Origin of the sequence: Kocuria sabuli, from assembly GCF_040981185.1 — a bacterium.
Classification (GTDB): domain Bacteria; phylum Actinomycetota; class Actinomycetes; order Actinomycetales; family Micrococcaceae; genus Kocuria; species Kocuria sabuli.
Genome location: NZ_JAVHZE010000002.1, coordinates 226,993 through 342,335 on the forward strand (window position 1 = coordinate 226,993; position 115,343 = coordinate 342,335).

At 69.0% G+C, this 115,343-nt stretch carries 88 protein-coding genes and 1 tRNA gene (2 of these 89 only partly in view); 27 read left to right on the forward strand and 62 right to left on the reverse strand.

Annotated features, from left to right (window positions below; genetic code table 11):
- On the forward strand, positions 1-409 hold the 3' portion of the coding sequence (locus RE027_RS03235) for an ArnT family glycosyltransferase (protein ID WP_368806797.1). The gene continues 1,178 nt to the left of window position 1, outside the view; 409 of the gene's 1,587 nt are visible here — the last part of the coding sequence; the start codon falls outside the window, past its left edge; it ends in the stop codon at positions 407-409.
- Positions 410-598: 189 nt separating this feature from the next.
- Here RE027_RS03235 and RE027_RS03240 read toward each other — a convergent pair whose 3' ends face one another.
- The 6 genes from RE027_RS03240 to RE027_RS03265 form a co-directional block, all read right to left on the reverse strand.
- On the reverse strand, positions 599-2,518 hold the full coding sequence (locus tag RE027_RS03240; protein WP_368806798.1) for an S-layer homology domain-containing protein: 1,920 nt from the start codon (positions 2,516-2,518) through the stop codon (positions 599-601).
- 402 nt (positions 2,519-2,920) lie between these two features.
- On the reverse strand, positions 2,921-3,709 hold the full coding sequence (locus tag RE027_RS03245; protein WP_368806799.1) for a hypothetical protein: 789 nt from the start codon (positions 3,707-3,709) through the stop codon (positions 2,921-2,923).
- Complete coding sequence (locus RE027_RS03250) at positions 3,706-6,372, reverse strand: galactose oxidase-like domain-containing protein (RefSeq protein WP_368806800.1); 2,667 nt, start codon at positions 6,370-6,372, stop codon at positions 3,706-3,708. Before RE027_RS03250 ends, RE027_RS03245 begins: the two co-directional genes overlap by 4 nt.
- A gap of 209 nt (positions 6,373-6,581) precedes the next feature.
- Positions 6,582-7,289, reverse strand: a complete 708-nt coding sequence (locus tag RE027_RS03255) for a DUF8692 domain-containing protein (protein ID WP_368806801.1) — start codon at positions 7,287-7,289, stop codon at positions 6,582-6,584.
- Positions 7,286-7,864, reverse strand: coding sequence for an aminoacyl-tRNA hydrolase (gene pth, locus RE027_RS03260; protein ID WP_368806802.1), 579 nt, complete (start codon positions 7,862-7,864; stop codon positions 7,286-7,288). Before pth ends, RE027_RS03255 begins: the two co-directional genes overlap by 4 nt.
- Before the next feature lie 114 nt (positions 7,865-7,978).
- On the reverse strand, positions 7,979-8,614 hold the full coding sequence (locus tag RE027_RS03265; protein ID WP_368806803.1) for a 50S ribosomal protein L25/general stress protein Ctc: 636 nt from the start codon (positions 8,612-8,614) through the stop codon (positions 7,979-7,981).
- Positions 8,615-9,128: 514 nt separating this feature from the next.
- On the opposite strand from RE027_RS03265, the gene RE027_RS03270 reads away from it, so the two are divergent.
- Positions 9,129-10,589 carry a sugar transferase gene (locus RE027_RS03270; RefSeq protein WP_368806804.1) on the forward strand — a complete coding sequence of 487 codons (1,461 nt, stop codon included), beginning with the start codon at positions 9,129-9,131 and terminating at the stop codon, positions 10,587-10,589.
- Positions 10,590-10,616: 27 nt separating this feature from the next.
- Here RE027_RS03270 and RE027_RS03275 read toward each other — a convergent pair whose 3' ends face one another.
- The gene (locus tag RE027_RS03275; protein ID WP_368806805.1) at positions 10,617-11,975 is read right to left on the reverse strand and encodes a hypothetical protein; all 1,359 of its coding nucleotides are present in this window, start codon (positions 11,973-11,975) and stop codon (positions 10,617-10,619) included.
- A 307-nt stretch (positions 11,976-12,282) separates the two neighbouring features.
- Here RE027_RS03275 and RE027_RS03280 point away from each other — a divergent pair, with 307 nt between their 5' ends.
- The 5 genes from RE027_RS03280 to RE027_RS03300 all read left to right on the forward strand — a co-directional run bounded on the left by RE027_RS03280 (position 12,283) and on the right by RE027_RS03300 (position 18,907).
- Entirely contained in the window at positions 12,283-13,224 is a 942-nt protein-coding gene (locus RE027_RS03280; protein ID WP_368806806.1) for a hypothetical protein, read from the forward strand.
- A gap of 129 nt (positions 13,225-13,353) precedes the next feature.
- Positions 13,354-16,266 (forward strand): hypothetical protein, encoded by a 2,913-nt coding sequence (locus tag RE027_RS03285; protein WP_368806807.1) that lies wholly within the window; start codon positions 13,354-13,356, stop codon positions 16,264-16,266.
- Positions 16,259-17,368: a hypothetical protein gene (locus RE027_RS03290; protein WP_368806808.1), complete on the forward strand. Its 1,110-nt coding sequence runs from the start codon at positions 16,259-16,261 to the stop codon at positions 17,366-17,368. The genes RE027_RS03285 and RE027_RS03290 overlap by 8 nt, the downstream gene beginning before the upstream one ends.
- Positions 17,346-18,305 carry a hypothetical protein gene (locus RE027_RS03295; RefSeq protein ID WP_368806809.1) on the forward strand — a complete coding sequence of 320 codons (960 nt, stop codon included), beginning with the start codon at positions 17,346-17,348 and terminating at the stop codon, positions 18,303-18,305. Before RE027_RS03290 ends, RE027_RS03295 begins: the two co-directional genes overlap by 23 nt.
- A complete protein-coding gene (locus tag RE027_RS03300; RefSeq protein ID WP_368806810.1) occupies positions 18,305-18,907 on the forward strand; it encodes a hypothetical protein in 603 nt (200 codons plus the stop codon). The genes RE027_RS03295 and RE027_RS03300 overlap by 1 nt, the downstream gene beginning before the upstream one ends.
- Before the next feature lie 54 nt (positions 18,908-18,961).
- Here RE027_RS03300 and RE027_RS03305 read toward each other — a convergent pair whose 3' ends face one another.
- Positions 18,962-19,522, reverse strand: a complete 561-nt coding sequence (locus RE027_RS03305; RefSeq protein WP_368806811.1) for a hypothetical protein — start codon at positions 19,520-19,522, stop codon at positions 18,962-18,964.
- Between the two features lie 208 nt (positions 19,523-19,730).
- On the opposite strand from RE027_RS03305, the gene RE027_RS03310 reads away from it, so the two are divergent.
- From RE027_RS03310 to RE027_RS03325, 4 genes are all read left to right on the forward strand, one after another.
- Positions 19,731-22,160 carry a hypothetical protein gene (locus RE027_RS03310; RefSeq protein WP_368806812.1) on the forward strand — a complete coding sequence of 810 codons (2,430 nt, stop codon included), beginning with the start codon at positions 19,731-19,733 and terminating at the stop codon, positions 22,158-22,160.
- 1,391 nt (positions 22,161-23,551) lie between these two features.
- Complete coding sequence (locus tag RE027_RS03315) at positions 23,552-24,124, forward strand: hypothetical protein (protein ID WP_368806813.1); 573 nt, start codon at positions 23,552-23,554, stop codon at positions 24,122-24,124.
- A gap of 45 nt (positions 24,125-24,169) precedes the next feature.
- A complete protein-coding gene (locus RE027_RS03320; protein ID WP_368806814.1) occupies positions 24,170-25,045 on the forward strand; it encodes a hypothetical protein in 876 nt (291 codons plus the stop codon).
- Between the two features lie 1,070 nt (positions 25,046-26,115).
- Positions 26,116-27,765, forward strand: a complete 1,650-nt coding sequence (locus RE027_RS03325) for a M48 family metalloprotease (protein WP_368806815.1) — start codon at positions 26,116-26,118, stop codon at positions 27,763-27,765.
- A 235-nt stretch (positions 27,766-28,000) separates the two neighbouring features.
- Here the strand turns inward: RE027_RS03325 and RE027_RS03330 are convergent, their stop codons facing one another.
- Positions 28,001-29,722, reverse strand: coding sequence for a sensor histidine kinase (locus RE027_RS03330; protein WP_368806816.1), 1,722 nt, complete (start codon positions 29,720-29,722; stop codon positions 28,001-28,003).
- Positions 29,723-29,864: 142 nt separating this feature from the next.
- Positions 29,865-31,463 (reverse strand): Mur ligase family protein, encoded by a 1,599-nt coding sequence (locus RE027_RS03335; protein ID WP_368806817.1) that lies wholly within the window; start codon positions 31,461-31,463, stop codon positions 29,865-29,867.
- A gap of 258 nt (positions 31,464-31,721) precedes the next feature.
- Here RE027_RS03335 and RE027_RS03340 point away from each other — a divergent pair, with 258 nt between their 5' ends.
- The 3 genes from RE027_RS03340 (at position 31,722) to RE027_RS03350 (ending at position 35,751) form a co-directional block, all read left to right on the forward strand.
- Positions 31,722-32,180, forward strand: a complete 459-nt coding sequence (locus RE027_RS03340) for a hypothetical protein (RefSeq protein ID WP_368806818.1) — start codon at positions 31,722-31,724, stop codon at positions 32,178-32,180.
- Positions 32,181-32,685: 505 nt separating this feature from the next.
- The gene (locus RE027_RS03345) at positions 32,686-33,723 is read left to right on the forward strand and encodes a hypothetical protein (protein ID WP_368806819.1); all 1,038 of its coding nucleotides are present in this window, start codon (positions 32,686-32,688) and stop codon (positions 33,721-33,723) included.
- 480 nt (positions 33,724-34,203) lie between these two features.
- Positions 34,204-35,751 (forward strand): sugar transferase, encoded by a 1,548-nt coding sequence (locus RE027_RS03350; protein ID WP_368806820.1) that lies wholly within the window; start codon positions 34,204-34,206, stop codon positions 35,749-35,751.
- Positions 35,752-36,500: 749 nt separating this feature from the next.
- Here the strand turns inward: RE027_RS03350 and RE027_RS03355 are convergent.
- The 7 genes from RE027_RS03355 to RE027_RS03385 form a co-directional block, all read right to left on the reverse strand.
- The gene (locus RE027_RS03355; RefSeq protein WP_368806821.1) at positions 36,501-37,943 is read right to left on the reverse strand and encodes a hypothetical protein; all 1,443 of its coding nucleotides are present in this window, start codon (positions 37,941-37,943) and stop codon (positions 36,501-36,503) included.
- A gap of 479 nt (positions 37,944-38,422) precedes the next feature.
- On the reverse strand, positions 38,423-39,823 hold the full coding sequence (locus RE027_RS03360; RefSeq protein ID WP_368806822.1) for a Coenzyme F420 hydrogenase/dehydrogenase, beta subunit C-terminal domain: 1,401 nt from the start codon (positions 39,821-39,823) through the stop codon (positions 38,423-38,425).
- A gap of 28 nt (positions 39,824-39,851) precedes the next feature.
- Positions 39,852-40,997, reverse strand: coding sequence for a lipopolysaccharide biosynthesis protein (locus RE027_RS03365; RefSeq protein WP_368806823.1), 1,146 nt, complete (start codon positions 40,995-40,997; stop codon positions 39,852-39,854).
- 43 nt (positions 40,998-41,040) lie between these two features.
- Entirely contained in the window at positions 41,041-42,153 is a 1,113-nt protein-coding gene (locus RE027_RS03370) for a hypothetical protein (protein WP_368806824.1), read from the reverse strand.
- A 1-nt stretch (position 42,154) separates the two neighbouring features.
- Positions 42,155-43,162 carry a glycosyltransferase family 2 protein gene (locus RE027_RS03375; protein ID WP_368806825.1) on the reverse strand — a complete coding sequence of 336 codons (1,008 nt, stop codon included), beginning with the start codon at positions 43,160-43,162 and terminating at the stop codon, positions 42,155-42,157.
- Positions 43,159-44,331 (reverse strand): glycosyltransferase, encoded by a 1,173-nt coding sequence (locus RE027_RS03380; RefSeq protein ID WP_368806826.1) that lies wholly within the window; start codon positions 44,329-44,331, stop codon positions 43,159-43,161. Before RE027_RS03380 ends, RE027_RS03375 begins: the two co-directional genes overlap by 4 nt.
- Positions 44,328-44,936, reverse strand: coding sequence for an LbetaH domain-containing protein (locus RE027_RS03385; RefSeq protein WP_368806827.1), 609 nt, complete (start codon positions 44,934-44,936; stop codon positions 44,328-44,330). Before RE027_RS03385 ends, RE027_RS03380 begins: the two co-directional genes overlap by 4 nt.
- Before the next feature lie 186 nt (positions 44,937-45,122).
- On the opposite strand from RE027_RS03385, the gene RE027_RS03390 reads away from it, so the two are divergent.
- The 4 genes from RE027_RS03390 to RE027_RS03405 all read left to right on the forward strand — a co-directional run bounded on the left by RE027_RS03390 (position 45,123) and on the right by RE027_RS03405 (position 50,212).
- Positions 45,123-46,346: a glycosyltransferase gene (locus RE027_RS03390; RefSeq protein ID WP_368806828.1), complete on the forward strand. Its 1,224-nt coding sequence runs from the start codon at positions 45,123-45,125 to the stop codon at positions 46,344-46,346.
- 79 nt (positions 46,347-46,425) lie between these two features.
- Positions 46,426-47,460: a GDP-mannose 4,6-dehydratase gene (gene gmd / locus RE027_RS03395; RefSeq protein WP_368806829.1), complete on the forward strand. Its 1,035-nt coding sequence runs from the start codon at positions 46,426-46,428 to the stop codon at positions 47,458-47,460.
- A gap of 14 nt (positions 47,461-47,474) precedes the next feature.
- Positions 47,475-48,476, forward strand: coding sequence for a GDP-L-fucose synthase family protein (locus RE027_RS03400; protein WP_368806830.1), 1,002 nt, complete (start codon positions 47,475-47,477; stop codon positions 48,474-48,476).
- A gap of 44 nt (positions 48,477-48,520) precedes the next feature.
- Positions 48,521-50,212, forward strand: coding sequence for a tyrosine-protein kinase domain-containing protein (locus RE027_RS03405; protein WP_368806831.1), 1,692 nt, complete (start codon positions 48,521-48,523; stop codon positions 50,210-50,212).
- 83 nt (positions 50,213-50,295) lie between these two features.
- Here the strand turns inward: RE027_RS03405 and RE027_RS03410 are convergent, their stop codons facing one another.
- The 10 genes from RE027_RS03410 to RE027_RS03455 form a co-directional block, all read right to left on the reverse strand.
- Positions 50,296-51,348, reverse strand: coding sequence for a zinc metalloprotease (locus tag RE027_RS03410; RefSeq protein ID WP_368806832.1), 1,053 nt, complete (start codon positions 51,346-51,348; stop codon positions 50,296-50,298).
- Complete coding sequence (locus tag RE027_RS03415; protein ID WP_368806833.1) at positions 51,288-52,109, reverse strand: zinc metalloprotease; 822 nt, start codon at positions 52,107-52,109, stop codon at positions 51,288-51,290. Before RE027_RS03415 ends, RE027_RS03410 begins: the two co-directional genes overlap by 61 nt.
- On the reverse strand, positions 52,096-52,425 hold the full coding sequence (locus RE027_RS03420; protein ID WP_368806834.1) for a type III secretion system chaperone family protein: 330 nt from the start codon (positions 52,423-52,425) through the stop codon (positions 52,096-52,098). The genes RE027_RS03415 and RE027_RS03420 overlap by 14 nt, the downstream gene beginning before the upstream one ends.
- Positions 52,426-52,961: 536 nt before the next feature.
- Entirely contained in the window at positions 52,962-54,842 is a 1,881-nt protein-coding gene (locus tag RE027_RS03425; RefSeq protein ID WP_368806835.1) for a hypothetical protein, read from the reverse strand.
- 143 nt (positions 54,843-54,985) lie between these two features.
- Entirely contained in the window at positions 54,986-55,636 is a 651-nt protein-coding gene (locus tag RE027_RS03430) for a hypothetical protein (RefSeq protein WP_368806836.1), read from the reverse strand.
- A gap of 182 nt (positions 55,637-55,818) precedes the next feature.
- The gene (locus RE027_RS03435; protein ID WP_368806837.1) at positions 55,819-57,570 is read right to left on the reverse strand and encodes a M4 family metallopeptidase; all 1,752 of its coding nucleotides are present in this window, start codon (positions 57,568-57,570) and stop codon (positions 55,819-55,821) included.
- A 47-nt stretch (positions 57,571-57,617) separates the two neighbouring features.
- Entirely contained in the window at positions 57,618-59,504 is a 1,887-nt protein-coding gene (locus RE027_RS03440; protein WP_368806838.1) for a M20/M25/M40 family metallo-hydrolase, read from the reverse strand.
- A gap of 527 nt (positions 59,505-60,031) precedes the next feature.
- A complete protein-coding gene (locus RE027_RS03445; RefSeq protein ID WP_368806839.1) occupies positions 60,032-60,898 on the reverse strand; it encodes a pentapeptide repeat-containing protein in 867 nt (288 codons plus the stop codon).
- An 85-nt stretch (positions 60,899-60,983) separates the two neighbouring features.
- Entirely contained in the window at positions 60,984-61,289 is a 306-nt protein-coding gene (locus tag RE027_RS03450) for a hypothetical protein (RefSeq protein ID WP_368806840.1), read from the reverse strand.
- 108 nt (positions 61,290-61,397) lie between these two features.
- Positions 61,398-62,834, reverse strand: coding sequence for a M6 family metalloprotease domain-containing protein (locus RE027_RS03455; RefSeq protein WP_368806841.1), 1,437 nt, complete (start codon positions 62,832-62,834; stop codon positions 61,398-61,400).
- A 414-nt stretch (positions 62,835-63,248) separates the two neighbouring features.
- Between RE027_RS03455 and RE027_RS03460 the strand changes: the two genes are divergently transcribed.
- The gene (locus RE027_RS03460) at positions 63,249-64,391 is read left to right on the forward strand and encodes a YybH family protein (RefSeq protein ID WP_368806842.1); all 1,143 of its coding nucleotides are present in this window, start codon (positions 63,249-63,251) and stop codon (positions 64,389-64,391) included.
- Positions 64,392-64,478: 87 nt separating this feature from the next.
- Positions 64,479-64,667: a hypothetical protein gene (locus RE027_RS03465; RefSeq protein WP_368806843.1), complete on the forward strand. Its 189-nt coding sequence runs from the start codon at positions 64,479-64,481 to the stop codon at positions 64,665-64,667.
- Here the strand turns inward: RE027_RS03465 and RE027_RS03470 are convergent.
- From RE027_RS03470 to RE027_RS03575, 22 genes are all read right to left on the reverse strand, one after another.
- Positions 64,664-65,005 (reverse strand): hypothetical protein, encoded by a 342-nt coding sequence (locus RE027_RS03470; RefSeq protein ID WP_368806844.1) that lies wholly within the window; start codon positions 65,003-65,005, stop codon positions 64,664-64,666. The genes RE027_RS03465 and RE027_RS03470 overlap by 4 nt on opposite strands.
- On the reverse strand, positions 65,002-65,670 hold the full coding sequence (locus RE027_RS03475; protein WP_368806845.1) for a hypothetical protein: 669 nt from the start codon (positions 65,668-65,670) through the stop codon (positions 65,002-65,004). Before RE027_RS03475 ends, RE027_RS03470 begins: the two co-directional genes overlap by 4 nt.
- Positions 65,667-70,559, reverse strand: coding sequence for a hypothetical protein (locus RE027_RS03480; protein ID WP_368806846.1), 4,893 nt, complete (start codon positions 70,557-70,559; stop codon positions 65,667-65,669). Before RE027_RS03480 ends, RE027_RS03475 begins: the two co-directional genes overlap by 4 nt.
- Before the next feature lie 215 nt (positions 70,560-70,774).
- Complete coding sequence (locus tag RE027_RS03485) at positions 70,775-72,109, reverse strand: ATP-binding protein (RefSeq protein WP_368806847.1); 1,335 nt, start codon at positions 72,107-72,109, stop codon at positions 70,775-70,777.
- The gene (locus tag RE027_RS03490) at positions 72,106-73,281 is read right to left on the reverse strand and encodes a contractile injection system tape measure protein (protein ID WP_368806848.1); all 1,176 of its coding nucleotides are present in this window, start codon (positions 73,279-73,281) and stop codon (positions 72,106-72,108) included. Before RE027_RS03490 ends, RE027_RS03485 begins: the two co-directional genes overlap by 4 nt.
- Positions 73,282-73,340: 59 nt before the next feature.
- The gene (locus RE027_RS03495) at positions 73,341-75,437 is read right to left on the reverse strand and encodes a hypothetical protein (protein WP_368806849.1); all 2,097 of its coding nucleotides are present in this window, start codon (positions 75,435-75,437) and stop codon (positions 73,341-73,343) included.
- A gap of 18 nt (positions 75,438-75,455) precedes the next feature.
- A complete protein-coding gene (locus tag RE027_RS03500; protein WP_368806850.1) occupies positions 75,456-76,307 on the reverse strand; it encodes a hypothetical protein in 852 nt (283 codons plus the stop codon).
- Positions 76,300-77,925, reverse strand: a complete 1,626-nt coding sequence (locus RE027_RS03505; RefSeq protein ID WP_368806851.1) for a hypothetical protein — start codon at positions 77,923-77,925, stop codon at positions 76,300-76,302. The genes RE027_RS03500 and RE027_RS03505 overlap by 8 nt, the downstream gene beginning before the upstream one ends.
- A complete protein-coding gene (locus tag RE027_RS03510; RefSeq protein ID WP_368806852.1) occupies positions 77,922-80,627 on the reverse strand; it encodes a baseplate J/gp47 family protein in 2,706 nt (901 codons plus the stop codon). Before RE027_RS03510 ends, RE027_RS03505 begins: the two co-directional genes overlap by 4 nt.
- Complete coding sequence (locus tag RE027_RS03515; protein WP_368806853.1) at positions 80,624-81,049, reverse strand: GPW/gp25 family protein; 426 nt, start codon at positions 81,047-81,049, stop codon at positions 80,624-80,626. Before RE027_RS03515 ends, RE027_RS03510 begins: the two co-directional genes overlap by 4 nt.
- Positions 81,046-81,324, reverse strand: coding sequence for a PAAR domain-containing protein (locus tag RE027_RS03520; RefSeq protein WP_368806854.1), 279 nt, complete (start codon positions 81,322-81,324; stop codon positions 81,046-81,048). The genes RE027_RS03515 and RE027_RS03520 overlap by 4 nt, the downstream gene beginning before the upstream one ends.
- 50 nt (positions 81,325-81,374) lie before the next feature.
- Positions 81,375-83,102 carry a phage baseplate assembly protein V gene (locus tag RE027_RS03525; RefSeq protein ID WP_368806855.1) on the reverse strand — a complete coding sequence of 576 codons (1,728 nt, stop codon included), beginning with the start codon at positions 83,100-83,102 and terminating at the stop codon, positions 81,375-81,377.
- A complete protein-coding gene (locus RE027_RS03530; protein ID WP_368806856.1) occupies positions 83,099-83,773 on the reverse strand; it encodes a CIS tube protein in 675 nt (224 codons plus the stop codon). The genes RE027_RS03525 and RE027_RS03530 overlap by 4 nt, the downstream gene beginning before the upstream one ends.
- The gene (locus tag RE027_RS03535; protein ID WP_368806857.1) at positions 83,770-83,937 is read right to left on the reverse strand and encodes a hypothetical protein; all 168 of its coding nucleotides are present in this window, start codon (positions 83,935-83,937) and stop codon (positions 83,770-83,772) included. Before RE027_RS03535 ends, RE027_RS03530 begins: the two co-directional genes overlap by 4 nt.
- A gap of 1 nt (position 83,938) precedes the next feature.
- The gene (locus RE027_RS03540) at positions 83,939-84,400 is read right to left on the reverse strand and encodes a phage tail protein (protein ID WP_368806858.1); all 462 of its coding nucleotides are present in this window, start codon (positions 84,398-84,400) and stop codon (positions 83,939-83,941) included.
- Between the two features lie 4 nt (positions 84,401-84,404).
- Positions 84,405-84,845, reverse strand: coding sequence for a phage tail protein (locus tag RE027_RS03545; protein ID WP_368806859.1), 441 nt, complete (start codon positions 84,843-84,845; stop codon positions 84,405-84,407).
- 51 nt (positions 84,846-84,896) lie between these two features.
- Positions 84,897-87,524, reverse strand: coding sequence for a phage tail sheath family protein (locus RE027_RS03550; RefSeq protein WP_368806860.1), 2,628 nt, complete (start codon positions 87,522-87,524; stop codon positions 84,897-84,899).
- A 22-nt stretch (positions 87,525-87,546) separates the two neighbouring features.
- Complete coding sequence (locus RE027_RS03555) at positions 87,547-88,137, reverse strand: hypothetical protein (protein WP_368806861.1); 591 nt, start codon at positions 88,135-88,137, stop codon at positions 87,547-87,549.
- Positions 88,134-88,676 (reverse strand): Pvc16 family protein, encoded by a 543-nt coding sequence (locus RE027_RS03560; protein ID WP_368806862.1) that lies wholly within the window; start codon positions 88,674-88,676, stop codon positions 88,134-88,136. The genes RE027_RS03555 and RE027_RS03560 overlap by 4 nt, the downstream gene beginning before the upstream one ends.
- Positions 88,673-88,879, reverse strand: a complete 207-nt coding sequence (locus RE027_RS03565; RefSeq protein ID WP_368806863.1) for a hypothetical protein — start codon at positions 88,877-88,879, stop codon at positions 88,673-88,675. Before RE027_RS03565 ends, RE027_RS03560 begins: the two co-directional genes overlap by 4 nt.
- 123 nt (positions 88,880-89,002) lie before the next feature.
- The gene (locus RE027_RS03570) at positions 89,003-89,737 is read right to left on the reverse strand and encodes an AfsR/SARP family transcriptional regulator (protein ID WP_368806864.1); all 735 of its coding nucleotides are present in this window, start codon (positions 89,735-89,737) and stop codon (positions 89,003-89,005) included.
- 396 nt (positions 89,738-90,133) lie between these two features.
- The gene (locus tag RE027_RS03575) at positions 90,134-90,469 is read right to left on the reverse strand and encodes a hypothetical protein (protein ID WP_368806865.1); all 336 of its coding nucleotides are present in this window, start codon (positions 90,467-90,469) and stop codon (positions 90,134-90,136) included.
- A gap of 357 nt (positions 90,470-90,826) precedes the next feature.
- Here RE027_RS03575 and RE027_RS03580 point away from each other — a divergent pair, with 357 nt between their 5' ends.
- Complete coding sequence (locus tag RE027_RS03580) at positions 90,827-92,977, forward strand: DNA/RNA non-specific endonuclease (RefSeq protein ID WP_368806866.1); 2,151 nt, start codon at positions 90,827-90,829, stop codon at positions 92,975-92,977.
- 307 nt (positions 92,978-93,284) lie between these two features.
- Here RE027_RS03580 and RE027_RS03585 read toward each other — a convergent pair whose 3' ends face one another.
- The 6 genes from RE027_RS03585 to RE027_RS03610 form a co-directional block, all read right to left on the reverse strand.
- On the reverse strand, positions 93,285-93,767 hold the full coding sequence (locus RE027_RS03585; protein WP_368806867.1) for a LysM peptidoglycan-binding domain-containing protein: 483 nt from the start codon (positions 93,765-93,767) through the stop codon (positions 93,285-93,287).
- Entirely contained in the window at positions 93,764-94,876 is a 1,113-nt protein-coding gene (locus RE027_RS03590) for a M14 family metallopeptidase (RefSeq protein WP_368806868.1), read from the reverse strand. The genes RE027_RS03585 and RE027_RS03590 overlap by 4 nt, the downstream gene beginning before the upstream one ends.
- A gap of 5 nt (positions 94,877-94,881) precedes the next feature.
- Positions 94,882-95,241 carry a hypothetical protein gene (locus RE027_RS03595; protein ID WP_368806869.1) on the reverse strand — a complete coding sequence of 120 codons (360 nt, stop codon included), beginning with the start codon at positions 95,239-95,241 and terminating at the stop codon, positions 94,882-94,884.
- Positions 95,238-96,806: a S8 family peptidase gene (locus RE027_RS03600; protein ID WP_368806870.1), complete on the reverse strand. Its 1,569-nt coding sequence runs from the start codon at positions 96,804-96,806 to the stop codon at positions 95,238-95,240. Before RE027_RS03600 ends, RE027_RS03595 begins: the two co-directional genes overlap by 4 nt.
- A 194-nt stretch (positions 96,807-97,000) precedes the next feature.
- Positions 97,001-97,411, reverse strand: coding sequence for a VOC family protein (locus RE027_RS03605; RefSeq protein WP_368806871.1), 411 nt, complete (start codon positions 97,409-97,411; stop codon positions 97,001-97,003).
- Complete coding sequence (locus RE027_RS03610; RefSeq protein WP_368806872.1) at positions 97,408-97,701, reverse strand: ArsR/SmtB family transcription factor; 294 nt, start codon at positions 97,699-97,701, stop codon at positions 97,408-97,410. The genes RE027_RS03605 and RE027_RS03610 overlap by 4 nt, the downstream gene beginning before the upstream one ends.
- A 240-nt stretch (positions 97,702-97,941) precedes the next feature.
- Here RE027_RS03610 and RE027_RS03615 point away from each other — a divergent pair, with 240 nt between their 5' ends.
- The gene (locus RE027_RS03615; RefSeq protein WP_368806873.1) at positions 97,942-98,820 is read left to right on the forward strand and encodes a phosphotransferase family protein; all 879 of its coding nucleotides are present in this window, start codon (positions 97,942-97,944) and stop codon (positions 98,818-98,820) included.
- A gap of 105 nt (positions 98,821-98,925) precedes the next feature.
- Here the strand turns inward: RE027_RS03615 and RE027_RS03620 are convergent, their stop codons facing one another.
- Positions 98,926-101,139 (reverse strand): coiled-coil domain-containing protein, encoded by a 2,214-nt coding sequence (locus RE027_RS03620; RefSeq protein WP_368806874.1) that lies wholly within the window; start codon positions 101,137-101,139, stop codon positions 98,926-98,928.
- Between the two features lie 211 nt (positions 101,140-101,350).
- Positions 101,351-101,983, reverse strand: a complete 633-nt coding sequence (locus RE027_RS03625) for an arsenate reductase/protein-tyrosine-phosphatase family protein (RefSeq protein WP_368806875.1) — start codon at positions 101,981-101,983, stop codon at positions 101,351-101,353.
- Positions 101,984-102,264: 281 nt separating this feature from the next.
- Between RE027_RS03625 and RE027_RS03630 the strand changes: the two genes are divergently transcribed.
- The 4 genes from RE027_RS03630 to RE027_RS03645 all read left to right on the forward strand — a co-directional run bounded on the left by RE027_RS03630 (position 102,265) and on the right by RE027_RS03645 (position 109,448).
- On the forward strand, positions 102,265-104,073 hold the full coding sequence (locus RE027_RS03630; RefSeq protein WP_368806876.1) for a GH25 family lysozyme: 1,809 nt from the start codon (positions 102,265-102,267) through the stop codon (positions 104,071-104,073).
- Positions 104,070-105,293 (forward strand): CAP domain-containing protein, encoded by a 1,224-nt coding sequence (locus RE027_RS03635; protein WP_368806877.1) that lies wholly within the window; start codon positions 104,070-104,072, stop codon positions 105,291-105,293. Before RE027_RS03630 ends, RE027_RS03635 begins: the two co-directional genes overlap by 4 nt.
- A gap of 581 nt (positions 105,294-105,874) precedes the next feature.
- Positions 105,875-108,253, forward strand: coding sequence for a bifunctional polysaccharide deacetylase/glycosyltransferase family 2 protein (locus RE027_RS03640; RefSeq protein WP_368806878.1), 2,379 nt, complete (start codon positions 105,875-105,877; stop codon positions 108,251-108,253).
- Positions 108,240-109,448: an acyltransferase family protein gene (locus RE027_RS03645; RefSeq protein ID WP_368806879.1), complete on the forward strand. Its 1,209-nt coding sequence runs from the start codon at positions 108,240-108,242 to the stop codon at positions 109,446-109,448. The genes RE027_RS03640 and RE027_RS03645 overlap by 14 nt, the downstream gene beginning before the upstream one ends.
- On the opposite strand, the gene RE027_RS03650 is transcribed toward RE027_RS03645, so the two are convergent.
- From RE027_RS03650 to RE027_RS03670, 5 genes are all read right to left on the reverse strand, one after another.
- Entirely contained in the window at positions 109,414-110,454 is a 1,041-nt protein-coding gene (locus tag RE027_RS03650; protein ID WP_368806880.1) for a chitinase, read from the reverse strand. The genes RE027_RS03645 and RE027_RS03650 overlap by 35 nt on opposite strands.
- A 106-nt stretch (positions 110,455-110,560) precedes the next feature.
- Entirely contained in the window at positions 110,561-111,544 is a 984-nt protein-coding gene (locus RE027_RS03655; protein ID WP_368806881.1) for a ribose-phosphate diphosphokinase, read from the reverse strand.
- The gene (gene glmU, locus RE027_RS03660) at positions 111,541-113,034 is read right to left on the reverse strand and encodes a bifunctional UDP-N-acetylglucosamine diphosphorylase/glucosamine-1-phosphate N-acetyltransferase GlmU (RefSeq protein WP_438612412.1); all 1,494 of its coding nucleotides are present in this window, start codon (positions 113,032-113,034) and stop codon (positions 111,541-111,543) included. Before glmU ends, RE027_RS03655 begins: the two co-directional genes overlap by 4 nt.
- A 206-nt stretch (positions 113,035-113,240) precedes the next feature.
- Positions 113,241-113,313: transfer RNA gene (locus RE027_RS03665), tRNA-Gln, on the reverse strand.
- Positions 113,314-113,375: 62 nt separating this feature from the next.
- Positions 113,376-114,143: a hypothetical protein gene (locus RE027_RS03670; RefSeq protein ID WP_368806883.1), complete on the reverse strand. Its 768-nt coding sequence runs from the start codon at positions 114,141-114,143 to the stop codon at positions 113,376-113,378.
- Between the two features lie 266 nt (positions 114,144-114,409).
- Here RE027_RS03670 and RE027_RS03675 point away from each other — a divergent pair, with 266 nt between their 5' ends.
- On the forward strand, positions 114,410-115,343 hold the 5' portion of the coding sequence (locus tag RE027_RS03675; protein WP_368806884.1) for an ABC-F family ATP-binding cassette domain-containing protein. The gene runs 914 nt beyond the window's last position; 934 of the gene's 1,848 nt are visible here — the first part of the coding sequence; it begins with the start codon at positions 114,410-114,412; its stop codon lies off the right edge, out of view.

Genomic DNA, 115,343 nt, shown 5'->3' on the forward strand with positions numbered 1-115,343 from the left:
GGCGCTCGTGGGGACCGTGGGGCTGGTCCTCGCACCGCACTGGATCGCGCAGGACCGCGACCTGCTCACCCAGGAGGCGAACACCGACTGGTCCTCGACCCTCGCCTGGGTGCAGGAGAACGTCCCGGCCGAGGACACCGCCCTGGTCCCCTACGCGCTGTGGCAGGACCTGAACGCCGGCGACCACGAGGACCCGTGGAGGACGGTGGCGATCGAGAAGGCCGACCTCGACCCGCAGTTCCGCGTGGAGCACCCGGACGGGTGGAAGGACGTCGAGTGGGTCGTCCTCGGCCCCGCGACGGAGCGCACCGTCCAGGACCTCGGCCTCGACACCGCACGGCGGGCGCTGGACAACGCCGTGCCGGTGCAGAGCTTCGGCGACTGGACCGTGCACCGCGTCCAGGGCTGACGCCCGGGTGCACGGCACCGTGCCGCGCTGCGCAGCACCGCACGACCCAGCAGGAAGCCCCGCGAACCGTTCCGGTTCGCGGGGCTTCCTCGTGCTGCGGAGCGGTCGGTCCCTCGCCTCGACGACGGGAGCCGCCCTCCCGGTCGCCAGGGCCGACGGGCCTGCCGGACGACTGTGACCGGTGGTGGGTCAGCCGTTGAGCCGGCTCACCCGGACCGGCACGGAGGAGTCCGTCCGGGTGCCGTTGCCGAGTTGACCGTAGTGGTTGCCGCCCCAGGCCCAGAGGGTGCCGTCGGCGGTGAGCGCATACGCGGAGCCGTAGTGGTGGACCTCAACGCTCTGGACCTCGGACAGCCCGGCCACCTGGACGGGCAGAGAAGAGTTGGCCGTGGTGCCGTTGCCCAGTTCACCGCTGACGTTGTGGCCCCACGCCCGAAGGGTGCCGTCGGCCGTGATCGCGTAGGCGGAAAAACCGTTCGTCTCGATGCTCCGGACTGCGGAGAGACCGCTGACCTGCACCGGAACCGAGGAGAGCGGTGCCGTGGTGCCGCTGCCCAGTTGGCCGTAGGCGTTCGATCCCCAGGCCCAGACCCTGCCGTCCGTGGTGAGCGCGTACGCGGAGGTGTGCTCCGTTTCCAGGCTCTCGACGTCGGACAGCCCGGTGACCTGGACGGGCACGGAGGAGTCGGCCCTGGCGCCGTTGCCCAGCTGCCCGGCGTAGTTGCCACCCCAGGCCCAGACCGTGCCGTCGGTCGTGAGTGCGTAGGCGGAGTCCCGTGCCGGGCGGAGGTCCTCGACGTCGGACAGTCCGTCCACCTGGACCGGTACGGAGGAGTTGGTCGTGGTGCCGTTTCCGAGCTGACCGAAGTTGTTCCGGCCCCAGGCCCAGACCGTGCCGTCCGCCCGCAGCGCGTACGCGGTGAAGTGGTCTGCCGCGATGCTCCGGACGTCGGACAGCCCGGTGACCTGGACGGGTGCGGAGGACTCCGTCGTGGTGCCGTCGCCGAGTTGACCGAAGCTGTTGGCGCCCCAGGCCCAGACCGTGCCGTCGGCTCGCAAGGCGTACGCAGTGGAGGTGTTCGTCGCGAGGCTCCGGATTCCGGACAGTCCGGCCATCTGGACCGGCACGGAGGAGTCCGTCATGACGCCGCCCCAGACCCAGACCGTGCCGTCCGTCCGCAGCGCGTACGTGGCGGAGATGTTCGTCTCGAGGTTCTCGACGTCGGAGAGCCCCGCCACCTGGACGGGCACGGAGGAGTCCGTCGTGGCGCCGTTGCCCAGCTGCCCGAAATCGTTCCTGCCCCAGGCCCAGACCGTGCCGTCGGCCCGGATCGCGTAGGCCGAATCACCGCTGTTGACGATCTCAGTGGTCGGGGCGTCGCGGCCCGGCAGAAGCGGGTCGATCCGGTAGAGGAAGGCCGCCATCTGATCGCGCAGCACCGGCCGATAGGGGCCGAACAGCCTGGTGCGCTCGGGCCCGGACCACCCGGTGGACACCCCGGTGGCGGCCAGCCAGGAGATCTCCTCGTAGAAGCCGTGGCTGGTGGGTATGTCGGCGAACGGTGAGATCGCCGGCGCCTCGAAGGCCGGGGACCCGGCCATCCGGTACAGGAAGGCCGCCATCTGATCGCGCAGCACCGGCTGATAGGGGCGGAACATCTTGGTGCCGTCAGATCGGGTCCACCCGTTGGAGATGCCGGCCTGGGCCAGCCAGGAGATCTCCTCGTAGAAGCCGTGGCTGATGGGCACGTCGGCGAACGGCGAGGTCGCCGGGGCCTCGAAGGCCGGGGAACCGGCCATCCGGTACAGGAAGGCCGCCATTTGATCGCGCAGCACCGGCTGATAGGGCCGGAACAGCCTCGTGTTCTCGGGTCCGGACCACCCGGTGGAGACCCCGGTCTGGGCCAGCCAGGAGATCTCCTCGTAGAAGTCGTGGCTGGTGGGCACGTCGGCGAACGGCGAGGTCACCGACGCGGCTCCGGACGGTGCCTGCTCGCGCACCGGTGCCGCCGTGCCCGGGGCGAGACCGACGGTGCCGAGCAGCATCAAGGCCACCAGCATTCCGACGACCGAGCGAATGAGGATCAGGGGCGATCGAGAACGACGCATGGCCACGACTCCTTGCCGGCAAGGGCGCCGACCGCAGAAGAGGCAGGAGGGCCGGCGAGTGCTTTCACAAACGCTACCGGTGGGTACCTGCCGATACCCGCGTATGACGACCACCACTTCTGTGTGACGGGAACCCGAGCGCCTTTCACGGCGACCGCTGGACCAGCGCCGGCTCCCGACGCCGGCCCGTGGAAACCGCGCCTGTGCACACGCCCGTCACCACGCCGACGCAGGAGGAGCCCCCATGCCCAGCGGAGCATGGCGAGGCAGCCGCCGACAGCGGTGACCGCGTCGTCGCCCCCTCGTCCGGCTGCCCGGCGGGACGCCTCCGGCAGCACGGCCGCCCAGCAGGAAGCCCCGCGAACCCTTCGGTTCGCGGGGCTTCCTCACCGTGCGGAGCGGTCAGTCGCCCGCGCCGCAGGCAGTGCCGTCCTCGTCGGTGTCCAGGCCCTGCGGGTCCACCCCGGCCTGCCGGACCGCGATGCCCTCCGGGAAGAAGGTGCGCACCTCGGCGCAGTCCCAGTGGTGCGGCATGGAGCTCACGTCCTGGCCCGCCTGCTCCATGTCCCGGACGTGCTTGGCGAGGCTGGGCGGGACCGTGGGCAGGCACTGCCCCGCCTCGCCGTACTCCGCGAGGCAGCCGCCCGGGGCGGTGTCCGCGTCGTGCACCTGGTCGGGTGCCACGTCGGCGCGCCGGGTCAGGCCCTTCGTCCGGTCCAGCGCTTCGCCCGACCTGCCCCGCGCCCCCTCGCCGTTCTCCGGCTCCTGTCCCGCGGCTCGTTCCAGGCCGTGGGCCTGCGCCTCCTTCGCCCGCGGCGCCGACGACGGCTCCCGCGCCGCCGCCTCCGCCAGGCTCCCGCTCGGCTCCCGGGCCGCACCCGGTTCCGGGGACGTCCCCGGCCTCCGGTCACCGGCAGGGGCGTCGGCACGGGCATCACCCTTCGGGGCCGCCTTTTCGTCCGCCGCCCCCGCGGCCGGGCCCGCGCCCTGACCTGCGCCCCGGCCCGGAGCGTCGGCAGGGCCTGCTCCCGGCGCCGGGCTCGGACTGCGGTCCGCGGCCACGGTCGGCGGCAGGCCACCCCACCTCTCCGGTTCCGCGGCGACCACCGTGGCGCCGACCGCCAAGGGCACCACCAGGGCCGCTCCGGTCAGCAGTGCCAGCCGGCCGCCTCTGCGCTTCTGTGCACTCATGAGATCCACACCCACTTCGCTTCGCTGGGAACGCCCTTCGCGTCGAGCACCGTCAGCATGTAGGGACCGGGGGGCAGCAGGTTGGGGTTGTCCGGCACCTGCACCGTCCTGGTGCTCCCTTCCCCTGCCAGGGGCAGGTCGACGAGCCGGGCATTGGTGTCGGTCTGGTGCGTGGCGGACATCGGCGCCATCAGGGACGCGGAGACCACCTCGCCCCCCACGCCGAGCTCGAGGACGTCCCCGTGTCCGGCGGACTCCGGGGTCTGCAGGATCTGCGGCCTGTCGCCCTGGAACAGGTACGGCGGGCTGTAGACGGAGATCCGGAAGTCGAAGGAGTTGTCAGCGGGGTTCGAGCCGAACACCGCCACGCGGCCGTCGGGCAGCAGGATGGAGGACGAGTGGTAGTTGCGTCCCACGGGGTCCGGGTCGATCGACGTCCAGCTGTTGGCCTCCGGGTCGTACAGAGCGGCGGTGAGCACGTCACCGCTGCGGTTGTACTGGGCGCCGTTGGCCGCCAGGACCGTCCGGTCGGGCAGGTTCACCAGGTTGACGTAGGCCTTGCCGGGACCGGGCAGGTCGGGCCCCGGTTCGTACGCCGGGGACTCCTGGTTGAGGTCGATGATGTCGACGAGGTTCGTGGCGGGCAGATTGGTGTCCGTGTTGCCGCCGCCGACGATCATCACCCGCTGGTCCTGGGCCGGTCCGATGAACACGGATCCCGCCTGGTCCCGCAGGTCCTTCTCCCGGAGCCCGGGGACGTCCCAGATCGCCGCCTTCTGCCAGTCGTAGAGGGAGGCGCCCGTGCCCGGCAGACCGTTGCCGAAGGTGTGGCCGCCGCTGTAGAACATCTTCCCGTCGTCCAGCAGGTACATGTGCGGGTAGGTCCCCCAGTAGCTCCAGGTCTGGGGAACGCTGTTCTGCGGCAGCCAGCTCATCGAGGAGGAGTCGAACATCTCGGTGAGCACGGTGCCCTCGGCCTTCTCGTCGAGGCCACCGGCGGCCCAGATGTCCCCGTTCCCGAGCTTGGTCAGCGACGGGTACCAGTGCGCACCGGCCATGTCGCTGATCTTGTGGAACGTGTTGTCCGCGGGGTCGAAGTAGTAGCTCTGCTTGGACCCCTTGAACGTGTTGGGGCCCGCGTCCTCCTCCGGGAAGGCCATCGTTCCACCCGCGAGCAGCACCTTGCCGTCCGGGAGCGTGACGTGACCGGCGCAGAACATGTCGTACGGCACCGGGATCTCGGTGAACTCGTTCGTGTCCGGGTCCCAGACCACCGCGCGGAAGGTGCCGGCGGCGAACTGGTTGCCGTCGTTGCCGGACCCGGCGATGAGCAGCAGCCGTCCGTCGTGCAGCAGGGTGGTGTGGATGGCCCGGATGGGCAGCTCGGTCTCGAGGACGTCCCACTGACCGGCCAGCTCGGGCGACTGCGGTAGAGGCGCCGGCTCGGTCTCCACCGGCTGCAGGGAGTAGTTCGTGGTCTTCAGCTCGCCGTCGCCGGACAGGGAGATCCCGAAGGACACCCGGTCCACGCCCGCGGGCAGATTCTCGATCCGGGCCTGGGCGGTGGTCCACTCCGCGCTGGGCGGGAGCATCTTCAGGTCCGTGTGGTACTTCCATCCCTCGGCCGTGTGCACGAACACGGTCACCGAGTTGCGGTCGCTGGTCGACTTGTAGTCCACCGACAGGTCGTAGCTCTGCCCCGCGGCCACGGTGGGCGCGCAGCCCTCCGTCTCCGCCTGCAGCAGCTTGGCGTCGCCGGAGGCGTAGCCGCTGACCTGCAGCGAGTAGGAGCGGGCACCCGTGGGCGACCCCGCCGGCACGTCGGTGTCGAGCTCCTGCTGGAGCGTCCTGTCCCCCCAGCCGGCCGGCAGGAAGCAGGTCGGGACCCCGTCGCCCGTGGCCAGGGCCCCGTTGACGACCAGCTCGCCGTCGCCCGGGCTCGGCGGCGGCGTCTCCGCCTGCACCGGCTGCAGGGAGTAGTTCGTGGTCTTCAGCTCGCCGTCGCCGGACAGGGAGATCCCGAAGGACACCCGGTCCACGCCCGCGGGCAGGTTCTCGATCCGGGCCTGGGCGGTGGTCCACTCCGCACTGGCCGGAAGCATCTTCAGGTCCGTGTGGTAGCGCCAGCCCTCGGCCGTGTGCACGAACACGGTCACGGAGTTGCGGTCGCTGGTGGACTTGTAGTCCACCGACAGGTCGTAGCTCTGCCCCGCGGCCACGGTGGGCGCGCACCCGGCCGCCTCGGCCTGCAGCAGCTTGGCGTCGCCGGAGGCGTAGCCGCTGACTTTCAGGGAGTAGGACCGGGCACCTGCGGCGGAACCCGCCGGCACGTCGGTGGACAGCCCCTCCTGCACCGTCCGCTCGCCCCAGCCGGCCGAGAAGAAGCAGCGGGGAGCACCCTCCCCCTCCGCCAGGGAGCCGTTGACCACCAGTTCCTCGGCCTGCGCCGCGGTGGTCTCGGCTGCCGGCACGACGGGCGGCATGAAGGCCAGGGCCCCGGAGACCCCCGTCGACGTCAGCGCGACGGCGGAGCCGGAGATCACCGAGGCGGCGAGCCACACGGACCGGGAGGCCCCGGCGTTCCTCCGGTACGGGCCCCGCAGGCCCGGGTTCTGAGCGCGTCCGCCGTGCGGCGCGGGGACCGGTTCCCCTCCGCGTCCCACAGGCGGACGTGCGAATATTCGATGCATCCGGAATCCCCCGATTCCCTTGACGACAGGTCCCGGGCGTCCACAGGATGCCCCCGCGCCCAGGATCATGAAACGGCCACCATGGCCTGTGCGAATGCTACTTCACTTCTGGGAACGCGAGCCAGCGCGGTCCGTCATGCGTCGTCGTCGCAGGAGAAGATGTCCGGCACGGCACGGCCGGGTCACGGGCGGGAGGCGGTGAGGCGCAGGGCCTGGACGAGCAGCAGCGTCGTGGTCAGCAGCTTCACCGTGATCCGCACCAGCGCCACCGCCTCGCCCTCGGGGCCGTCGAGCAGTCCGGGCCGGGCGAGACCCAGCAGCACGTAGCCCACGGCGACGAGCACGAACGGCACCACGGTGGTCAGCAGCGTCCAGGACGCGGCGCGTGCGGCCGGCGCGCTCCGGCGGTGCAGGCGGACCAGCCCGCCGACCAGGAGGAGCCCGGACACGGCCCAGAAGAGCAGGCCGCCGAGCTCCTGGGCCGTGGTCGCGCCCAGCGAGGGCACCAGCCGGTCCAGGGCGAGGCGGGCGCCCACGCGCTCGTGGATCCGGAACAGGTCGTCGGCGAGCAGGAGCAGGAGGATCCCGCCCCACGCGGCGAGCACGCGGCGCGCCGGGCCGCGCAGACCGTCCCCCAGGAGCAGGACGGCCGCGGCGCCGAGCTGCAGAAGGCCGAACAGTTCGACGAGGGAGCCGTCCAGGCCGCCGTTCCACAGCGCGGGACGGCGGAACGGGAAGAACGAGCTGCCGTCCGGGTCCAGCACGGAGGCGCTGCGGTGCAGGACGTGGGTGATCAGGAGCAGGGCGTCGAGCAGCATGGCCACGGCCGCGACGCGCACGGGCCACAGCTCAGCAGGTTCCCGCGTCCACGGCCCGCGGGCGGGAGTCACCGGGCGTGGAACTTCTGCTGCGCCTCGAGCAGCCCGTTCTCGACGAGGTGCTCGACCGCGTCGGCGGCGTCGTCGAGCAGGAACGGGAGCTCCTTGGCCTCGACGGTGGAGAACGGCTTGAGCACGAAGGACGCGGCGTCCATCCGCCCGGGCGGGCGGCCCACACCGACGCGCACCCGGTGGTAGTCCTTGGTGCTCAGCGCCTTGGACATGTCCCGCAGGCCGTTGTGCCCGCCCTCTCCCCCGCCGATCTTGAGCTTGAGCGCGGCGAAGGGGATGTCGATCTCGTCGTGCACGGCGACGATCCGCTCGGGGGCGATGTCGTAGAACTTCGCCAGCCCGGCCACGGGCCCGCCGGAGGTGTTCATGTAGGTCATCGGCTTGGCCAGGACCAGCCGCGGCCCGCCCGGGCGCAGCCGCGCCTCGAGGACCTGGGCGCGGGCCTTGTGCGTCCTGAAGCCGCCGCCGAGCCGGGAGGCCAGCTCGTCGAGGACCATCTGTCCCACGTTGTGCCGGGTGCGGGCGTACTCGGGTCCGGGGTTGCCCAGTCCCACCACCAGCCATGCGTCGGACATCGGTGCCTCCAGAGAAGTCGGGGTCGGGGGATCGGAGCGGTCATGCGAAGTGCGGGGCGGCCGGCGGGCCGCCCCGCACTTCGGGGATCACGAGGATCGGTCGAGCAGGAAGGCTCAGGCCTCGTTCTCGGGGACGACGTCGCCCTCGGGGCCCTCGGCGGCCTCGTCGGCGGCCTCGGCGCCCTCGGCCGGGGACTCACCGAGGTCCTCGACCTGCGGGGCGGCGACGTTGACCACGAGCAGCTCGGGGTCGGAGACCATGGTGACGCCCTCGGGCAGGCGGACGTCGGCGGCGTAGACGTGGTCGCCCACGTTGTGGCCGTCGAGGTTGATGGTCACGTGCTCGGGCGTGTTCAGGGCGTCGGCCTCGACGGTGAGGGTGTTCTCCTCGACGTTGTGCACGGCGCCGACCTCGACCTCGCCGATCACGTGCACGGGGATCTCGACCTCGACCTTCTCGCCGCGGCGCACGGCGAGCAGGTCGATGTGCAGGATCTCCGGGCGGGTGGCGTGACGCTGGACGTCCTTGACCATCACGAGCTCGGTGCCGCCGTCGAGCTGGAGCTCGAGCACGGCGTTGCGGTTGCGCACGGCCAGCATGGTCTCGTGGCCGGGGATGATCACGTGCTTGGGCTCGGCGCCGTGGCCGTAGACGACCGCGGGGATCTGGTTCTGGGCGCGGATGCGGCGGGCGTAGCCCTTGCCGAAGTCGCTGCGGCTCTGGGCGGGGATGCGGATGGTGTCGGCCATGGGAACTCCTCGGAATCGGGTCTGTGGTCATTTCGGCCAGGCGATACCGGCCGCAGACCCTCCCCCGGCGTCTCGGACGCCGTGCGACACGTCCGTCAGGACGTCACCGCACAAGTGGGGACGGGAACGTTCAACCAGCCGTCGTCGATCACGGGACCCGGAGGGGTCCCCTCGCCTTGGCAACCGCACCAGGGTAGCACGGTGGCCGGAAGACCCCGGCCGGTCCCGGATACCGCCTGGCAGGGAGCGGATGGGCCCGCCCCGGGCGACGCCGCCGCCGCCCGCCTCGCACGTCGGAGAGGACCGGCAGCACCCTCGGCCCTTGTCCCCCAGCCGGCGGGCACCGGCCCGCCGGGGCGCCCCGGGCGGCCCGTCACGCAGTGTTCATCCCGTGTTCTCATCGATGTGCACTTGTAAAGTCATCGACAGGGGGCCGGAACCACGCCGGGGGGCGTAGGGGAGCGTTCCGGCCCCCACACACTCGGGGGGAGTAAGACACGTGCTCAAGAGGAACATGACCGTACGACCCGCCGCCTGGCGGGACACCCACATCAGGAGCCTGCGCCGCGTGGACGCGGCCGCACTGGCCGCCACGCTCGCGCTCACGCAGCTGGTGCGCTTCGGCCTCGAGCCGGAGGTGCTCCAGTTCGGCGGGCTCACCGTGCCCTACTGGCTGGTGGGCGCGCTGCTCGGCCTCGCCTGGTGGGGCTGGCTGGACCTGCGGGGCGCCCGCGACGTCCGGCTGATCGGCTACTCGGTGGAGGAGAACCGGCAGGTGGTCTCCGCCACGCTGGTGTTCTTCGGCGCCCTGGCGATCCTGTCCTACGTGCTCGGCGTCCCGATGGCCCGCAGCTACGTGGTGCTCGCCCTGCCGCTGGGCGTCGTGCTCCTGCTGGTCGCGCGCGGTCTGGTCCGGCAGGGGCTGGCCCGCCGGCGCCGGGCCGGGGAGGCGATGTCCCGCACCTTGGTGGTGGGCCGCGTGCCGGGGGTCGTGGAGATGCTCGGGACGCTGCAGGAGCACCCCGCCGCGGGCCTCGACCCCGTGGCGGTCTACGCCCCGTCGTCGGGCACGGCCCTGCCCCGGCACCTGGCGAAGGTGCGGATGCCGCAGAACATGCTGCCCGCCGGCGAGCGCCCCTCCGTGGAGGGCATCGTGGCCGCGTGCCGGGAGCACCGGATCGAGACGCTGGTGATGGCCGCGAGCGCGCCGCTGAGCTCGGAGGAGGTCCGGCACCTGAGCTGGCACCTGACCGACGCGCACATCCGGCTGGTCCTGGACACCGGGCTGACCGACGTCGCGGGGCCGCGGATCCACACCCAGCAGCTGGCGGGCCTGCCGCTGATCCACGTCTCCACGCCGCGGATGAGCCGCTCGCGGCTGCTGCTCAAGCGCCTGGTCGACGTCGTGGGGGCGAGTGCCGCGCTGGTGGTCCTCTCCCCCGTGATGCTCGTGCTCGCCCTGGTCGTGCGCACGCACGACGGCGGACCGGCGCTGTTCGCCCAGGAGCGGACCGGCCTCGACGGATCCGGCTTCAGGATGCTGAAGTTCCGCTCGATGTACCTCGACGCCGAGGAGCGCAAGGCCGAGCTGATGGCCGCCAACGACGCCAAGGGCGGGGTGCTGTTCTTCATGGAGAACGACCCCAGGGTCACCACCCCGGGCCGGTGGATGCGCAGGTACAGCCTCGACGAGCTGCCGCAGTTCCTCAACGTGCTCAAGGGCGAGATGTCCCTGGTGGGCCCACGACCGCCGCTGCCCTCCGAGGTGGCCATGTACGAGGAGCACGTGCACCGCCGGCTGCGGGTCAAGCCGGGCATCACCGGGCTGTGGCAGGTCTCGGGCCGTGACGACCTCGAGTGGGAGCAGGCCGTGCGCCTGGACCTCTACTACGTGGAGAACTGGTCCCCGGTGCAGGACTTCGTGATCATGCTGCGCACCGTCAAGGCCGTGGTCGCCAAGGAGGGCGCGCACTGAGCCCGCGGCGTCGGACCGGTCGGCCGGTCAGTGCCGTCCATGGGAGCGGGACCGCCGGAACCGCAGACGGGAACGGCGCCGGGCCAGTCCGACGCGGGCACCACGCACGACCACCAACGTCGCAAGGACGGTGAGCAGCACGACGGAGTAGATGAGGAAGTGGAAGCGCACGCTCTGGGGCGCCAGGAGCACCTCCTCCTCGCGCACGAAGTTGTACGCGTCAGCGGTCACGGAGATGACCGTGAGAAAGGCCAGCACGACGACCACCGCGTTCAACGACGACTCGCGCCGCGCGCGCACTTCCTGCGTCTCGGCCGCCTGCACCTCGTAGAGCACCGTCACGGAGTCCTGCAGCAGCTGCTGGCTGCGCTCCAGCTGGGCCGACTCCCAGAACCTCCTGAAGTAGTCCCGGTCCTCGTCGGCCTCCGTGACGCGTTCGACGTTGGTCAGCGTGACCACGGCCAACGCCACCGTGCGCAGTCGGTTCAACTCGTCCAGGTCGCGAAGCTTCACCTTGGCATCCACGTAACGCTCGACCTGGGAGTTGATCTCCTCGTCGAAGATCTTGCGGAACGCCTGCAGCGCACCTTGGAAGACATGAGCGATCCGTATGCACTCCCACAGGCGCTGGAGTTCTTGTTGCGGATCATCCTGCCCCCGGGGCCGTAGGACACACGCCGCCCACGAGTAAAATAGCGTTCCGTGGTACTCGAACTCGATGCCGTCGTCGGGGTCGACGCCGAGTGCACTCAGCAGGCGCTTCTCCTCGACCGCTGAGTCCTGCGCCACGTCCACGACGGTGGTGAAAGCCCGGAACAGCGTCGACTCGTAGCGTTCTCCGGACCGGCGGGTCACGGGCCCTGCTCTCCGGGTGAGCACCGCGAAGTCCTGGCGAGAGGGATCGACTGCCCCACGCAGATGGTCCTTGGTCGCCGCCAGCACCTGAAGGGCCACATCCGGTCGATAGGCGGCGAACTCCCAACAGTTGAGCATGCCGGCCACGAGGTCGATGTCGACGTCGTCGTGCGAGGTCTCCAACCACAGGAACGCCGTCCCGATGGAGAAGACGGTGACCGTGCACCGGGTCACGACCACCTTCTCGATCAATTCCTGAATCCGGGCACGGAACTCGTCCCGCTCCACCCCCATCCCCGGGTGCCACCCGGTTTCCGTCACCGGGCGGGACAGCTCCTGAATGCTGAGGTGACGCCAGCGCTCGACCAGGTCCCGGCCCGGTCCGTCGAGATCGCGAGTGGTCCCGTTGCCGAAGGGATTGTTGACACCCACCCACTCGATGTCCGGATCCGGGTTCCGCTGTGCCGGCAGAAAACTGTCGTCGCCCAGTCCGTAGGAGCATCCCACGTCGAAGGTGGCGATGATGCTCATCCGCATCGAGGCCTCCACTCTGTCCGGGTCAGCACCGTGGTCGGGAGTGGGAACCACGGCGAGGAGTGCGAGAGGGAGCATGGCAGTTCAGCCGTGACTCGTGCGTTACTCGCCACGCCGCCCACCCGGTGCAGTTCGCTGACCACCGAATAACGCGTCAATAACGTGGGCGGTCCAGAGTGGTAGCTGGACACCTACCGGCCTGCGTGCCGCGGACCCGGCCAGTCCCCTGAGGCGGCGGCACCGCGTGCGCCGGGCCGAGCACGGTGACCTCCACGACGGAACACACCGGAGAAGGGTGAAGGCAGTGGAATTCTTGCTGTACGGGGCCGACACCGGAACGGCGACGTTGTACGCGATCGAACCACGGGGCGACAAGGACGCACCCCCGTCCGTCGTGCGCGACCACCTGGACCTCGGACGCCGGTGGACCCACATCGTCAGCGGATGGTTCACCGATGACCGGATGTCGAGCCTGCTCTGCTACAACGCGAACAACGGCAGTGCCGCCTTCGTCCAGGCCGGAACCGGCGGGAGCGTCACAACCGTCCGGGAGACGGACACGTGGCGACGTGGATGGACGCACATCCTGCCCGTCTACCTGGGCAAGCGGACCCTCGACGGCATCATCTTCTACAACGCCTCCTCGGGGACCGCCCAGATCTATTCCACCGACGGCCAAGGGTACATCAGCCGGCTGTACGACTACACCTGGCGGAAGGGCTGGAGCCACATCCTCGCCGGCGAGTTCGACTACGGCGTGGCCGGCTCCGTGTCCGACCTCTTCTTCTACGGCTCCGCCTCCGGAGCGGGCCAGGCCTACAGCATCGACGGCGAAGGGGCGATCCGGAAAGTACGGGACCACTCCCTGGAACCCGGATGGACCCATCTCGTCCGGGGACAGCTCGGAGCCGCGGCCGGACACCGGATGCTCTTCTACGACTCCCGCGCAGGGCGCGGGCGGTCCTGCGGCATCACCAGCGGCAGCGGAACACTCGACACTATCGCCACCCACGGCGACATGCGCCACGGATGGACCCACGTCCTCCCCGTACCGTCCGCCTGGGCGGAGAATCTGCTCTTCTACGACGCCGCAGACGGTGGGGGCTCCCTGTTCAGGGCGACGTCGCGAGGCGAGCTGACCCGGTCCAGCGAGGACTTCCGGCTGCCCCGCAACGGCACGATCCTCGCCGCGGGCCACTTCCAGGGCCCAGGCGCCGCAGAGGTCCGCCGGGGCGGGGCAGGCTGAACGACGGGCGACCGGTCCTCCAGGCGGTTCGGGGGTTCACGGGCACGCCCCGATAACGGCACGGTAATGCTCCACGGGCTACCCCTGAGGTGAACGTCGGTGCGCAGTTGAGAAGAGAGCGGGTGACACATGGAAGAGCTGCTGCGTTTCGTGGCTATCCGGGCGGCCGAGCGTGCGGAGCCGCGGCCGGAGGGCCCGAACGTCATCGCGTTGGACACCGGATCCGATTTCCGGGAGCAGTTGCAGGCCGCAGAGCCCAACGCCCGCAAGGCCGTGGCCGAACGCTTCGCCGGCAGTGACCGGTTCGTCGCCGACCCTCGCACCGACTCGATGGCACGGGCGCTGCTCGACGCCGTCCCGGGCATCGAGAAGGCGAAGGGGTCACCTCGTCCGGCGCAGGCGGCGGGCACCGCCATCCGTGCCGCCATCCGGTCCGTGCTGCCGGAGAGCGGGCGGGAGACCTCGGGCACCACCGGGGACAATGCCACGGTCCTGGCCGGCGCCGTCGAGGCCTGGAGCGAGCTGGAGGAGCGGATCAAGGACACGTTGCTGGCCCTGTCGCTGCACCAGTCACTGGCCGACCCCAGGGCTCACCACGACGTCCTGCGCGTCATGCATCTCGCCCGGCAACTCTCCCAGCTCACCGGCGACCAGGAGCTGGACGTCGCCATCACGTTCGCCGCCGCGCTCGGGACCGATCTCCGGCTGGTTCCCCCGTCCCCGGCCGCGGACAGCGCCCATGCCCGGCCCGAGGCGGAGTCCCCGAGCGAGGGCGCCACGGCCACGCTGCGGGTCCGCACGCTCACGGAAGCGGCGGACTACCTGCTGTCCGTGCCGCGGGGATACCTCACGGAGGACGTCGCCGTCATCGAGAGGTCCTCGGTGCGCGACGAGCAGTCCGGTGAGGCGGACGACGGACGGGAGGAGACCGCGGAACAGAGCAGTGACGTCGTGCAGGGCGTCACCTTCAACCTGCAGCCGGACGTGCTGTCCGAGGCGCGACCGGAGGTCCGCGACGTCATCGCCGAGACCATCGAGCGCATCGGGCCCAACGTCGATCAGGTGGTCCGCGCGCTGAGGCTGGAGGAGCTCGACATCGTCACCGCGGCACCTCTCGTCCGCGGAGCGGCCATTGCGGGAACCGTCGCGACCGGCGCCCTGACCTCCAGCGTGCTCTCCCCGGCCGCCGCTAGAGCCGTCGACGCCCTGCTCAACCCGGGAGCCGGCCACAGGATGCCCCCCGGCCCGGACGTGATCCAGGACCTCAGCAGACCGCGCTTCGGATCGCTCGGCGTGGGGGACCTGCTCGTGGTCCGGCAACAGCTCAAGGCGTACCGGGCGCAAGACATCGCGCACATCGAGAACCTGCTCCGCGGGGAGAAGAAGGAGCGGATCCACCGCCGGAAGCGGCTGACCGAGGAGACGCTCTTCACCGAGAGTTCGACGGAGCTGGAGGAGGAGCGGGACACGCAGACCTCGGAGCGCTTCGAGCTGCGCTCGGAGGTGCAGGAGGAGGTGAAGGAAAACTTCAAGGTCGAGGCCGGGGTCAAGGTGGTCGCCCAGCTGGGCCCCTACGTCGAGCTGTCGGCCGACGCCCGGTTCGCCTACGAGCGGGCCCGGACCGAAGGCCGTAAACGGGCCACGGCCTACAGCCGGGAGGTGACCGAGAAGGCGTCGACCCGCTTCACCGAGAAGGTGCTTGAGCGCAGGGAACGCCGGCTCGTGGAGGAGATCGAGGAGACCAACACCCACGCGCTGGATGCCACGGACGCGGCGACGCATTCGTCCGGTATCTACCAGTGGGTGAGCAAGGTCTACGAGGCCCAGGTCTACAACTACGGCCTGCGGCAGATGTACGAGTTCTTCCTGCCCGAACCTGCTGCCTTCTACATCGCCACCCTCGTCCACCAGGCGGTGGCCAGCGAGGCGCCGACCCCGCCGCCGCCGTTCACCATCACGCCCAACCATCTGACGCGCAGCAACTACAAGCAGTACGCGGCGACCTACAACGCCTCCGCCGTACCTCCTCCTCCGGAGGAGTTCGTCAAGGTCTCCGAGGCCAAGGCGGGCGGCCCCCTGGACTTCGACAGCTCCGAGAACGGCAACGTGGCCGCGGGCTTCGTGGTCCAGCTGCCGGACGGATACGAGTACTTTGGCTACCGCAGCAGGTCGTCCATCACGTTCCGCGGGACCCACCACTTCACGTTCGTGGTCAGCGACGAGTTCGGCGACCCCGGGAGCGTGCCGTTCCTCGTGCAGGGGCGGAGCATCGTCAGCTGGGCGGTGTGGATCCACGTCACGGGCCGGGTCACGCCGGCCGCCATGGACGATTGGCGGCTCAAGGCCTGGGAGGCGCTGCGCGACGGTCATGCGCAGATGCAGCGCCTGTTCGAGGAGCGGCTCGCCGCCGCCGCGGTGGCCGGCGGCGTCGAGATCACCGGCCGCTCTCCCGCCGCCAACGAGCGCATCGTGCGGGAGGAGATCAGGCGGCAGTGCATGACCGCGCTGTCCAATGCCTCGCCGGCCGGCAACAACGGCGTGGGGAGCGCGGTCGGGGGCATGTCCGTGAACTGGGAACAGGCCTACCGGCGAGGGCTCTACGCCCGCTTTCTGCACCAGGCCTTCGAGTGGGAGAACGTCTCCTTCGTGTTCTACCCGTTCTTCTGGGCCCGGCTGTCACGGTGGCTCGAGCTGTTCCAGGTCGAGGACGTCGACCCGCAGTTCCAGGCCTTCCTCCAGGCGGGCTTCGCGCGCGTCGTCGTGCCCGTCCGCCCGGGCTTCGAGAACCATGTCGAGCACTATCGGCGCACCCAGGAAGTGTGGGCCGGAGGGGAACCCCCGGCCGTCGGGGATCCCGATTTCCTGTCGGTCGCGGCGGAGATCCAGGCGAACACGGGGGCACCGGGATCCGAGGAGCCCGTCGGCGAGCCGTGGGAGATCGTGCTCCCGACAGCTCTGGTCAAGGTCCGCCAGGACGACCGGCTGCCGGCATGGCACCAGGACGAGACGGGCGCGTGGGTCGAGGACGACGCCGATGGCTAGGGCCAGGTCGTTCGGCGCACTGATCGCTCTGCTCGAGCAGGCCGAGGGAAAGCTGCGCACCGCCGGCGGCATCACGGATCCCGAACAGCGCCTCCTCGCGCTGCGGGGGATCTACTACGGCACGACGTGGAGTGCCGACTTCCGCGCGGAGCGCAGTGAGGTCCGGAACGTGGGGTTCACGCTGTTCACCGGGTTCGGGCGACCCCCGGACCCGCGTCCCGTGCTGGGCGAGGCCCTCTTCAAGGATCTCCAGGAGTCCCAGGACGTCGCGGACGGCGAGCACCGCATCGACGTGGGCCACGCTCTCATCGGGGTGGAGGCCCGGACCACGTACGCGGCCCGCGAGGTCACCATCCCCCTGCAAGGAGGCACCGGCCTCGAGCTCGTCACCTGGCTCGGCGACCTCGGAGGGGGCGCCGCCAACCTGATCTGGCGCCGGTCGGCCGGTGGCGCAGCGGCACGGAAATCCGTGAACACGGTCTTCAGCGTGACCGGTTCCGACTACGGCGCCTCGATCAATCTCGAGGGGGACATGGCCGGATATCTCCTCGGCGCCGGCACGGCCGTGGCAGCACCGGCCTTCGGCAAGGGCGGGGTGACGGACCTGTTCCGGGCCTACCTGCCGGTCGACGCGGCCTCCCGGGCCCGGCACGCGCGCCGGTGCCGTGACTTCCTCACGATGCTAGGTGGCAAGGTCGAACCCGCCCCAGCGACCCGACTGACCAACCGCACCCATGTGGTGGGCAGACTGTCCGTCCGGATCAGGGACTTCGCCGTGGCCTACCTCCTCCAGCGCTACATCATGGGCCAGGGCAGGCCGTCGGAGCGGGTCCATGCGGCGTGCAAACTCCTCGACGGCACGGCCACCGAGGTGGCCACGTCCTTCGTGATGGCCCTGGAACGCGGCATCCGTGCGCCTCGGCAGTCGGTACGGGGCATGCCCCCGTGGCCGGCACCGTCGCCGCCGGCCGCCGCCTGCACGAACCGGAAACTGCGGCTGGCCGCCCGCGAGCGAGAAGCCACCGATCTCATCGACCAGACGGTGCGCGAAGGGCGTCAGCAGGCGAGTGAGTGGCTCCGTGAGCTCGAGCGCCTCTTCTGAGCCCCCTGCCCCGCCGCCGTCCGCTGGGTCCACCACCGAAGACCGCGACAGGACTTCCTCCGACTCCGCGCTGTCCGCCGCGTCGCGGTCGGTCCTGGACTGGGCGCTCATCGCTCTGCCGCCCACCACTGTGCTCAGCGCCCTGGCCTTCTGGTTCGGATACGCCCTGACGCGGTCACGAAACGATTACTACGGGCTCGACGTCAGCACCCTGGGGTTCTCCACCACGGACTACCTGCTGCGGAGCGTCGACGCCATCATTGTTCCGGCGATGGTGCTCGCCATCGTGTCCCTCGTCCTCATCGGCGTGCACTGCCTGATCCGTCCGGTGATCTACGCACAGCCGCGCGCCCGACCGCTGAGGGCTGGGCTGCTCCTCCTGGTCGTCGCCGGTGTGGCGGCCACAGGGCTGGGGGTCCGTGGGGCGTTCGTGCCGTTGTTCGGTGACGCCTATCTGGCCTCACCTGCCGTGCTGGGCGCCGGAAGCCTGTGCGCGGCCTATGGAATCCGCATGCTGCACACCATCCGTCGTCGTCCTGACCGCACTGCGGAGAAAGCGCCCCGCCCGGTGAGTCTGACGCTCGTCCAAGTGTGCTTCGCCGTGCTCGTCGTGGTGGCCCTGTTCTGGGGCGCCACGCGCTATGCGGATGCGCTGGGCCGAAGCCGGGCGATGGCCGTCGAGAAGAACCTGACCAGCAGGCCTGCGGTGACCCTCTACAGCAGGACCGCCCTCGGTCTGGCACCCCCCGTCCGGGAGGTCCGGACGGACGAAACAGCCTCGGAGTACGGATTCCGGTACACGAATCTGCGCCTGCTGATCCGCTCCAACGGGAAGTACTTCCTGTTCCCGGAGCAGTGGACGCACCAGAAGGGAAGCATCATTCTCATCGAGGACGATGCGAGCATCCGCGTCGAGTTCCAGCCCGGAGAGAACTGATGAAGAAGAACAACCTGCGAGCCGCAGGCCTGTGTGCGCTCGTGCTGGCCGCACCGGTCGTCTCCTGCGGCAACAACGGCGGTCCTGACCCGCAGGAGACCACTGGAGGCAGCGCCTCCAACCGGCCGTCGGGGCCGGATTCCCGGCCCGTTGCCGTGAACGCCCTGGAACTGATCCCGTTCCCGTCCGCGGAGGGGCCCTCGAACCACGACGGGACGTTCGGGCCCAGCGACTACGAGAGTCAGATCGGGTTCAGGAACACCTCGGACACCGATCTCACCATCGGATCCGTCCGGGTGGTCAACGCCACTGACCCAGCCTTCTTCCTGCAGAAGGACGAGTGCACGGGGCGCACGATCCAGCCGGACCCCACGCCCGCCGATCCGTGGTCCCCGTCCGTCTGCATCGTGTGGGTGGGCTTCGACCCGCCCGGCCCCGGCACGTACCACGGCCAGCTCGTGCTGGACATGCCGGGCAACAACAGTTACCAGGTCATGGACCTGACGGGGGTCCGGACCGCGCTCCCCTCGCCGCCCTCCCCGTCCACGGACACCGGCTCGTCGCTGCCGCACGCCTCTGCCGAGCCGTCCGCGGGCACATGAACCCCCTGCGTTCTGTCCACCGGTGCCCCGGACTACCGGTGGCCCGGACCGGAGCTACTCCTCCGTGGGCTCGGCCGGCTGTCGCAGGCCGATGATCTCGTCGGTGGCGTCGATGAGCGCGGGCGCCTCGCAGACCACGGACAGGACCCGCGCGTATTCCACCAGCAGTTCCCGGAGGGCGTTGAGCTCGGTCCTGAGCTGGGCGGCGTGCTCCCAGGACCGCTCGTGCGCGGCCACGGACGTGCCCGGGGCACGTCGACTCTCCCACTGCTGGAGCTCCGGGTGCCATCGCGCCAGCACGGGGCGCACGGCGGCGTTGAGGATCCACACGGCGAGGTAGCCGAACCGGTACTGGCCGTTGTTCTCGGGAGGTCGCGCGACGCCGGGCCCGTACTTTCGCAGCACCTCCCGGGTCGTCCCGAACAGGCTGTGCAGCGAGCCCAGGGCCTCCCGGAGGATCCCCTCCTGCGGACTCAGCGGGACCACGGCGATCCTGGTGACGAGCTCGACGTAGAGCTCCCAGGCCGCGTCCCGCTCCGCCTGGTCCGGCACCCATGTGCCGGAGAGCCTGGCGGGCCCCCAACCCAGCTGGACCCCGACTTCCTTGACTGGCATTCCGAGCCTCCGAGTCCTGAGAGTCGGCGGGCGTGCGGGTGAGGTGCCGCACGACCGGCGCACGCCCGCCCGGTGTGGCCCACAGCCTAGTCCAGCAGCGGTCCGGCCGTCTCGGTAACAGAGGCGGGACAGCGGGCGGCGGCACGGACGCCGTGGAAGACTGGGCAGCACCGACAGGTCACCGTGATCCGCACCCCGTGAGGTCCGCATGTCCGCCGACGCGAGCGCCCTGCACCACGACGTGTTCATCTCCTACGCCACGGTGGCCACCGGCCACCTCGGCGCGGCACTCGAGCACGGTCTGGCGACCTTCGGCAAGAGCTGGGACGCGCCCCTCGCCATGGACGTCTTCCGGGACGTCTCGGACCAGCCGACGACCCCCGACCTGGCCGCGCAACTGCAACACCATTTGGACGCCGCCGACTGGCTGATCCACCTCGCCTCACCAGCGGCGGCGGCATCTCCGTGGGTGCGGGAGGAGCTCCGGCACTGGCTGCGCACCCGCGGCACCGACCGGCTGCTGCTCGGCATCGCGGACGGGGAGATCGTCTGGGACCTGGACCGCGGACGCTTCGACCCCGCTGCCACCACCTGCCTGGCGCCGGAGCTGCTGGCCCTGCCCGCCCTGCCGAAGTGGGTGGACTTCCGGGGAGCCGATGCCCACGCGCTGGACGCCACCGACGAGTGGTTCGTGGACAAGGTTGCGGACTTCTCGGCCACCGTCCGGGGCATCCCCAAGGACCAGCTCTCCAGCACGCACTGGCGGGAGCACCGCAAGGGCCTGGCGCGGCGGACGGCCCAGCACGCCGAGATGCTCTTCGAATCCGATGTCGGCCGGTCCCTGCTGTTCGCGGCTGTAGCCTCCGAGCTGGACGACGTCCCGGAGACCCGGAGCACCCTGTCGAGGGTGGTCGAGGCGTCGTCCGGCATGTCGGGGATCGCCGGCCCCCACGGACGGGTCTCGAGCGTGGCCCACGGCTCCGATGCCGCCACCGTTGTCCTGGGACACGAGGACGGCGCCCTCGGCATTCTCACCGTCGACGACCCGGCCCGCTGCGTCGAGGCCGGCATCCCGCGCCCGGGCCACGCACCCACCGCGCTGGCCGCACATCCGGCCGGACTGACCGTCGGCTACGAGGACGGGGTGGCCGGGTGCGTGGTGCAGGGCGAGGTGCGGCTGGTCCGTGCCCTGAACCAGCCTGTGACGATGGTGCACCCCGATCCGGAGCTCCCCCGGGTCGCGTGCGCGGCCCGGGGCACGGTGGTCGTCTGGGACGTCGAGGCGAACACGCTGACCCGCGTGCCCGACCGGTTGACCGCCGTCCACGGTCTGCGATGGCAGGACGGGCTGCTGCACATCTGCGACTGGGGTGAGATCCGGGCGTTCGACCCGGCCGACGGCCGGCTGGAGGACGTGCACCCCGTGCCCTTCCTGCCCCGCCCCGGTCCGCGAGCGCTGACCCCGGGGATGGACGTCATCGCCGTGGCGCAGCTCGACGGCGGCGGGGTCACCGTGACCTCCCTGCCGGAGACGGCCTTCGCCGACGTCGGCTGCGTGCAGGCGCCGCCCGGGTTCATGGACGCGCTCGCCCTGGACGCCCGTGGGGAGCACGTGGCGGTCGCCACGGGCGGGGAGCTGCTGGTGTGGTCCCTGGCCCACCCCGGGGAACCGGTGCTGCACCAGTACGGGCTGCCGGCCGAGATGCGAGGGCTGCTGCTGGGCGAGAACGGGGCCTGGGTCCTGTGCTGGGGCGCCGACCGGTGCGAGCTGCGCACGAACGCGCCGTCCACGCTGTGCCACCGGATTCCTCTGGGCCCGGCGGCCGTGCCCTCCGTGGTGCAGTCGAACATCTCCGTGGCCTTCTCCCCGGACGGCCAGGAGGTCGCCTGGGTGAGCAATCCCGTGGGGCGCGAGCTCGACCCTGGGGCCCCGCCGAGCCTGTCCACGTGGCACCTCGGACGCAGGGAACTCGGAGCGCACCGGGATGTCGCCCACGACCTGCCGAGCCGGCTGTCCTTCCTCGACGGCGACCGGGTGCGCCTGCAGCTGCAGGACGGCGACTGGCGCACGTGGCACCTGCGGACGAACGAGCTGGGCCCCGGTGACCCCCCGGCCCCGGCGCGCCGGACCCTGCACCGGAACACGGCCTCCGTCCGGGTGCTGGAGGCGGGCACCGTGATCGACGAGGTCACCTGGCCACCCACGGGAGTTCCCCGAATCCACCTCTCGCCCTCCGGCACCCGGCTGGTGCTGGCCTTCGCCTCGGGCCGGCTGCTGGTCCGGGACGTCGAGTCGCGGACGGAGCTGTGGACCGTGCTCACGGCCGCCCTGGCGGCGGTCGCGTGCTCGCACGACGACGGGCTGGTGGCCGGCGTCACCTCCAGCGGCCGCCTGATGCTGCTCGAGGGCTCGAGCGGACAGGTCACGGCGAGTCTGCGTGTGCATTCCTCTCCGGTGCAGCATGTGGTCTTCGGCCCGGCGGACCAGGTTCTGGCCTGCGGTGGGATCGGTGGTCTGCTCACGCTGGTCGACACCGATCCGCGGGCGTGGCGGGGGACGGCGCGAAGCCGGGCCGGCCGTGAGCTGACGCCGGCCGAGGCGCAGCTGCTGGGTCTCGAACAGGTGTTCCTGCCGTGAGAACGAGTGGCGTGCCGCCCGTGCGCGGGGCAGCCCTCCGCGGTGGGTCGCTGTGCACGGCCTACAGCTTTTTCGTCCTGGTCGCCGCGACGGGCCGGCCCACCACCCGGCCGTTGTCGGGCCCCGCCCGGCCTGGGAACGTTTGGTCTATCTGACCTTGACCGCCCTGGTCGTTCTGAGCCTGTTCAGGGGCACCACCCTGTATGCCCGGGCCGAGGGACGGAAGCGGACCGAGTACGTCGCAGAACACCATGCCGGATGCCCGGTACCGGTACAAGTACTCGGGCCTGAACCTCCTGATCGGTTCCTTGGCCAGCTGCGCCCCCACACCGACGGAGAGCGCGCAGGAGGAAGGATCACCTACCGCCACGCCCGCGACGTCGACTGTGCCCAGCGATGATATCGAGGAGACCCGACGTGAGCTGTCGGGAGACGGTGCGATCAGCATCGATGCGTAGTGGCAGTCACTGGGCAACGGCGGAGGTTCCCCCGGGCACGACGAGACGGCGGCGGTGACAACGGCTGCGGTGCCACACTCGGCTACTGCCAGCACTACGCCACCACCGAGTTCGCACTCGACCTGACGGCCGCGGACGCCACCGACAGCGTGGCCTTGCAGGCAGAGTCGGCCACTCCGAGGAGGGCGGGCAACAACGGGTCCGGTGATGAGGGGACAGCTACATAGTGGTGACAACTCGGCAGTAGTGAACTTCGGCGGAGGATACTGAGGTGTGACGCTGTGATTCAAGATGCGGCCTCGCACTATTGGACTGGAAGTTTCCCAGAACGCTGGTGACGTTATGTTCCCTCATCGTTCCGCGCCAGGTTGTGCTCTCTTGATTGCCGGTGCCTTGGTCTTGCTCCCGGCGTGCGGTGGACGCAATTCGGATGGTGGTGACCCCACGGGCGAGCCGTCGCCCACCGTTTCATCGACGGCAGCAACGGAACGTTCTGGAATTCCGACCGGTGGGTCCGGTGAGGCCAGAGGGTCCGGTGACGCCAGAGGGTCCGGTGGCGCCGACGGCGGATCCGGCGGAGGCGGCAGCGGACAAGCCGGCGGCTCCGGCGGCGGAGGCGGCGGAACCGGCGGCGGCGGAACCGGCGGCGGCGGAACCGGCGGCGGAACCGGCGGCGGCGGCGGCGGAACCGGCGGCGGCGGCGGCGGAACCGGCGGCGGCGGCGGCGGAACCGGCGGCGGAGGCGGCGGAACCGGCGGCGGAGGCGGCGGAACCGGCGGCGGAGGCGGCGGAACCGGCGGCGGTGGGTCTGCTGGTGGAGTGGCACCCGATCCACAGGCTCTAGTGCTCCCGTGGTTGCCGATCGGGCCCGTGGGTCCGGGGGAGCCGGAGTGGTACGTTGCTTTGCGCGCTCGGAACTGCGAGGAAAATGCTTTGACGGGTTCGAACGTGCAGCAGGCAGCGTCGTGGCTGTGCCAGGCGGCCACGGGGGGCAATGACCCGGTGTTGTGGGCCGAGGGCGAGCAGGCACTGCGTGACAGCGATGTGGACCAGTCCTCCTGCCATGACGCAGCGGCAGTCGCGGCGTTGGAACGATTGGTGGAATTCCACCGACTGTATCCCCAGTCGAAGCCGATGCTCGTCGATGCGCCGGGAACAGCTTGCCCGCTGACCCTCACGGGACTGTCGACGATGCCCGGCGGGGATTTCGGCGACTTCTCGCTGAACGTTCCGGCCTGTGGAGGGACACCGGTGTATCTGCGCGGCAGAGTTCAGGACGCGGCGCTGCCTCCGGGCAGTGTCCGGTCCGTGACGGTTGGCGGGATTCCGGTGCCGGTCCAGTGGGAGGGAGGGCCGCACTTCATCGCGCCCCCACTAGCGGGGCCGGGACCAGCCGTCGTGGCGCTCGCGCAGGCGGATTATCCGATCGAGCAGTCGCAGTTCGAGGATCCGCCTCAGCTGGCGTACGCCCCCGCTACGGGTCCCTGTCCTGGCGCTGGCCTGTAGCCAGCCGGTTGCCTGAAACAGCGGCCAGGACTGAAGGAGGCGGGTGTGGCGGGCAGTGAGCAACCACCGCGCTCGGTATGGTCGAACGTCGTCGAGATCGCCTCCGTGCTCGGGCCTCCCGCTACCGTGGTCACCGCCTTGGTGATCTACTTCGGTTGGGCCAGGGCCGAGGCGCAGGCCCGTTATATGAGTCTGCACGTCAATCTCTTCGAATACACCCCTCGCGACTTCGCCTTGCTGAGCATCAGTGCTTTGTATGTGCCGCTGCTCTGCCTGACAGCGGTCGCGCTGCTGTGGGTTTGGTTGGACCGGGCGCTCAGAGCACGCATTGATCGGAGTGCGACGGGCGCACTGATGAAAGCGCTGCCCCGGGTGGGGCTGGCCGGGGCCGGGGTGCTCACTGCCCTCATGCTCATCCTGATTTTCGTGGAGGCCCCGTACAGTCAGCTCTACGCTCCGTACCTCATTGCTCTGGCAGTGCTGATCGGTGCTTGGAGCATAAGGATCCAGCGGTACGCACGCACCGATGCTCTTGAACGGACTGTGGAGCAGCGAGCCGTGGAGATGACCCTGGTGCTGGCCCTGGTGACGTTGTTGATGTTCTGGGGGACCACGACCTTCGCCGCCGCGAGAGGCCGGGGACAGGCCGAAATGCTAGAGCGCAGCTTGCCCTGGACTCCTGCCGTGCAGATCTACAGTCGGCAAGATCTGGGCATCACCGTCCAAGGGGTCACGGTGCACCGCCTCGGGACGGAGGCAGACCCCTTGTACCGCTACGACGGGTTACGGCTGCTCTCCGTCAGCGGAGGCCGCTACTTCTTCCTCCATGACGGCTGGACCCTCGAGCAGGGAACCGTAGTGGTCCTACCTGACGACGACACACTGCGCCTGCAGTACCAACGCCGAACCAGCCCCGAGTAGCAGCGCACGCCCATGCTTCGGGCGGTGATGGAGGCCGCCGCCCCGAGGGCCCGGTGAGCGGCCCTGGATGGACAGCCAACGTCCACGACAGATGTCCTTGGTGGGCCCGCGACTGCCGTTGCCTCCGAGGTCGCCCCGTGAGAAAAGCGTCTCCACCGTCGGCTGCGGGTCGTCCAGTAGAGAGATGATGTACGTCTTGCAGGCCATGGGGGCGATCGCGAAAGTTGCGGAGAACGCTTCCTCACTGTCTGTGACCACTCCCTGGGGCGGGCCCTCCTAGTCGTTCAGGATGAACTGCGTGGCCGGTGGGAACCCGGCGCCGGACACCTCGTAGACGTCCCCAGGCGAGCTGGTGGGACCCACTACCGGGCTCGGAGGCGGGAACCGGGATGGTCGCCTGTGGGACAGTCGGAGGTTCCGGGGTGTCAGTCCCGGATATGGAGGCCGCGATGGGGGCGATGATGGTGGCAGCGGCGCCGATCAGTGCGACGGCGATCGCGCGGTCCATGGGAACGCCGACGCCGGAACCACAGGCATGCACGACGTTGTCCACGAAGGCTCCGTGTAGGCGCGGGCGACGGCGCCGTAGAAGTTGTCACCACTCGTGATCTTGTCCGGCACGGTGAAGGTGCAGGAGGCCATGGCTGCATTCCTGTCGGTGAGCGTCGGCGGACGAGGGCGCGGTGTTTTCAGCCGGACGGCGGATACGACCTGATCACCGCCCTCCCGCAACGCGTCGGATGCCCATGCTTCGCCTCCTCGGAGATGTCGCCGGACGAGATCCATCAACGAGGGCAGGGCCTTGGTGACCAGTACGTCCGCCTCCGCGCCGCCATGGTGGGCGCTTCACGGCCCTGCTCGGTCTGGGTATAGGCCGTTCTTCCCCGGTGCGCGTCACTGCGGCGTCACTGCGGCGTTCCTGCTCCGCCCCCCAGGTATGGCCCGGGCGCGGCCCCTGGGGACGATGCGGAGCCCCCGCGCCGAAACAGCCGCCGTGGGGCCGATGACGCCGGAGTAACGCCGGCTGTGGATCCTGCGAAGGAGAACGCTGGTGCAGCCGAGGACGTGTGATGATCGTGGAAACTACGGACAACGTCGATCCGCGCACACCCCCCGGGAAGCCGCGGACGGAATTCCCGGACCCGCTGGACATCCGCGGGCTCCGGCACCCGCAGGAGTACACCCGCCTGGCGGTGGCGCTGACCGCCACCGTTGTCGTGCTCGCCGCTGCGGTGCTGTTCGTGGTCATCGCCCTGCCAGAGTCCGCCTTCCTGCTCCTGTGGCCCTACGTTCTCTTCGTGGCTGCGCTGGCCGCGTTTCTCTGGCTCTGGTCGGCGGTCCACCGGGCGCGGCTGCTCGGCAACTCCGTTCGCGTTACCCGGGACACCCTTCCCCAATTAAACTCGGTGATCGAGCACGTGCGGGCACGGCTGGACTACCGGGGGCGGATCGACTTCTACGTCTCGCAGCAACCCACCTCGCCTATCGCCCTGTGGAACTTCATGGGTACGCGCATCGTCGTGCTCGAAGGCAGCCTGGTCGCCGATCTGCAGGAGGAGAAGAACAGGCCGCAGCTGCAGTTCCTTCTGGGCTCGCTCCTCGGGACCCTCAAATCGCGTCACCAGCGGTTCACCATGGTCCTGGGGCTCCTCGAGTTCCAGAAGAACCTCAAGTTCCTCAATCTGTTCCTGTCCCCGTACTTCAGAGCCACCGTGTATTCCGGTGATCAGATCGGCGCCGTGTGCTGCAACGACATTCGTTCCACTGTTGCTCTGATGAATCGGCTCCTGGTCGGCCCGGAGCTGGCGCCCAGCGTGGCCGCGCGCGGAGTCCTGGCTCAAGCTGCTCGCGTGAATGTCGGGTGGCTGCCCCGGCTCATGCAGATGTTCATGAGCACACCGCACCTGACCAACCGATATCTGAACCTCATGGCGTTCATCGCCGTGACCTATCCGGACGACACGAGGGCCTATCTCGACTCGTTGGATCCTCCCACCAGAGAACGCCTGACGATGTCGATCGAGAACTCCCCGCACCACCGAGGGCGGGAAGCGAACGATGAACGACGTCCCCTCGTCGTGGCGGCGCTCGTCGCCGCCGTGGCCCTCTCCCTGGTCGTTGCTGGGGCCACGCAGGTCCGACAGGTGCTCCTGGCCTCGCCCCTCGAGGGCCCCCCGTCCCCAGAACCGCAGTTCGAACCGGAGCCGCTACCTGAGCCCGAACCGGTGCCCGCACCCGAACCCGAGCCCGAACCCGAGCCCGAACCCGAGCCCGAACCCAATCTGGAGACGTCCACGGCGGCGGACGTACTGTTGGCCGCCGTGCCCGAGGAGTTCCGGTCCACGTGTGCCGAGGTCACGCTGCCTCCGGAGTGGTCGGTGGGAGCCGTAGTGGCCGTCGACTGCTCCCCGGAGACCCTGGAGCTAGTGACCTACATCAGCTACGAGTCCCTGACCGACATGGACATCGCGTACCGGACCACCGTTCCCGCGGATCTGCCGAGCGGGGACTGCAGTACAGGTGCGGCCACCACACCCTACGACTCGTCCAGCACGGTCGGTGCCGGCACGCTGGCGTGCTTTCCCACGGACGATGGCCGCACCATGTTCATGTGGACGTCCGACCAGCAGATCTTGAGTGTGGCAACGGACAGTGTGCTCACCTACGCGGAGTTGCAGACCGCCTGGGGGTCGCTGGGGCCGGTGGCTTCTTCGTGGTGACCGCGATCCTGGCCGATGGGTGGGTCCCGGTGTCGCCGTGGAGGACGTCCGGGCCGCCTGCCAGGACGGCGTGACCGGGTCCGCCGCGCCGGCATCCGAGGCCGAGGGGAGTCGTGGCGACCGAAGCGCACTCCGGCCCGCCTGAGAGCCACGAAAGGCTGCCGAAGAACGCGTGGAAACCGGTGGCGGGACGGGACACGGGGACACCACGGGGAGTTCGACGACGGAACAGCTGCTACTTCACCGTAGCCCCACCGGAGGCGCCGGCCCCACCCTCGAGAGTCCGTGTATGGGCACCGTCGGCGGCCGGAACCGCCTCGCCCGGTGCGGCAACCATCAGCGGCAGCGTCAGCGTGAACACGGTGCCCTCCCCCAGGGAGCTGTGGCAGCTCAGGGTGCCGCCGTGCTGCTCCACGATCACCTGGCTCAGCGCGAGCCCGATGCCCAGGCCCGGGGTGGTGGACATCCGGGCGGTGGGGCCGCGGTAGAACTTCTCGAACACCCGGCGGACCCCGTCCGGGGACATGCCGTGGCCGTGGTCGATGACCTGCACCTGGGCGGAGTCGCCCGTCTGCGTGCCCACCACGAACACGGTGCTGTCGGCGGACGAGTACTTGATGGCGTTGGAGATGAGGTTGTCGAGCACCTGGCGCAGGCGCACGGGATCACCGTCGACCACCAGGGTGTCCGACGCCCAGGCCTTGAGGGTGATGCCGGCGTGCTCGGCGTGGGGCTGGGCGGCCTCGGTGGCCTGCTCGAGCAGCGCCACGAGGTCCGCCGGGACCACGTGCAGATCGGCGGCGTCCCGGTGGGCGTTGAGGAGGTCGTCGACCAGGCTCAGCAGCTGGTCGGCGTTGCGCTCGATCACCTCAAGACCGGCCTGCGCGGTGTCGGGCAGCCGGTCGTCCATGGCCAGCAGCTCGGTGTAGCCGCGGATGGAGGTCAGCGGGGTACGCAGCTCGTGGGAGATCCCGGCCACGAAGTCGTCCTGGGCCTGCAGGGCGTCCACGAGCTTAGTGACGTCGCTGAAGGACAGCACGGACCCCTCGGCCCGGCCGTGCTCGTCCCGCATGACGCGTGCCGTCACGGACAGCACCTGCCGGGCGGGAGGCTCGCCGACGCGCACCAGGTCCGCGGAGAAGGACTCGCCGGCCACCGCCCGGGCGATGGGCGAGGCCTCGGGCGGCACCGGGGCGCCGGCCCCGTCGTACAGCACCGGGTCCGGCGCGGAGGACGCCGCGTGCCCCAGTCGCCGCTGGGCGTGGGCGTGCAGCTGCCCGTTGTTGGTGAGCAGGGGGCGGCCGGTCTCGTCCAGGGCCAGCACGCCCACGTCCACCGAGTCCAGCACGGTGCTGAGCAGCCGTTCCCGGCGGGCGCCGGCGGCCAGCAGCCGGCGCAGCTGCGCGTCCTTGGCCTCGGCGCTGTTGGTCAGGATCTGGGCCATGGTGCCGATAGCGAGCATCATCACAGGGATCAGCAGCGGGCTGCTGAGGGCGGAGGCGGTGACCGGCCCGGGGCGGAGCAGCACCGGCATCCACAGCATCGCCACGGTCAGCAGCGCTCCCAGCGGGACGGCGGCCCGGGGCAGCTGGGCCGAGGCCACCAGCCAGAGCACCGGGATGGCCGCCAGGAACGGCACCCCCAGCACGTGCGGGAACAGGCCCTCGAACAGGAGCCCGATGGGCACGAAGTCCAGCACCGGGATCACCAGGTACGACCGGTCGGGCAGACGGTCCCACGGCACCAGGGCGCAGGCCATGGTGAGGGCCACGGTGAGACCCCCGGCCCCCAGCACCAGGGGGTCCGCCAGCAACGGTGCCTGGAAGACCGCCAGGACCAGGAACAGCAGGACTGTGGTGACGGCCTGTGGCATCTGGCTGACCACCACCCGCCCGCGCAGGGACAGGTCGTGGAACTGCCACGGGGCCAGAGGGGGACGAGCAACGAGGGTGTCCACGGCAGGGCTCTTCCGACGGCGGGGGTACCGCCTCGAGGACAGAGGTGGCATTCGCAAATGCTAGCGCGCTCGGGTCAGCTCCTTGGCCGTGCGCCGGCCCCGGCCGAGCCGCCCCGGTGCCACCGGAGCCGCACCGGGGTCGTCAGGGCCGGGTGCGGGACGCGCTCCGGGCGCACGAGATCGCGGCCGCTGCCGCGAGGACCTCGTCGCGGTCCACGAACGGGACGCGACCCCCCGGAGGGCCGATCTCCATCCACTGCTCGTGGCCCTTGCCGTAGAGCGCCACCGTGCCGTCCGCGCCGGCCGCCTCCAGGGCGAACCGGATGGCCGCTCGCCGCGTGGGCAGCTCGACGACCTCGGGCACGGACAGGCCCGCCGACCGGCGCGCCGCCACGGCCCCGCGCACGCCCCGCAGCACCGCCGAGCGGATGGCCGCCGGGTCCTCCGTGCGGGGGTTGTCGTCGGTGACCAGGACCACGTCGGCGCCGGACTGCACGGCCGCCGCTCCGGCGGGCTCCCGCTTCGTGGGGTCGCGGTCCCCGCCGGAACTGGCGGTCACCACGAGCCGTCCCGGCGTGCGCGCCCGCAGCGCGGCCGCCGAGGAGGCGAGCGCGTCCGGGGTGTGGGCGAAGTCGACGACGACGCAGGGCCAGCCCGGCCCGAGCTCGACGTGCTCCATCCGGCCCGGCACGCTCACCGGCCCGGCGAGAGCGGCCGTGGCCTCGGCGGGTGGCACCCCGAGCTCGAGCAGCATCAGCGCGGCCACCGCGGTGTTGGTCCGGTTGTGCTCTCCGGGCAGCGGCGCCCGCAGCTCGAGCTCACCGGCCGGGCCGCGGAGGCGGAAGGTGTCGTGGCCCCGCTCCCCCACGACGTGCCAGGACGCGTCCGTCCCGGGGTGGTTGGCCAGGCTCAGTACGGACACACCCCGGCGGCCGGCCAGGTCCCGCAGCCGGCGGCCGCCGTCGTCGTCGACGACCACCACCGCCCGGGACGTGAGCTCGGGGCTGAACAGGCGGGCCTTGGCGGCGAAGTAGGACGCCATGTCCCCGTGGTAGTCCAGGTGCTCGTGGGACAGGTTCGTGAAGGCGGCCACGTCGTAGCGGACGCCGTCCACCCGGTGCTGGTCCAGGGCGTGGCTGCTGACCTCCATGACGCACGCGTCGTCGCCCGCGTCCCGCATCCGCGCCAGCAGCTCCTGCAGTCGCGGAGCCCCCGGGGTGGTGACGGCGCTGGGCTCGCGCCGCCCGCCCACCACGGTCTCCGGGGTGCTCACCAGTCCGGGACGGCGGCCCAGGCGGCGCAGGGCCGCCTCGAGCAGGTAGGCGGTGGTGGTCTTCCCGTTGGTGCCCGTCACGCCGAGCATCGTCAGATCCCGCGCCGGGTCGCCCTGCAGCAGAGCGGCCACCGGACCCAGGACGGCCCGCGGGTCCTCGACGACGACCACCGGCACCCCGATCCCCCGGCCCAGGGCTCGCGCACCCCGGCTGTCGGTGAGGACCCCGACCGCACCGGCGCGGACCGCCGCCGCGGCGTGCTCGACGCCATGGCCGCGGCCGCCCTGCTGGGCGACGAAGAGGTCGCCGGGGCCGGCCTCCCGGTGGTCCTCGACGGCCCGGCGGACCACAGGACCGCCGGACGGATCACCCGGGACGAGGGCTCCCCCGACCTCGTGCGCCAGATCGGCGAGGAGCGCGGGCCGGGCCGCCGACCGCTCGTCCCGCGGGGCATCAGCAGAGTTCACCGTCCCAGCGTATCCGCGTCCGGAAGAACGTCAGCATACGTATGAATAGGCACACTCCCGTCCGGACACCCAGCGCCTCCTGGACGAAGGTCCACACCGAACCACTCTCCGCATAGGGAGTCAGCGGTGACAATAGACTTTTGTCCTGTCCCGAGGGGACCATGTGGGGACAGGAACGACCTCCCACATGCATAGTCATCCGGATACGCTCGGAGCAACCCGAAAATCCGTACCCCTCGACGGACAAGCGAGAATCCGATGACCTCCTCCTCCCTCTTCACCGACGCCCAGCGCTACCTGCGCTCCGGCTCCCCCGCCGGCCTCACCGTCACCCGGTTCGAGATCGTCGACGACGTCGCCGAGCTCACCGTCGCCTTCACCCCGGAGGCCCTGGAGCGCGTGCTGCGCTCGCAGCTCGAGACCGTGGGCACCCCCAGCGACTGGGATCGCCCCAACGCCTGCACCGAGGCCGGCACCCCCACCTGGGCCTACGCCCTGGAGCTGTCCCGCGTGTTCAACGAGCACTACTTCAGCCACCTGCTGCTCGAGCGCCACGAGGCCGGCCTCGAGGCCGTCCTCGCCGCCCACGGCCACGAGGGCACCCCCGTGGTCGCCAAGCCCGACTACACCCCGGCGTCCCTGCTCCCGACCCTGCGCCGGCTCAAGGCCACCGGCCTGAGCCGCTCAGAGGACCACTGGGCGGCGCACGCCGCCTGACCGGCCGGGGCGCCAGGCGAGGCCACCCGGCGACGACGACGAAGAGCACCGCTGCGCCTCTGCGCAGCGGTGCTCTTTCCTCCGTGGCGGGCGATCCTGCGGTCGACGGTCCTGAAAACCCGTACCCCGGCCTCCTGCCGGGCCTGCAGCCGGCGCCAGCAGTGACCCCGGGCCCGGGGCCCAACTCGGCGGTCAGCCCCTTCCCGGCGGCGCCGTTCTCGACCACGAACACGATGCCCTCCAGTGCGGCACGGCCATCGCCCCGTGGCCATCCCGTCCGCCCGTCCTCGGCCGGTGGAGGCAAGGGATCAACAGATCCAGCACCTGCCACGACTGGTCACTGACCAGTCTCTGGGGTGCCTCTGCTCGACCGTGGCGACCAGGATCGTCATGACCCGCCGGGTGCGATAATCCCATGTTTGTAACGTGGCCAGAAACCGTAGTGGAGCGCCGAGCGGATCTGTAGGTTCTACGGAACCACGCCGTGCTTCGAAGGAGACAGCTCATGTTCAGGATTCGTCGTGCGATCGCCGTCGCGGCGCCACTGCTCCTCGCGGGAGCACTGGCAGCACCTCCGGCACATGCGGACCACACGCGCCAGCACACGTGTGAGCAGGCGGGCGGAAGCTACTCGGCCGGCTCGACGCAGAACCTGGACCGTTGTGTCGTCACGACAACGACCTCCGTCACCGGACCGTTCGGTGTGCCGACCAGGACGTTCAGCGAACCCCGGCCCGACGGCACGAGCCCGATCGTCATCGACGGTCCCACGACCCCCACCGGCGAAACCACGACCGACTCCGAGCAGCGCAACGTCGACGATCCGAATAGCGTCGTGACTGTTGTCCCCGGCACGCCCACGACGACCGAGCGCACCGAACGCGGCACACCGACCAGCACGGAGGCCCCTGGCACGCGCAACTGCGAGCGCGTCAACGACGAGAACGCCAGGAGGCCGGTCGAGAGGTGTGAACGCACGGTGGTGACCACCACGACGACTCCCACCACCGTGGTCACGACGGTGACCACCCCGCAGACCGAGCGCACGGTCACGGCACAGGCACGCGAGGAGTGCACCACGACGACGCAGCAGACCAGCTTCGTGCGGACGACGACGCAGGGCCAGGTCCGGGACGAGACCGTCACGTACCAACAGCGCACGCGCACCACGACCACCACGACCACCTACAGGTACGCGAACAACACCACCGGTCCACTGGTGCCGGTCGTCTTCGCGGGGGGCGGACCGAACCCGCAAATCAGGAACGAGGTCACGCCGGCCGAGCCGCTCGTGACGACGAACGAGGTTCCGATCCAGCCCAGCACCACCACGGAGACGATCGCTGGTGAGCCGATCGTGGGCGAACCGGTGTGCACACCCACCGCCCCCGACGTCACGACGACCGATCGTGAGCTCGAGCCCCTCGTCGTCGAGACCAGTCGCCCCGGCGAGTCGATCGTCACCACCTCGGCTCGTGGCACCGGTCAGACCTGCTACAACAACCCCTCTACAGCGGAACAGCGCCGCAACACCTGCTCGTAGCGCTGACGCGAAGGCCCGCCCCCGTTCCTCCGGTGGCGGGCCTTCGCGATGTCTGCGGCCGACGCCGTCCTGCTCCGCGTCGACTGGGATGCCTTCTGCCTGGCCACGGCAACCATGATCCTCATCGGCCCGCGGGCTTGCCCCGCCGGTGCACCGTCGCCGGCAGCCGGAAGTGCCGCGCGACATTCATGAAGAGGCGCACATCCCCTCAACGGGGGACACACGAGCGGACCTCGAGCAAGGCCGCCCTTCAGCGACGACCGGACTGTGTGCTGCGCCACCACTAGGGATTTCGCCGTTCCGCGAGTTCTCGGGGCGGCAAGTGCACACGCAAACATTCGAAGTCATATAGGCGGATACATCCATTTGCGCCCCTAAACTGATGACAAGTGCAATGCAGCGCGCGGTCCACCGTCACTCCCTGGGCTGGGAGCCGACACCCCAGGTGGCCGCGCGTTTCCACGGGGAGGGAGCCACGCCATGCTCAAGGTCAATCAGGTCGCTCACGCGGCAACGGAGCACCACGCCCAGGAGCTGGCCGAGCAGCGTCAGCAGGACCACGCCGACCGCACCCCTGCGTCCCAGACCGGGTGGCGCTCCGCGTATCTCAACCGCCTGCGCTGGGCCGACGCCCTGGCTGTGATTGTCGCGCTCGTCGGCACCCACCTGCTCCGCTTCCAGCTCGAGCACGCCGGTCTGGAGCTGGGACCGCGGTCCGTGCCCTACGCCATCGTGGGCATTGTCCTCGCCTTCGTATGGTGGACGCACCTGGGCCTGCGCGGCGCCCGGGACGTCCGGCTCATCGGCCACGGGATGGAGGAGACCCGCCAGGTGGTCACCTCGAGCCTGATCCTCTTCAGCGCGATCGCCATCATCTCCTTCGGCTTCGACCTCCCCACCGCCCGCAGCTACGTCCTGATCGCCCTGCCCCTCGGCATCGGGCTGCTCATCCTCGGCCGGTTCGCCGTGCGGGACCGGCTGGTCAAGGCCCGGTACCGGGGCGAGGCCCTCTCCCGGACCATGGTGGTCGGACGCCTGGGCGGTGTCACCGACCTCATCAAGTCCCTGCGCCAGCACCCGACCTCGGGGCTCGAGGCTGCCGCCGTCTACGTCCCCGAGAGCCGGCACCCCATGCCGGCGGAGCTGCAGCGCGTCAAGCTGCCCCTCAACGCCCTGGCGCCCGGTGAGCGCCCCTCCGTTCAGGGGGTCATGAACGCCTGCCGCCGGCACAGCGTCGAGACCGTGGTGCTGTCCTCCAACGTGCCGCTGAGCACCACGGAGATCCGCCACCTCAGCTGGGAGCTCGCCGACGCCCACGTCCGCCTGGTCATGGACACCGGCCTCACCGACATCGCCGGGCCCCGCATCCACATGCAACAGGTGGCCGGACTCCCCCTCATCCACGTGGCCACGCCGCGCCTGAGCCGCAGCCGGGCACTCACCAAGCGGCTCATGGACATCGTCGGCTCCGCGGCAGCCCTGCTGCTCCTCTCCCCCGCCCTGCTCACGCTGGCCCTCATCGTGAAGACGCACGACCAGGGCCCGGCCTTTTTCGCCCAGGAGCGCATCGGCCAGGACGGCAGCCGCTTCAAGATGCTGAAGTTCCGCAGCATGCGCACCGACGCCGAGCAGGTCCTGCAGCGCCTCAAGGAGCAGAACGAGGGCGCCGGCCTGCTGTTCAAGATGAAGGACGATCCCCGCATCACCATCCCTGGGAAGTGGATGCGCCGCTACAGCCTCGACGAGCTCCCCCAGTTCTTCAACGTCCTCAAGGGCGACATGTCCCTGGTGGGACCCCGTCCCCCGCTCCCCTCCGAGGTGGAGCAGTACGAGGACTACGTCCACCGCCGGCTGCGCGTGCGGCCCGGCATCACCGGCCTCTGGCAGGTCTCGGGACGGTCGAACCTGGACTGGGAACAGTCCGTGCGCTTGGACCTCTATTACGTGGAGAACTGGTCGCCTGTGCAAGATATGTTGATACTAGGGCGCACGTTCAAAGCTGTTCTGGCCAAGGAAGGCGCGTACTAGTTAAACACCCCGAGCGGCGCAAAGACTCAATTAATTAAACCCAGCCTCGTCGCGGATCGGACTACCAGTATGGCGCCGATACTCTCGCCGACCCGAGAAGGTGTGCTCACACCGAGATGGGAAGTTTTTCAGTTTAGCGGCGAAAAGCGCAGTAAGTACACCTTCAAATTCCGCCGCAACAATCGCAACTCCCCTATTATTGATTGAACATTAACCACACTCGAGCAACAGCAAGTCGCGGAAGTAAAAGTCGATGCACCCGGTATATGACATATCGATTGTCGTACCGCGAGAAGCCCGGAAAGCTATGTCGTGCCTGGAAGGTAGTAGGGAACAACCCGCCGAGGTACGCTCCCCAACGGTCCCGACAAGTAGATTCGATCGACCCAAGCCTTGACGGTCTTCCGTAAGCGCTAAAAAGGGGCCCAGCAAAGACAGCCGCAGCCCTTGTTCTGCAGCCAGTGGAGAACGACACATCACGAACATTTTATCCACTGCACTACGCCAGCTCATCAACATGGTCACGCTGTGCAGGCTGAGCGCGTGGATGGGCCTCCTTTTCGTTGACCGGGCCAATGCGATTGATCGACGAAATACCAAAACTGATCTAGATCAACACAGGCGCTTCTTCTCTGCATTTCAACAAATGACAAAGCCATACAAATGGTTGCGAAAACGCTCCTCGTCCCCAATTTTTTCGACACCATTGGAGGTTGCACCGGCCGAGTAAACGGGTACGCATCGGCGGGTCAACTCGTAGTATTCAATCTACCCAAGGGCAAACTCGTTGTCCTGCACGGAGAGAATTTGCGAAGTGATTGCCGTAAGAACAGCGGTCGCACTACCCGCCACCAAATTACGTACGCGACCAATAAGGCTAAAGAATAATAGAGCATACGAACACTTGATCGAAGATTGTACTGAATTACATAAAGTAGGAACAATGTGACAAGCCCGAGGTGGGCGAAGGCGATAAGTTGATGTCCTCGAGTATTCAACTCACGCAGATGGCGATCTAACAAGCACAGGTAAACCCCGATCACGAGGAAAAACACAACAAGGGCGGTTGTCCCGTGGTGAAGTAATTCACCTACACCCGGTGTGGGGGTGAATGCGTTGAGTCGCATGGACTGGGCAATGTCGTACCAGCCGGCACTTTCGCCCGTCCGCGGGTCGAGTGACGTGGACAAAGCTCCTGAAGGGAACCGCAAGTTCACCGTAGAACCAATTAGCGGGACGCTAATTAACACCGTTTTGGCGGCAGTGCCGAGCCCTAGGTCGGCACCAAAATAGTCGTCCAAAGACTTTAGATAGGGAATTAAGCCATGCAAATCTAGGGTACGCCAGTACAACGGTAAAGGCACAAGGAAAAGCGCAGCAACACCACCCATGGCCAGAATGCGACTGGATACCTTGTCGTGGCGAGCGACGTAGTATCCAATGGCTAGCAAAACCGGAATTGCCGCGAACCGTCTGGACCCGGTCGAAAGCATCAGCGTAGTGAACGCCATCACATTCACTAGCACAAACAACCAAGCCACTCGGCGCTCGGTGTGAAGCAAATATCCGCAGATCACCATAGAAACGATGCCCGCTAGGGATAGTGCTCCGCCAAAGCCTCCTGCGCTGTCCTCCGGTAGATACGTCCCCCGCTCGAGCAGGTTGTCGATCCCGCGGACGCCAATGAGCATGGCCGTAGGGACCGCCGTAGCAAATACGAGCAGTACACGTAGCTTTCGCCGAATATGAAGTACGCCCATGTGGAGGCTGGCCGTCGGCCGCTTGGTAAATAGTACGACGGCCAGCGCACCGATGCTTGTGGCGAGGCTCGCGCAAGTAAGCGCCCAGAATCCCTCAGCAAGAATATCGGGATCTGCGGGCATCCGGATGCCCGCAGCGTGCGGGATATTCTCCAACGCCGGGTACAGGATGTACCCTGCGACCGCCACGATTAAAAGGCCCCCCGAAACAAGCAAAACAGGCGACACTAACGACTTGCCCACGAACTTCAGGACCGACGCAAGCGCGATGACCGACGCTACAGCCAGCGACGCAGACGGGAACTCCAGCACAGCGAGAACAAGCACCCCGCTGCCGAGGAGAAACCATAAAAACAACCCTCGTCCATGCTGAGCCTCTAGTAGGTGCGGCATAGCACGGCTAAGCGTCGCGACTCGGGGGGTGTATTGCATGAGTTAAATTCTACAGGGCCATCGTCCACATGACGGCCGCCGTGACACGACCTCCAGACACTCCTACCGGTCTTCTCAGCTCTATGCGGACCCGTGAAGCTCCGCCCGCGCATAGAACTGCATATCACCTGTCGTAGACATGGTCGGCTCCACCCGCCCATTGGCAGCCAATACGGTGACACGCGCACTACGTTCGGGCTCCGAGCGTCCACTGGCGCAGGCATTGGTGCACTAAACTTATTTATGACAGCACTTCAATTGCCGCCAAATTTATGGGTATCGTCGAAATTACAGACACTTTTTATCGAAATTCCAGTGTGCAAGTCCATCACCCTTATCGTTCTGATAACACGCCTATTAGCATTACTTCTAGGTCGGTGCTTTAGACCACGTTTAGTTCTTGTATGGTTTCGGCGCACCAACACAGCAACCTCTAACAGGAAGGTTCAGCCAGCCAACCATCTAGGGCAATCAAAATTTTATGACCCAATCTTTCGGCACCTCGCGACAATCAACCAAAAGCTCCTTTTAGCCTTACCTACGGCGCGCTTGGAGTACGAGGGTTTGCTCCAACGGTCATAAGCTCTAATTAGCGGAACCATCCCCTTCAGGTAGTGCTCTAGATCGCCCTTCTCCTTAGCGATTTGGAACAGACCAAAGCTCGCTGCCGAGAGCTGCCGACGCTGGCGAATCACTCCCAGCCGCTGAGAAGAGATGCCGCTATACCCTGGCTCGACTCTTTTTTGGGGAACCCATCGCCCGGCCTTGATGTCGTCCATCAAGCGCACCCGCAAGCCAAGGCGCCGGTGACGGTAATTGCCAGCTTGCGCTTTCGCAACCGCATCTACCTCGAGAGGTTCGACCTCTAGTTGCCCTGAAGCTACACCGTCCGAGATCAGTCCGTCGATGACTTCGTTTCGCGTCACCACGATGTTGTGACCGCGCCAATCGGCTTCGTACTTCGGCAACCAAGCGTCCCCAAAGACCACATCCGCTGTTTCCGCGTAAATGTCGTCACAGAAATTGCAGGCATTGGGCTGAAACACCGAATGGCCCCAGCTTCCGCCAACGAGGTCCATGGGTGACGAAGTCGTGTAGCTGTCCTTTCCAATAGCCTGAACACCGAACTGGTAACCCCTAGAGCCAGCGTCTGGATTCTTGATCCGGAAGTCGACTCTGCCAATTTCACTGGGTTCGACGCCCAGTTGCCAAGCCATCGACTCGGCATATGCGGAGGTCTTCAGGTGCCCGCAGACCAAACCCAGGTAGTAGATAATTTGCTCGCGCAGGACGGCGTCGACATCGGCGAGCGAACGAACGGCCTTGATAAAACACGGAATGCCGACGAAGGCATAGCGGCGCCCGTCTCCGCGAATCCGCTCCAGGACCTCCGCGAATGAGACGGAGTAGTACATAGACTTCCGGTGAGCATTGATTTCCTCGACAGTGGTCGAGACGCGGTACTCGAAAAGCCTGTCCTCCGAGGCGTTGCCTACATGAATGACACCGTCCACGAGATTTTTTTCCAGAAGTCGTTGCGCCACCCAGCTTGTCATGCCGCCGGAACTGCTGCCTTCAACCCTCCCCTGTTCGACAACCCGGGCTGCCACAGTATTCCGATACATGCCAATGCGCTCGTCCTTGGCCAACGCGGGGTCGAAAAGACGTGCAGCCATGGCCGTCTCGTCATCAGACTCATCGGCCCAGGGGCAAACTCGACTCGCGTTGGCACGAGATTTAGCATCCATACTGTCGAGATCGGCTTGAAACATGCCAATGTCGCTGAAAAATACCTTTGCACCTCCACCGGTGGAGACTCCGCAACCACCACACCCGATACAGCAGTCGTTCGCAATAACCTTGGATATCGACTCGGTCATAGTTAAATCCCTTCTATGCTTGCTTGCTTCACTGTGACGGCTTGCGCACCCAAAAGGCCGTCAGGATTGTCAGTTGAAAAATGATCCCACCAACGTAACCCGCGGCTCCCATTTCCAGTCCTCCGTATGCGCTGCCGGCCCATAGGCCACCCAATGACAACAAAGAACCGGCCATCGAAATGCGAGACACGAGGGCATGTAGGCGTAGTCCCTGCATCGCAGCATTCATCATATAAATCATAGATAGGCTCAAATAACCGACGAAGTATATGAGGGTGACCGGAACAGCGGATCTGAATTCTTCGCCGAGCATCGAAACGATGATTGGTTCGATGAACACTGCCAGGGCTAGCAAAATGACTGCGATAAAAGCTGTGACTAAGCCGGCAGCGAGCATGAATTTTCCTTTAGGCAGCGTACCGGCCGCAGATGTCCTCGGGAGCACCAATGTTGCTAATGACGTAGGAATCATCATGATTGGCGAGCCAATTTTCGATGGCACCGCGAGAAGCCCGGAAGCAATCGGCCCCAGCGCAATGCCCACGACTGGGACGTCGAGCAGTCGTATCTGACCGCTTACCGTGTCCCACCAGTAGTGCTTCGAATCTTGGACTATTCTTCGCACATCCATAGGTTGGCTTCTTAAAGGCACGAAATCAATCATCCGCCGGAGGCGCCAATTGCATGCAGCTTCGGAAGCCGCGATGGACATCGAGAAGGCGAACGCCACGGGCAGTGACGACATCACTCCAACCACGAAGCTCACCAGCGCTAAGACTCGCCTAAGTGCCAGGTTGCTCGAAAACAGACCGGTTTGCCCGTCAGCCACAGCGATGCTGTTAAGGACTGCGGCGTCTCGCTGGAATCCCAGAGCGAGGACGAGAGGCAGGAACCACCAGGCTCTACCGTCCCAGAGCATCGTCATCAAAACGATTACGGACAGTAGCGCGACGAGGACCGAGCTGATGATCTTGTTGAGCCGGTAAATCCCCTGGACGTCCCCATGCTCTCTGTTCCTGGCACGGACCACACTCATGTAGGGCCCAAGCCCGAGACCCAGCATCCACGTCATGGCCGTGACGACTGACTGGACGGCGATGACAAGGCCGAAGTCACCTGTGCTTGACCAGCGGGCCAACAGCACCAATGAACAAGTTTGAGCGACTGCCGCCACAACCCGACCCGACAGTAAACCCGCGACCTGCCTGCCGAGGTTCCTACCTTTGAACAAGGTCAGGATCTTCCCGAGCGGATAGAGGTGACACTGCGACGACCCGGGATTCGATGTCCTTAAGCTGCATGTGAGCGGCCATGACTTCAGCACGGATCTTGTCACGGCGTCCGTGAATGGAGTTGAGGAAGCTGAGCATTGTGGCCGCAGACGATCCTTCGGCGTCCTGCGTGATGCCCGTGATCCCTGCGGCCTGGAAGTGCGTTGCCACCTTGTTGCTAGGCTTCGGCACCAGCTCACAGGGAATGCACCCGCCGAGTGCTCCGAGAATCAGCACATGCAGCCGATCACTGATGACCACAGCCCCCTCGGAGTACATCCGGCGCAACAGATGCTCCTGCTCCATGTCGTCCCGATTTCCAAAGTCGATGCACTCACCACCCAGCGCACTGGCGAGTTCTGCGGTGCGGACCTCGTCCTGACGAACCTGGGCGATGCAGGTGATAGTCAGCCCTTGGTTGCGCGCAAACGTCCGCACGGCTTCCTCCCAGGCTGCGGACGGCCGGGACCGCAATCCGCGAAGGCTGATCAACAGCCGGGGACGAGGCGAAGATTCCTCGCCGTAGGGCGCTTCACTGAATGCGATGTCGGGAACTACCCGTCCCGTGCGGACCAGTGTCCTGCTGTCTGACTCACGCCAGAGGACTACCGCCGACAACTGCAATCCCAGCTTGTGCCAGATGGTCATAGCCCGAGAAGGATGACTCAACGAACGAGGCGGTCGGATGACACGCCCGCCCTTGAGACGGGTCAGGACACTGAACAGGAGCACCATGGTCTCCCACTTATATTGATTAAGTCTCAAATCCACCTCGCCCGGTTCTAGGACGAGAGTAAATCCGCGCGGCGCCCTCAGCATGGCTATGACCCACGCCTTTATGTCCTTCTGCCGGTAAAGATCGTCCTGAGTCGTCAGACCGATTTGCCGGCACCACATGTCCGGCGCCCTGCCGACGAAGGCAGCCACCGGCTGTCCGCACATGCGGGCCCAGGCGAGTGATCGCCGGCGGATCAACGCGTCACCGATGTTCGGGTAGTCGCCGGTAAGGGTGACGAATACCTTGTTTTCGGACTGTTCATCACTCGAGAATGTGGTCATTTCAGTTCGTTCCTCCTGGGCGCAGGGAGCCCCATTTTTTGGCGTGATGACGTCGGTAGATCGTGCCGTACAGTCGAGGCACCCATTTGAGAGCCGCTGCTTTGAGTAATAAGGCGGGCTGGTCCCGGCGCCATGAAGCCGCGAGCGCCCAAGGCGTGATGCTGCTGCGGTAGGGAATTTTCGATATGTCAGGTCTGGCACTGGACAGCACGCTGTTCGCGGCGGGGATCATGACATGTGACCAGGTGAAAAGTCGGAGCTCTCCGGCGAGTTGCGCACCGACCGCACTTCTCTCGACTGCCTCTTCGGCCGCCTCCGCGCAGCGAATGAGGTTCTCCCACTTGTAATCGGCGGATTGAAGTATGGACCCGTCATGGACGTCATAAAAATACTTTTCGCCCGGAACAGTAACTACCAGGCGTGAAGCCACAACGAGACGTATGGTGCCGGCAAGATCCGAATGGGCCCTCATCTGCGGGAAGGGGTACGCTTCTAGCCGTGCCCTCCGGATCAACTTGTTCCACAAGTGACCCTGTAGTTCCCCTCGCAGGACACGCCGCAACGCGTCCTCACCGGTGATGGTCTCGCGCATCGGGGCGTCATGGATCAAGGAGACATGACCAGTTTTGGCCACCACTCTCTGGGCATCGCAGACCACAACGTCCACTTCCGGATCTGACACTCCGCTCCAGAGATGCAGCAGGATGTCGGAGGACCACGAATCATCACCATCAACGAACCAGACGAACTCGCCCGACGCCTCGGCGACCGCGGCGTTTCTCGCTGCCGCCACTCCGCACGATGAAGCGTTCTTGATGATCCGGTGCGGCACAGAGGACGAACCGCTCCACTGCCGAAGCACGTCCGCCGTTCCATCTGTGGACCCGTCGTCAACGACGATTAGTTCCCACGAGTCGAATACCAGGCTCTCGATACCCGCGAGGGCATTCTCGAGGTATTTGCACCCGTTTCGCACAGGCATAATGACGGAAATTTTCGGACTCGTCATTGGACTCGCTCCAACTGAGCTCGGGTCTCTAGGCCACTTTGGAGAACGTCCTGGTACACGGCTCCCAACTCGGCGCCGATGCGACGGAGATCGAACTGCCGTTCCACCAGTCGTCTGGCAGCAGCGCCCATCTGCGATCGCAGCGACCTGTTTTCGACGAGCTCACGGATTGACTCGGCAAGAGCCGCCCCGCTGTCGTCGATGACGTACCCGGCCCCGGCAGCTGCCACTTGGTTGCTTAGGCCACAGGTGTCGGTAATGACGACTGGCTTGCCGGCCGCCATCGCCTCGATGACCGACATCGGAAACGGTTCGTCAACGGAGGGCAACACGTAGACGTCGCACTTCATCATCCTCCCGAGTGTCTCCTTAGGATCTAGGGAGCCTTCGTAACCGATGCGATCCGCGAATCCGGAGTTCGCGATGGTGCGCTGGATAGCTGAAGCTTCTCCTTCGTCCGGGCCCACGAGTTTGAATGACGCTGAGATCCCACCGCCCAGTAGCTCTCTCGCGGCCTCGACGAAGGCCTTTGGCCGCTTTCTGCTGTGCAACCGGGCGAGGTACAAGACTTCAACATCGACTTTCGTACCGGTCGCCCGCTCGACTGCGTCATCGGCCGGCAGAGTAACGCCGTTAGGAAGATGCCGTAGTACGAGACCATGCCCCGCGACGTCCGTAAGGTCCTGGCGCTCCCGTTCCGTCAGGTACAGGACTGTCCGGGCCGCCCCAAGGACGGGGCGTGTGAGGAATAGATCCAAGGGCACGGCCAGCGGGTTGTCGGTCCGATCGACCATGCCATGGGTCTGGAGAACTAGCGGCTTGCCCATCAGTAGAGCGAGCACGGCCGCCGGCAGAGTCACCAGGTCTCGTGCCAGATGCACGTGGACCACGTCGGCGCCGCGGACGACCTGCGCGAGCCATCTGAGCAGGCCGGGCGACGTGAGACCAGCGAAGCCGGACTTTGGCACCAGTCGGCGAGCGTGGAAAAGACGGACCGGGAAGCCGTCGAACTCAGCTGGCAATGGACCCTCGAAGCCGCCCGCAGCAGCCGCGACTATGACCGTGTGACCTTGCTCAGTCAGAGCCTTGGCCTGATTGATGGCCACCCGCACGGGTCCGCCATAGGCGCCGTCGGGGCTGATGTAAGTGACGACCTGGAGAATCCTCACGCCTGTTCCGCCTTGTCGTTGACCACGAAACGTCGCCCCTTGGTCTCCGCCGCGGGAGGTCCGATGATGTGGTTCGCCTCGACGTCTTGATTGACCAAGGTCAGCGGCTGCACCAGCGCCGAGCGACCCACTGTCACTCCCCCGGTGACCACGCAACGCGAGGTGAGCCAGGCGCCGTTGTCGATCGTGACCGGCCGGGTGATGAGACCCATGTCCTTGCGGTGCGCATGACTGCCGGTGGTGATGAAGGTCTCCTGGGACACCACGGCATCGTGACCGATCGTGACCTGGTCCTGGTTGTGAATCCACACACCTTCACCGATCCAGGACCGGTCTCCGATCTCGAGGTTCCAGGGGAATTTGATGCGAGTACGGGGCCGGATGATGACGCCGTCGCCGATCTTCGCACCGAAGGCTCGGAGCGCTTTGGCCCGGAGGCCGGAGCTGATCTGCCAGGGATTGGTGACGAGGACCAGCTCCGTAGCCGACCACAGATAGATCATCCATTTCGGCCGGTTCCAGGCCTCGCCCTCGCCGGGCGCCTTGGAAAGGTCGATGACAGGAACGTCGGTGTCGGCAGGACTGTGCCCAGCGGCGGTGGCCATGAATACCTCTGCGAATGGGGGGCGGGGAGGTCATGTGAGCCGAACCACGGGACGACGTGGGGCGTCGTCCCGGAGCCGGATGCGCTCGCATGTATCGTTCGATTTATACCCCATTCCCTCCGGTGGGCCGCTGATCCCCCTCGGCGTTGCTCCCAGTGTGACGAAAGCATCCTCATGCCCCCACGTTTGACGATCATCGGTATCAACTACGCCCCGGAGTCCAGCGGCAACGCCCCGTACACCACGTCCCTCGCCGAAGGCATGACCGCGCTCGGGTGGGACGTCCGGGTCATCACCGGCTTCCCCCACTACCCCCAGTGGCAGGTCTATGACGGCTACGAGGGGCAGACGCTGGACGAGAAGCAGAACGGCGTCGGCGTCCTCCGTCTGCGCCACTACGTGCCGCACGAGCCCAAGCTGCTCAACCGTCTGCTGATGGAGGTCCACTTCGGCGTTCGCGCCGCCCTGACGGACTGGGGCCGCCCGGACGTCGTCCTCTTCGTCAATCCGGGACTCTTCTCCTCGGGCGTGGCGGCTCTCCGTGCCAAGCTCGGCCGGCGCCGCCCGGGAACGGCGATCTGGATCCAGGATCTGTACTCCCGAGGGCTCGAAGAGGTGCACACCTCCGCCGCGGCACTGGCCCCCGTCATGCGGAAGGTCGAGGGACTCGTTCTCCGCGCCATGGACCGGGTGATCGTCATCCACGACCGGTTCCGCCGCCACGCGGTCAACGAGCTGGGTGTGGCTCCCGAGCGGGCACTCATCCACCGCAACTGGTCCCACATCACTCCGCAGCACGCCATCGACACCGCCGCAGTCCGCGAGCGCCGTGGCTGGGCCGAGGACGAGGTGGTCGTCCTCCATGCCGGCAACATGGGAGTGAAGCAGTACCTCGAGAACGTCGTGGACGCCGCCCGGCTCGCCGACGAACGGGACTCGCGCGTCCGGTTCGTCCTGCTCGGCGCGGGCAACCAGTTGCAGCGGCTCAAGGGCCTGGCGGAGGGCATCAAGAGCCTCGAGTTCATCGCACCGCTGCCCGACGAAGAGTACACGGCAGCGCTGGCGGCCGCGGACATCCTGCTCGTCAACGAGAAGCCCGAGCTCCGGGAGATGTGCGTGCCGAGCAAGCTCACGTCCTACTTCGCCACCGGACGCCCTGTCCTGGCTGCGGTGGACGACGAGAGCTCGTCCGCCGGCGAGATCGAGTCCTCCGGGGCCGGAAAGGTCATTGCCTCGGGCGATCCCGCAGGACTGCTGCAGGCGGCCGAGGAACTGGGCGCCGACCGGGCCGTAGCATCGGACATCGGCGGCCGCGGTCCCGCCTATGTGGCCGAGCACCTCGCCGCGGACGCCGCCATGCGGCGGTGGGACGATGTGCTTCGATCTTTGACGCAACATGTCCGGGTGTGATCACGGGCTTTGCCGGTTGATTCACTAGCATAAAGCTGTCCCCTCAATGGCCCACGCCCCATCCCCCCGAAGGACGATCATGCACGCCACCCCCAAGAAGGCTTTCATCACCGGGATCACCGGTCAGGACGGCTCCTATCTGGCGGAGCTGCTGCTCGCCAAGGGGTACGAGGTCCACGGTCTGATCCGCCGGGCCTCCACGTTCAACACCCACCGGATCGACCACCTCTACTCGGACCCGCACGAGGCCGACGCGCGCCTGTTCCTGCACTACGGGGATCTGTCCGACGGGTCCCGGCTGGTGACGCTGATGGCGCAGATCCGCCCGGACGAGGTCTACAACCTCGCGGCCCAGTCCCACGTGAAGGTCTCCTTCGAGGAGCCCGAGCACACCGGGGACACCACCGGGCTCGGCACCGTCCGGCTGCTCGAGGCGATGCGCCTGGCGAGCGTGGACGCCCGCTACTACCAGGCGTCGACCTCCGAGCTCTACGGCGCCACCCCGCCGCCGCAGAACGAGGACACCCCGTTCTACCCCCGCTCCCCCTACGGCGCGGCGAAGATCTACTCCTACTGGATCACCAAGAACTACCGCGAGGCCTACGACATGTTCGCGGTCAACGGGATCCTGTTCAACCACGAGTCCCCCCGGCGCGGCGAGACCTTCGTGACCCGCAAGATCACCCGTGCGGTGGCCGCGATCAAGGCCGGCAAGCAGGAGAAGCTCTACATGGGCAACCTGCAGGCCATCCGCGACTGGGGCTACGCCGCCGAGTACGTCGAGGGCATGTGGCGGATGCTGCAGGCCGACGAGCCCGAGGACTTCGTCCTGGCCACCGGCGCCCCCTGCACGGTGCGGGAGTTCCTGGAGATCTCCTTCGAGCACGCCGGGCTGGACTGGCGCGAGCACGTCGAGTTCGACGAGCGCTACCTGCGCCCCACCGAGGTCGACGCCCTGATCGGTGACCCCGCCAAGGCCAAGGACAAGCTCGGCTGGGAGGCCACCATCAAGGCCCCCGAGCTGGCCCGCCTGATGGTCGACGCTGACATCGCCATGCTCGAGCACACCGAGGGCTGGGTCGACACCGTCGAGCTCGCCTCCTGGGCCAAGTGACGGAGGACCCCACCATGACAGCTGGCACCACCGAGATGACCGACAGCACCGCGACCACCTTCACCCCCGGGCCGCTGGACCGCACGGCTCCGTTCTACGTGGCCGGCCACCGCGGCCTGGTCGGCTCCGCCATCTGGCGCAAGCTCCAGGCCGAGGGGTTCACCGACCTGATCGGCCGCACCTCCGCCGAGCTGGACCTGAAGGACCGCGACGCCGTGTTCGCCTTCTTCGCCGAGGCCAAGCCGCGCTACGTGGTGCTGGCCGCGGCCAAGGTCGGTGGCATCCTGGCCAACAGCACCTACCCGGTGGACTTCCTCTCCGAGAACCTGCGGATCCAGGTCAACGTCCTCGACGCCGCCCTGGAGCACGGGGTGGAGCGGGTGCTGTTCCTGGGCTCCTCCTGCATCTACCCGAAGCTGGCCCCGCAGCCGCTGAAGGAGGAGTACCTGCTCACCGGCCACCTGGAGCCCACCAACGACGCCTACGCGATCGCCAAGATCGCCGGCATCCTGCAGATCCAGGCCGTGCGCCGTCAGTACGGGTTGCCCTGGATCTCGGCCATGCCCACCAACCTGTACGGGCCCGGGGACAACTTCTCCCCCACCGGCTCCCACGTGCTGCCGGCGATGATCCGCCGCTACGAGGAGGCCCGCGTGTCCGGGGCGGAGTCGGTCACCAACTGGGGCTCCGGCTCGCCGCTGCGGGAGTTCCTGCACGTGGACGACATGGCCGATGCCTGCCTGCACCTGCTCGAACACTACGACGGGTCCGAGCACGTCAACGTGGGCACCGGCACCGACGTCACGATCAAGGAGCTCGCCGGCCTCGTGGCCGAGGCCGTCGGCTACACCGGATCCATCGAGTGGGACGCCACCAAGCCCGACGGCACCCCGCGCAAGCTCATGGACGTCTCCAAGCTGGCCGAGGCCGGCTGGACGGCCCGGATCCCCCTCGACGAGGGCCTCCGCTCCACCGTCGACTGGTTCCGCGAGCACCAGGACGGTATCCGCGAGTGACCTCGACCCACCCCCCGACCCCCGAGCCGATCCCGAGGAGAACCATGGAGCACCTTGACGCAGAGCGGGAAGCCCCCGCGCTCGATGCACGGGATCTCCTGCGCCTGGTGCGCACGCACTGGCGGGCCATCACGCTGATCACCCTGCTGTGCACTCTGCTCGCGCTCGGCTGGACGCTCGTCCAGCCCAAGATCTACTCGGCCACCGCGTCCGGACTGGTCGTGGCGACGGGCGAGCAGGACCTGGCCAGCGCCCTCGCCGGCAACAACCTGGCGCAGTCCAAGGCCGTCTCCTACGAGTCGCTGGCCACGGCCAAGCCGGTCGCCGATGCCGTGATCGACGACCTGGACCTCGACACGACGGCGGAGTCGCTGCTGCCGCGCATCGCCACGAATGTTCCGGTGGACACCCCGGAGATCCGGATCACCGCCGACGCCGAGGACCCGACCGAGGCGGCCGACCTGGCCAACGCCTGGGTCGTGGCCCTGGCCGGGCAGGCACGGGAGGTCGAGAGCCAGGGCGACGAGGACGCGATCAACCGCGTGGCCGTCCAGCCGCTGAGCAACGCCTCGCTGCCGCTGGCGCCCTCCTCGCCGAACCTCAAGCTCAACCTGGCCCTCGGCTTCGTGGGCGGTCTGGGCCTGGGCCTGCTCTACGCCTTCGCCCGGTACAAGATGGACCGCCGCATCAAGTCGGTGGAGGAGATCCGCGACGGCTTCGGTGTCGCGGTCCTCGGTGTCATCCCCACCGACGAGCGCCTCGCCGACCACCGCGAGATCATCGAGACCGGCTTCTCCGGCGGCCGCGGCCACCACGAGTTCTCCGAGGCCCTGCGCGAGCTGCGCACCAATCTCAGCTTCGTCTCCGTGGACCACCCGCCGAAGATGATCGTGGTGACCTCCTCCCTGCCGGGTGAAGGCAAGTCCTCGATCACCGCGAACCTGGCGGTGGCCATCGCCTCGACCGGGCGCAACGTCGTCGTCGTGGACGGGGACCTCCGCCGCCCGGTGATGACCGACCTGTTCGGGCTGGTCGCCGGCGTGGGCGTCACGGACGTGCTGACCGGGGAGGTGCAGGTGGACGAGGTCCTCCAGACCTACGACAAGTTCCCGAACCTGCAGGTGCTCGGCGCCGGCCGCACCGCGCCGAACCCCACCGAGCTGCTGTCCTCGAAGACCATGCACAGCATGCTCGAGACCCTGGCCGAGGACGCCCTGGTCCTGGTGGACGCTCCCCCGCTGCTGCCGGTCACCGACGCCGCGCTGCTCACCGCCTCGGCCGACGGTGCGATCATCGTGGCCACCGCGCAGCGGACCACCACGGACGAGCTGTCCAAGGCGCTGGAGAACCTGCACCAGGTCCACGGCCACGTGCTCGGCGTGGTGCTCAACCGCGTGCCCACCACCGGCGCGGACGCGGGCTACTACGGGTACTACGGCAAGTCCTACTACGCGAGCTCGGACGAGCAGCCGGCGCCCAAGACGGGCGCGCAGCCGGTCGTGGCCGCACCGGCCGGGAAGCAGCCGTGGGGCACCGTGCCGCGCGCCGAGCGCGCCGGTGCCTCCCAGTCGGCCGCGCCCCGGACGACGCAGGAGCCCAAGGCTCCGGCGCCCGAGGACGCCGCACCCGCCCCGCGGGCGCAGCAGTCCAACGGCCAGCCGTCTGCCGAGAGCTTCGGGCTCGAGGCGTGGAATCGCTCCGGCTCCTCCAGCGGGTCCACGGCCACGGGGCACTGAGCACGGTCGGTATCCAGCTCATCCGTTGACACGGGGCGTCTTCCTGCGGGAAGACGCCCCGTGGTCTTCCACGCCCACCCGGCTCAAGGCGGACCGCCGACAGTCTCTTCCCGGTGCCAGCCCTGCCCCTCGTCCTCCTGCAGCGAACCCCCGACAGCTTCCTCCCGGTGCCAGCCCTGCCCCTCGTCCTCCTGCAGCGAACCCCCGACAGCTTCCTCCCGGTGCCAGCCCTGCCCCTCGTCCTCCTGCAGCGAACCCCCGACAGCTTCCTCCCGGTGCCAGCCCTGCCCCTCGTCCTCCTGCAGCGAACCCCCGACAGCTTCCTCCCGGTGCCAGCCCTGCCCCTCGTCCTCCTGCAGCGAACCCCCGACAGCTTCCTCCCGGTGCCAGCCCTGCCCCTCGTCGGTTCCATCTTCCAGTTCGATGTGAGGTTGTCCCTGGAATGAGCGACTTCCTGTAACGCCTGGGTCCGCGGAGCTGAGTGCCTTGAGCCGGTATCCCTTGTCGAAGAGCTCACCACCGAGTTGCACGATCTTCTCCGCGGTGCCTCCGAGCCAGTAGTACTGGCCTCCCGAGCCGGGCCCCCACGCCGCCGAATAACGGATCGCGCCGTTGTGCTCCGCGGAGCTCAGTGCCTTGAGCCGGTATCCCTTGTCGAAGAGCTCACCACCGAGTTGCACGATCTTCTCCGCGGTGCCTCCGAGCCAGTAGTACTGGCCTCCCGAGCCGGGCCCCCACGCCGCCGAATAACGGATCGCGCCGTTGTGCTCCGCGGAGCTCAGTGCCTTGAGCCGGTATCCCTTGTCGAAGAGCTCACCACCGAGTTGCACGATCTTCTCCGCGGTGCCTCCGAGCCAGTAGTACTGACCTCCCGAGCCGGGCCCCCACGCCGCCGAATAACGGACGCTGCTCGTAGTCGGAGAGCAAGGCGTGGATGTCCCCAAACCCGCCAGAGGACCGTCGAGGTTAGCGTGCATGCGCGTTACCTGACCCTTGGAGAACATGGTCATGGCCCGGTCGTCCACGTAGTCCATGTAGTTCATGAACATGTCACCGTTTGGCCCATTGTCGCAGCTCACATGGGGGAAAGTTGGCACTCCGACGTTGGGACCGCCCTGATTCGGAGTGTCGTCCACGAAATCGCTCCCCTGACACCCATCGTCATCGTCGCCCCAAATATGCCGACAACCAAACTGTGGCCGCATTCGTGCACTGCGGTTCGCCCGCGGTCGAACGGCGCCGTGGCTGTGCCGTTTGTACCGAACGCACTGTGCGTCACGACAATGCCTGCAGTAGATGGTGGGCCACCCGGGAACTGTGCATACCCGAGCAGGCCTCCCGCCAACTCGCACACCCAAATATTGAAGTATCGACCGGAGGGCCATGCATCGATACCGCCGGACGCGGTGAATTTCACCGCATCGTCGAGGTCGGCAAAAGCATCGACCGCCGTCTGTGATCTCGTGACCCCGGTGGTGGGATTGCCGGCCGGATCAATGGTCGCCAATGAGAACTGCAGCCGACAGTCCCCCACGAGTGATTTGAATGCTGCGGGAACGGAAACAATATCTGCATTTCCCGCCCTGAAGTCCTCATTCAGTACTTTGATCTGGCTCCCCACCTGCGCCTGCGAAATGTTCTGATCGGGCGTTTTGTAGACCACGTGCACCACGACCGGGATTCGCGTGCACCCGATTCTCCCCGCGTACTGCGGGCTTCTCGCGGTGCGTGCCACTTGGTTCTCGATCGCGGCACGGCGAGCAGCATAGCCGGGCACCTCCTGCAACAAGCGTTGGTGCAGTCGCTGCGTGCCGCAACGACGAGTTATTCGGGCTTCCAACGACTGATCCTCCGGCCCGCGCTCAGCATTGTCGGTACCGGACTCATTGACGCCCATATCTCTCTCCCTCAGTCATTTTTTTCATCACCAGAACATCTCGACTGAAATGATCGACACGATACACTTGCGATGCACCTGCAATTTTCATGACGATTTTGTTATCGACAACATTCCAAGAACCCGGGGATTGCACATGGGAGTCGACCGAAGATGGGAAGTAGTAGACCGCTGAACCATCCGGATTGATTGTCAAAGCCTTCCTGGGAGCCCGTGTTCGGGGAAAATCATAATGTCTTCCCCGGAAGATCAAGACATCCTCGGAGCTTTCTTCCGCTGACAGGAACCAAGTACCTTGCATATTCGCGCCATCCATGAACTGGTCTCATTTCTGGGCTGGGGTCGGTCAAAACACGGCCGTCCCCACAGGTCTTGAAGGACTGATCGTTGCGTTGTCCATGTTATTGGTGCGTTATTACGGATAGGTTGTCGAAGAGGTTATGACTGTCCCGACTTCCGTTGCCTTTCTGACCTGCGCCATGACTCGGTTGCCCTGAAAGTTTCGATGACCGGCGCGTCTCCTCGCAAGATTCTGATCATGCCACGACTGTTTCCTGCCGAGTTCCTCCTTCAGTCCGTCACGCTCGTGCGGGCCGGCAGTACCATCACCCCACCGCCGTCGATTCGGAATCAGCACCGGCGCTGGACAACAAGGTTTTCCGGCACCAGATCGACTGCGGTGAGCGCCTTGGCCGCACGACCCACGAGTCGATGGAGCAGGCGAGGACGAGGAAGCCGATTCGCCGGCTCGAGGCCGGGGTCGAGACCCTCAAGCGAGCCGCGAAGCTGCTCGGGAGAGATTCACATGGGAATAGTGGGCAGAAGCCACTACCGACCTGCCCGCGTGCCCCATCAAGAGGTCACAGCAGGATGCTCGCCGCCCGACTTGGCGGCATGCTTTGATTGAAGACGGGCTTTGCGCACGGGATCCGGGGATGCGCCCTCAACCAGGATGCGCGGAATGGCCAGCACATCCCCCACAGCACGTACGTCCTGCCAGTCGATGGCCAAAGCCCTCTCCCCGATGGTCATTTCGCCGGATGTGGATTGATTCTTCCACTCCCCCGTGAGCCCTTGTATTTTGTACTGAATATTCGGAGTACTTTCCCCCGTCCAGTCATTCGGGTGGTACGGGAAATTTATGTCATAGGTCGGCAAATTGTTGATCTCGCCGTTCAGATCGGGCGCAATGATCGTGAAACCTGCGATTTTGGGACGCGAATTCTCCCCCGTCTGAGGCGGTGTCCACTCCCATTTGAACAATGCTTTGGAAGTGAGGTCCGTCACGGTCAGGGCCATGATGAAGATCAGATGGGTCCGCTGAATGAATTCGTCGGGCTGGAAGTAGAACGCTGCACCAGTGTCTGAAATGGGTTTTGTCTGCTCGAACTGATATCCCGGGCCGAACCCTTCGACGAAGTCGACTATAAGGTTGATCTGCGCAGAAGTCGGCTGGTGGGGCCAGGGGAATTGAATAATGCCGTCGGTCAGCCCACCAGTAGTACCACCGACAGCCGGGCACTGCACATTCTGCGGTCCCGTCGGAGTGGTATAACTCGCGGACGGTACTACGATCTGCACTTTGTCGCTGCTGCCGATCGCAAGCTTGAAGGGCAGCTTGATGTCGTCCTGCTCGATGAAGAGGTGGTTCTCAGGACTGAAGTCTCCCAACTGTTGCTCGAAGTTGAAAGAGATCTGGTGCACATTCTCTTCGATACCTGTGAAAGTGAGCCTTTGATTGAACTGGGCCGTTTCTGAAAGGTTCACGCTTTTCATTGCATAGGATACTCCGCCGAAGAATCCTCCAGGTTTGGAAGCCTCGACCGGCTTGGGGTCAGGCTCGATCCAATTGCCTACTTCCATTTTTAAGTAGATGTCGAAAATAGCATCGAGAAGCTTGTTCACATCCACCCCCTCGGGCGGCTCGCCGACGACGTGCACATTGAGACCCTGAGAACGCCGAAGGTCCGCTCGTACCGTTTGGCGGTCAAAAGAACCATTGACGAGACCGAAATAGCTGGCCCGGGCCTTGGCATCCGACGAGAAGTAGTCGTAGACGACCTTCTTGAATCCGGTGGCTTGGATGGAACATTGGGGCACCATGTACTGATAACTATATGTGAACATGATGGCCACTTGCGGCGGGAAAGGAGAAGGGACGGCGCCGAGCATGGCAGCGAAATGGTCGGCTCCGTCGGCATTGAGTTCGAAGGCGAAGGCAACGGAGGAAGCTGCTCCCACGTCGATGCCCTTGAGCGGCTGGCCTTCCGTCACATACTGGTCTAAGCCGAATATGTCCATCTTTCCCGGAGCGAGACGCAAAGGCTGAAAATTGAACTGGCCTGCACTGGGCTGGAGGTTGTAGAGGTTTTGGATCAGTTCCGCCCATCGTTCTCTCTCTGCGTCATCGGGCAGTTCGACGACCAGCTCCACCATGAAGCTGAGAACGCCACCGATTGTCGTCTTGGAGCCGTCAGGATTGTTGCGCACTTTTTTGGTGACAAGGAACTCGGGGTCCTGCTCCTTGTTCTTTGCGATACGTCCCCATCGGGGGGCGTAGAACCAGGTGTCCCGGTTGTTCCCCTTGAACAGGATGAAAGCGGAGTCGGGGTCCGTGGCCACGGCGACGGTGCCGTCCACAAGATTGAAGTTGGGAAGATCCGCTGAAGCCAGTTGCAATTCCGCATCGGCATCAAAGGGATCTTTGACGGCACTGGGCAGTGCTTCACTCATTTTATGTCCACCTTTGCAACATAAGTTCCGTGCAGTTTGATTATTTTCGGTTCGTTTGGACTTCGTTCTGGTTGATGCCGGCTCCTCTGCCGTTGATGCCGAAAGCTTGCCACGGGCGCGCCAGGGTGGCTGGACACCTGATGTCATGAGGCCACCAGTCGAAATGCTCGTGCTTCTCTGTCACGTTCAGCACGAAGAAGTATTGCCTTCTCGGAGAGTTCGAAATATTGGTCGAACGGCACAAGGGGTCGACTCCGAAGGGTTCCATCGATCTCAAGCCGCATTCCCGTAGTATGTATCGGGTCGGGGATGAATGCGATCTCGAACTGAGTCGGAGAGGATTCGAGGTCCGCACTGACCAGCGTTTTCTGCCCGGCAGTTATCAATTCCCCGTCGACACTGTGGTTCCATCTAATGATGAGGTAGTCGCGCCTGCTCGGCCCTGGGTGAAGATCAAATATCAGATTGGTCCGCTGGATTGCTTGATTGGGTTCGAAGAACAGGTTGCCGCCCGTTTCTTCAATGGGTATCGAGAAGGACTTGACGAGTCCTTTCAATCCCGTGTCCGGCTGGAAATCAACGATGATGGTCGCGTGCACATGGTCCGGGAAACTCGTTCCCAATCGTGTTACGAACCCTTCGGAAATGCCTCCTCCTGCGCCGAACTCCCCCGAGCCGCACGGAAGATTCTCCTCAGTTCCTGAATATATGCAGTCCACGCGGTAGCGCGTCACCAGCCATTCAGGAGCGCTGCCTACGACAATTTTTACGGGCAGTACGCTTGGAGTTGTCATGCCGGCCGTCCAAAGTTGTTCGGTATACCGTGAGACTCGCATTTTTCGATCGGCTGTTCACGGTCATGGGCCTATGAAAACTCGAGTTCGTCGAGCAAGCACAAGAACATCAATGCACGGCGGAATGTGCCCGTGTCCGTTGGACATTGAATTGCTCCACGTGTCCGGTCCTCGAGTCGGTACTAGATTGTGTCGATGCCGACGGACTGGTAGCCCAGGCGGATGGCGTCAAGCTTGTTCTGTCTGTCGGTGTCTCCGCCGAAATAGGTGCGGGCGACGTCCAGGATCGATTGGAGGGCCTCCGAAAAGGTGGCCAGGGAGCTGAGCCGTGCCATGCCGAAGTAGGTCAGCACGGCGACGTCCTCGACGCTGAAGACTCGCGCCTCGCGGTCCGTCATCGTGAGGAGGTTGTGGACGGCCTTGTTGTGGATGCTGCTGTTGAAGTGGACCCAGCCTTGGTCATTGCCGTTGTTCGGCAGCTCGCCGGGACTGAGATGACGGAAGTCGTTCATGTGCATTGGGTGCCCGGTGCGGGACGGATCCTCGAAGTCCCGCAACGGGCGCCCGTCGCGTCGCAGTCCGCGGCCGATCTCCCAGTCCCAGGTACCGACATCGTGCCTGTCCGGGGCGGTGTACCAGTTGTTGATGATGACCCCGGCGATGTCCGCGAACGATTCGTTCAACGCTCCCGACTGGGTCGCGTACACGAGGTTCGAGGTGTGCTCGATCACTCCATGAGTGAGTTCGTGGCCGATGACGTCCAGGTAGCGGGAAAGGCTGACGAGCCGCCCGTCGCCTTGGACCTGGCCGTACCACATCGCGTTGTCGAACCAGAAGGCGTTGAGCAGGGTGGGTGGAGTCTCCATGCTTCTGGCCGTGACGTTCACGACGGATTTGATGGCCATACCCTGGTCGTCGAGGCCATCGCGCTGCAGGACCGACTTGTAGAAGTCCAGCACCCGTGTCGCGTTGACGTGGGCCGACACGGCGGCGCGGTTGGTGGTGCTGAAGTCGCTGCTGTCCGCCTGGACGGGATGAGCCGGCAGCGGCGGATTGTCGAAGATGTCGGCGAAGTCCAGATCGTAGGTCCCGGAGGAGCGCAGGGGATCGTTGAGCCAGCACTTCGTGTCGGCCTGGTCGACCAGTTGCCCGTAGAACTTCTGCTCGGTTTCGTCCTCGTCGATGCCCTTGCACCGCGCCGGGATTGCAGTGGGGACGGCGCTGTAGTGGAAGAGGACCTCGCCGTCGTGAGCGTCGACGAGGTAGGTGACCCTGGGCGGGACCGGCCGGCGGCCCAGGCCGTGGAGGTTCTCGTCTTCCGCGTCGGTCGTCCCATCGGCGGCGGGTGGCTCGGCGGGCAGTCCGTGGAAGAGCCAGGCCAGGTGCCAGCGTGAGTCCTCGTCCTTGTAGAAGTGCAGTCGGCCGCTCACCCCGGCCTCGGAAGGGATGTCGGCCCCTGTGTACTGGGCCACCTTGTCCAGTGCTTCAGCGCGGCTGAGGGACTCGACCGGGTCAACACCGGTGACCTGATCGAGGTGGGCGTTCACGCTCACCAGGTCACGGGCGTCGGTGAGCTCCACGACCGCGCTGGTTCCGAAGATCGGGATGCCCTGGGACGTCTGGGCGAAGCGGAGCTGGTGGGTGCCGAGCACCCGCAGGTCCTGCTCGCTCTCGGCGACCAGGCCGGGCACCAGCCCGGGTTCTTCCGGAGCCACCACGGCTTCCATCGCGCGTCGGTCGTCCTGGCGGAGGAGCTTGTCGAGGTAGAACCGCGCTGCCGCCTCGTTGCTGGTGAAGAACTGGGGCGGAGCATCCGTCGCAGCTCCGGTGGCCTCCTCGGCGAGGAACGACTCCGCCGAACGTGATGCCTCCCCCGAACTCCGGGCCGCATCATCGCCGGCATGGTAGTGGAATGTTTGAAACGAACCAGGCATTCGAACCGTCTCCTTGAACAGGTCTTTCCGAGGGCGGGGTCAGATGTTCATCGGGTGGTGGTCACCCAGGCCGCGGCGGCGATCAGGCGGGCGATGTCGGCGGCGTAGTCCGGATTGATCGCTGTGTCCGTGGGCAGGTGGTAGTGCGGGTTCATCTCCTCCGGCGGCGCGCCCGGACCGGGGCCGGCGAACAGGTCCTCCGAGGCCAAGCAAGCGGTATAGCCCTGCTCCTGGAAGCTGTAGTGATCGCTGCGGGCCTCGGCGGGGTCCCACTCCCCCTCATGGGGGTAGATCTGCGGAGCGGGCAGATCCGGGGAGACCTCCGAGACGAGCCCGGCGATCATCCGTGCCAGCGCCAGGGACCGGGTCTGCACTGTGGGCCGCGGCGTGATTCCGGCATGGAGCTCGAAGGCGGGCTCGGGCCGGACGTCATAGCCGATCATGTCCATCTGGAAGACGGCCACGATCGGGACGCCCAGCAGCCGCTGGTCGCGGGCATAGTCCTTGCTGCCCACCAGACCGTGTTCCTCGGCGTTGAACAGCACGAAGCGCACGCTCCGACGTGGCAGCTGCAGGGCGGCATCCAGGGCCAGGAATGCCTCGGCGGCGGCCAGGACCCCGGCGGTCCCGCTCGCGTCGTCGTCGGCTCCTGGGGCCGGGTCCGTGGCCGGGCGGTATCCGGGCTGCCGTGCCCCGGTGGAGTCCAGGTGCGCGGTGACGAGCACGACACCGTCCAGCCCGCTGCCGGGCAGCTCGGCCTCGACGTTGTCCAACGATCGGCCTTCGTGGGTGAAACGGTGTCGATGGACGACGAACCGGTCCTGTCCTGTCCGTTGCAGATCGTTCACCAGGGCGGTGACGGCCGCGGTATTGTCCTGGTGATGGATGTGTCGGCTGCTGATTACCACTTCGGCGGCGTCGCCCGGACGGGTGCCGGTGTAGCGCTCCACATGGCTGCTGAGATGCTGGGCAGAGATCGTCGTGGCCAGGATCTCGCGCTCCCCCGGGGTCAGGGTCCCCGGGGCTGCTTCAGCAAGGGGTGCCGGGGCTTCCCGCAGGTCGGGCTCGCCCAGCAGGGGTGCGGGAACGAGCTTGAGGTTGTGCCCGTGCCGGGTGTCCCGGAAGTGGTGGTCCTCCACCGATGCGCCCCCGGCCACGGCCACCAGGAGGCCCTCCTCGGTCGAGGCGAGAACCCCAGCGGTTTCCGGGGCCGACTCGAGGAGAGCCGTGGAGTTCCCGTCCGCGGTGAGAAAGCCACTGGCGGCCTGGGGGTCGTCGCGCAGCAGGTACAGGTCGGTGCTCAGCGGTTCCCCCTCCGCGCCCAGGCGGTCCACCCAGAACCCCAGATCGTCCAGCCACGCCACGGTGGCCGTCGTGGTGATCGCGTACACCGTGGTGCCGTCCTGTCCGGTGACGTGCACCGGCAGCAACGGCAGGTCCCCCAGCCGCGCTTGCCAGTTCGCACCGGCACGGCCCCCCGGCACCCTGATGCGGACGTAGCGCAAGGACGCGCCCTCCAGCACCGGTACGGCCAGGAGCGGGTGCGGGGCGACCAGGAATCCGGCCCGCATGGCCTGAATCCGTTCGCCCGGGTCCTCACCGACGAACAGGGCACGATCCGCCGCCCCGGCCCGCTCCCTGGCCTGCTCGAAAATCCGCGGAGAATTCTTCGCGCCGTAGGCCACGAGCCCGGATTCGAAGAAGTCTCTCAGGCCGGCCGCCCCCAGCGCCCGGTCGACGTCCTCGGCCGGGATCCCGCCGGGGTTCGAGAGGATCCCCAATCGAGCACCGCCGTCGCGGAGCCGCCCCAGGACCTCGGGAACGTACGGGTACACCAGCAGTCGGTCGATGCGGTCACCACCGGCGGCGACGGTGACCGAGGCCAGCGTGTTCCCGATATCGAAGAAGACCACCGTCCCCGTGAAACCCACCATGACTCCTCCTGCTCGAGTGCCCGAGGCCTCCGCTCAGACGGGGCCGCTTGATCGGTTCTTCCTGCAATGCCGGCACGACCCATTAGAGCAAGTGCCGTGTCATCGGACCGTTATCGCTCCGTCTCCCGTTCGTTGACGCTTGTTCCCAGCGACTGCCGCTCTGGGCCTGTCGTTCAACCCTTGATCTGATGGTGTCCCGCAACGGGTTCGGGAGACGCTCGATGGTGTCGATCGGGGCTGTGCGTCAATGGCCGAGTGGCAGGACCGCCCTGAAGGACAGGGTGTGTCCGGTGGTCCTCGTGGACTGCATCCACGTCGAAGTCCGCGACGGGCAGGTCGCCAACCGGCCGACCTGCATCGCCCTGACCGGCAGGGGCCGCGCCCGGTGGACCCAACGCCGGAAGGCAGCGTTCAACACCTTCGAGATGACCTTCGACGGCCGACTCTCCGCCGGCCGCCGAAGAACATCAACAACCAGAGATCACCGGGAATCGGCGTCACCACGAGGTGACTTCGCCTCCGACCCCCTACGACCGCAGGGGCTCGGACGGACCTCCGTCGTCGGTGAGCCCCTTGGTGCGTGTCCGGTCGGCGCGGGCGAGGTCGACCCCGCCCACATCGGCGTCCGTGAGGTCGGCATCCGTCAGGTCGGCGTCCGTGAGGTCGGCACCCCTGAAGACCGCCCCTCGGAGATCCGAGCCCCCGAGCTTCGCATTTTTCAGATACGCGTTCTCCAGGTGCGCGCCCCTCAGGTCCGCACCCCGCAGATCGGCATCCATCAGGTCCGCACCGGCAAGGTTCGCGCTGGTGAAGTTCAATCCATGGAGGTCGGCTGATCTCATGCTCACCTTGATCAGGACTGCGCGCTTGAGATCGATCAGGGAGTCGGGCCAGGTGGGACCAGCTGCATGCGCGCGATGCGCACTGATCATGGAGATGATCGCATTGCGAACCTCCCGGTCATCCCCGCCGTGTCCTTCCTGCCCACCCCCCGGGCGTGGTCTGCCGCGCAAGTATGAGCACATGAGTTTGACCGAGACATCGCGATGACCCTGCTCCTCCGCTGCCTGCCACTCGTCGGCCAAGGCGGCCAGGGCATAGATTCCCGCCAGACGCACGGTTTCGTGCTCGCTCGACAGCTGCTCGGCGGCGGTGGTGTATCTGTTCTGCCTCGCGGACATGACCTCGCGTTCGTGTGTTCTGTTCGCCGTGTCCGCCATGGTCTCGCGGGTCTTCATCGAGGCCCTGAACCCCAACAGCGCGCCGACGGCCACGATGCACCCACCGATCACGGTCGCCCATGGCTGTGACAGAGCTGTTAGAACCTCCATCGTGCCCCGGACACCTCCTGTCGATCGTCCGCCGGGAAACCAGACGTCGCCGAAGCCGGACATCGGCCCGGCCGGTATCTTGCCGAGGTTCCGTGCTCGAGGAGGGAGGGGCGAGGCGGCCTGGACATCTCTGTCACCTGCCCCGCTCTCACGCCTCACGGAGCTCGACGTTGTCCTCTCCGGTGGGTCCAGGAACACACATGTCGCCATCCACCGTGCTCTTGGCCAGGCAGGAGAGAACCGTTCCTGGTCGCGCACTGCCGAGCATCCGGCTGCGTACGGAGAGAAGAATCTCCTGCCCCCTCCTGGAGGTCAGGAGATCACGCGCATCCTCGACAGGTTCGGACTTTTCCAGCCGCAGCGTGACGAGACAGAAGCCCCGCAGACGGGGATGACCCTCGACGGCGAGAACTGTCCCCGTAATTGCCGTCCGGTTGTCGACGACGTGAACCATGGTGCGCCTGCGCTTTCTGATGATGGCGCCGCGGCGCAGACGCGTCTCCGGTCCGAGATGAAGCTGGTGTCCGTCGCGTGTGCGCCATGCGGGCTGCGTGGCGGAGCTTCACTCGCTGAGGGTCACCTTGGCGGTCATGTGAGCAGCAGAGCCGGAGATGTCCGTCACGGACACTGACGTCGGCTGCCCCGCGTACGAGTCGGAGGACGGATTGCTGCTTCCGTCGAAGGTGGTGTTTCCGTTGGTTCCCGGATATGGATCCCCTGCGTCCCCCCGGTCCACCGACCTCTCGAGCTCGCGCAGACCGTCGGACTGGACGAGACCGACCAAGTAGTTGTTCTCGTCGCTGTTGTCGTCCCTCGACTCGTCGACGTGCCAGATCAACAGGCCGTCCCCGGGCAGTTCCGTGTCGTAGCCGGTCCTCTGCCGGTTCTCGAGGAGGAAGTACTCGGGTCCTCGCTCCCCGTGGGTCCACAGCCGGTGGACTTCCTGGCTGATCTTCACATCGGTGAGCGACAGGGCTTCCCCTGGGGTGATCTGTGCTTCTGTGGCCCAGCCCTGTTGCACTTTGCACCAGGCGGACGGGTGGGCCGGTACATCACCGCCACCGTTCCACGAGCCACCGCCCATGAGGCACCAGTTCCCGACTCCTTCTGACGTGTCATCGATGTCGTACAGATCAGGGAATCCGAACACCAGGTGACCGAGCTCGTGCGCACACACGCCGATCCGGCTGTCCTCGGGGATGGTCAGATAGGCGTAGACGGTCCTCCCGTCGACATTTCTCGGTTGGCGCAGGGTCCACTTGTGCGACCAAATGTCTCCGGGATCGCTGGTCTCCTCGCCACCCCGGCCGGCATGCACCACCACGAAGGCGTCGACGTATCCGTTCTCGTCGTTGTCGTACGGCCCGAAGTCGACATCAGGTTCGGCCGCCGTGAGCGCATGGTCGGCCATGATGCGGGCGCGGCCCTGCCCGCTGGGTCTGCCGATGCCGAAATTGTTGTTGGCGTACCATTCCAGCGTTTCCGGCAGGGTGTAGGGACCCACGACTTCCCCGACGATGTCGACCAATCCGTTGGTCACTTCCAGGAAGTACTCATGGACACTGCCGTGCGGCAGGACGTTCGAGGAGAAGAACAGGTCCTCGAAGTGCGACCGATCCTGTTCCATGGGCCGGTCCTCGAACTGGGCCAGGACCACGATGACCCGCACCTCCCCACGCAGAGGAGCCCGTGTCGCCGCCTCTCTGGCCATCTCACGGCCGGAGGTGCCCTGGGGAAGCTCGGAGGGCGGGAATATCACGCCGTCGTCAAAACCCAGAGGGCGTCTGAAGGGAACGATTCCCAGGTTCGCCGCCACGCCGGGGTCCGGGCTCGCTTCCCGCAGTCCCGCCAGCACTTCTTGCATGCGGGCCCTCGCCTCGGGGCTGGGAGCCACGGCGCAGAAATCGTCCGGTGCCGGCGCGGCAGCCGACACACTCCTGCGGTGCACCCCTCGTGCGGGGGTCCCCGCTGGTGTGAGCTGCTGGATGTCCCAGGACATGGGGTTCCTCCCGATGTCGTCCCGTCCACGTGGAAGTGGCTGTCGGGACAGTGAACACGAGGATCCGTTATCTGCCCATCATTACTCATTGGTTACCACACTGTGCTGCGGCAGTCAGAGGTATTTTCCCGGGCTCGTCGCTCATCTGCGCATGCGCGGGTATTCTGCGGCGGCGGCCTCGGGGGACGCTGGAGTGCCACCCCGAAAGGTTCCGCCGGCACGCACGGCCACCGTGGCCGGGGCCATCGCGTCGGACGTCCTCGGTCCAGCATGCGCCGGTAACGCCACGATGACGGCCGCTGGAGAAGACTGAGTCACCGGTCCGGACGCGTACAACCCTCCGGACGCACCGATGAGAGCAGTGCAACGGTGCCGGGGAGCAGAGAACGGACTGAACTATCCGGGAGGACCACCATGATCAATCCAGTGGTCAACGATGTGCTGGACGCATATCACGAGGCGGTCGAGGCGCTCATGCGAGGAGACCCACAGCCGCTGAAGGACATGTTCTCGCACAGTGAGGACGCGATCTGGGCCAATGCACCGGCTCCTCCCACTTTCGGTTGGGATCGAATCTCCAGAGCACTCGACGGTGCACACGCTCGGACGGCCGAAGGGATGTCGATCGATTTCCAGTCGGTCTCTGATCTCATCACGGAGGACGAGGCGCACATCGTGGAAATCGAGAAGGGCTTCCGCGGTGAAAGTCGAACGAACCGATCGGTGCTGTTCACGTCCAGAACCACCTCCATCTTCCGACTGGAAGAGCAGGAGTGGAAGCTGCATCTCCGTCACACCAGTCCCATGACACCCTCCAAGGTGCACAAATGGAAACCCACATGGAGATACAAAATGGCGGTGGGAGCCGTTGTCCTTCTGCTGCTCCTCGTCATTGTCCTGCTCCATCTGCGGGACCCGGAGGCGAACACCCTCGAATTCGAGATGGCGAAGGTTGCCATGCAGGCGCTCGGCGTGGTCGTCATCGGTGCCTTGGTCGGACTTGCCGTGAACAGGCTGACGGAGCAGAAGGTGCAGGAGACCGCGCAGAAGAATTTCAGGCGGGACAATCTCCGCCGCCAGTACGACACCATGGTCTCGCTCTTCGACCGCTCCCTCAACGCCTACAACGAGGTGAAATGCATACGGCGGTCCCTGGATGCCAGGACCGGGCCGGAGGGGAATCGAATGATCGACGCGAAGACCTATGACGCTCACATGAAACGCTTGAACGCCCAGCAACTCGAATTCGAGAGCTTGAAGAGGACTGCCCGCGTCTGGGGCATCATGAACGTCGACGCGGAACTGAACACCGGATTGCTCACACTCGAGTTGAAGTTCACCAAGATCGAGAAGTACCTCAACAACATACTCGACGAGTACCAGAGGACGTGGCCCGCGGTCCGCCACGCCTCCACCCCCTTTCCGGCCCCTCCTCTTCTCGTGGATTTCGTGGACGAGACCGGCAACTTCAGGGAGAGGGCCACAAGATCGATCCGTGCCTTCGAAACCGACTTCGTGAAACTGCAGACGGAGGTGTCGAGACTGGATTCTCAATGAACCGGTGGAAGCGGTGCGACCGCTGGCTGTCCCGCCGGTTCCGCACCGAGCCGGGTCGACATCGTCCTCCTCCAGCTCATCGGACTCTTGTCCGGTGCGGTCTCCGGTGCTACGGGCCTTCGCCACCTGAACGGCCGCAGCACACGACTCGGGCTGCCGGTCGCGCTGTCCATCCTGAAGCTTCCCATGGGCGCCCTGGCTGCCGTCCTCGGCCTGCTGCTGATGCGCGGCGAGTTCATTCCCGGCCTCAGCAATAACGCCGAGATCATGCATTAGTTCGTTGGTGTGCTCGGTGGCATCTGCGGCTTGTTCTGCAGGCGTTCAGTCGTCTCGCGCAAGGCATCGGCTACGCGTTTTCCGAAGGTCTCCCCGGGTGACGGCGCGGCTTCCATCTGCGCCCGCAGCTCATCGGCCTCAGCCTGTGCCGCTGCCCGGACCTCCGGGTCCGGTGACTCCAGACGGGCCGCCAGGGCGGAGATCTCCCGCAGCGCTTCGCCGAGGGCCGAGACGGCGGCCCCCGGCGAAGCGGTGAGGTCCTCGGGCGACCGGCCGGTCTGCGCGGCCAGCCACATGAGGCCCGGACCGCGATCCTCGTCCCGGTCGGCCCCGCTCATCGCCCGCCCCCCGCCTCGTCGCTGGCATCGAGACCCAAGAACCGGCCCGGCGAGATACTCCCCCGCGCCACGTCCAAGACTTCTTTGGGGGTGGTCATCACGTGCCCGGCCTCTGGATGCGGAACAAGGTCGAGTCCGGTGGCGCACGCCCACAGGACCTCCCCGACGCGATAGCTCACGATGCCGGTTCCAGCGTCAGCCAGGAGCACGTTGAGCTCGGCCGTGTCTTCGTCGTCGAGAGTCAGGACTCTGTTGCTCGCCTCGGCGACGGCGACGGCAGCCTCCCGCGTCCGGTGGTCCAGGGGGTTGCCGCTGAGGTCGAGTACCTGCAGGGTCGGCAGGCCGACGACGGGTCGGCCGTCCCGCACCCTGTTGCGCCTTAGCACCGCCACCTGCAGCCTCAGGTCCGTCACCCAACCGGTCTCGACCAGGTCGCTGTTCCTGATTTCCAGCACCCGCAAAGACTGCAGCTCCGACAGGGGCGAGTAGTCCCCTACGGAACAGCCGATGAGCGACAGGGTCTCCAGTGCGCCGAACAGTTCGATGCCCTCAAGTGAACGTGCGGTGGTGACCGCCAGGTCCCGCAGCTCATTCGGCGCGGCGCCGGCCCGGGTCATCCCGGCGGCTTCCATCTCTGCCACGGAACGTTCGATGTCGGTGCTCATGTGGATGCCCCCTCCTTTTCGGTCGCAGTGTAGGCCGCCGCGAAGTTGAGCTCGATGTTCCGCCAGTTGCCTGACTGCCGCAGGGCCAGCTGGGCGATCGTCAGCTCCATGTATTCATCTTCGTCCACTCGGTAGTGCATGCCGATCGGGTCATTCAGCATCGAGGCGGGAATCATGCTCACGTCGCCGTCCCACACCCACTTCTGGAGTTGACCTTGGAGGTGCCTGATGTAGCCCAGGGGACCGAGCCCGTGGTGGGCGATGAACTCGTTGCGGAGCCAGTTGTGGAAATCCTCCGTGTCGATGATGCCGGTAGGCACCCATCGCCCGCCCTTCTTCTTCCTGAACGCGCCGACGTGACCGGACAGCACCACCGTGAACGCCGGACCGCCGTCCTCACCGACGTCTCGGGGAAGCACGCTCGGACGATGCAGCACCCAGCGCGTGGGCGAGCGCAATGAATTCTGAGCGGTGACCCAGCGCAGGCCGTCACGGATGCTGCCGGCGCTTACCGCACGTACCGCTATCTCGAGGACGCTGGGAATGAAGTTTGTGGGAATCCATTCATGAAGGGGGCGGGAGCCCCGATAGCGACTTTTGGCATAATTCATGGCCGGCGGGCTGTCGTTCCACACGGTGGAGAAGCCTTCCAGCGTGACACCGTTGAATTCTCCTGAAGATACCAACGCCCGCAGGAAAGGGATGATTCCTTTCGCCTGCATGATGGCGGTCTTGATGAGCGCATGCACGGCGTTCTCCGGCATGTCGACGAATGTGCCCCATGGGCCGCCCGACGCGGTGTAGGACATCGTCTGGATCCGCTGTAGCAGTCTGTCGTTGTCCTGCGCGGTAATGATCTGGCTCGCGTCGCTTTTCATCCGGTCGACCGTGTCGTCGCCGAGCACCCGCAGGAACTGTGGTCGGACGGTGTGGTCAGGATCGGGTGACTGGGTCTCGAACGCGTGGATCTTGAAGTCGTTCGAGGCGCTCGATCGCGCCTCCTGCTGGCTACCGACAAGGAACCAGGGCAGCAGCTGGCGATGGGTGGCGGGCCGGGAGAGCCACGCTCGGGCGCCGTCGGAGTTGACGACCGACATGTCCCAGATCGGCGTCGTGCCGTCGGGCGCGAGCTTCGGCCCAGATAGGACACTCTTCCACTGGGACGCGACCGATTCCGCGTATGCAGCGCCGTGCCCTTGGATGTGAGCCGCGATGTCGAGAAGGTACTCGTCCGGGTCCTTCTGCCCGAACAGCTTGAAGACCTCCCGCAAGAGGTCGGCCAGGGACCGCTGGCGGCTCTCGAGCCCGTTATCGTTCGGTGGCTCGCTGTCATCGGCAGGGTCCCGGTTCGCCTCCTCGAATGCGCGGGCGAGCACGTCGGCGTCGGTGTCCATGGCCGTGATCACGCTCTCAAGCTCGTCGAGTTTGGCGGCGGCGGCCGAGCGGTCGTCGTCGTTCTGGACGGATGACAGACGGCTCCGCCACTCGGTGATCCTCTCCCGGATGGCGGCCGGCGCGGATGCGACCATGAGGGTCGCCTCATCCCCCGAGCGCTCGATCCAGGTGCGGTGCGCCTCGCCCGCCGCGGTGAAGCGCACCGTCGTGCCCAGCTCCGTATCGCCGTCGCCATTGACCTTTTCCTCGCCACTGAGCCCCAGGCGCGCCAGCAGGGCTTTGGCCCTTTCCGCGAGGAACCCGATGACCCGATCCATCGCGGCATACACGACGGTCTGGAGGCGCTCGATCACCCCGGCCACCTCCTCGGGCAGCCCTTCCAGATGCAGGAGTCCGGCGAGGAAGTCGATGACCGGCGGAATGAGAGTTGCGAGGGCTCGCTCCACGGCACTGGCGAGACCGCTGAGGTTGCCCGCGATCACGTCCGCCATGCCGTTGACCACGGCCTCCACGAAACGGAAGATCTGCGCGGCGTTGCGGAAGACCCACGCGCAGATCCGGTAGATCAGCTCGATCGCCTGGGCGATGGCCCCGACGGGATTGAGCATCCCGAGCACGCGGCCCACGACCTGCTGGATCAGCACCTCCATGAGGTACTCCACCGCGGCATCGAGGATCATCCCGACGACGCTCTCGGGTTTCAGCTGCTCTTCCACGAGTTCGACGAGCCCTTCCGGGCCCCGTTCGATGAGCACGGAGATCAGCTGCCAGGCCTCCTCGATGACCTCGACGGCAGTGGGGCCCACATGGCGGACAAGAATTTCCCGCATCCGCGGCCACGTGACTCCCATGACCTGCAGCGCGAACGTCAGCAAGGAGCGGGGCGAGAAGTCCCGCGGCATCGGGATCGGTGTCTCGAGCTCGGAGAACAGCCAGGCCCAGAAGCCGCCCAGCACGTGCGTGCCGAAGTGATCGAAGAACTGCTGGAAACCCAGTTTGAGCCCGGCCACGAGATTGTTGACGAACCGCACGGGATCGTCGGCGATGTCGGAGGCGACCTGCTCGATGCGGGCGACGAGCGTCCAGAAGTCCCCGGGCGGGATACCGACAAGGCGCAGCAGCCCGTTGATAACCGCCCGGACCGGGTCGTCGATGAACTCCTCGATCGCGGCGACGACCCGCCCGACCAGGCCACCGGCCTCCTCCCGCCGGGCCTGCGTCTCGGCGTGAACCTCGTTGACGGCCTGGATGGCTCGCTGGGTCACGTCGTCCACGAAGCCCATCTGAGCGGCGGTGACCCGTTGGCTGAGACCATCGAGCATGCCACTGAAGCGTGCCCGCTCGGCCGCGGCCCAGTCGGGAAACTCGTCCTCCATCGCCTGGAATGTCGCGTCGATGTCGTCGCGGGCTTGGCGGATCAGGGCTTGGGCGGCGGCGACGACACCGTTGACGTCCGTCGAGATGTCCAGCAAGAGATCGCACACGCCGTCACCGAACTGTTGCTCGGCGCGGTTGTACTCGTCCGTCACCCAGTCGGGCAGGCCGGTGATGTAGTCGCCGACGGCGAGGAGAGTGCCGCCGACTCCGGAGTGGCGCTCGTCGATCCACCGCTTCACCCGGTCTAAGGAATCGTGGAAGTCCTGGGAAAGTCTGTTGAGACCGGCCTCCCAGCGAGCGATCGCGGTCCGGGTCAGCGGCTCCAGGAGTGTGTCCACCCGTTGCTGGGCGTCGTCGTAGATGCGTTGGGCCCGTGCGGCGACGGCCTCGCGGGTCTGCTCCTCCGAGGTCACCATGGCGGCCTGCCCGGAGCCGACCGAGTCGACGGTCCCGGCGCGGGAGGCACGCATCGCGGCGACGGCCCGCAGCTGCAGCTGCGCCATGTCCGCCTGCGCGGTCTCGATGGCCTGCTGCTGCTCCGCCTGGATATCCTGCGGGGTCCGCTGCGCCGCCTCGCCGAGTTCACCCCGCGCGGCCCGGGCCTCGGCGAAGGGACCATCGGGGATTTCCCGGGTCACGCGGGTGTCGATTCCCGACTCGGCGATCCGCTGGTCGGTCGCGGCGACGTCGGCGTCCAGGGACGTGTGCTCGGGCGGAATGGGGTCCGGGGCGGCCGTCCCGGCGTCGACGCCGGTGCCGGGCACCGCGGGGGGCGGCGCGCCGATCGGGGTGGCCGTGAGCGCGGGAGTACCGGCCGGGGCCTGCGCCATCGCGTCGTACGGGTCGGTGACCTCGGCGGCCTGGGTCTCGACCGAGCTGGTGACGGTGGCGCCCGCCCGCTGCGCCTCGCGGGTCGGGTCGGACTCGAGCAGTTCGTCCTCGTCCTCGGGACGGTTGGAGCGGATGGCGGTCCGGATCCGCTCGCACAGAGCAACGGTCTCGGGGCTGGGAGCGGGCAGGTCGCCCAATTCCGCGGCGAGCTCCTCCTGGGCACGGGCGGCGGTCTCCGCGGCGGGTTCGGTCACGGCACCCCGGGCGTCCGCGACGGAGGCGGCCGCGGGTGGGAGGTCCCGGGCGGCCCGGGCCGAACGTCCCGCACCACCGGCGACGGCGCCGCCGCGCGCCGCCGCGGACGGGCTGAGCGCAGTGGGCGGCTCCGGCATGATGAGTTCGACGACCGTCCCGGCAGCGGGCTCCCCGTCGGCGGCGACCTCCACCCCGGCCGCCGGTGGCTCCGCTGCACCCTCCTCGCCAGGTGCGAGGCCCTCCCTGGGTACGGTGCCTCCGGCGGACGAGGAGGCCTCGGTGCCTGGTGCCCCGGCCCTGTCCGGGGCGGTCCGCTGCGCAGCGGTCTCCCCGGCGCGCCGGTCGGCGGCGGCCACGACGTCAGAGGCCGCGGCGGGCACGCCCGCCGGGACGACGTCCGCCCCGGGGGGTGCGACCTCCGGGCTCGGCGGGGCCGAGGGCACCGGCGCCCGAGGTGCTGCGAGCACGGCTCCGAAGAGCCCGGCGAGCGCGGCGCGGATCGCGGCGTCGAGAACCCGCAGCGACTCGGGGCTGTCGGCGCCGTAGAGACCAGGCGCGAGGAAGAGGTCGGTGTCCGTCACGAACGCGGGCACCCCGCCCAGGGACGCGTCCCGGTGGACCTGCAACCGCGACGGCTCGACCCCGAGGAGTCCTCGATAGACCTCGGCGAGGCGGGGGCTGAGCGGCTCGCCCGGCGGCAGGGCGCCGGCGGGCAGACGGATCGTGGCCTGCCTCCCGGACCGGAGGACCTCGACGTTCTCGGCGGGCCGCCACACGGCCTCGGCGGGCAGGGAGCGCAGGTCCACGCCTAGGACGGCACCCCGCAGCGTGACGGCGGGCGCCGACAGGGGCTGCTCCGGGCTCCAACCCTGGACCGACCACGTCGCCTCCCCGAGCCCGAGGCCGGCGAGCCCCACCCGGGCCCGCATCGCGACGGTGCCGTCGAGGGACCCGTCCGCGCGGAAACCCGCCCGGCCGCTCAGCTCGGCGAATGGCACCCGTCCGCTGAGCAGTACCTCGCCTCCCGCCACGCCCCACTCCGCCCGCCCCGCTACGAGCCCGCCCGCGGTCAGAGGGCCGAGCCCGACGACGGTCCCCCCTCCGGGCGCCCGCGGCACCGCGCGCAGCACGGACTCCGCGGCCGGCCCACGCCCGGCCGTGGCGAGGTCTGCGGCGGAGCGCGCGGACCCCGGCGCGGCGGTCTCCGTCCCGCGCACCTCCGGACTTGCCCGGCCCGCCAGGCCGCTCACGCCGGCACCGTCCGTCCCGCCTTCTCGAACTGGCGGCGCACGCCGGTCCGGAGGTGCTGGGCGGTGACGACGCCGCCGTCCGCGGCGGCCAGGTAGGCGGCGTCCAGCACGGAGTCCCGGATCTGCGCGCCGGTCAGCGGATAGCGCCGGGCGAAACCGGTCAGGTCGATGTCCTCCGCCAGGGGCAGCCGGTCCGGGACGACCGCCGCCCAGAGCCGCTCCCGCTCCCCCGGCCCCGGCTCGGGGAACTCGACCATGACGTGGATCCGGCGCTGGAAGGCGGTGTCGATGTTGGCCGCCAGGTTCGACGTGAGCACGACCACCCCGGGGTGCTGCTCCACCCGCGACAGCAGGTAGGAGACCTCCTGGTTGGCATAGCGGTCGTGGGCGTCGCTGACCTCCGTGCGGGTCCCGAAAACGGCGTCCGCCTCGTCGAAGACCAGGAGGCAGTGCTCGCGCGCGGCCCGGTCGAAGACCTTGGCCAGCGCCTTCTCGGTCTCGCCGATGAACTTGGAGACGAGCGCGGAGAGGTCCACGAGATACGCGGGCAGCCCGGCCGACGCCGCCAGGGCCGCCGCCGTCATCGTCTTCCCGGTCCCCGGCGGGCCGTGGAAGAGGGCGATGAGCCCGGACGCGTTGTCGTGGTGGGTGCCGAACCCCCAGCCCTCGACGACGACGTCCCGGTTCGCGATCCGTGCCGCGAGCTCGTCGACCCGGGCGCGGGCGGCGGCGGGCAGGACGACGTCCCCGAGGTCGTGCACCGTGGTGAGCGTCCGTGCGGGGAAGTCCGACGACGCCGTGGAAGCCGCCGGCGGCAGTCCGAGCGCCCATGCGACGAGCCCCGGGTCGGGCCGCAGCGCCCCGCACAGGTCGTCCGGCGGGTCGAGCACGAGGAGCCCGCGGGACCGCAGCCGGCCCCCGGCGGAGAGCAGGACCGTCGCATCGAGCCGACCCCGGAACGAGCGGGCCACGAGGGTGCGGGCCACTTCGCCGGTCAGGCCGACGACGCCCGGACGGTCGGTGAGCTCGCCGTAGCGCACTGCGAACCGCTCGTCCACGAACGGCGCGATCGCGGCCACGAGCACCACGGCCTCCGCCGCGGACAGCCCGGCCAGGGCGACGACCTCCGCCAGTGGTCCTGCGCCGTCGAAGCGCCGCAGCGGCGGCAGACCTTCACCCGTGTCCTCGATGCCGAGGCACCGGCCGGCCGGGCCGCCTCGGCGCTCCTCGACGCGCACGGCGATCAGCGCGTCGAGCATCTCGAGGGCGGCGCGCAGTTCGGCGACCGGGGCGGGCGTTCCCCGGTCCGTGGGGTGCGCTGCCGGGTTCATCGGAACCGCACGGTGAGCGGGGGCGACCACGGCAGCTTGAGCAGCCCCACCGGGTAGGGCAGCAGCGGCAGCAGGACGTCGAGCGGGTGGGCTGCGGCGGTGAGCAGAGGCGGGTCCCGGTCGTTGTCCAGCACGCCGAGGCGGGTGATCCACGAGTGCCGCACGAACGACTCGGTCGAGCGCTCGAAGCCGGGCAGCTGGGCCGCGAAGGACGCCAGCACGGTCGCGGCCGAGGCGGCCACCTCGGGGAGGGCTGGCAGCGGCACGCGGGTCCGACGGGCCGGCTCCAGCGGGTCGGGGCGCCCGGCGAGCAGCCGCACGAGCGGGTCGTCGGCGGCGACCGGATCGTCCGGGTCCACGACGGCGCCCAGCGCCGCCTCGCGCACGTCGAGGGGATCGAGCCCCGGGTGCAGGTCCTCGGCCCGCCGGCAGTGGTCGCCGAGCCACGGGTAGAGCAGCACGAGCCCGGCAGCCCGGGTGAGCCCGTCCAGCGGCAGGCCGCCGTCGTCCACCTCCATGAGCTCCGCGAGCGCCGCGAGCAGCGCGAGGACGTCCCGCTCGGGTTCCGGGCCGGTCGCGGCCTCCGGCGCCGGGCTGGTCAGCGGCCGGGTCGGTGACGTCGCGTCCGGCTGGACCGGTTCTGGTGGCCGGGGCAACGGTGACGCCGTCCCGGGCTGCACCGGGTCCAGAAGCCGGGCCGGGCCGGGGAGGGCGGGAGCCGAGCCCCCGACGTCATCGGGTGGAGGTGGATGCGGCGAAAGGCCCAGGAGCGTGGCCAGGCGCCGCGACACCTGGGCCCACTCCGCGGCGGGCAGCCGGTCCCGTACGGCGGCTGCGGTCCGGAGGTCACCGAGGGTCAGCAGCGCGGCCGGCAGACGCCGTCGTGCGGTTGCGTCCGGGGCGAGCCAGGCCCGGACGGCGGCCACGGAGTCCGGGTGCGAGCGGGCGGACGCCGTCGTGCTCCGCCGGGGGGGGTCCTGGCTCCCCGGGCCGGAGGAGGCAGCCGGGGCCGCGGTGAGCACGCCGGCCCGGATGGCGTCCGCCCACAGCACGGCCAGGGTCTCGTCGTCGTGGTCGGCGACGTCGAGCTCAACGACGACACGGTCGACCGTGACGTCGCCGACGTCGGCCAGCGCCCGTTCGAGCGCTCGTGGGAGGACCGTAGCGGCCACGCGCGCCAGGCGCCGAGCGGCAGGTCCGCGGAGCCGCAGGGAGTCGACCGCCACATCGGTCACGGCAGCTGCCCCCCGAGGTTGCGCAGCTGGGCGTCGAGACGGCGGCCGAGGTCCTCACTGACCCCGGTGGCCTTGACCGCCGTGCGGAGGGCTTTGAGCACCTCGAGGGTGGCCGCCCCGATGATCGCCTCGTCGGCGGGTCCCGCGGGTTCCACGGCTTCCGCGAGCTTCTCCCGGGCGCGGTCGGCTGCGGTGACGTGGCGCTGGAAGTTCGGGTTCCCCGGATCGGGCAGGGAACGCATCGCTTCGAGCGTGGTCGCGGCGAATTCCACGACGCCCTGGCCCAGGGCCTTGTCGATCCCCGCCGGTGTGGAGAGTTCGCGCACGCCGCTGCGGCCGGAGACATGCTGGAGGACCTCGAACGCGCCCTGGAGTTTGCTGACATCTTTGTCGACCAGCTCGAATTTCCGTGCGAACTGTCCCAACTGGTCACTGATCTCCTGGTTGAGACTCAGTTCGACCCGCTCCATCCGGGCGGCGTATGTTTTATGGTCGAATTCATCTTGGAAGACGGAGAAGCTCTTCTGCACGGTGGAGAGTCCCTCGTCGAGTTTGACGAGATCGCTGTCCACAATCTCGATCTTGGTTCCGATGTCCTTGGCGAGGCCCTTGAGGTCGGTGGCGCTCCGTTGCACTTCGCCAACGGCCTCCATCGCCGCCGGGAGGGCGGTCCCTACGACCCGTGTGTTGCGCAGGGCGGCCACCCGGCCGGTCGCGACCACGGTGCCGGCTGCATCGACGGAGAGCACGACCGTGTCCGAGGGGCTGAAGGCACCCGACAGCTGGTAGCCCGGGACCCTCTGCGCCTCGTCGTGGGTGAGAACACGGATGTCGGCAGAGCTGACTCGATCGGTGACGAAGTCCTTCAGGACCTTCTCGACGTCGATCGCGGGGCGCCCGACATATTCGTCCGCTCCGAACACGCCGTCCTGGAACTGGTCCCATCCCTCAGTCTCATAGAGCCGCCAGGGCTCCCTCCAGGGCTGCTCGTACGGCGGGTTCCAGAGGGGGTCCCGGGGGTCGATCGGGACGCGGGGGTCGATCTCCCACCGTGCCCTCCATTTCTCGGGGATCAGCGGCGGGGGGTAGACGACGTTGATGCACTGGCCCCTGACCCTGATGGATCCTCTCGGGCACGCCTGGGGTTCCGGAATGGTTCCCGTGGGCACGGATTCCGGCGGCGCGTAGCCCGCCAGCAGGGCCTCGAGCTCCTCCCGGTACCGGCCGGCGGGGTCCGTGCAGGTGCCCCCGAGATAGGCGTCGGTGAGCCCGCGCGGCGGCTCCCACGCGTGGCGGTAGGCACAGTCGAAGACCCAGGCCGAGCCGGTCTGGTGAACCCAGCCCAGGACCACCCCGGGCGTCGCCGTCGGGCGGTCGCACGAGACCCGCACGAGGGCCTCGACCCGCAGCAGGTCGAGAGTCGCGAACAGCACCATGTTCAGCCACCCGCACTTGTAGCCCTTGGTACCAGCCGAATCCTCCGAGGCGATCGACGTAGCCCGCAGCTGCGCAATGAGGGTGCGGTCCACTACCGGTCGCTTGCCGTTGGTGAGTCGGTCGGCCACGGCGTCCCGGAGATCGGAGAACGAGTTGATCGGCGTCGCGTCCAGCGCGAGCCGGATGGGCTCGCTCTTCAGGAGCTTCTCCGTGGCGAGGTCCTTCCCGGTTCCGGTGAGTCGGCCCGCGACGGTGCGCACGGCCACGGACCTCGTGTGCAGCTCCGCGTGCCCGGCGCAGTTCTCCTCGCCGCACTCGCGCGCGGGTTCGACCGTGTCGGTGGCCTCGAGCACCACGCTGAAACCGCCGGCCTTGGCCACGATGAAGTCGTAGGACGGGATCATCGCCGGCGGCGCCAGGGAGATCCTCTCCGGCTCCGCCAGGACGAGCGGTTCCCCGCGCTGGTCGACCGCCAGTCCCGGCCGGACGGTCAGGGACGTGCCCACGACGACACCGCCCAGTCCGCAGTTGACCCCGAAGCCGGTCATCCGTCCCATGAGCCGGTCACGCCCGTGCAGGAAGGCCCGCAGGCCGTTGAGTTCGGCCGCGGTGAGGGTCTGGCCGCCCTCGAAAACCGGGTACTGGTTCTCTGACATCGATGGCTTCCCTTCGGCCTATTCCTCCGGATCGGTCGGGAGCAGCCCGACGCCGATCCGGTCGGTGCTGCGGCCCTCGTTGATGCACTCGTGGATGTGGACACCGCTCTCATGGCTCACCACTGAGACGACGGAGCACAGGAGAGCATTGAGGTCCCTCTGCTGTTGCTCCACGGCAGTGGCGTACACCTCGACGTCGGTCTCCCCGGGGTTCTCGGGCAGTACCGGGGCCGAGCCGAGCACCGCGAGATCCTCGAACACGCCCGGGTCGGTGAAGCAGACCCGCATCCGCACGTGCGCCGGCGCGTAGCGGCGGACGAACTCGTCGGCCTCCGCACGCCGGGTCCACGCGCCGAAGCCGGAGGTGCTGGGCACGAACAGGGTGGCGGTGTACGGCAGCCCCGTGAGTCCCGGCCCCGGCGCTGTGAAGTGCTCGAGCAGATACGGCGCGTCCGATGGTTGCAGCCCGAAGTACAGACCGAACCAGCTGAGGAAACCGCGCGGGGTGCCGCGGCGGCGCCACAGGCGGGCGCACCGTGCCAGGAACTCCCGGCGCCGCGTCAGCCCGGCCTCGTCCCGTGCCCAGCTCGAGGGGAACACGAAACCGGCCCACGCGGCGACGTCGTCGTAGGCCGCGAGGTAGGACGCGAGCAGGGCGTCGGCCCCGGCGTCGAACGGAAGTTCGGCCGGCCACCGGAGCACGGCGTCGGGCCCGAGGCCCATGAGCAGGTCCTCGAGGCGTTCGACCACTGCGTGACTCAACTCGTCGACCAGGCCCAGGTAGGCGTCGACCTGCGCGAAGGAGACCGCGTTTTCCTGGTAGATGGCCGGGAGCTGGGCGGACAGCCGGGTGTGATCGGGGCTACGCATCGCCGCACTCCGTGCTCAGGGCGAACCGCACGCGCAGACAGTCGTCCTTCGCCAGCGTCGGTACCGCGTTTTTCGGTATCGGCAACTGTCCGGCCGCCTGCGGCACGAAGTCCGCGTCCCCCGCCACCTTCAGGGACAGTCGTTCCACGCCGCGCACGACCCTGTTGCCGACGACGACCTCGACGACCTCGCTGAAGCGGACGGGCCTCCCCGGGATCCAGCCGCCGGGGGGCTGGTCGGCGCGGGGCCAGGGCCCGTCCACTCCCGTCGCCGGCGGTTCGGCATGATCTGCAGGGAGACCGGCCACGAAGAACGCGGTGAGCCGCGCTCGGACGTCATCGACGACGGCGTCCCGGTCGGCACCCACGTCCGTGACGAGGACCGCCTGCACGAGGACAGGAGCCTCGGCGAGCAGGCTCGCCCCAACCTCGTCGCCGATGAGTCGGCGCGGCTCGAGATCGTCGACCGCGATACGCCAGTCGGGGAACGGGGCGCATGCCTCAGGGCCGACGGCGACCCGCAGCACCGCGCGGAGGAAGTCATCCACGCCGCCGCTCCCGGAAACGCGCTCGACCACGAGGGTCACGGCGGCGGCGTTCTCGTCGACGTCGATCGTGGGCAGCTTCCCGGTGGGCAAGCCGTTCCAGGCGATTCCGCGCAAGCGTCCGGGGACGGCCCAGGCGCGGCCGACCCGGGGATGGGCGCGCGCCCGCCGCGCGTAGTCCTCAGCAGTGACCGGCTCGCAGGTCAGCGCCTGGATCGGGTGCGGCGGCCACACGGACGAGCGGCCCTGCGCGTCTTCCAGGTCCTCGGGCACCGTGCCGGGCGGTTCGGACGACGCCGCCATGGCGATCCGGGCCTCGTCCGGGTCGAGACCGTCCGCCAGGAGGGCGTTCCGGGTGGCCGGAGCAGTGGCGGCCGTCGCCGACCGCACCTCCTCCAGCCGGGCGGCCAGCGCCTCGCGGGAGAGCCGGCGCCGCTCGCGGCGGACGAGTGCCGCGATCTCCTCCCCCCACAGCGGGAGGCTCTGCGCGAGCTCGGCCACCGCCCGGGCGTCGCCGGCCGCGGGCCGGTCGCGGTCGCGGTGGGCCTCAACGGCGTCGGCGACGACGTCGGCCTGCTCCTGCGCGACCTGCCGCACGAGCCGGGAGCGCATCAGGGCCACGACGGCCGGGCGGAGGGGCGCGTCGAGCGCTGCGGACCAGGGCGCCCGGGACAGCAGCGCGATCGCCTCCGCGGCGGAGGCACAGTCACGCACCAGCGGCTCGAGGACCACGGCCGAGGTGGATCCCGGGGACGCCAGGGCGCTCGCGATCGCGGTGAGGGACTCGGCCGGCAGGTGCGCGTGCCAGTGCCGGTCGGCGTCGTCGGCCCAGCCGCGGTTCTCGAGGGGCCAGCCGTCGAGGCGCCGCTGGGCCACCCGGTAGTGCAGGTCCGCGAGACCGAACGCGGCGACCTCGGCAAGGGTCACGCCCGGGTCCACCGGGTTGTGGTCGGTCCAGCCCGGGACGGCCGTGGCGGCGAGCCGGTCCATGAGGCGGGCGCGCACCGTCTCCCAGTCGGCGTCCGGCGGCTTCGGGACGAACCGAGCGATGGGTGTTGCGCCTGGCGTGGTCACAGCTGCTCCTCGCACGTGAGCCGGTGGTCGGCCGCCGAGCAGTACAGGCCCCGGCACGGGTCCACCTCGACCAGTTCGACCGCGGCGCCGGTGGAGTCGTGCAGCGCGAAGGACGTCACGACGTCGACCTCGGGGAGACGCTCGAGAAACGCCACGAGCGTGGAGGCGTAGAGGGTGCGGCCCCAGCGCATCGGGGTGCTTCCGGTCGGGTGCAGCACGGCCTCGAGCGCCGAGGCCACGGCCTCCTTGCCGGTGAGGGCGGCGATGCCGCGGCGCAGGAGGATCGAAGCGACGACGGTGACGGGGACGTACTCGGGGCACAGCACGTGCACGGTGGCGCCCACGGGCTTCACCGGCGCGAGCGCGTCGACGAGCCGCCCGGACAGGCTGACCGAAGGCCGCGGCCGGGGGTCGAGGGGTCGATCCGGGATGACCACGAGCCCGACGCTCCCGGGTGCACTGCCACCCGCGCGATCCGTGTGGGGCAGGCACAGGACGGCCGCAATCTCGGGAAAGGACAGCACCACGTGCTGCTCGTAGTCCCACGGCGTCACCCCTCGGCCGCGGTGGCGCGTGCGGGCGGAAGCCCGCCCGAGGTACTCGCGGTCCTGCTCCGGGCCGCGCCCCCGCACCGAGGCAACGTTGGTGACCTTCTTGACGCCGCGGACCGGGGTCAGCGTGCCCTTGATGGTGCCCGGCGGCAGGGCGGCTGCCGAGCTGGGGTCGAGGGTGGGGTCTGCCGCGGCGGAGACGAACTCAGCGACGACCGCGTCGAGCACGAGGTCCCGGATGTCGCCGAGTCGGTCCGGCTGGTCGGTGACGAGGCGCAACCACCGGCCGGCGTCCGCAGCCGTGTCGCGGCACCCGAGTGGCCATCCGGTGGGGGCGGCGAAGCGGAGCAGGCCGGACTCACGCAGCCGTCGCGTGCCGTCTGCCACGGCGAGTCCGGTCCAGGCGGACCCGTCCCACCACTCCCAGGACGCGTCGATTGCCCCTGAGCTGCCGCAGGGTGCCGCGGACTCGATCTCGAACCAGAGGGAGACGCTTGAGCCCACAGCGGTGTCCGGCAGGTCCAGGCCGAGGGCGACCATCGCGGAGGCGCCCGTCTCCGAGACGGCGCGGCGGAAGGGCTGGAAGATCCCGGCGGCCGGCTGCACCTGTCGGCGCCAACCGCTGCGGGCCTCGACCCGGGTTGCCGCGACCGGCGACGTGGTGTACCGGAGGGTGAGCGCGGAGGCGATGGGCGGAACCGGCAGCTCTGGCATCCTCGGCTTCGGCTTTCCCCCGGCCACAGCCTGTGTGGCGAAGTCCGCGACCTTCTGCTGGTAATCGGTCCAGCCGAAGTCCCCCTCCGCGAGGAAGGCGCGCACATAGTGCCCGTCCTGCCCGGACACGGCGAACGGCTCCGATGCCACGGTCGAACCAGAGATCGTGGCCGACACCGTGCCGAAGCTGCTCGACTTCTTCCCGAAGTTCGTCCACCCACCCTCGACCCGCCGCTGCCAGCGCACCGTGGGTATGCTCGAGGCGGACACGGCGCCGAACATCGCCTCCCACTGCGGGGCGATCGCTGCGTATCCCCCGCCGAGCACGGACTTGATCTGCAGGAGGCTGTCCTGCAGCTGGACGGCGATGGTGCCGGGGATGCCGCTGCCGCCCGCCGAGGAGGACAGCGGGGCGCCCCCGGTCTGCAGGACGGTCACCCGGATCTCCACGGTAGCGAGCGATTTGCCGAACGCCTCGTCCGAGCGCACGTAGAATGCGTCCCCGCGCTTGGCGACCGCGCCGTAGGGCTGGAATTCCTTGGTGACGTCCACTGCGCCGTCGTTGTAGAACGCCGCCTCCGGCACGTAAGGGGTGCGCTCGGCGACCCGTACCTCCACCTCGGTGAAGGTCAGGTCCTCGGGGACCGGCACGGTCGCCGGGATCACGCACTCGATCCACGGCGTGTCGCCGTCGGGGGCGCCGCAGCCGGACGTCAGCGGCACGAGGACCGAGGACCCGTCCACGATGCCGGACAGGGGGGGACTCACGCTGCCGTCGGCACGTGAGCATTGCCACACGGTGTCCGCGAGTCCGGCGACGCCGGTGCTGTTCTTGAAGGTCAGCACGGCTCGGAGGCCCCCGCCCTGGAATGAGAGTGCCGAGGAGTACACCCGCAGCAGGTGGGGGGCATCGGTTCCTGCCCCGGGCCGCAACGGGAAGTCCGGCGCGCTTGCCACGAGGCCCGGCCAGCCCGTAGCGGGGCCTCCGGGCACGAGCGAACGCACACCCGTCAGGACGGCGCCGTGGGCGGTGAGCGCGTCGAGCGTCCCGTAGTGGCGCTCGTTGCCGGAGGCGTCCTTGCCTCCGCGCAGGAGCGTGCCCCGCGGCAGGACGGCCGGGGCTAGCTTGGGGTCGATGCTCGCGTGGGCCACCACCCGGTCGGGCAGGGCGGGCAGCCGACCGACACCAAGGATCTCCTCGAGCCAGCTCCTGCGCACCTGCGCGGACAGTGTCGCCGCGTGCTCGTCGAGCAACGCGTACTCCTCGGCCAGGGCCGCCAGCAGCTCCCGGTCTGGCTCTCCCGCAGGGGACGGCACCGGCGTGCCGTCCGGACCGGCCCCGAACAGGACATCGGCCCACGTGGCGTCGGTGTCGAAGTCCACGAGGCGCCCGGCCGCAGCCATGGCGGCGAGCACCTGGGCCGGAGTCCGGATCATGACGCACCCGCCAGGTAGAAGGGCACCACGAGGCTCGTGGGGCGGCGGTGCCGGTCGATGCGGTACTCGATCGCCACGTCCACCCGGTCGTCGGCCTCACCGGCCGGGACGGCCCGCACCGCGTCGACCACGATCCGCGGCTCGCCGAGCAACAGGGCCCGCCGCACGTCGTCCGCGAGGCGGTGGCACGCGTCCGGGGTGCGGGGCTCGAAGACGTAGCGGTCCACACCGGCGCCGAGGCCCGGGCGCATCACCCGGCTGCCGAGCATCGTGCGCAGCAGGACGACCAGGGCCTCCGCGACATGTTCGGCGCCACCGGTCATCGCCGCAGCGGGCACACCGGCCGGGTCCTCCGCGGGGCGCCGCCACCGCGGGGGGAAGGCCCAACCGCGCCCGGCCTGAGGGTATTCGGCGGCGGTCATCCCAGGACCACCGTGGGGCTGCCGACGGCGACGGAGGCGCCGCAGCCGCAGGTGTCGCCGGCACGCAGGGCCGGGCGGCCCTGGACCAGCACGGTCGCCGAGCCGACGACGAACGGCGTGGCGGGTGGATGGGGTGGTGGGGTCGGCACCACGCACGCGTGGACATCCCCGACCACGGCGGCAGGCACGCCCGCGATGAGGACCGTGGCGACCCCCGGCCCCGCAACTGTTCCTCCGTGGGCCGTGGCGTCTCCCACGCGGGCTGCTGTCGGCATGGCCCCTCCTCTCGCTTCTTCGGTCGAATCATCCGGTCCGGCCGGACGGCCTAGTTGATGGTGATCAGGGATCCTCGGAGGCTCAACGACCCCGATGCTTTGAGCTCGAAGGTCGCAGAGCTCTCGATCTTCGACGGGCCCGAGGTGGTGGCCTCGAGTTTGAGCGCGTCCAGAGCAACGGTTCCGGACGGACTGCTGAGCACGATGTCGCCCTGCGCCGCGCTGAACTCGATGCCGTCGGCGGAGAGCCGGATCGCGTTGCCGGAGTCCCGGTGGGTGAGCACCACTTCGGAGTCCTGGTCGCTGATGACGAGGGAGTGGCCGGCGCCGGAAACAAGCGTCACGGCGCTGTTCTCGCCGTCCTCGAGCCGCAAGGTGTGGCCCTCAGGGGAGACCAGCGTGCGGACCGCGTTGGTCGCCGGGTCCACGGCGACGGGAGGCTGCTGCACGCCGTTGTGCAACGAGCCGAGCACCACGAGCTGCGATGGGTCGCCGTCGACGGCGCCGACGAGCACCTCCTGCCCGACGTCCGGCACGATGACCGCGCCCGAGCCCTCCCCCGCATCGACGCAGGACAGCCGCGCCCAGACGCCGTCCCCACCGTCGGAGCGCCACGGGAGCCGGACCTTGACCCGATTCAGCGCCAGGGGATCGTCGAGAGCCTCGACCACACCGAACGCGAGGGTCCTGTCCGCGCGGGCCGCCGGAACGGGCGGCAGGATCCGCGGCGGGAACCCGAGCTGGATTTCCGTCCGGTACCCCTGGGCGGAGAACCGGTGGCGCGCGGCCGTGAGGTAGTGCGGGCCCGACAGCCGACGGCCAGCGCCGGCGATCGAGACCCAGCCATCGCACCGCAGGCCCGGATCGCCCTGCACCACCCCCGTGCCGTGGACATGGCCGAGGGTTGCCGTCCGCTGGGCACCGAGCGCGCGGGCGTCCGCCTCGGCCGGCGCCGTGGTCGCGGCCGATTCGACCCGCTCCTCGCGCAGCGGCCACCCTGCATCGCCGAGGGCGTCGTCGTGGCGGGGCCGGCCCCCGGTGTCCAGACCCGCCGCCTCGGCGCTCTCCTCGCTGGCCTCGGCCTCGAGCTCGTCCAGGTCCCAGGCCACCCCGACGGCGGTGTCGATCGCCCGGGTGAGATCCTGCGTCAGGTGCAGCTCCACCAGGTCGCGGGTCCACGCGAGCTCGATGGGCTCCTGCGCCGCCGAGGGCGGGCGCATCACGAGAGTCGTGCCGCGCACGAGGACGATCCAGCCGAGCTCGGCGGCACGGCGGGTCAGAGCCTCCCAGTCGCTGATCCGATCGGTCACGAAGAACGGGTGGGTCACGCCCTCGGCGGCGTCCGTGCCGAGGGAGTAGTCGGCGGCGACAGCCGCAGCGACGTCCGCGTCGGTCACATCGGCCAGCTGTCGGGACCGTGCGGGGTGGTCCAGCAGGACGGAACGGGAGCGTCCCTCGACTCTCAGCACCGGTTGCCCGCCCCGGGGGAAGTGCGCGGTGAGGGAGACGATCACCCCGTCGAAGACGCTCGTGAGCTCCTCGTGGTAGCCCAGGAACACGGCGATGTCACTGCCCGGGACAAACGGGCCGTCGTCGCTGTGCCGCACCGCCCGCCGGTCCGGGTCCCAGTTCTGCACGAGGAGCGTGAGCCGCCCGTGTCGGCCGACCTCCTCGTGGACGTCGAGCTCCACGACATCGGCCGCCACGAGCGGCGCCAGGGGCTCTCCCCCGACCCGCACCTGGGCCTCCGGCCGGTCCCGCTGGACGGTGCCGTTCATCGCGCCGGCTCCAGGGGCGGGAGCACGAGGACCTGCCCCGGCCTGAGACCCCGCGGATTGGCGAGCCGGTTGGCCGCCGCGAGGGGGCGCCAGTAGGCCGGGTCGCCGTAGACACCGGCGGCGATGGCGTCAAGGCCGTCGCCCTCCTTGACCAGCCAGGTCTGGTACAGATCGGGCGACGCGGGCCGGTCCTCGGCGGCAACCTCCTGCGGCGACAAGGCCTCCTTGAGGGCGAGCTTCACGGTGGCGCGCAAAGGCTCACCCGTGCGGTCGAAGAGCTTATAGGTCACGTCCGCCTGGGTCAGGATCCCGCGGAAGCTGAACCGCCCCCAGTAGGCATGGATGTAGTACGGCTGGTGGGTCTCGCCCTGGTACTCGGTCAGGTGCAGCAGGGCGTCGAGCACATCCCCGATCCCGCCCGGCTCACCGACCACCCCGGTGCCGTCGAGCAGCAGGTCCATCTGCACCTGGTCCGGTTCGGCGCCGCTGTAGGACTGTTGCGGCGCCGAGGTGCCCGCCGACTGGGTCTGCTGGTAGAGATTCTTGCGCGAGAAGGACAGCTCGGTCGGGTTGAGCAGCGCCTGCCAGCGCACGCCGGCGGGCCGGTCGAACGCGATGTCGGTGTAGGCGTCGATGGTCAGCTTGGTCAGCTGCACGGCGGTGAGGTTCATCGGTCCCACTCCCGGCGCAGGACCTCGAGGACGCGCTCGGCGGCCCGGCGCACGATTTCCTCCGTATCGATCTCGGCGGGCAACCCGCCCGCGGGAGCGATCGCCGGGGCGGGAAGCGGGGCAACGACGGTCTCGGTGACGATCTCGCCGATGACGACTGCCATGTCAGATCACCTTCTTGAGGACGAGCCCGTGGTGGGCGATCTCGATCGCCTCGACGGCGGCGGCGGACGCCTGGGCGTCCAGGTCGGGGCCCGTCAGTTTGACCGGCCAGCCCCGGGTGAAGGCCCAGACCCGCACCGGTGTGAGCGCCCCCTCCACGGTGCTCATGAGCACGATGGTCCCGTCCCGGGGTGCGACGAGGCCGGTGACGTAGAACTCGGCGAACCAGTCCCACAGCTCCTGGAGCGGGCCGGCACCCTGGGTGAGGACGAGGTTCGGGAAGGACGCCCGGCCCGGGAAGCGGTGGGTAAAGCGGTTCTCGCCGCCCTCCGGGTACTCCTCCACGCTCACCTCGCCCGAGAGCCCGCTGCACTTGCTGAAGTTCACCGATGCCAGGCCGTCGATGGAAAGCACGAAGTGCGCCGTGGTGAACGGCAGGAGAACGGGCGAGACGACGGGGAGCACGGAGCTAGCTCCTCGTCTCGATCTCGATGCCCTCGCAGGCGAACTCGACCGACTCGATCGCGACGTCGGTGCCGGTCGACTTCAGGCCGGGGCCCTCGAGCTTGACGGGCCAGGCATCCCGGATCTTCCACGCCACCACGGGGTCGCCCTCCTCGTTGAGCAGGCTCACCGTGACGTCGCGGCGCTCGGCCGTGCCGACGGAGATTGAGTTGTACCACTCGAAGAGTCCGTTGCCGGCGACGACGGGGGCGATGCCCCGCTTGAGCGTGACGTTGGAGTACTTGCGCAGCCCGGGCTGCTTGTGGGTGGAGAACTGTGGGTCGGCGCCACCGCGGTACTCGATGACCTCGGCCTCCATGGTCAGCCCGCTCACCTCCGAGAAGCTCACGGTCCGCTCCTTGTCTCCCCAGGACACGGAGAAGTGCAGGGTGGTCAAGGGATACATGTCAATCTCCTTCGCGCCGTGCGGTCGTCATCGCGGTCGTCATGGCGGATGTCACTCGGACAGCCGCTTGTGGCTGAAGCGGAATACGACGAACTCGGCCGGCTTGGCCGGGGCGACCGCGACCTCTGTGATGATGAGCCCCAAGTCGATGTCGGTCTCGGTCATGGTCTCCCCGAGGCCCACCCGCACCCGGTAGGCCTGCTCGGGCCGGGTGCCGGCGAGAGCCCCGGCGCGCCACTGCTGCTCCAAGAAGTTCTCCACGGAGACCTTGACGAGGATCCACGTCTGGGCGGTGTTCGGCTCGAAGACCACCCACTGCGTGGCGCGGTCCACGGATGTCTCGAGCATGTTGAAGAGCCGCCGGACGTTGACGTAGCGCCACCGGGTGTCGTCGGTCGCGTTGCGCGCCCCCCAGAGCCGGGTGCCGCGGCCCGGGAAGGACCGGATGAGGTTGACCCCGGCGGGGTTGAGCAGGTCCTGCCGGCGCTGGGTGTACGTCTGGGTCAGGCCCACGATGCCGGTCATCGTTTCGTTGCCCGGCGCCTTGTGCACCCCGCGCAGCCGGTCGGTCCGGGCCATCACGCCCGCGACGAACCCCGAGGGTGGGACGGTCGTGAAGCGGTCGATGGACTGCGGGTCGATGGTCACGATCCGCAGGTGGGGCGCGTAGACCGCGGCGTGGGTGCTCGAGAGGTTGGTGTCGCGCCACTCCTGCAGCTTCTTGTCCTCGTCCTGGGAGAAGTCGGGCGGGTCGATGATCGCGAAGCGCCGGAAGTTCTCACAGTGCGTGACGACCTGACCGACGAGGTCGGCGTGCAGCAACGGGTCTCCCAGGGTCAGGGCGTCCGGGCAGATCACCATGGCCGGCTCGGCGACCTCCTCGAGACGGGACAGCCCCGAACGGAAGTCGTCGTTGCCCGGTGGCTTGTCGGCGCCGATGCGGTCGACCGCAGCGTAGAAGGGCGCCGCGGCCAGCGACACAGCCGGCGCGCTCGCGGCCCGCGGGGCGACGGTGACGTACGCGGACACCCCGTTGACGATGTCGTCCTTCGCGAAGTAGTGCGGGTGGACGGTGCTCAACGAGAGCCCGGCGAAGGTCTCCGCCCGGACACCGTCCGCCGCGACGTGGAGGGCGAAGCGCGCGGCGACGACGGACGCGCCTTCCACGGCGTACAGGTCGAAGCGCGCCAGCGACGTGTCCTGGATGCTGACCGGGGAGTCGAAGTGCAGGATGTAGGTGTCGCCGCCGACGGCTTCGACCTCCGCGATCGGGGCGAAGCCCGTGTCGAGCGCGAGCCGGTCCCCGGTCCGCGGTGCGACCGCGCACCGGACGGCGATGACGGGATTGGCGTCCTCCCCGAGCCGGAATGCCGCGTCGGTGTAGGTGTGCTCGAGGTCCGGCTCAGGTGCGAGCGAGAAGCCGGTGGAGGTGCGGGTCGCGACGACTTCGGGCACCTCGGGTCCCGTGTACGTTACCTCCGCGCCGAGAGGAAGGAACCCGTAGCTCGATGACACCACGGCCGGAGTGAGACCCTTGATGCTCAGCCCCGTGTCGGCAAGCCGGACCGCGACGACACCGGCGTTGACGAGGGCGGGCCCGCTCGGCGGTGCGGCGGCGCCGACCACCGCGAACTGGTTCTCCTCCCACACACCGGTGCGTCCGTCCCTCATAGTGATCCGTGCGGCTGACCTCTGCGGCGGGTTCGGCGCGAGATCGGCCGGAACGGGAGCCGTGAGCGTCCGGTCGAAGGCGAGCGCCGACATCGCGAGGTGCGTCTTCGGAGGCGCTTCGCCCGACGGCTCGCCGACCACGATCGCAGTTGCCGGGAAGTCCGCCCGCCGTTGGACGAAGGCGGCGCCCCAGACCGCGCCGGTGGGGTGGAGGGCGGAGGCGAGCGTGAGGGCCACGCCGCTGCCGGCGGTCACCACGTCGGTCACGAGGGCGCTCGAGCGTGACCCGTTGGGCGCCACGGCGACGATGACGTCTCCTCTCCGGAAACCCTTCCCGGTGGGCAGAGAGATCGACGTGGCCTCGGACGGCACGGCCGACGCGACCACCGAGCCCGTGGTCATGTCCGCCTCGCCACTGGACCTGAGGGTGATCGACGTCGGCGTCAGGGAGACGACCCTGGCGGACACCGGGGCCGCGGCGGCGCCCGAGGCGGGCACCGGGACCAGCGCGAGGTCCTCCCCCGGTCTGAGCCCGGCGGTGGAGGCCACCTGCAGAGTGTGGTCGCCCGTGGGCGAGACCGGGACGGCCGGGCCCGCCGTCGTCGCCCGGTAGAAGACCCCGGACGCCCCGGACTCGTCCGGCACGACGCTGACGGTCAAGTCGTTCCCCCACGCACCGGGCGAGATTGCCGTCACGGCGAAACTCGGCCTGCCCCCGTCGTCGAACGTCGTCCAGGTCGCCCCGGTGGACGGGTCCACCCGGACCACCCACGCCGCTGGGCCGCCGTTCTCGAAGAAGCCGAAGACGGACTCGGCCGTGCGGCCCCGGGGGGTCGCGGCGCCGAAGACGCGCTGGTAGTCGGCCCAGCCGTTGATCCGGGTCGGGTCGAGAACCGGCCCCTTCCGGGTCGTCCCGAGCACGGCCACGACACTTGTAGGGGCGGCGGCGATCGGCTGGGGTCCTGAGGGAACCTCCTCGACGTACACCCCGGGTGATAGATAGGTCACGTTGATCTCCTCGGCTCTCGCGTCAGGTGGTGTCGACCAGTCGGATCCTGGTGGCACCGGCTGTGAAGTCGACGGTCAGCGTGCGCAGCAGACTGCCGTCGACAAGCAGGTCCAGGGGTGTGAATGCCGCCGTCCACTCCACGGGAGCCGACCGGTAGGTACCCGGCATGAGCTCCGGGAGTCGAACCTCCGGGCGCGGGTCCGGCCCGGAGGTCGCCCGTGCCACGACCTCGGCCCCGGTGCGCGGAGCACCGTCCGCGGGCTGCGTCAGTACAGCGCTCAGCGTCATGGGCACAGGGCGCAGGACCACTTCGAGCTCGGTGTCGGTGAGAGGAGCCTTCACGGTACGCGGTGGCCGCCCGTCGACGGGCGGGAGCACCAGGACTCCGGCGAGCGCCTCGTCGGTCAGGGTAAGGACGGCCGTGGGCGGTGAGGACGGGTCCTCGACGTCCGTGCGCGCGACGACCACCACGATGCCGCGCGTCACCCGCAGGCTCCAGCCGTGGGGCACGGGCTCCAGCCGGGCGGCGAGGCCCCGCACGGGCCTCCCGGTCGAGGCGTGCACGACCCGGATCGTGTGGCGCAGCTCTGTGGTGCTCGTGGCGAGGATCATGGCGCGCCCGTGAACTCGATGCGGTGCTCGCGGACCCGTCCGGCGCCCTCGCGCTCGAGGACGGGAACGGGTGCGACGTCGACCTCGTAGAACAGCGCCAGCCGACCCGCACGGCCCAGGGAACCCCACACCTGGTTGCGCTCTTCGGACGAGGGTGCCAGCAACCGGATCACCACGGAGCCGACCTCTTCGGCCAGAACGGGGTCGAGGGCCGGGGCCCGGAGGATCGGGGTCGTGTGGAAAGCCTGCGCGATGCGGCCGAGCCGGGCCTGCGCCTCGTCGTGGTCACCGACATACGTGACGAGGTACTCGAGTTGCAACGACATCGGCGGCCGGACCAGGCCGGTGATCCCGTCCTCGAGCGGCCGGTTGCGCAGGTGGGGGTGCTCAGCAACGGCAACGAGAGCCAGGATCGCCTTGTTCTCCGGCAGCGGCACCTTGTCCGCCTGCGACAAGGAGTGCAGCACGACCCACGCGCCCAGATCGGGCGTGGTCTGGTGGACGAGGTCCTGCAAGGCCTCGCTGACCTCGCGGATCATGGCCTTTCCCAACGTCTCGGGGCCACGCCGTCGGCGTCGAGGCGCGCCTCGATGATCTGCTCGATCTCGGCGAACGATCCCACGTAGGCCTCCTCGTTCGTGGCCATGTCCCGCACACGCGCCCGGATCACTGCGGGTAGCGAGTCGACGTCCCGGGGCTCCGCCCAGACGTCGACGAGAAACCGCTGTCTCCACGCTCGCATTGCCCTTCCGTGACTTTCTTCCGTCATCAGGCTTGCGGGTCGCACTCACCGATCGATCACCGCGTTGTCCTCGGTCCATCACGACTGCGTGGAAAGACGAACTCTCGGAGACAGCGTGCGAAGTCAGGGCATCCGGTGGAGCAGGTCCAAGGAACGGTCGATAAGCTCGCCAAGTCGAGAAACCTCCCGGCGTGCACGCTGGAGTTCCGAGACGAGGACGGCGACCGAGACAGGTTGCTGGCCCTCACCCAGGGTGAGCCGTCCGTAAAGAGCTAGAGTCTCGGGCATCGGATCGGTGCCCAGTTCGGCCAGGAGAAGCATCCGACACTGCTCGAACTGCCGTTCGACGAGGTCACGGCGGCCGCTCGCACCGTAGGCCGCCATGAGGTGACGGTGAATGTCCTCACGGAGCGGCTCGACGGCGAGAGCCAGCTCACCATAACGGCTCACGGCTACTACATCACCTTGCCCGCCGTAATGTTGAATGAGGTAGTCGAGGGCTGTCAGGTAGAGGGTTTCCAATCGGTACCGGGCTGAGAGTATCCACTCGTCGTTGCACTGCTCCACGAGACATCCGCGGTGCAGCGCAATGGCGTCTTCCAGGAGGGCCACGTCCTGTGCGGTCAGGTCATCGGCGGATGATCGCAGGAGGGGCATCAGCAGGTTCTCGAAGAGGACGACGTCGATCGTCATTTCAACGCCCTGGTTGAGGCCCACCGTGCCGCTGGCGGGCCTGCCGATGAGGTCGACACCGGTTCGTGCCCGGACCTCTGTCTGGAGGCGCCAGACCGCGGTGTTGAGTCGGCGACGAGCCGTGCTCTCCGGACAGTCTGCGAAGAGGCTGGTCGCGACGACCACGCGGGCCCGACCTCTCTGGGGTGTCAGTGCGAGATAGGCGCAGAGCATGGCCGCACCGGGCGACAGAGCCACGGGAAGGCCGTTTGATACCAATGTCGGCTCCCCGAAAAGGTTCAGCCTGAGTCCGCTGTGGGCCATGATCATACCTGCACACTGTGTGGGCTGATTGGCGTAGAAAATACGCGATCCATCTTCTGACTTCAAGATATTTACGAACATGGACGGCGCCGCGCAGGGCTCTCAATGATCGATCGTTACAGTGTCCGCGAGCCGACGAATACCGCGTTGACTTGCAGGGAAGCAGGCCCAAAAGAAGATGAACATCCCGGTATCTCTAATACGGGAAAACAACTCATGGCATTCCGGTACATGCACAGCCCCGCTGCTTTCCGCCTTTCACGTAAGGCATTCTCCGCGCATTCCGGTCCGTCGCAATCGGACGTGGGCGGCGGGTTGCTGATGGCCCGCCTTTGAAGCCGTTGGGTGGTTGGCCCCTGTGAGGATCTCGGTGCTGGTACTGGCCCACACCAACGGGTGGCAGCGGTCGTTCCAGCCCGTGGCGCAGGCTCGGATCCGATAGTTGAGCTGGGCCACGGAGGCAATGTCGGCCCGGCACAGAATCTCGTTCTCCTGCGCGAGCAGGCAATGGCGCCGCTTCAGCGCCTGCAGCTCCTCCACCTCGGCGGTGGTGGCACAGAGGCGGACGCCGTCGTAGACGTGGGTCTTGTACAACGAGTTGTGACGGGTGACTTCTTCAGATCCCGAAATCACGGGCGGTCTGGGACAGCGGGGCCTCGTGCTTGCGGGCCACCGCCACCACGTCGCGGCGGAACTCCTCGGGGCAGGGCTCGGACACGGGAGCATCCTCACGGTGGAGCTGGATCCTCACGAGTCAAGGAAACCCGGGTCAGTCCCGCAGCCTGGGCCGGTCTTCAGCCGTCGTTGAGGTCTATGGCAGTAACAGGCCAGTAACGCCTCCGACCTTACGGTCGATGCACTCTCATTCCTCTCGCGCCGCGTCTCCCGGCCGCCGGCCGGATCGTGGAGAGCGGCCCTGAGGGCACCGCACGAGCCTCAGGAGTGATCGTGGTGTCGATTCCCGATTCCGTCATCGAAGCCACTGAGCGCAGGTTCCACGCTCGCCAGGACCCCCGGTCGACCACGATGGACAAGATCCAGGCGGCCCACGCCCCGGACGGCCACCTGCTCGATGTGGACGAACCCGACCGGGTACGGCTGCGCTCGGAGCACCTGCTGCAGCAGCCCGTGGTCCGGGCGACGGCCGGGGTGGCGCCCACGGAGACGGCGGCGGCCGCCCGCGGTGTCCTGGAGGACCCACGGCTGCTGGAGCGGATCATCGGCGACAGCAATCTGCTCGGCGTGGTCTTCCTGGAACTCGGTACGGCCGCTTCCCGCAGCGTGGCCCGGGTGCACATCCGCGTCGGGTCCCGGCCGGCGGGCTTCGGCACCGGATTCCTGGCCTCTCCTCGGCTGGCCATGACGAACAATCACGTACTCGAGGACGCAGAGACGGCCCGGTCCTCGCTCCTGGAATTCAACTACCAGGACGGCATCGACGGGCTGCCCCTGCGCTCGCACTTCTTCGCCCTGGACCCGGACGCGTTCTTCCTCACCAACCCGGAACTGGACTGCACCGTGGTGGCCGTCGCTGACCGGTCGCTGCCTCGGGACGGATCCCCGGCCGTGCCACTGGAAACCTTCGGGTTCCACCGCACCAGTGCTGTGCAGGGCAAGATCGTGCTCGGGGAGTCGATCAACATCGTCCAGCACCCCGAGGGCAAGCCCAAACAGATCTCCTTGCAGGAGAACGAGCTGGTGGACCGCCTGGAGTCGTTCCTGCACTACCGCACCGACACCGCTCCGGGTTCCTCAGGGTCCCCGCTGTACAACAACCAGTGGGAGGTGGTGGGCATCCACCACTCCGGGGTGCAGGCGAAGAACGAGGCCGGGCAGGTCCTCGCCCAGGACGGCACCGTGTGGACTCCCGATCGCGGAGAGGCCGCGGTCCAGTGGGTCGCCAACGAAGGGGTGCGCATGAGCAGCATCCACAGCTGGTTGCGCACCGAGGCGACCGCCCTGCCCGAAGCCGGGCAGCTCCTGCTCAAGGACCTTCTCAACTCTCCCCCGGCCACGACACTGGCAGAACAGGCCGCCCAGGCCCCGGAGGGCATCACCGTCCCCGTCGTCCCGCCTCTGCAACCGGTAGTCCCCTGGACCGCTGAGGACACGGCTTCACCCACTGTCCCGTTGCACGCGAAGACGCTGCGCCGTGGTCCTTCCACCGCCGCGGGTGCTGCGACCGGGACCGCGACGACACCGGTTGATGGGGACGAGGCCGAGGCTCGTGCTGTCGATCCCGATTACGGCCACCGCCCCGGCTACGACCCCGACTTCCTCGCCTGGCCCGTCCCGCTCCCCGGGCTCACCGAGGACCAGCGCACCCGGGCCGCCCGGAACCTGCAGGCCCGCCCGGGCACGGACCCGACCGTGGTGGACTACCACCACTTCAGCCTCGTGATCGACGCCCCGCGGCGGTTGGCCCTGTACACCGCCGTCAACGTCGACGGGGCCCGCAGCCGACGGCCCGACCGGGACGACCGCTGGCTCTTCGACCCGCGACTGGTGCGCGAGGTGCAGGTCGGCAACGAGCTCTACTCCCGCAACGACTTCGACCGCGGCCACCTGGTCCGCCGCCTGGACCCCGCCTGGGGCTCCGACTCCGAGGCCCGCAAGGCCAACGACGACACCTTCCACTACACCAACTGCGCCCCCCAGCACATGAAGTTCAACCAGAACGCCTCCACCTGGCTCGGGCTGGAGGACTACCTGCTCAACCAGGCCACAGCCGATGGGTCCCGGGTGACCGTGTTCACAGGCCCCGTGCTGGAGGACGGCGACCCGGTCTACCGCGGCGTCCGCATTCCACTGGCGTTCTGGAAGGTCGTCGCGTTCCAGCGCACGGACGGGCACCCCTCGGCCACGGCCTACCTCATCAGCCAGCGAGACCTGGTGACCGGGATCCTGCGGGAGTCCTTCGTCCCCACCACCCACCAGGTCGCCGTGCGCCGGATCGTCGAGCTGACCGCCCTGGACTTCACCCACCTCGCCCACGCCGACCCTCTCGACGCGGCCGGCGCCGAGCGAGCCCGCGCCCACGAGTCCTTCGACGACCGTCTGCCCAGCCACGTCGTGGGCTCCTTCGACGATCTCGTCCTCTGAGCCGGCGAACATCCTGTCGAGGAGTTCTCATGCAGCTGTCGCCGATGGACAACTGGGAGCCCACGTGGACGGGAAGCGGGGCACGTCGGCTTCCTCCTGCCCTGAGTCCCCGCGCAGGACCACAACCGCCTGCTCATGGAACTCATCCACAAGCTCGAGTCCCATCGGTCGCACGCGCCCCTGGGCTGGCACCTGTGCTCGCCGAACTCATCGGCAACCAGCGACTTCGCCCGGTCCGGGGGCTGCAGGACGATGCGAGCTAGAACGTCGAGGCCGCTCTGGGCGCGCAGGCGGACGAACGGCTCGGCTAGGCGTCTTCCGGGATCGGCACCTTCAGGATCTGGCCGACGTGGATCAGGTCCGGGTTGGGGATGCGGTTGGCCGCGGCGATGTGCTGCCACTGGGACCCGTAGTCGGCGGCGATCTTGCTCAGCGTGTCCCCGGCCACCACTTGGTGCACGCGGTAGCCCTGCATGCCGGGGATCAGGATGACCGGGACCTCCACCAGGTCCTGGCCCGGCGGGTGCTCCCCCGAGGGATCGTCGCCGAAGAACTGGAGCATGGCCGGCCCGGTGGACTCGAAGGAGATGCTTTCCTCGTGCACGAAGGCCTCCATCAGGCCCATCGATCCTGCCTGGAAGAACCCCTGGTCCACCACCCGGTCCCCGTGCAGCAGACGCCACCCGTAGGCCGCCTCGAAGGCGGTGCCGACGGCGGCGAGCGTCAGCCGGGTGCCGACGAGGTCGTAGGGCAGGGGGTGGCGCAGCTGGATGCCGTACGTGGCGTTCATGATGTTCCCTTCTGGTCGACGGACGCGGGTTCCTCCCGGTCGGTCCGTTCGGCGACCTCCGCGGCGAGCGCCAGCAGAGCCGCGGACACCTCCCGGATGACGTCCTCGGCCTCGGCCCAGGGAGGCTGGAAGCTGTGCGCGCACTCGATCGTGAAGCCCAGCACCCGGGAGCGCGAGGAGTCGGTGAAGTGCCGGCTGTAGGCGTAGTCGTCGCTGGCCCCGGAGGTGGGGTACAGCCCGCCGAAGGCCGGTGTCACCGGGTACTCGTCGCCGCGCACCTGCCGGATCGCGTCGCTCATGGCGGTCCCCAGCGCCACCTCGTCGTCGAGGTCCGCGGCGGGCAGGTACTCGCGGTAGGCGGTGTCCCCGGGGATCCCGCGCAATCCGTCGAAGTCCGGATTGCGGAAGTTCTGCTCCGGGTCCGTGGTCTGGTGCTCGTCGCTGCCCCAGTTGTGCAGGATCACGGGGACGAAGCTGTGCACGTCGACGTGCCAGCGGATCCCGGGACGGGTGTCCAGCAGGTGCACCACGTTGCGGGTCTCCGGCTCCGAGGCGGCTGACGGCCCTCGGTAGACCTGGCGGCGGTCGCACGGGTCGGCGGAGGTCGCCACGTCGGCGTCGGGGTGGAAGAGCGCGGTGTGGTCCCAGAGGAAGTCGAAGTTGCGGTTGACGTCCACCCCCGTGCAGATGCCCCCGGCCGGGTGGGGGCGCCGGTTCTTCCGCCACATCGGCTCCACCGTCTGGCTGTGGCGGCGCCCGTCCGGGTTGACGCACGCGAAGACGTAGAGGTTGGTACCCTCCAGCACCTGCTGCACCCGCTCCGCGGGCACCTGGTGGTTCCCGTAGACGAGGCCGGTGCCGAGGGTGCCGGCCTCCAGCAGGTCCGCGGCCAGGGACACCAGCGCGTCCGGCGGCACCCACTCCCGGGCGTGGACGCCGCCCAGGAGCAGCACCCCGTTCCGGTCGGGGTCGGCCCCGATCCGCAGGCACCGGGTGCGCCGGTCCTCGTGGGTGGGATGGGGCAGCTCGATGAGCTCCGTGAGCTCGGGGTACTCGGCGGCCAGGGACTGCAGGGCCGTCTCGATCTCGTCGACGTTGAGGTAGGCCATGGCGATCAGCGCTTCTCCCCGAGGCCCCGCACGGGGGCCATCTGTGTGCCGCGGACGGTGGCCCCGCCGCGCTCGGCGTCGCCGCCGCTGAACCGGTTGCCCGTGCCGACCTCGGCCTGGCGCTCCCGGCCGACGGCGGTGGCGTTCTCCCGGACCTCCAGCCGCACTCGGCGGGCGGAGCGGGTGCTGCGGGCGGCCTCGAGCCGGTCCTCCGGCAGGTAGGCGTCCACGACCCAGCCCTCGGCCTCCCGCCGGGGGGTCGCCCGGCAGCCCAGGTCGGCGTCGGTCTCCTGGGCGAAGGCCCGCAGGTCCTCCAGCGCGGCCCCGTGGACCTCCACGTGGATCAGCTCGGCGTCGTCGTTCATGACATCTCCTTCACCGGGTCGGAGAGCAGCTGCTCCGCCGCCTGCACGGCGGCCACGGCGTTGACCCTCCCGTAGCCGTAGTCGTCGTGGTGCCCGTCTGCGTCGTAGGCGACGCCGCCGACCTTGTCCGCGGACTCCCGCATGATCCTCCTCAGCTGCTCCCTCGTGAGGCCAGGGTTCACGGCCAGCGCGAGGGCCGCGCAGCCGGCCGCGCACGGGGCCGCGAAGCTGGTGCCCGTCGAGAGGTGGTAGCCGCCGTCGCCGCCGGTGCTCAGCACGTTCACGCCCGGTGCGATCAGCTCCACCTCCGAGCCGCGGGCCGCGTCGTGCTCGAGGTCGTCGTGGGTGGAGCGGACCACGGCGATCACGTCCGGGTGGGAGACCACCTGGTCCGCGAGCACGTCCACGTTCCGTCCGTTGCTGGCGGCCCAGAAGACGGCCATGCCCGCACCGCCCCGTGCCTGGCGCGGGGCGAAGGACAGCGCCAGGTCCAGCGCGGTCCCCAGCTCCCACGCGGCTCCGTTCGGGCCCAGGCTGCAGACCAGGATGTCGGCTCCGGACGCCGGACCGGCGTCGGGGAGCTCGAAGGACGGGTCGGCGGCGTAGGCCACGGCCCGAGCCAGGGTCACCTGGTCGCCGACCTGGTCGGGAAGGCACGCGATCAGCGTCAGGTCGCACTCCGGGGCGGCGCCGGAGCCGCCCCGGTCGTTGCCCTGGCGGGCGCCGACCATACCGGCGCAGAACGTCCCGTGGTCGCCGACCGGCATGCCCTCTGTGCCCCGGACGAACTGCGGCCGCACCCTCGGACCCGGGTCGGTGTCGACGAAGAACCCCGAGGTGTCGAGCACGCCGCCCTGCAGGTCCTCGTGGGTGACCAGGAAGCCGTTGTCGATCACGGCCACGCGGATCCCGGCTCCCCGGGTCCGGTCCCAGCAGACCTCGGCGGAGACGTCGGCGTGTGGGGTGCCCCCGGACTGGCCGGTGTTCGACCACTGCCACTGCTCCCGGTATCGGGGATCGGTCGGCGCGGCCCGCCCGGGGATGTGCTCCTGGAAGCTTGGCTCGGCGATCTTGACCCGGGGGTCGTCGTGCAGGGCCACGGAGGCCTCCAGGGCGTCGGGGTACGCCGTGGCGTCCACCTCGAAGAGGTTGGGGGCGAAGCGCAGCCGGCTCACCAGGTCCAGGTCCAGCTCCGCGAGCACCTGATCGGCCCCGTCCTCGGGGATGTCCTCCTGCAGCTGGACCACCAGGCGCTGCGTGACGATCCCGAAGCGGCCGTCCTGGCGCTTGACCAGCTTGCCGGCGTCCTGGGCCGGGCCTTCCGGGGATCGTGACTCGAGGAGACTGTGCGTCTCGGCCGTGGGGCTGACGAAGACCCAGTTGGCCCGGTGGAACGCCTCGAGGGTGTCCTCCGGCAGCCCCAGCTCGGTGGCGCCAAGCTCCGCGCCCAGTGCTGCGCCGAGTGCTTCTCGCGCCTCCGCGCCGCCCGGGGACTTCACGGGGACGACGTCCTCGACCTCTTCCAAGGTCTTCCGCTCGCCGCGCTGGTAGTAGGTCCGTTCCACTGCGTTCCTCCTGGGTCCGTGGCCACCGGGCGGTGACGCGGCGGGCCGGCGCCGTCCTCACGGCCGGCAGCCGACGGCGCGCCTGCGTCGTGGTGGCAGAAAACTAACCCTCCCGCCGTTATTACTGCGTTGTTGTTACTGCATGAGTGGCCCCTCCCGGCCCGGTCCCACCGGCCGGGGGTGCACGCCCCGGCTCACGGCTCGGGGGCCGGCTCCGGGACGGTCATGGCCGCGATCTGGATCAGGTTGCCGCACGTGTCGTCGAGCACCGCGGTGGTCACCGGACCCATCTGCGCCGGCTCCTGCACGAAGCGCACGCCCAGCCCGGTGAGCCGCTCGTACTCGGCCTGCACGTCGGCGACGGCGAAACTGTTGAACGGGATGCCGTCGGCCACCAGGGCCTCCTTGAACGGGGGGACGGCCGGGTGCGCGGAGGGCTCCAGCAGCAGCTCCACCCCGTCCGGGGCCTCGGGCGAGACGACGGTCAGCCAGCGGAAGGGCCCCGCCGGCACGTCGGTCTTGACCTGGAAGCCGAGCTTGGTCGTGTAGAAGTCCAGGGCCTTCTGCTGGTCGTCCACGAAGACGCTGGCAGTGGTGATGATCATGGGATGTCCTTCGGTGGGGGCGGCAGGGCGTCGAGCCACTGCCGCACGTCGTCGAGCGGGGAGGTGTCCAGGTGGTGCACCGTGGTGCGGCCCCGAACGGTGCTGGTCACCAGGCCGGCCTCGCGCAGCACGGCCAGGTGCTTGGTCACGGCCTGGCGGGTCATCGCCAGGCCGTGGTCGCTGATCAGGCGCACCGTGAGCTCGAAGAGGCTCTGGTCGTTGCGCGCGGCCAGCTCCTCGAGCAGGATCCGCCGCGCGGGGTGCGCCAGCGCCTGGAAGAGGATGTCCACACCCTCAGAGTAGGCAACCTCGTGGTTGCACATCCAGGCTTCCGGCGCAGCTCCCGGTATGTGACGACCGGGCAGCCCTTGCGGCGGTCCGCCCACCGCGGAGGGGCCGCGCACCGGCGCCGGGGCGGACCTAGCATGGGGCCCAGGACGATGCCGAGTGGTGCCGTGCCCGGCCGGTGGTCACCGCCGACGCGGCCGGGGCCGTCGCTCCCGAGAGCCGGGCCTGAGGAGAGGATCGCCGTGGAGGAGCTGGACCGGATCGCCGCCGCCTTCCCGGACCTGCGCTGGTCGAGGGCCCGGCGCATCACCGAGGGCTGGGACCACGTGGTGGTGGTGCTCGACGACGCCCTGGTCTTCCGCTTCCCGGTCGAGGCGGAGCCGTACGCGGACGGTCTCGGACGGGAGATCGAGGTGCTCGACCACCTCGCCGACGGCCTCACCGAGCCCCTCCCGGCGCGGGTCCCGCACTACGACCGGGTGGCCCCCGACCGCTCCTTCGCGGGCTACCGGATCGTCCCGGGCCGGCCCCTGACACCGCAGCTGATGTCCGCCCTGGCCCCGGCCGAGCGCGAGGAGATCGTGACCCAGCTGGCCGGCTTCCTCTCCGCCCTGCACACCGCCCCGGTCGCCGGGACACCGCTGGAGCGGGTGCCGGAGTCCTATCTGGTCGAGGACCAGCGGGGAGTCCGCCAGGGGGTCGAGGACCACCTCCGGGACGTGCTGACGCCCGGGGAACTGGCCGAGGTCGAGGAGGTCCTCGCCGACGTCGACGGACTCCTCACCGCGGATCTGCCCGAGGTGTTCGTCCACAACGACGTCTACAGCCGGCACCTGCTCTGGGACGAGGCCGCCGGGCGCCTCGGGGTGATCGACTTCAGCGACATGTGCCTCGGGGACCCGGCCGTGGACTTCGCCGAGCTGCACGAGTACGGCGAGGAGTTCGTCCGGGCCGTGTACGAGCGCTACACGGGCCCGAAGGATCCCGGCTTCCTCGACCGGGCGTGGACCTATCAGCGCTGGGTCGGGGTCTACATGCTCACCGACCACTTCGAGATCGGCAAGACCTCCTGGTCGGTGGCCCGGGAGACCTTCGACCGCTGCCGGGCCCCCGGTGCGTGAGCCGGCCGCGACATGCGCCAGGGGCGCCTCCCGTGCGGAAGACGCCCCTGGCGCGACATGCCGTGCAGGCCGGCCGGCGCGTTCCCGCGCCGGCCGGCCTCGACGTCAGCCCTCGGTGGTGAACCGGCGGCGCAGCACGATCCCGGTGGCCGCGAGCAGACCCGCGCCGGTCAGGGCCAGGAGACCCAGGCCGGTGCCCCGGTCCGCCGAGCTGCCGGTGCCGGCGGCGGCCGTCTGCACGTTCATGCCCTGGTTGGTGCTGTACATCGTGGAACCGGGCACCCAGTGGCTCGGGGAGGTCCCCGGGCTCCAGGGAGCGCTCGGCACGGCCTGCGGCCCCACGACGACGCCGTTGTCCACATCGACCCGGATGCCGCCGTCGGCGTCGCCGCCGCCGACGTAGTCGTCGCCGTGGTCGCCGTCGGTGTCGTCGTCGTCGCCATCGGCGCCGGCGGCCGCGCCGCAGGCCTGGAGGGCCTCGTCGAACAGGATCTCCAGCTCCTCCACGTCGACCCCCACGTCACCGAGCTCCAGCCGGATGTCGGCGAGGTCCTCGATCGTGGCGTCGAGGACCAGCTGGGCCTCGACGGCCACCTCGACGGCGATGTCCAGGTCCGCCTCGGCGGTCTCGACGGCGTCCTGCGCCGCCTCGACGTCGGCCAGCAGCTGCAGCTCGGCGTCCAGGGCGGCCTGGGCCGCGGCCAGGTCGGCCTCCGCCTCGGCCACGAACTCCTCGTCGGAGGCCACGAGCGCGCGGGCCTCCACGAGGGACTCCGGCTCCACCTCGGCCTCGGCCAGTGCGGCCTCTGCGTCGGTCACAGCGATCTCGGCGTCGGCGAGGACCGCGGCGGCGGCATCGACGTCCGCCTGGGCTACGGCCACTGCGGCCTCGGCGTCGGCGATCGATCCGGCGGCGTCCACGGCGGCCTGGGCCTCCGCGACCGCGTCCGCGGCGGCGACGGCCGCGGCGACGGCCGCGTCCAGGTCGGCCTGGGCGTTCAGCACGGCGGTGTCGGCGGCGACCTGGGCGGCGAGCACGGCGTCGAGGTTCGCCTGCGCGTCGAGCACCGAGGTCTCGGCGGCGAGCTGCGCGGCGAGGGCGACGTCGAGATCGGCCTGGGCGGCCTCCACCGCGGCGGCAGCGTCCGCCTGCACGGCCGCGGCCGCGTCGACCTCGGCCTGGGCGATGTCCACCGCGACCGTCGCATCCGCAACGGCACCCTCGGCGGTACCGAGGGTGACCTGCGCGGCCGCGACGTTCCCCACGGCCACGTCGAGGGCGGCCTCGAGCTCGGCGACGAGGGCCTGGGCGGCCGCGACCTCCTCCGGGTCGGCACCCGACTCGCCGAGCGCGAGCAGCGCGTCCAGGTCCACCTGGGCGGCGAGCAGAGCGGTCTCCGCGCCGGCCTGCACAGCGACGGCGGCCTCGACCGCGGCCTGGGCCCCGGCGAGGTCGGCGTTCGCCTCCGCCTGCACGGCCAGGGCCGTGGCCAGGCCCGCCTCGGCGTCGCGCAGGGCGGCGTCCGCCTCCACCCGGAGCGCGAGGGCGGCGTCCAGCGCCTCCTGCAGCGGGACGGTCGCGGCGTCCGCCTCGGCCTGGGCCGCCAGGGCCGCGTCGAGCGCGTCCTCGGCGGGGCCGACGGCCGCATCGGCCTCGACCTGGACCGCCAGGGCCGCGTCGAGCGCGTCCTCTGCGGGGCCGACGGCCGCATCGGCCTCGACCTGGGCCGCCAGGGCGGCGTCCAGGGCCTCGGCGGCCGCGACGGCGGCCGCGAGGTCCGCCTCGGCGTCCACGAGAGTGCCCTCGGCCGTCTCGAGGTCGACAGCGACCTCGGCCCGGACCTCGAGCGCGACGTCGAGGGCGTCCTGCGCCTCGGCGACCACCTCGTTGTAGGCCTCGAGCTCGGCGTCGAGCGCGGCCTGGGAGTCGGCGAGGTCGGCGTTGGCGACGTCCAGGGCCTCCTGGGCGGCGTCGCGCTCGGCCTCGGCGGCCTCGATGTCCACATCGGCCGCGGCCTCGACGGCCGCGTCCAGGGCGACCAGGGCCGCCTCGAGCTCGACCGCGGCGTCGAGGGCCGCCTGGGCGAGGGCGTTGCGCTCGACCTGGGCCGCGACGACGGCGTCGACGGCCGCCTCGAGCTGGTCGACGAGCTCGGCCTCGAGGCCGGCACGCTCGAGAGCGGTGCGCAGCTCGGCCTCGGCCGCGAGGCACGCGGCGTCACCGGGGGCGGCGGCCGCGGGGGTGGCCGTCAGGAACAGTCCGCCCGAGGCCAGGGCAGCCGCGGTTCCGGTGGCAAAGATCTTCTTGCGGAGGGTCATGGTCGTCCTCATCAGACAGGAGGCGGGAGGGGGCCCCGCCCCGAGGGGGGATTCTCATCTCACGATCAGTTTGCAATCGTGTACTCCACGGTACATGGGATTCCCCATCGTGAAGCAGCTCATCCGCCACGATTTTCGCCGACCTGCTGGACTGTCCCTCCCCCGGGTGACGGCTCCGCCCGCCGCCCTGCGGACCGGACCGCGCGGCGGCTCAGCCGGCCGCGGCGCCCGTCCCCGCGCTCGCCCGGTGGCGCTGCGCGTACCGCCGCTCCCACGCGACGACCGCGTCCGTGGCCTCGAACAGCTCGTCCGCCATCTGCTGGAGCACGGTGTCCTCCTGGCGGTAGGGGTCGACGACGTCGTTGCGCTCGGGATGGCGCACCGGCACCCGCTGGCGCAGCCGCGGCGCCTGCCGGACCAGCCAGGCCCACCGTTCCGCGCGGTCCGCCGGCACGGCGGCGTCCAGCTCCGCGTCGGTGGAGACGTACTGCAGGATGCGGGCGAACTCCCGGAGGGTGAAGACCTTCTTGAGCAGCCGCGGTGCCTGCTGGAGCACCGGCTGGGTGTGCTCCCGGGCCATCACCAGCACGAGGTCGACGTCCCGCAGGACCTCCGGGCCGACCTGCCGGGCCCGGTGCGCTGCGGCGGCCTCCAGGCCGCGGTCGTGGGCCAGCCGCCCCACCCGCTCCTCGAAGCCCTGGTCCACCAGCGCGTGCATCCCGGCGCTGGTCACCGCGAAGCCGCCCGGCGAGACCTCGTTGAGACCGTGGTCGAGCTCCACCGCCGCCATGGGCGAGCGGCAGACGTTGCCCGTGCAGACCGTCAGAATGCGCGTGGGGGCCATGGTTCTCCTCAGGGGGTCGAGTCCGGTTCATCGTATCCGGCGGGACCTCGCGGGAGGCGGCGACGCGTCCGCGGCAGGATAGCCCTGCGCCGCCGTAACACGCCGCACCGTTATTGATTATTTATGCAAATGCGCCTTTATACTCGACGTGGCTCCAGAGGATCTTCCCCCCATCCCCATGGCCCATGCGAGTCGTTCCCCCCAACGATCCATGCGAGTTAGGCGTTCCAGCGTGAAAGCACCCCCCCCGACTGACGCTGCCCGCTGCCCTCACGGCAGCGGTGCTGGCCATCACCACACTGACCCCCACCGCGGCCGTGGAGGAGGCCGCCCCCACCACCCTCTCGGCCGAACGGCAGGGCAACCTGGTCTCCAAGGTCGTGCAGTCCGACGGCGAGGTCGTCTCCACCCTCGTGGACGCGGCCTCGGGAGAGAGCATCCTCCCCGACCCGGCGCTCGCCGGCACCCGGCCCGCCGCGGACAGCGCGTCCGGCGGCGCCGTGCTGGGCCAGTGGGCCAAGTCCGAGACCCACTTCGAGCAGCTGGCCGCGAACTCCGCCCGCACCGCCGCAGAGCTCGACGGCGGGTCCGCCCGGTCCGGTGGGTCCGGCGCGGAGGAGGCCGTCGGCGGGGCTGCGTCGGCCGATCCGCTGGGTGCCGCCGCCGCGTGGGCGCCGGCCGGCATCAAGGGCACGGACGTCTCCAACTGGCAGACCTCCCTGAACTGGAGCAGCCTGTGGAACCAGGGCTCCCGCTACGCCTACGTGAAGTCCTCCGAGGGGGACAGCATCACGAACCGGCTGTTCACCCAGCAGTACGCCGGGGCCGACGCCGTCGGGATGTACCGCGGCGGGTACCACTTCGCGATCCCCACCCGGGGCTCCTCCGGAGCGACCCAGGCCGACTACTTCATCAACAACGGCGGCGGCTGGTCCGCGGACGGCAGGACCCTGCCCGGCCTCCTCGACATGGAGGACAACCCGTACCCCTCGCTGTACGGCAACCACTGCTACAACTTCAGCCAGGCCGAGATGGTCAGCTGGATCCGGGACTTCTCGAACCGGTACAAGGCCCGCACCGGGCGCCTGCCGGCGATCTACACGAACTACTACTGGTGGCAGGACTGCACGGGCAACTCCAGCGCGTTCAACGACCACCCCATGCACATCGCCGCCTACGGGACCGCGGCCCCCAGGGTGCCCAGCGCCTGGTCCACCTACGACTTCTGGCAGTACACCGACGCCGGCTTCGCCGAGCAGATCGACGCCAACGTCTACCGCGGGACCGCGGCCCAGCTGCGGGACCTCGTGACCAACCGCTACTACAAGCCGCTCGGCGGCCGGGCCCCGGCCGGGACCCCCGCGCCCGCCCCCACCCAGGTCCAGCCGGCCGGGTACTCCGTGAAGGGCGCGATCGGCAGGCAGTACCAGGCCCTCGGCGGCTCCTCGGTCTTCGGCACCCCGATCGCGAACGAGCGCGGCGGGCTGGTGGGCGGCGGCGTCCTCCAGGGGTTCTCCAAGAAGCACACGTTCTACTGGACCGCCTCCACCGGCGCCTGGCCCGTGAACTTCAACGGTGCCATCGGCCGCAAGTTCGCGGCCCACCGCTGGGAGAACGGCTTCGGCTACCCCGCCTCCCGAGAGGTCGTCGGCCTCGCCGGCGGCGGCGCCTACCAGGTCTTCCACAACGGCGGCGCCGTGAACAAGATGCTGTGGAGCTCGGCCACGGGCACCCACGTGGTCAAGGAGAACAGCGGGATCGGCGGCGTCTGGAAGCGCGGCGGCCACGAGCGCGGCTACGGCTACCCGGCCACGGACGAGGTCCGCGGGCTGGTCAACGGCGGCAGCTACCAGGTGTTCCGCAACGGCGGCGACACCTACAAGATCCTCTGGAGCCCCGCCTCCGGCACCCACCCGATCAAGGAGAACAGCGCGATCGGCCGGGAGTGGACGGCCGCCGGCGAGGAGCGCGGCTACGGCTACCCCACCACCGGCGAGTACCGCTCCGGCACCGAGATCCGGCAGCGGTTCTCGAAGAACTTCACCGTGCACTACTCCACCGTGACGAAGAGGACCTGGGTGACCCGATGAGCCACGCCAAGCACCGTGCCGCGACGCCCACCCGCACCCCGGGCCGCCTGGCCCTGACCGCGGCCGCCCTCACCCTGGCGGTCCCCGCCACCGGGATCCTCGCGGCGGCCCCCGCCGCCGCAGCGGCTTCGGACATCGTCACGGTCTCCCCCGCCACCCGGGCGGCGGACGCCCAGAAGCTGCTGGACCTGATCAACGCCCACCGCAGGACCAAGGGCCTCGCACCGGTGAAGCACTCGGCCACGGTCTCGGGCATCGCCCAGGGCGAGTCCGACCGCCTGACCCGCCAGGAGGTCATCGACCACACGGACACCTTCCTCAAGGACCCCCGGGCCGGGGCCTGGAACGCCGCCGGCGAGATCCACGCGGTCTCCTGGCAGGGCTCCGTCACCGACCTCATGACCTGGTGGAAGGGCTCCACCGCCCACAACAAGGTGCTCACCGACCCGAAGATGAGCGTCATCGGCATCGGCCTGACCTACGTGGACGGGTCCCTGACCGGGAACAAGCAGGGGTGGCGGCTCGTGGGCACCGTGGCGTCCTACGGCTACGCCGCCGGTCAGGCCCCCGCGGACGCCCGCAGCGCCGTGGGCAGCGCCCCCGTCGCCACTCCCACGACGGCACCGACCAAGGCCCCGACCACGGCACCCACCAAGGCCCCGACCACAGCTCCGACCACGGCCCCGATCACGTCGTCGGGCTACCCGGTCCGGGGCGCCATCGGCACCCAGTACCGCGCCCTGGGCGGAGCCGCCGCCTTCGGCGAGCCGATCGCCCACGAGCGCGTCGGACTGGTGGGCGGCGGCGCCCTGCAGAGCTTCGCCAGGAGCACCACGTTCTACTGGAGTCCGTCCACGGGCGCCTGGCCCGTGCGCTTCGACGGCGCCATCGGGCGCAAGTGGAAGGCCGCCGGCTACGAGCGCGGCTACGGCTACCCCGCCACGCAGGAGCGCGGCGGTCTGGTGGGCGGCGGCGCCTACCAGGTGTTCCGCAGCGGGGCGAGCGTGCACAAGATCTACTGGAGCCCCCGCACCGGGGCGAAGGTGGTCAAGGAGAACAGCGCCATCGGGCAGAAGTGGAAGGCCACCGGCTACGAGCGCGGCTACGGCTACCCCGCCACGGACGAGTACCGCTACGGCTCCGAGGTGCGCCAGCGGTTCTCCAACGGCTACACCGTGCACTGGTCCTCGACCACGAAGCGGACCTGGGTCACCCGCTGACCCGTCCCTGCCGGGACCGCCCGTCACCACCCCGGCAGGCCCGGCCGGAGCACCCCGGCCGGGCCTGCCGCTTGTCCGCCCCTCGCCGAGTGCCCCTCCCCGGCAAGGGCCACTTCCTTCTCCCCCGGCGGCTGTCCCTTCGGCGCCCCTGGCCGGTGCGCCCGACCGGTCCGCAGCGACGCTGTCCCCCCTGCGGGGAAGGAGATGCTGCGGAACATCCGGACCCGGCCGTGGCCCCGCTCACTTTCGACGATCCGCGGGCTTCCGACGAGCTCCTCCTGCGAGGGCCCGCGAACTTTTTTCGTCCACAGATCGGGGGACGGCCGAGGTCGGCCTCGTCCCCCACCGTGCGGACGTTCGCGAAGATTAAGTACCCATCCGTAACCACTTGTCCTTGCGATCCTGTGGGTTTTCATCCGCACATGTATGTGTAGGTATGCAAAGACAACTGCGACAGGGTGTATTTGCGGTTGTGACCGGAGGTCGTGCGACTGGCACGCTGACTCCGTCGGCCCGTCCGGGGGGAGGGGTCGACCGGTCCGTCGGGGGGACGGACCGCCGCCTGGGGGAACGAGCATGCTGTGGCCGACGCCTTTTCCGAACGACGACTTCCGCGCCGCCGCGGGGCGGAGCGGACCGGCAGCACCGTGGCGCCGCCGGTGTTCTTCGACCCCACGGGCAAGCGCTGGTACCGCATCCTCGCCACGGTCGTCGTCCTCGTGGTCCTGGCCGCGGGGTCGATCGCCTGGCTCGTGCCGCAGGCCCTCGCCCAGACCTGGGAGCAGCCGCTGCACCAGGAGGCGAGCTACCCCCGGGAGCTCCTCGCGACCGGCGATCCGGAGAACATCCCGCTGCTGGGCGACTCGTCGCACCCGTTCAGCCGGATCGCCCTGGTCGGCGAGCGGAACGGCGGGACGGTGCTCACGGACCCGTTCAGCGACGAGGTCTTCCGGACGCTGACCGAGGAGGAGGCCGCGACCGTCGGGGACAGCCCCTACGTGATGGAACGCTTCGGGGAGCTCCCGGAGAAGCAGCTCGTGCTGACCTTCGACGACGGCCCCGACGCGACCTTCACGCCCGAGATCCTCGACGTGCTCTCCGCCGAGGGCGTGCCGGCGACGTTCTTCAACATCGGCACCAACGTCGTCGCCCAGCCCGAGCTGTTCCGCCGGAGCATCCGCGAGGGGCACATGGTGGGCAACCACACCATGACCCACACGACGGTGTGGGACGACGCGCTGCGCAGCCGCGAGGAGCTGATCGGCACCGACCGGGCCATGCGCTCGGTCGGCAACTACGCGACCCGCCTGTTCCGCCTGCCCACCGGGGACCCCGACAACAAGCCCCTGCCCATCCTGGAGGCCCAGCAGCTGGGCTACCTGCACGTGGACTTCGACCTCGACACCCAGGACTGGGCCGCGGCACCGGGTGAGGCCGTGCGGCTGCCCGAGCTGGACGGGGCGGGGCACATCGTGCTGATGCACGACGGCGGCGGGGACCGCACCGCCACCGTCGCCGCCCTGAAGGAGCTCATCCGCCAGGCCAAGGCCGACGGCTACTCGTTTTCCACCCTCGCGCCCGTCGTCCCGGAGAAGTACCGGTCGGTGGCCGACACCGACCCGGTCCTGGCCGACGACGTGACCGCCCTGGCCGTCGCGGGGGTGACGGTGGCCCCGGACGTGGTGATGACCTGGCTGTTCTGGTTCGGCATCGGCTCCCTGACCCTGATGTCGGCCCTCTACGTGGTCCTCGCCCTGATCGGCCACCGCCGCCAGAAGCACCGGGTGTGGCGGAAGGTCGCCGAGCAGGACCTGCCCCTGGTCTCGGTGATCCTGCCGGTGTTCAACGAAGCACCCGTGGTGGCCCGCACCCTGGCCGCCCTGCGGACCAGCGACTACCCCCACCTGGAGGTCATCGCCGTCGACGACGGCTCCACCGACGACACCCTGGCCATCATGGAGGACATCGCCGCCACCTGGCCGGCCCTGAAGGTCATCACCCAGCCCAACGCCGGCAAGTCCGTGGCCTCCAACCACGCCATCATGGCCGCCACCGGGGAGATCGTCGTGACCCTCGACGGGGACACTCTCTTCGAACCCCGCACCATCAGCATGCTCGCCCGCCACTTCTACGACACCGCCGGCACCCGCCCCGTCGGCGCGGTGGCCGGGCACGTGAAGGTCGGCAACCGCACCGGGATCCTCACCATGTGGCAGTCCCTGGAGTACATCTCCGGGATCTGCGTGACCCGGGTGGCCGAAGGCGTGGCCGGGGCGATCTCCATCGTCCCCGGCGCCTGCGCGGCCTGGCGCCGGGAGGCCCTCCAGCAGGCCGGCGGCTACTCCCACGACACCCTGGCCGAGGACGCCGACCTGACCATGACCCTGCAGAAGCTCGGCTGGGCCGTGGTCCAGGAGAACCAGGCGGTGGCCTGGACCGAGGCCCCCATGACCGTCGCCGGCCTGGCCAAGCAGCGCCTGCGCTGGACCTACGGCAACCTCCAGGCCCTGTGGAAGCACGCCGGAATGCTCTTCCGCCCCCGCCACGGGTTCCTCGGGATGGTCGCCATGCCCTACACCATGCTCGCCACCGTGATCCCGCTGGTGTTCCTGCCGCTGACCGTGCTCATGGCCGCGCTCAACCTCGCCGCCGGCAACTGGGCCCCCATCGCGTGGTTCGCCGCGTTCGTGCTCACCATCCACGCCGTCATCTGCGTGCTCGCCGTGCGCATGGTCGGCGAGTCCTGGACCCACCTGCTCATCGTGCCCGTCTACCGGATCATCTACGAGCCCCTGCGCGCCTACCTGCTCTACGCCTCGCTCCTCCAGGCGCTCAGGGGCAGGATGATCGGCTGGTACAAGCCCGAGCGCACCAACACCGTGATCGACCTCGCCGCCCCGGCCCGGCCCGCCGACCGCGCGGCCCCGTGGCAGGAGGGCGACCGGGTTGAGCGGGTCTGAGCCCGGCCGGGACCGGTACCTCGACCTGCTGCGGGCGACCGCGCTGGTGCGCGTGGTCGCCTACCACACGTTCGCGGGCGCCGTCTTCAGCCTCGTGTTCCCCGCGATGGGCGTCATGTTCGCCCTGGCCGGGGCCCTGATGGCGCGGTCCCTGCGCCGGCCGGCCGCCGCGGTGCTGCGCTCCCGCGCCCGCCGGGTGCTGGTGCCGCTGTGGGTCTACGCCGCCACGGTGCTGGTGCTGCTCGTGGGGCAGGGCTGGAGTCCCGGGGCCGGCGGCTCCTGGGCACAGGTGCTGCTGTGGTTCCTGCCGGTGGGTGACCCGGTGTTCCCGGAGAGCATCGGGACGGGCGCCGTGGTGGACCCGACGTGGCCGGTGCAGGCCGGGGAGATCCTCTGGTACGTCCGGACGTACTTCTGGTTCATGCTGCTCTCCCCCGTGCTGCTCCGGGCGTTCCGGTCGCGCCCCTGGCCGGTGCTGCTGGCCCCGCTGGCCCTCAGCGGGCTGCTCGCCCTCGGGCTGGTGCCGCTCCCCTCGTGGGCCGGGGCCCCGGTGACGGACGTCGCGACCTACGGGTCCTGCTGGATCCTGGGCTTCGCCCACCAGGGCGGGCTGCTGCGCCGCGTCCCCCGCGGGGCCGTCCTCGCGGCCGGTCCCGCGGTCATGGGGCTGGGGCTGTGGTGGGCCGCCGGCCACCGCGGGGAGACGGGGTGGGACCTCAACGGGATCCCGCTCGCCCAGGCCCTGTGGTCGTTCGGGTTCTGCGCCGTGCTGCTGCGGATCTCCCCGGTCTGGCAGGAGCTGCCGCGGCCGCTGCGGTTCCTGGACGGGGCCGTGACCCTGCTGAACTCCCGGGCGATGACCGTCTACCTGTGGCACAACCTGCTGCTGGTCGGCGCCGTGGTCCTCGTCGACGTGCTGTGGCGCAGTGACGTCCTGGCCACGGCCGTGCCGGAGCTGCTGGCGAGCCCGTGGCTGACGTTCGTGCTGGTCTGGCCGCTGCTCGCCGTCGTCGTGCTGGCCGTGGGCTGGGCGGAGGACCTCGCCGCCGGACGCCGCCCGCGGCGGTGGCCGGTGCGCCCCGCCCCGGCCGGCCCGCGGGCCACGGACCTGCCCGGCCGGTCGTGGTTCTACCCGCGCTCGGTGCGGGAGGCGGCGCCGCTCAGTCCTCGAGGCCCCGGCTCAGGACCCGGGTGAACTCCCCGGGCTCCTCCTCGAGACCGCTGCAGAAGTCGTTGGCCTCGGCGGGATCGCCGTGCTCCGCGGTGCAGGGCCGGTCCCGGTTCAGCGACCAGAAGGAGAGCCGGCCCAGCCGCTGCTCGCGGGCGAAGTCGTTGAGCTCCCCGGCCGCCGCCGGGTCCACGACCTCCCCGGCGACGTCGTTGACGCCGATCATCGGGGTCAGGCCGATCCGGTTCCAGACCTGCTCCTCGGAGAGGTCCTGGCCCGCCGCGTCCCACAGGGCCGTGAGCTGGCCGTGCGCCGAGCGGGCCGCCTCCTCCGAGGCCGCCGCCATGGACTGCCCCGCCGGCCTGCTCTCGCTGTAGTTCATGGTCATGAGGTTCACCCCGGCGAGGTCCGCCCCGGCGGCGAGCAGCTGGGCCACGACCTCCACCGAGTCCTGGCCCAGCCCGTGCGGGGCCACCGGCAGGGTCACCCACGTCTCCAGGGGTTCGTCCCGTTCCTCCTGCAGCCGCTCCAGGACCTCGGCCCGGCGCCGGTTGGCGTCCCGGTCCTCGAGGTCGTCGTACTCGATGTCGAAGTCCACGACCGAGACCTCGTACCGGTCGAGGACCGTCCGGTAGGCCTCGAACAGGGCGTCCGGGTCCGAGCACGCGGTGGCGAGCTCGGACCCGGCGGCGCCGCCGAAGGAGACCACCACGTCGCCGCCGCTCTCGCGCAGCGCGGCGATCTGCTCCTCCATCCGCAGCGTCGTCTCCGCCTCGTCCAGCCCGTAGTAGCCGCCCCACGAGGGCGTGCAGGGCTCCTCCGGGTCGGCGACCACGAAGCCCAGCACCGTGTGCGACTGCCCGGCGGCCTCGGTGCCGAAGTCGAAGTACGGATAGGCCGTGGCGTTGACGTAGGGCCCGGACCAGGGCTCGTCCGGATCCGGACCGCAGCCGGTGAGGGCGAGGGCCGCCGCGGAGCACAGCAGCAGCGGCGGCAGGAGGCGCCGTCGGGAACGGGGTCGGTGACGGGTCATGGTGTGCGGGCTGTCCCCTTCGGCACGGTGGGTGCGGCGGCCGCGGCGGCGACGCAGCCCCTCGCCGGAGGGCGAGGGGCTGCGTCGCCGTCGGTCCGGCGGCGGGTCAGGAGCGGCCGTCGAACAGGCTCGTCACCGAGCCGTCCTCGAAGACCTCCTGGATGGCCCGGGCGATGAGCGGGGCGATCGACAGGACCGTGAGGTTCTCGAACTGGTGCTCCGGGGGAACCGGCAGGGTGTCCGTGACGACGACCTCGAGGGCCCCGCAGGAGGACAGCCGCTCCACGGCCGGGTCGGAGAACACGGCGTGGGTCGCGGCGATGATGACGTCCTTGGCGCCCTTCTCGCGCAGCACCTTGACCGCGCCGGTGATCGTCCCGCCGGTGTCGATCATGTCGTCGATCAGCACGCAGGTGCGGCCCTCGATCTGACCCACGACCTCCTTGGACACGGCCTGGTTGGGCCGGGTGATGTCGCGGGTCTTGTGCACGAACGCCAGCGGGCAGCCGCCCAGCAGCTCCGTCCACTGCTCGGCCACGCGCACGCGGCCCGTGTCCGGGGAGACCACGGTGACGTTGTCGACGTCGACGACGGAGCGCACGTGGTCCGCCAGCAGCGGGATGGCCATCAGGTGGTCGACCGGGCCGTCGAAGAAGCCCTGGATCTGCGCGGTGTGCAGGTCCACGGACATGAGGCGGTCCGCGCCGGCCGTCTTGTACAGGTCCGAGATCAGGCGGGCCGAGATGGGCTCGCGGCCGCGGTGCTTCTTGTCCTGCCGGGCGTAGGGGTAGAACGGGGAGACCACGGTGATGGACCGCGCCGAGGCCCGCTTCAGGGAGTCGATCATCAGCAGCTGCTCCATGATCCACTGGTTGATCGGGGCCGGGTGGGACTGGATGAGGAAGGCGTCCGTGCCTCGCACCGAGTCCCCGAACCGCACGTAGGTCTCGCCGTTGGCGAAGTCGTACGCGGCCGTGGGGACCAGCTCCGTGCCGAGCTCCGACGCGATGCGCTCCGCGAGCTCCGGGTGCGCCCGCCCGGAGACCAGGACCAGCTGCTTCGCACCTGCGTTGGTGATGGCGGTCGTCATTCTTGCTCGCTTTCCTCGGTGGTGTGCCCGGTGGTGATCTGCTCGGTGGTCCCTGCGGTCGCTGCGGTCCCTGCGGTTGCGGCGGTCCCTGCGGTCCCGGCGGTCGCTGCGCCGTTGCCCAGGGCCCGCGCCGCGGCCTCCGCCGCGGCCGTGCCCTGGCGGTGCTCGACGACCCAGTTCTCCACGATCCGCTGCGCGCCCTCGGTGAGCGCGAGGGCCCCGGCCGGCACGTCCTTGCGGATCGTGGTGCCGGCCCCGGAGTAGGCGCCGTCCCCGACGGTGACGGGGGCGACGTACATGTTGTCGGAGCCCATCCGGACGTGGTCGCCGATCACGGTGCGGTGCTTGTGCACGCCGTCGTAGTTGACGAACACGGAGGCCGCGCCGATGTTGGAGTGCTCGCCGATGGTGGCGTCCCCCACGTAGGTCAGGTGCGGGACCTTGGAGCCGTCGCCGATCCGGGAGTTCTTGGTCTCCACGAACGTGCCGATCTTGCCGTCCGCGCCCAGGACCGTGCCGGGGCGCAGGTATGCGAACGGACCGACGTCCGCGCGGGGCCCGACCACGGCGCCGGAGCCGTGCGTGCGCACCACGTGCGCGCCGGGGCCGACCTCCACGTCCGTGAGCGTGGTGTCCGGGCCGACGACGGCGTCCTCGGCCACCCGGGTGCCGCCGTGCAGCTGCGTGCCCGGCAGGATCGTGACGTCCGGGCCGATCCGCACCTGCACGTCGATCCAGGTGGTGGCGGGGTCCACGATCGTCACGCCGTTGCGCATGTGCGCCTCGAGGACGCGGCGGTTGAGGTGGGCGCCGAGCTGGGCCAGCTGCACGCGGTCGTTGGCGCCCTCCACCTCCCATCGGTCCTCGATCTTCAGCGCGTCCACGGGGTGGCCGGCCTCCCGGGCCAGCAGCGGGACGTCGGTGAGGTACATCTCGCCCTGCGCGTTGTCCGTGGTGACCTGCGCGAGGGCGTCGCGCAGGACGTCGGCGTCGAAGGCGAAGATGCCCGAGTTGATCTCGGTGACCGCGAGCTCGGCCTCGGTGGCGTCCTTGGCCTCCTTGATCTCGCGGAAGGAGCCGTCGGCGTCCCGCAGGATGCGGCCGTAGCCGCCGGGCCGCTCGTGGTCGGCGGTCAGCACGGTCACCGCGCTGCCCCGCTCCTCGTGGTGGGCCACGAGCCGGCGCAGCACCTCGGGGGTCAGCAGGGGGACGTCGCCGTAGGTGACCACCACGGTGCCGGCCAGCCGCTCCTGGGCGTCGAGCGCCTCCACCGCCACCTGCACCGCGCGGCCCGTGCCGGGCAACTCGTCCTGGTCCACGATCAGCGCCCCGGGGTCCTGCTCGAGGACGTGGGGGGCCACGAGGTCCCGCTCGAAGCGCACCACGGCGGCCAGCCTGCGCGGGTGCAGGCTGCGCGCTGCCACGAGGCTGTGCCCGACCATGGAACGACCCCCGATCCGGTGCAGGATCTTGGGGGTCTTGGACTTCATCCGGGTGCCCTTGCCGGCGGCGAGGACGATGACGGCGGCAGGCCCGCCGGCCGCCCCCGGATCGGTGGCGGGGATGTGGGGGATGCTCACGGCGGGATGCAGCTCCTCGGTCGTCGATCGTCGAGAGGCTCCGGTGAGCTCACCGGGTCCGTCTCGGTTCCGTTGTGCGGGCCTGAGCCCTCAGGCTGTCGGGCGGGATGCGGACGTTCCGCCTCTAGGACTCGAACCTAGACTCCGCGGCTCCAAAGGCCGGGGTGCTGCCGATTACACCAAGGCGGAGCACCGCCGTGGAACGGCAGTGGTGCACACCGTGCACAGGGAGCCACCCTACCACCCGGCCGTCAGGCGCCGGCCGCTCCCGCACGCCCCAGGACCACCAGGATCCGGCCCGCCGCGGCGGCCTCCCGCAGCTCCGGAACGGCCGCGAAGAGGTCCTCCGCGGTCTCCTCGTCCACCCCGCACACGATCAGGGGCGCCCGGTCCAGCAGCGGCCGCATCCGCTCGAACGCGGCGGCCGGGCCCTCCCCCGCCGCGGTGGACGCGGCGACGTTCCAGGCCACGGAGGCCAGGTAGTGCGAGTCCATGTCCAGGGTGCCGTCCGCGCGGGCGCGCTCCAGGAACTGGATCAGCTCGACCTCGTCCGCGGTGGGCCCCTCGGTCTCCAGCAGGAGGTGCACCTGGTGGTCCGAGGCCGCCTCCGCGAGCGCGGCGAGCATCGAGAAGATCCGGTCCTCGCTGCGGCGACGACCGCCGACGCCGGCCCCGGGCACCACGAGGTACTCGGCGCCCACGCCGGCGGCCAGGGAGAGGTGGTCGTCGAGGACCGCGATGACGCCCTCGTCGGGGATGTCCTCGTCGATGGAGATGTCGGCCCGCAGGATCAGGGGGGCGGCGCCCGCTCCGCGCAGGGCCTCGCCGACCTGCCGCTGGGGCACGGTGCCAAGGTGGCGCCCGGCCAGCTGACCGGGTCCCGCGGGGATCTCCACCGGCCCGGGATGGTTCCGCACGACCCGCACGGCGGTCTCCAGATCCGTGATCCCGTCCAGGCGGGTCCCGAGCGGGTGGACGGTGGGCGAGGAGGACTGCTCCCTCGGCTTCTGCTGCTCCATGGCTCCATGTTCTCACCCGCACGTGTGCCGTGGCTGAAAACTTTCTGTTCGCACACCGGTGCTCCCCGGTCCTGCCGGACGCCCTCAGCGCCGAGTCCCCACGATCCGCACGCCACCAGCGCCGAGTCCCCAGTTCCGTGGCAGTTCCCCACGATCCGGGATGGGGAATCGCCACAGGACTGGGGACTCGGCGGGCAGGGGACGGAGTCTGCGGCGCAGGAGGGCGGGCGGAAGCCCGGGGGCGGGCACGCGAGTACCCTTGACGGGTGGCACATCTACTCGGCGGCGAGAACCTGCATCTTGAATTCCCCACCAAGACGGTCTTCGACGCCGTCAGCCTCGGCATCGACGAGGGCGACCGGATCGGCATCGTGGGCCGCAACGGCGACGGCAAGTCCACGCTGATGAAGCTGCTCGCCGGGCGGCTGAAGCCGGACGGGGGCCGCGTCACCGTGCGCTCCGGCGTGCGGGTCGGCATGCTCGACCAGGCCGACGTGCTGGACCCGGAGCTGACCGTGGGCCACGCCGTCGTCGGCGGCCGCGAGGAGCACGAGTGGGCCGGGGACGCGAAGGTCCGGGACGTGCTCGGAGGGCTGGTCAAGGACCTCGACTGGGACGCGAAGGCCGGCGAGCTCTCCGGCGGACAGAAGCGCCGCGTGGCGCTCGCCGCGCTGCTGGCCGGGGACTGGGACGTCATCTTCCTGGACGAGCCCACCAACCACCTCGACGTCGACGGCATCACGTGGCTGGCCCGCCACCTCAACAACCGCTGGCCGAAGAACCAGGGTGGCCTGGCCGTGGTCACCCACGACCGGTGGTTCCTGGACGCCGTGTGCACCGACACCTGGGAGGTGCACGACCGGATGGTGGAGCCCTTCGAGGGCGGCTACGCGGCGTACGTCCTGCAGCGGGTGGAGCGGGACCGGCAGGCCGCCACCGTGGAGTCCAAGCGGCAGAACCTCATGAAGAAGGAGCTGGCGTGGCTGCGCCGCGGCGCGCCCGCCCGCACGGCCAAGCCCAAGTTCCGGATCGAGGCCGCGAACCAGCTGATCGACGACGTCCCGCCGCCGCGCGACACCGTGGCCCTGTCCCAGCTGGCGGTCTCCCGGCTGGGCAAGGACGTGGTGGACCTCGAGAGGGTCTCCGTCTCCTACCCCACCGAGGACGACGGGCCGCGGGAGGTGCTCCGGGACGTCACCT

What these genes read in the sequence shown, in the direction of transcription:
- RE027_RS03240 (WP_368806798.1), bottom strand. Translation starts at nt 2,518, where the DNA reads ATGCGTCGTTCTCGATCGCCCCTGATCCTCATTCGCTCGGTCGTCGGA.
- RE027_RS03245 (WP_368806799.1), bottom strand. Translation starts at nt 3,709, where the DNA reads ATGAGTGCACAGAAGCGCAGAGGCGGCCGGCTGGCACTGCTGACCGGA.
- pth (WP_368806802.1), bottom strand. Translation starts at nt 7,864, where the DNA reads ATGTCCGACGCATGGCTGGTGGTGGGACTGGGCAACCCCGGACCCGAG.
- RE027_RS03265 (WP_368806803.1), bottom strand. Translation starts at nt 8,614, where the DNA reads ATGGCCGACACCATCCGCATCCCCGCCCAGAGCCGCAGCGACTTCGGC.
- RE027_RS03270 (WP_368806804.1), top strand. Translation starts at nt 9,129, where the DNA reads ATGACCGTACGACCCGCCGCCTGGCGGGACACCCACATCAGGAGCCTG.
- RE027_RS03275 (WP_368806805.1), bottom strand. Translation starts at nt 11,975, where the DNA reads ATGAGCATCATCGCCACCTTCGACGTGGGATGCTCCTACGGACTGGGC.
- RE027_RS03285 (WP_368806807.1), top strand. Translation starts at nt 13,354, where the DNA reads ATGGAAGAGCTGCTGCGTTTCGTGGCTATCCGGGCGGCCGAGCGTGCG.
- RE027_RS03290 (WP_368806808.1), top strand. Translation starts at nt 16,259, where the DNA reads ATGGCTAGGGCCAGGTCGTTCGGCGCACTGATCGCTCTGCTCGAGCAG.
- RE027_RS03300 (WP_368806810.1), top strand. Translation starts at nt 18,305, where the DNA reads ATGAAGAAGAACAACCTGCGAGCCGCAGGCCTGTGTGCGCTCGTGCTG.
- RE027_RS03305 (WP_368806811.1), bottom strand. Translation starts at nt 19,522, where the DNA reads ATGCCAGTCAAGGAAGTCGGGGTCCAGCTGGGTTGGGGGCCCGCCAGG.
- RE027_RS03310 (WP_368806812.1), top strand. Translation starts at nt 19,731, where the DNA reads ATGTCCGCCGACGCGAGCGCCCTGCACCACGACGTGTTCATCTCCTAC.
- RE027_RS03325 (WP_368806815.1), top strand. Translation starts at nt 26,116, where the DNA reads ATGATCGTGGAAACTACGGACAACGTCGATCCGCGCACACCCCCCGGG.
- RE027_RS03340 (WP_368806818.1), top strand. Translation starts at nt 31,722, where the DNA reads ATGACCTCCTCCTCCCTCTTCACCGACGCCCAGCGCTACCTGCGCTCC.
- RE027_RS03345 (WP_368806819.1), top strand. Translation starts at nt 32,686, where the DNA reads ATGTTCAGGATTCGTCGTGCGATCGCCGTCGCGGCGCCACTGCTCCTC.
- RE027_RS03350 (WP_368806820.1), top strand. Translation starts at nt 34,204, where the DNA reads ATGCTCAAGGTCAATCAGGTCGCTCACGCGGCAACGGAGCACCACGCC.
- RE027_RS03355 (WP_368806821.1), bottom strand. Translation starts at nt 37,943, where the DNA reads ATGCAATACACCCCCCGAGTCGCGACGCTTAGCCGTGCTATGCCGCAC.
- RE027_RS03360 (WP_368806822.1), bottom strand. Translation starts at nt 39,823, where the DNA reads ATGACCGAGTCGATATCCAAGGTTATTGCGAACGACTGCTGTATCGGG.
- RE027_RS03370 (WP_368806824.1), bottom strand. Translation starts at nt 42,153, where the DNA reads ATGACCACATTCTCGAGTGATGAACAGTCCGAAAACAAGGTATTCGTC.
- RE027_RS03375 (WP_368806825.1), bottom strand. Translation starts at nt 43,162, where the DNA reads ATGACGAGTCCGAAAATTTCCGTCATTATGCCTGTGCGAAACGGGTGC.
- RE027_RS03385 (WP_368806827.1), bottom strand. Translation starts at nt 44,936, where the DNA reads ATGGCCACCGCCGCTGGGCACAGTCCTGCCGACACCGACGTTCCTGTC.
- gmd (WP_368806829.1), top strand. Translation starts at nt 46,426, where the DNA reads ATGCACGCCACCCCCAAGAAGGCTTTCATCACCGGGATCACCGGTCAG.
- RE027_RS03400 (WP_368806830.1), top strand. Translation starts at nt 47,475, where the DNA reads ATGACAGCTGGCACCACCGAGATGACCGACAGCACCGCGACCACCTTC.
- RE027_RS03405 (WP_368806831.1), top strand. Translation starts at nt 48,521, where the DNA reads ATGGAGCACCTTGACGCAGAGCGGGAAGCCCCCGCGCTCGATGCACGG.
- RE027_RS03415 (WP_368806833.1), bottom strand. Translation starts at nt 52,109, where the DNA reads ATGGGCGTCAATGAGTCCGGTACCGACAATGCTGAGCGCGGGCCGGAG.
- RE027_RS03420 (WP_368806834.1), bottom strand. Translation starts at nt 52,425, where the DNA reads ATGGATGGCGCGAATATGCAAGGTACTTGGTTCCTGTCAGCGGAAGAA.
- RE027_RS03425 (WP_368806835.1), bottom strand. Translation starts at nt 54,842, where the DNA reads ATGAGTGAAGCACTGCCCAGTGCCGTCAAAGATCCCTTTGATGCCGAT.
- RE027_RS03430 (WP_368806836.1), bottom strand. Translation starts at nt 55,636, where the DNA reads ATGACAACTCCAAGCGTACTGCCCGTAAAAATTGTCGTAGGCAGCGCT.
- RE027_RS03435 (WP_368806837.1), bottom strand. Translation starts at nt 57,570, where the DNA reads ATGCCTGGTTCGTTTCAAACATTCCACTACCATGCCGGCGATGATGCG.
- RE027_RS03440 (WP_368806838.1), bottom strand. Translation starts at nt 59,504, where the DNA reads ATGGTGGGTTTCACGGGGACGGTGGTCTTCTTCGATATCGGGAACACG.
- RE027_RS03445 (WP_368806839.1), bottom strand. Translation starts at nt 60,898, where the DNA reads ATGTCCGGCTTCGGCGACGTCTGGTTTCCCGGCGGACGATCGACAGGA.
- RE027_RS03450 (WP_368806840.1), bottom strand. Translation starts at nt 61,289, where the DNA reads ATGGTTCACGTCGTCGACAACCGGACGGCAATTACGGGGACAGTTCTC.
- RE027_RS03455 (WP_368806841.1), bottom strand. Translation starts at nt 62,834, where the DNA reads ATGTCCTGGGACATCCAGCAGCTCACACCAGCGGGGACCCCCGCACGA.
- RE027_RS03460 (WP_368806842.1), top strand. Translation starts at nt 63,249, where the DNA reads ATGATCAATCCAGTGGTCAACGATGTGCTGGACGCATATCACGAGGCG.
- RE027_RS03470 (WP_368806844.1), bottom strand. Translation starts at nt 65,005, where the DNA reads ATGAGCGGGGCCGACCGGGACGAGGATCGCGGTCCGGGCCTCATGTGG.
- RE027_RS03475 (WP_368806845.1), bottom strand. Translation starts at nt 65,670, where the DNA reads ATGAGCACCGACATCGAACGTTCCGTGGCAGAGATGGAAGCCGCCGGG.
- RE027_RS03485 (WP_368806847.1), bottom strand. Translation starts at nt 72,109, where the DNA reads ATGAACCCGGCAGCGCACCCCACGGACCGGGGAACGCCCGCCCCGGTC.
- RE027_RS03495 (WP_368806849.1), bottom strand. Translation starts at nt 75,437, where the DNA reads ATGTCAGAGAACCAGTACCCGGTTTTCGAGGGCGGCCAGACCCTCACC.
- RE027_RS03500 (WP_368806850.1), bottom strand. Translation starts at nt 76,307, where the DNA reads ATGCGTAGCCCCGATCACACCCGGCTGTCCGCCCAGCTCCCGGCCATC.
- RE027_RS03510 (WP_368806852.1), bottom strand. Translation starts at nt 80,627, where the DNA reads ATGATCCGGACTCCGGCCCAGGTGCTCGCCGCCATGGCTGCGGCCGGG.
- RE027_RS03515 (WP_368806853.1), bottom strand. Translation starts at nt 81,049, where the DNA reads ATGACCGCCGCCGAATACCCTCAGGCCGGGCGCGGTTGGGCCTTCCCC.
- RE027_RS03520 (WP_368806854.1), bottom strand. Translation starts at nt 81,324, where the DNA reads ATGCCGACAGCAGCCCGCGTGGGAGACGCCACGGCCCACGGAGGAACA.
- RE027_RS03525 (WP_368806855.1), bottom strand. Translation starts at nt 83,102, where the DNA reads ATGAACGGCACCGTCCAGCGGGACCGGCCGGAGGCCCAGGTGCGGGTC.
- RE027_RS03530 (WP_368806856.1), bottom strand. Translation starts at nt 83,773, where the DNA reads ATGAACCTCACCGCCGTGCAGCTGACCAAGCTGACCATCGACGCCTAC.
- RE027_RS03535 (WP_368806857.1), bottom strand. Translation starts at nt 83,937, where the DNA reads ATGGCAGTCGTCATCGGCGAGATCGTCACCGAGACCGTCGTTGCCCCG.
- RE027_RS03545 (WP_368806859.1), bottom strand. Translation starts at nt 84,845, where the DNA reads ATGTATCCCTTGACCACCCTGCACTTCTCCGTGTCCTGGGGAGACAAG.
- RE027_RS03555 (WP_368806861.1), bottom strand. Translation starts at nt 88,137, where the DNA reads ATGATCCTCGCCACGAGCACCACAGAGCTGCGCCACACGATCCGGGTC.
- RE027_RS03560 (WP_368806862.1), bottom strand. Translation starts at nt 88,676, where the DNA reads ATGATCCGCGAGGTCAGCGAGGCCTTGCAGGACCTCGTCCACCAGACC.
- RE027_RS03565 (WP_368806863.1), bottom strand. Translation starts at nt 88,879, where the DNA reads ATGCGAGCGTGGAGACAGCGGTTTCTCGTCGACGTCTGGGCGGAGCCC.
- RE027_RS03585 (WP_368806867.1), bottom strand. Translation starts at nt 93,767, where the DNA reads ATGAACGCCACGTACGGCATCCAGCTGCGCCACCCCCTGCCCTACGAC.
- RE027_RS03590 (WP_368806868.1), bottom strand. Translation starts at nt 94,876, where the DNA reads ATGGCCTACCTCAACGTCGACGAGATCGAGACGGCCCTGCAGTCCCTG.
- RE027_RS03595 (WP_368806869.1), bottom strand. Translation starts at nt 95,241, where the DNA reads ATGAACGACGACGCCGAGCTGATCCACGTGGAGGTCCACGGGGCCGCG.
- RE027_RS03605 (WP_368806871.1), bottom strand. Translation starts at nt 97,411, where the DNA reads ATGATCATCACCACTGCCAGCGTCTTCGTGGACGACCAGCAGAAGGCC.
- RE027_RS03620 (WP_368806874.1), bottom strand. Translation starts at nt 101,139, where the DNA reads ATGACCCTCCGCAAGAAGATCTTTGCCACCGGAACCGCGGCTGCCCTG.
- RE027_RS03625 (WP_368806875.1), bottom strand. Translation starts at nt 101,983, where the DNA reads ATGGCCCCCACGCGCATTCTGACGGTCTGCACGGGCAACGTCTGCCGC.
- RE027_RS03635 (WP_368806877.1), top strand. Translation starts at nt 104,070, where the DNA reads ATGAGCCACGCCAAGCACCGTGCCGCGACGCCCACCCGCACCCCGGGC.
- RE027_RS03650 (WP_368806880.1), bottom strand. Translation starts at nt 110,454, where the DNA reads ATGACCCGTCACCGACCCCGTTCCCGACGGCGCCTCCTGCCGCCGCTG.
- RE027_RS03655 (WP_368806881.1), bottom strand. Translation starts at nt 111,544, where the DNA reads ATGACGACCGCCATCACCAACGCAGGTGCGAAGCAGCTGGTCCTGGTC.
- glmU (WP_438612412.1), bottom strand. Translation starts at nt 113,034, where the DNA reads ATGAAGTCCAAGACCCCCAAGATCCTGCACCGGATCGGGGGTCGTTCC.
- RE027_RS03670 (WP_368806883.1), bottom strand. Translation starts at nt 114,143, where the DNA reads ATGGAGCAGCAGAAGCCGAGGGAGCAGTCCTCCTCGCCCACCGTCCAC.